We start from the raw sequence: 110,304 nt of genomic DNA, 5'->3' as shown, positions 1-110,304 counted from the left end.
GCACCGAGGCCAGCGGGCCGGCCCCGATCTCATAGGCCCTGGCGGCCTGGCGGGTCTGCGCCAGGGGCTCGGCCGCATGGCCGGGGGCCGCCCATGCCACCGCCGCAGCCAGCAGGCAGGTCAGCGCCGCGCGGGCGGGTGTCGGTGTGAAGGGCGTTTGCATTCGGGTTTCCTGGCCATGAACAGCGGTGAGACAAGGGCTTTCATGAAGGGAGCCGAACGAGATCGCAAAAGATGAAAATGGGCCGCGAAGTTTTTTGTGCGGCATGGGGAACTGGCTGACCCTGGCTCGCCCTGGGCTGGCCCTAGACGGGCACCAGGGTCAGCCAGTAGCGCGACAGGCCGGCCGCGCGCACCGGGAAGGCGCGCGTGATGACAGCCAGCGCCTTGTCCGTGTCGGCCAGGGGAAACACGCCGGACACGCGCAGGCCGGCCACGGCCGGGTCGCAGGCCAGGCGGCCGGGCCGGTAGCGTGCGAGTTCGCGCACCACGTCGTCCAGCCGCCAGCCGTCCACGATGAGGCTGCCGCCCACCCAGCTGACCTGGGCCGGGTCGGCGGCCTGGGCGGGCAGCATGCCGTTGCGGCTGAAGTTGGCCTGCTGGCCGGCCTGCAGCCGCAGGCTGCGGCTGGGGTCCTGCAGGGGCTGGATTTCCACGGCGTCCTGCAGCACGCTCACCACGGTGTCACCGCCCGCGCCCCCCTGGCTGCGCACGGTGAAGCGCGTGCCCAGCGCCAGGATGCGGCCCTGCGGCGTGTGCACCATGAACGGGCGGCCATCCTTGGCGCCCGCGCCGGGACCGGAAAGGGAATGGGCGGTCTGCACCAGGATCTCGCCCTCGCGCAGCACCAGCAGCCGGCGCACGGGGTCCATGGACACATCCACCGAGGTCCGCGTGTTCAGCGTCAGCTCGGACCCGTCGGCCAGCGTGACGGTGCGGCGCTCGCCCGTGCCGGTGCGGTAGTCGGCCAGCCAGGAGCGCACGCCGCCCTGCCCGCCGGCCAGCTGCCATGACAGGCCCGCCACGGCCCCGCTGCCCACCAGTGCGCCGATGCCGCGCAGCACCCGGCGGCGGCTGCGCCGGCTGGCCTGCAGCGTGGAGGCGGCCAGGTGGCCCGGCACGCGCTGCAGCATGGACTGCAGGGCGTCGAAATGCCGCCATGCGCGCTGGTGCTCGGGGTGGGCCTCATGCCAGCGCTGCCAGGCGGCACGGTCGGCGTCGGTGGCATCGCCGGAGCACAGGCGCGCGTACCAGGCAATCGCTTCCTGGCGGATGCGGGCCTGTGCCTGGGCTGGGGTGGTGGTGTGGGTGGGCGAATGTGCAGCCGCGTCCAGGGCGCTGTCGCTGTTCGAGGGCAAGGCCGTCATGCGCCGTCTGCCACGATGAGGTAGCAGTGCTCCAGCGCCTTGAGCATGTAGTTGTTGACGGTGCGCACGGTCACCTGCAGCCGGGCGGCGATCTGCGCATAGGTCAGGCCTTCGAGCTGCGAGAGGATGAAGGCCTGGCGCACGGCGGGCTTCATGCCGTCGAGCATGGCGTCGATGGCCACCAGGGCCTCCAGCACGATGGCCCGCGCCTCGGGCGAAGGCGCCTGCGGCTCGGGCAGGGCGGCCAGTGATTCCAGATAGGCCCGCTCCAGCGCCCGGCGCCGGTGAAAGTCCACCACCAGGCCGTGGGCGATGGTGGTCAGGTAGGCGCGGGGGTCCACCGGGTCCGCCCGCTCCTTGCGGCCGAGCAGGCGCACGAAGGTGTCGTGGGCCAGGTCGGCGGCATGGTGGGAGCAGCCCAGTTTTCTGCGCAGCCAATCGCGCAGCCATCGGTGATGGTCACGATAGAGCGACTGGACCTCGTTGTGCAGCGCGAATTCGCCGGATGACATGCTGACCCCCACAACCGCAAAGATGAATCCCCTGATATCAATGACTTAATGCGATTGGTTCTCATTTTGACCAGGGGGTCGTCCGGGCTGCACGGGTGGGTATTGGCAGGCCCCGGCGATCGGTGCCTGCCCGCAGGTCACCAGGTGTGCGCGTAGCTGATCTTCAGCACCGTGCCGGCCGCTGGCAGGCGGCTGGTGTTGTTGTTGCTGCGCAGCAGCTGGCTGTAGAGCGGGAAGTACTGGCGGTTGAACAGGTTTTCCACGCCCAGGGACACGCGGTTCTTGGGGTCGATCTTCCACTGGCTGATCAGGTCCACCGTGGTGTAGCCCCGCGTGTCATAGCGGCCAAAGCCGGTCTTGCCGTCCAGGCGGTAGTCCTTGGCGGCATACGAGGTTGCCTGCAGGCGGTGGCTCCAGCGGGCATCGGGCCGGTACTCCACATAGGCCGTCAGCTTAAGCGGCGGGATGCGAAAGCCCGTCATGTCCTGGTAGCCGCTGGCGGCCTGGGGCAGCTCGCGGCCCTTCATCCAGGTGAAGCTGCCGCCCGCGCTCCAGTGGTCGTCATCGCTGAAGTAGTCCAGGCCGCCTTCGAGGCCGTGGATCTTCTCGCGGGTGCGCAGCAGGGACAGGCCGTTGTTGAAGCTTTGCACGGCGCCCAGGTTGGAGCGCGACTGGAAGACGCTGAGATTGGCCATCACGTTGGAGAACTTGCCGCGCCAGCCCATTTCATAGGTGTTGGTCTTGACCGCCTGCAGGTTGGAGTTGCCCAGGTTGAAGGCCGGCGTGGCATTGCGCACCACCACGCCGATGTCCGGCAGCTCGAAGCCCTGGCTGTACGAGGCATAGAACTCCTGGCCCTTCACCGGCGTGAAGACCGTGCCCAGGTTGTAGGTCCAGGCGTTGTACTGGACGGTGCCGCCATTCACGGACTGGGGGTTGGGCACCCGCGATTGCGACAGCGGCGTGAAGTCGTTGAAGCTGGCCTGGGCGCGGTCGTAGCGCAGGCCGCCTTCGGCCGACCATTGGTCGCTGAACTGGTGCTGCAGCTGGGCGAAGGCGCCGATGCTGCGCGTGGTGACCGGGGGCATGTAGACCAGGCGGCCGGTCTTGTTGAAGACCAGGCCGCCGCTGGCGTCATAGGCCCGGGGGTCGAAGATGTCGATGGGCATGTCGGTGCGCTCCTGGTGGAAGTCCGCACCCCAGATCAGCAGGCTTTTCTTGCTGGCGCCCAGCGGCGTCTTCAGTGTCAGGCGCCCGCCAAAGACCTCGGAGTTCTGCATGGACTGATCGACATTGGCGCCCCGCACCGGCACGGCGCGTGCGTCGAAGGGCGCAAACCGCGTGAAGAAATCCCGGTAGTAGAGCTGGGCGGCCAGCGTGCTGCCTGCGATGTCCCGGTTCTCGTAGTCCAGCCCCAGCATGGTGTTCCGGATCTGGTTCTGGTCGGCCAGCACCAGGCCCTTGATGGGGCGGGCTGCGGCCGTTCCGGCCGGCAGCCGCGCCACCGCCGGGTCGGAGGCGTAGTCCGTGTCCTGGGCCGCGTTGTAGTGGCTGGCGGTCAATTGCAGGCGCTGGTCGGCATCGAGCTTGAAGCCGATCTTGGCCGACGCGTTGTAGATGCTGGAATCGAACAGGTCGCCCTGGCTGGGCTCGGGCGCAATGCGGTTGCCCTTGGCGTCGAAGGCGCCTCCCATGTGCTTGGCGCCCAGGCTCACCGAGTAGTCGACCACCTCGCCGCCGCCGGACAGGTAGTGCTGCACCTCGCCGCCCAGCCCCGCGCCGCGCAGGCGCGACAGGGGGGCCGAGCCGGTGACGATGGTCTCGGCCCGCGTCTCGCCAGAGGGCCGCTTGGTGCGGATGGAGACAATGCCGCCCGCCGCACCGCTGCCGTAGATGGCGCTGCTGCCGCGCAGCACCTCGATCTGCTCGATGTCGGCCGGGTTGATGTTGGCCAGGTTCCTGGACGAGTCGCGGTTGGTGTTCAGCGGAACGCCGTCCACCAGCACCAGCATGTTGCGGCCGCGCAGCGTCTGGCCGTAGTCGGTGATGGTGTGGCTGGAGTCTGCCATGCCAGGCACCACCTTGCTGAGCATGGTGGCCAGGCTGTCCGAGCCCTGGCGCAGCTGCTCCACCTCCTGGCCTTCCAGAATCGTCACTTGCCGCGAGGGCGCGACCAGGTTGTTCTGCGTGCGCGCGGTCACCGTGATGGCGGCAAGTTCCGTGGCCTGTGCCGCGGCTGGGGCTGCGGCCGGGGCTGAGGGTGAGGGCACGGCCGCTGCAGTGGACGGCGCCTGGCGGGCCGCCGCAGGCAGCTTCTCCAGCGCGTAGTTGCCCGCACCCACGCGGCGCGCTGTCCAGCCTGACGTGTTCAGCAGCTGCGCAAAGCCGTCCTCCACGGAGAACGTGCCGGACAGGCCGCGTGTCTCCATGCCGCCGAGCTGCTGCAGATCCATGCCCAGGTTCACGCCTGCCTGTGCGGCAAAGGCCATCAGCGCCGGGCCCAGCGGACCCGGCTGGATCTGGTAGCTCCGGGCAGCGGCGCTGGCGGCCGGCTCGGCCGCCTGGACTGGCAGCGCGTGCAGCAGCAGCGAGGTGCTGACGGCCAGGGCCGCCAAGGCGGTGGCGCGCAGGCTGGCGCGTGGTCCGGCGGTGGAAGAAGGGGAGTGCATGGTGTTCTGTCCTCTGGGCGGTCGATGAAAGTGCTTTTCACACCCCTTGACAGGCGAGAGTGAAAAACCGGACAGCCCTGGCAGAAAAAAATCCAAATCAGCGCCGCTCCACCGTCACCCAGTACCGGCTGCGCTCGTGCACGCGCACCGGCAGGGTCTGGGCCAGCAGGGCCAGGATGCGGTCGGTGTCTTGCAACTGGTACGTGCCGGAGACGCGCAGGTCGGCGACATCGTCGTCGCACTGCACAAGGCCTTCGCGGTAGCGCGACAGCTCGGCCAGGAAGTCCTGCAGCCGCAGGTTTTCGGCATAGAGCACGCCCAGCGTCCAGGCCGAGTCCCGCGCCGCCACGGGGCGGGTGGCGCTGGCGCCATGGCCGTCGAAATGCAGTTGCTCGCCCGCATGCACCACCACGGCCTTGGCCGATGCTGCCGGCGTGACGCGCACCGCGCCCTCCAGCACGGCCAGCGCCGTGCCGTGCTCCAGCTTGCGCACGATGAAGCGCGTGCCCAGGGCCTGCATCTGGCCGTCGTCTGTCTGCACCATGAAAGGCTGGGAGGCGTAGGGCGGGGCATGCGCGGTCTCGACCAGGATTTCCCCCGCATGCTGGCGGATGCGCCGCGCCGTGCCATCCATGCGCACGCTGATGGCCGAGGCCATGTTCAGCTGCACGCGGCTGCCATCGGCCAGCGTGACCGCGCGGCGCTCGCCCTTGGCCGTGCGGTAGTCGGCCGTCCAGTCCTGCCAGGGCAGGTGGCGCCAGGCCAGCCAGCCCAGCGCGGGCGTGGCCAGGGCCAGCACGGCCGAGCGCAGCAGCTGGCGCCTTGCGGCCGAGGGACGCGCGCGGTTGAGCGTGGCCATGCCGACGGCGCCGGGAACGGTGTTGAAGCGGCCCTTGAGCTGCTCGGCGCATTGCCAGATCTGTTCATGCCGGCTGCTCTGGCTGCGCCAGCGTGCCAGCTCGGCCTGCTCGGCCGCGCTGAAGTCCGAGGCGTGCCTGCGGGCCAGCCAGCGGGCGGCCTCGTCCAGGATGCGCGCGTCTGCGGCCTGCATGCTCAGCGCTCCAGCATCGCCAGCAGACATTGCCGGAAACCCTGCGCCATGTAGCGCGTCACGGTGCGCACGCTCAGCTGCATGTGGGCGGCAATGTCCTCGTAGGACATGCCTTCGAGCTGGGACATGAGAAAGGCCATGCGCACCTTGGCGGGCAGGGCATCCAGCAGCGCGTCGAGCTCCTGCAGCGTCTCCAGCAGCATGGCCCGTGCTTCCACGGACGGCACGGTGGCCGGGGGCAGAAGGTGCAGGGATGCCAGGTAGGCCTGCTCCAGCGAGCGGCGCTCCAGGTGGTTGACCAGCAGCCGCCGGGCCACCGTCGTCAGGTAGGCGCGGGGCTCCTGGATGTCCTCGATGGCCTGTGTCCTGGCGCTGGCCCAGATGCGTGTGAACGTGTCCTGGGCCAGGTCGGCCGCATCGCAGCGGTTGTCCAGCCTGCGCTGCAGCCAGGCGACCAGCCAGTGGTTGTGCTGCGCGTACATGCTGCCCAGAGCCTGGCTGGCGCCACTGTCGGTGGATGGATGCACGTACCGGGCCTTTCGTCTTGTGCGTCAAAGAACTCCCGGTATTTTATCCAGTTGATATGAATTCTCATTTGCATTGACTGCGAGGCCCGTGCTGCGGTCCCTGGGATGCCGCATGGAATGATTCTCTATCCATTTGCGGCCTGGGTGTCCCATGTCCCACGCGTCCGCTGTGCCCGTGGACGAGTTGAACGAGCGATACCTCTGCCATCCCCGGCGCAAGCCCTGGCCGTCAACTTCTGGGAGCGCGCCAGCCTCCCGCAAGCAGGCCGGCAAAAAGCAGGGACAGAAGCGTCAGAGACCAGTGGCCCAGAGCCGGAACGGCGGCAGGCGTGGCAGGGAGCAGGGGCACCGCGACCATGATCGGGTCGTCGATCCTGCCTGGTGTGGGATCGTTGTCCCCGGTGGTCTGGGCGGTGGAGTTTCCGTCATTGTCGGTGACCGAAAAAACAATGTCTGCGCCACTCACCTGCGCATCCCATTTCAGCCATTGGCCGTTGATCAGTTTGTAGAGCTGGGTGCCCGCGGGCACGTCCTTGGGCAGCGTGAGCGCGACACGAAGCGTCCCGCCGCTGGTACAGCCGCCAGCCTGGAAGGCGATCTGTCCATAGGGAAAGCCGAAGCCCGAGGGGAGGCCGGTCGGTGGGGGGGCACTCTTTGTCGGCATCCCTTCGAAGCCGCAATCCGCGCCGGACAGGTGCATGGCCAATTCTCCTTCGGGAAACAGCAGGGAGGCCGAGTCGAGCTGATAGCGGAACTGTGCCACTGCGCTTGCAGGGCTGGTGCCCTCGGGGGTCGTCACCGAAACCGAAACGATACCCGATGAACCGGGCGGTGCGTTCGCCGTGATGCGGGTTGCGCTGTCCACGGTGAATCCCGCAGCCTCGGCGGTTCCGAATTTGACGGATGTTGCAGCGGTGAATCCGCTGCCGGAGATGAGCACCTGGGTGCCACCCGCAACCGGCCCGTGCTGCGTGGACAAGCCTGTGATGGACGGCACGCCTGCATAGCTGAACCGGGCTGTGCCCGTGATCGCCGAAGTGCCACCGGGAGTGGTCACCGTCAGGTCCACAGTCCCGGTGCCTGGGGGGGAGATAGCGGTGAGCTGCGTATCGCTGACCACCGAAACGCCAGTTGCGCTTTGATTGCCGAACTTCACCGTGCTGGCGGCGCTCAGGTGGGTTCCGGTCAGGGTGATCTGAGTGCCTCCCGCGCTGGGTCCTGTCGTCGGGGTGATCGATGCAGTTGTCGGTGCCTGGGCATAGGTGAAACGGTCCCCGGCGCTGGTGGCCGAGGTGCCACCGACGGTGGACACGGTGATGTCGACGGTGCCGGCTGCGCCGGGAGGAGCAATGGCTGTGATCTGCGTGTCGCTGTTGACCGTGTAATTGGCGGCAGTGCTGCCAAACTGCACAGCGCCGGAGGGCGTCGCTGACGTGAACCCCGAGCCGGTCAGGATGACCGGTGTGCCTCCGGCAGTAGGGCCGGCGATGGGATGGATGGCCGTGATGGCCGGAGCAGCCACATAAGTGAACCGGTCGACAATGCTGCTGGCGGAGTTGCCACCGATGGTAGACACGGTGATGTCGACGGTGCCGGCTGCGCCGGGAGGAGCAGTGGCTGTGATCTGCGTGTCGCTGTTGACCGTGTAATTGGCGGCAGTGCTGCCGAACTGCACAGCGCCGGAGGGCGCAGCTGACGTGAACCCCGAGCCGGTCAGGATGACCGGTGTGCCTCCGGCAGTGGGGCCGGCGATGGGATGGATGGCCGTGATGGCCGGAGCAGCCACATAAGTGAACCGGTCGCCAATGCTGCTGGCGGAGTTGCCACCGATGGTGGACACGGTGATTTCGACGGTGCCGGCTGCGCCAGGAGGAGCAATGGCTGTGATCTGCGTGTCGCTGTTGACCGTGTAATTGGCGGCAGTGCTGCCGAACTGCACAGCGCCGGAGGGCGCCGCTGACGTGAACCCCGAGCCGGTCAGGATGACCGGTGTGCCTCCGGCAGTGGGGCCGGCGATGGGATGGATGGCCGTGATGGCCGGAGCAGCCACATAAGTGAAGTCGCCGTTGGTGTAGGCACCATTGGCCGTGGTTACGAGCTTGATGCCCACAGTTCCTGATGCGTGTGCAGGGGAAACCGCCGTGATTTGGGTGTCGCTATCCATCTGGAATTGCAATGCGTCCGTATCGCCGAATTTGATGCCTGCAGCGTCCAGAAGTCCTGTGCCATCGAGCCTGACCTGCGTGTTTCCAGTAGTCGGGCCGGATGAGGGCAGAATCCGTGTGATGGTCGGCAAGGCGATGGCATCTACCTTGACGGCAAATTGATAGCCCGGCGCATTGGAGGATGCTCCGGGAATGGATCTGAGGCCGAAATAAACTCCGTATCCTGAGCCGCCATCGCAATTGCAATCGAAAATGATGCGCACAGACTTGTTGGCGGATGCTTGATAGGAACCGGTGAAGCTGTAGACATTGCCAACGGTTTCCTTGTGGTCGAGTTGTTGGCAGTTTTCGGATGGGCTGCCGCACAGCTTCAACAAGGGAAATCCAGTGCCAAGTGAATCAAAAATTCGAATGGATACATCGGTGATGACGACATTGGTTTCACCGGTTCTGAATTCCTGGTATCTTGGGTAACTGGCGTTCACCCATACATTTCCTGGACCTACATCGAGAGTCGAAAGCAATGTCCTGCTCGCTGCTGCATAAGCAGTTGATGCTGAAAAAAATATGAAAACAATAATCCATGACCTTGGCATCCAGCGAAAAGATCGGATGGAAGGGCGCCTGTGGCTAGTTTCTGTCATGGTTATCTTGTGTTCTTGATGTTTGAAAGATGTTGGCGAATGAGCACGCCCGCCCTGGAGGCTGCGCCTGGGACACGGCAGCCCATTGCGATCTTGAGGCACCGGGTCCCTGTGGATTTGACTGTCCGTTTGCCAGTCTCTTGACCGGCCATCCCGCGCTCAGGCCATGAGCCCGAGCAGCCAGTCGGCATATTCCGCCGATGTGGTCGTGGTGCCTGGTGGGGGATTGATGCGCACGGTGTGAGCTGCTTCGGCCATCGCGCGTACATCGCTGGGCGTGTGGCCGAAGGCGGCACGGAACGCGCGGCTGAAGTGCGCTTCGCTGGCAAAGCCCAGGCGTGTGGCCACATCCGCAATGCGCAGACGACGGCAGGTCGGGTTGGACAGCGTGTGGAAGGCCCGTTGCAAACGGCGCTGCTGCACGTAGCGCATCACTCCGCCCAGTGGCTCGAAGAGGTGGTAGAGCCGGTGGCGCGAAATGCCGAAGCGTCGGCACAGTATCTCGGGGGTGAGCGGTGCGGCCAGGTTCTGGGCGATATGGCGCTGGATGCGCTCCAGCGTGGCGGCCTGCACTTCGTTGCGGGCCTCGGCCAAGGTGCGCTGGCTCGGACGCAGGCAGGCGGCCAGCATCTGGGTGGTGGCATGCACCACATCGTCGGCTTGCAACAGGGCGATGGTAGGCAGGCGCCTGTGCAGTGCGTCCAGGTGATCTGCCAGCAGTCCTGCGAAGATGCTGCCTGACGCCAGCACGGTTCCATGCAGGTCTGCACCATGGGTGCCGAAGGCTGCATCGCCCAGCCTGCGTGGCACGATCAGCGAGAGCACATGCGAGTGTTCAGCCAGGGTCTGCTGTGTGCGTGCCATGTCGAAGACGACCACATCGCCGGCGTTTACCTGTAGCTCGCTGCTGCCATCATGCTGGCCGACGAAGCTGCCGCTGCGGTACCACTGAACCAGATAATGGTCCAGACCGTCGCGGGCAGCGCGTGCCTTGTTGCGTGAGAAGCGTTGCGCGCCAAAGCGCAGGTCGCCCAGCAGCAACTGGCCCAGATGGGTGGCATGTACCGAGGCATGGAAACTGTCGCCAGATGCCGTGCGGTGCTCCACCGGAGCCACATCGAACAGCACGGAAATGCTGGCGCGCCAGGCCTCGAAGCGGTCTGCCGAGAGGGTCTGGCACGTGTCAAAGGTAGTGCTGGGCAGGGCGTTGGCCGCAGGCTGCATTGCGAAGTTTCGGCGCAGGAAAACACAAGGCCCGGCAGGACAATCTCGCACGGCGCGGGTCTTGCTGTCGCCGCCAGCCCGCAACTATACAAGAGCACCCGACCGGGAAGCTGGCGCATGAGAAGAGCCTGGCGCACCGTGGCGCGCTGCCGTGCAGCAGCGCAAAAAGCAGGGAGGCAGGTGCTCCCGGAATGCCGAGTGGCTTCTCCCAGGAGGTGAAGGCCGGGCTGTCAGGCCAATTCCAATTGGCGGCTTTCCAGCAGTGCAGTCGACAGCCGTCTGTCCACCGTTGTCCCACATGACTGGCTCTCAAGGGAAAGCCCAGAGGGACATGGAGGCGTTTCTAGGGCGAGGTCGGCCATGCCGCTGCGATTGCTCCGCTGGGAGTGTCAACCAGCCCGCGCCAGCCCGTCGAAAGTCGTGCTCGTGACCCAGCCGATGATTTGCGCGTGCGTGTACTGGCCCGATTCCTTGAGCAGGGCCACCACCGGATCGCAGGCCCGCGCGAACAGCGTGTAGAGCACCAGCTCGGCCGGCAGCGCAGGCTGCAGCTGGCCGCTGGTCTGGGCCTCGGTGATCCAGATGCTCAGGCGGTTGCTCAGGGCGATCAGCCGGTCCATGTAGGCATCGTTGGATTGCAGGGAGGCGCTGAGGTTGGAGTTCTGCGCCGGCAGGGAGGGCATTTCGCCTTCCAGCTGGGTCTGCATGGCCCAGCACGTCACGGCCTTGAGCTGGTCCAGCGGGCGCACCGGCGTGCCGGCCTCGGCGGCCTGGGCCGCCGTGTCGCGCAGGCCGTCCACAAAGGCCAGGGCGCGGTCCAGCACGCCCACCATGGCGGCGCCCGCCAGTTCTTCCTTGGAAGTGAACAGCTTGTACAGGCTGGCCTTGGCCATGCCGGCCTCGGCCGCGACCTCGTCCACCGTCATGGCGTCGTAGCCCTTGGTGGCCAGCAGCCGGTTGACGGCCGCCACGATGGCCTGCTCGCGCACGCGCTGTATCTGTTCTTTGATGGAGGAGCGGCTTGTCATAGCGATATTTTAGACCTCGCAGGTCATATCTGATACCAAGTAGTGCAAAGCGGGTATGTTTGGTTTATAGTTTGAACTCATCAGTTCACTATTTGGTCTTTGTGGTCTAGTCGGGCTGTTCAACCAAGAAAGGCGCCTCCATGCATCGCATTGCTGTCATCGGTTCGGGGATTGCGGGGCTGGCCGCAGCGAGCCGCCTGGCCGCGGCGCCGGGCGGGCCTGCCGTGACCTTGCTGGAGGCGGGCGGCCATTTCGGGGGGCACGCCAACACGGTGGACCTGACGCTGGGCGGCGTGAGCCAGGGCGTGGACACCGGCTTTCTGGTCTTCAACCACCGCACCTATCCGCTGCTGACGCGTTTGTTCGAGCAGCTGCAGGTGCCCACGGCTGCCGCCGAGATGTCGTTTTCCGTGCAGGTGCCTGAGGCCGATGGCCGCGCGGGCCTGGAATGGAGCGGCAGTTCGCTGGGCGGCGTGTTCGCGCAGCGGGGCAATCTGCTGCGCCCGCGCTTTCTGAAGATGCTGGCCGAGATCCTGCGCTTCAACCGCCTGGCCACGCGCATCGCCCAGGAAGGCGATGAAGCGCGGCTGCGCAGCGCCATCGGCGATTTTCTGGACGACCACGGCTTTGGCGCTGCCTTCCGTCAGGACTACCTGCTGCCCATGATGGGCTGCATCTGGTCCTGCCCCACCGACCAGATGCTGCGCTTTCCCGTGGCCACGCTGATCCGCTTTTGCCACAACCACGGCCTGATCCAGGTCACGGACCGGCCGCAGTGGCACACGGTGCGCGGCGGCTCGCGCCAGTACGTGCGGCGCATGGTGGCCGCGCTGCTGAAGGACGGCCGCCATGAGGCGCGCCTGAATGCGCCCGTGCTGGGCCTGCGCCGCGCCGCGCACGGCGCGCTGCTGCAGACGGCGAACGGCACGGAGCCGTTCGACGCCGTGGTGCTGGCCTGCCACAGCGACCAGGCCCTGCGCCTGCTCGGCAGCGATGCCACGCCACAGGAGCGCAGCGTGCTGGGCGCCATCCGCTACCAGCCCAACCAGGCCGTTTTGCACACCGATGCCAGCGTGCTGCCGCGCAGGCAGGCGGCCTGGGCCGCCTGGAACTACGAACGCGCGGCCGACCCGGGGCGGGACCAGGCCGGCGTCTGCTTGCATTACCTGCTCAACCGCCTGCAGCCCCTGCCGTGGCAGCAGCCCGTGATGGTTTCGCTGAACCCGGTGCGCCCGATCGATGAAGGCCAGGTCCATGCGCGCATCGAGTACAGCCACCCGGTGTTCGACCTGGCGGCCATCGAGGCCCAGGGCCGCGTGGCCGACGTGCAGGGCCAGCGCCGGACCTGGTTCTGCGGCGCATGGTGCGGCTACGGCTTTCACGAAGATGGCCTGCGCTCGGGACTGGACGCGGCCGATGGTCTGCTGCGCGCCCTGCCGGCCTTGCCCGTCCTGCCCGCCAGCGCGGCCTTCGAGGGGGTCGCATGACGGCCCGCCCCCTCATCGGCTTCGGCCATGTCTGGCACCGCCGCCTGCGGCCTGTCGAGCATGCCTTCCGCTATCCCGGCTACTTTCTGATGCTGCCGCTGCGCAGCCTGCGCACGCAGCCGGACGCCGCGCTGCGGCGCAACCGGCGGGGCTGGCTGAGCTTTCATGACAGCGACCACGGCGAGGGCGGCTGCGACGCACTGGCCTGGTTCGAGCAGCTGCTGCACAGCGAAGGCATAGCCGACGCCGATGGCGAGGTCTGGCTGCACACCTTCCCGCGCGTGCTGGGCTACGTGTTCAAGCCCGTGAGCTTTTGGTATGCGCACCGCGCCGACGGCTCGCTGGCCGCCGTGCTGGCCGAGGTCAACAACACCTTTGGCGAGCGCCATGCCTATCTGCTGGCGGGGCCGGACCTGGACTGGGGCCGCGAGCAGGTGGCGCGCAAGCAATTCCATGTCTCGCCGTTCTGCGAGGTGCGCGGCGAGTACCGCTTCCGCTTCGAGCGCGGCGAAGACCGCACCCTGGCGCGCGTGGACCTGCACGACGAGGACGGCCCGCTGCTGCAGACCAGCGTGGGCGGCGTGCTGCACCCGCTCGGCGGCGCCACCGTGCGCCGCGCCTTCTTCGGCACGCCCCTGATGACGCTGGGCGTGGTCGCCCGCATCCACTGGCATGCGCTGCGCCTTTGGGCCAAGCGCGTGCCTTTCCATGGCAAACCCTCCGAGCCCAAGCGCTTCGTCACACGATGAACACTACCGCCGCCCCCCTGCTGAGCCCCTCCGCGGCAGCGCCGCGCCGCACGCCTGCACGGGCGCGCCGGGTGCTGAACCTGCTCGAACGCCTGCCCCACGGGCAGCTGGACCTGGAGCAGCCCGATGGCCGCCTGCTGCACCTGCCCCGCCCGCCGTCGGGGGCTGCCGATGCGCATTGCGTGCTGCACGACTGGCAGGCGCTGGAGCGCACGCTCAAATCGGGCGACATCGGGCTGGCCGAAGGCTATATCGCCGGCGAATGGGACAGCCCCGACCTGGCCGCCCTGCTGCGGCTGTGCATGGCCAACCGCGACCATGTGCAAAGCCTGGTCTATGGCAGCTGGTGGGGCCGGCTGGGCTACCGCCTGCGCCATCTGCTGCAACGCAATACGCGGGCCGGCAGTGCCAGGAACATCCATGCCCATTACGACCTGGGCAATGATTTCTACCGCCTGTGGCTGGACCCGGGCATGAGCTACAGCGCGGCCTGGTTCCAGGGCCGCACGGGCCAAGCGCTGCGCAACGCGGACCTCCAGGAGGCCCAGCAGGCCAAGCTCAGGCGCACGCTGGACGAGGTGCGGCTGCAGCCCGGCCAGCGCCTGCTGGAAATCGGCTGCGGCTGGGGCGGCCTGGCCGAGGCGGCGGCGCAGGAGTTCGGAGCCCGGGTCACGGGCGTGACCCTGTCGCGCGAGCAACTGGTCTGGGGGCAGCAGCGCATGCAGCAGGCGGGCCTGGCCGACGCGGTGGAGCTGCGCTACCAGGACTACCGCGACCTGCCCGCGCGCCATGCGGGCGAGCCCTTCGATGCCATCGTCTCCATCGAGATGTTCGAGGCCGTGGGCCGCGAATACTGGCGCGGCTACTTCCAGACGCTGCGCGACTGCCTCAAGCCCGGGGGCCTGGCCTGCATACAGACCATCACGCTGCGCGAGGATCTGTTCGCGCGCTATCTGCGCTCCACCGACTTCATCCAGCAGTACATCTTCCCGGGCGGCCTGCTGCCCAGCATCCCCGCCTTCGAGCAGGAGGCGCACCGCGCCGGCCTGGTGGTGGAGCGCCGCATGGCATTCGGCCGCGACTATGCGGAAACGCTCAGGCGCTGGCGCCAGTCCTTCGAGGAGCGCCTGGAGGCCGTGCGTGCCCAGGGCTTTGACGAACGCTTCGTGCGCATCTGGACCTTCTACCTGGCGTATTGCGAGGCGGCCTTCGACACCGGCAACACCGATGTCGTCCAGTTCACGCTGCGCAAGCCCCTGCCATGACGACCCCGCAACCCCACGCGCGCCGCGCGCCGCATGCACCCCATGCACCCCGCCGCAAGGCCCTGGCCTGGGGCGCCGCCTGCGTCCTGGCCCCTTCATTGATCACCATGTCCAACGCCCTGCACGCCATCACCCCGACCGCCGAACTTCCGGCCGAACTGCGCAGCGCCCTGCCGTCCGCGCGCCTGATGGGCACGGCCGTGCTGCGCTTTTTCGGCCTGCGCGTCTATGAGGCGCGGCTGTGGGCTGCGCCCGGACTGCTGCCCGAGGACTACGCCCGCCACCCGTTTGCGCTGGAGCTGGTCTACGACCGCAAGCTCGAAGGCGCGGCCATCGCCGAGCGCTCCATCGCCGAAATGCGCAGGGTCGGCAGCTTCACCGAAGAGCAGACCCGCCAATGGCTGGACCTGATGAAGCAGGCCTTTCCCGATGTGGTGGCCAAGGACCGGCTGCTGGGCCTGAACGACGGCCAGGGCGATGTGCGCTTTTTCCACAACGGCCGGCAGACGGCGCAGCTGCGCGATGCCGACTATGCGCGCCTGTTCTTCGGCATCTGGCTGTCGCCGCAGACCTCGGCGCCTGCCATGCGCACCTCGCTGCTGGGCCAGGGCTGAACGCCAGCGGACCATGCCATGACCTCCGTCCCGGTCCCCGCTCCCGCCCCCGTGCTGCCCTGGCGCACAGGGCTGGCCTATGGCGGTCTGGCCGCGCCGCTGGCCTTTGTGTCCCTGCCCCTGTATGTGAACCTGCCCTACCACTACGCCAGCGTGGCCGGCGCGCCGCTGGCCGGGCTGGGCGCGGTGCTGCTGGCCACGCGGGCGCTCGATGCCGTGGTCGATCCGGCCATTGGCCGCCAGGCCGACAGGCTGCTGCGCGGCGGTGTGCGGCCGGCCTGGCGGGCGGCTGCGCTGGGCAGCCTGCTGATGGTGCTGGGTTTCGGGGCGCTGTGGCATCCGCCGCGCGGCTCCGAGGCCGCCATGCTGGGCTGGCTGGCCGGCAGCCTGCTGGTGTGCACGCTGGCCTACAGCTTCGTCACCATCCTCCACCAGGCCTGGGGCACCCGCTGGGGCGGCCAGCCCGCCTGGCGTGCCCGTGTGACGGCCTGGCGCGAGGGCGCCACGCTGGCGGGCGTGCTGCTGGCCAGCGTGCTGCCGGCCGTGATGGGCCTTGACGCCACCAGCGCCGTGCTGGCGCTGGGCCTGGCGCTGGGGCTGATGGGGCTGTACCGGCTCCGGGCGCCCGTGGCTCCTGCGCCCCATGTGTCCCATGTGTCCTCTGCGCCCCGCATGCCGCAACCGGAGTCCCCGGCGTCGGCCGCCCTGGCCTCGTCCACTTCTCCGTGGGCGGATGCCGGGTTTCGCCGGCTGCTGGCCATCTTCATGCTCAATGGCGTGGCCGCGGCCGTTCCCGCCACCTTGCTGCCCTTTTTTGTGGCCGACAGGCTGCAGGCGCCTGCACTGCAGCCCCTGCTGCTGCTGTGCTTCTTTGGCGCGGCGGCCCTGGGCCTGCCGCTGTGGGTGAAGGCCGTCTCGCGCTGGGGCCTGGCGCCCAGCTGGCGCGCGGGCATGCTGGCCAGCGTGCTGGCCTTCGGCTTCACGCCCTGGCTGGGCACGGGCGACGCCATGGCCTTTGCCGTGATCTGTCTGGCCAGCGGGCTGGCCCTGGGCGCGGACCTGGCCTTGCCGGGCGCACTGCTCACGGGCGTGATCCACGAGTCCGGCCAGGGCGGCCGGGGCGAGGGCCGCTACCTGGGCTGGTGGACCTGCGCCACCAAACTCAACCTGGCCCTGGCTGCGGGCCTGGCCCTGCCCCTGCTGTCCGCCGCGGGCTACCGCAGCGGCGGCACCGACCCGGCCGGGCTGCAGGCGCTGGCCTGGGCCTATGGCGGGCTGCCCTGCCTGCTCAAGCTGGCGGCGGCGCTGCTGCTTTGGCGCGCCGAGCGATTGCATTCTTCCTGGAGTCACACATGAGCCACATCACCCACTCCGCTTCGTTTTCGCCGCTGCGGCGCGTCTGCCTGGGGGCGGCATTGGCACTGTCCCTGGCGGGCTGTGCCGGGCCTTCGGTCCAGGACTACGCCAAGGAGCAGCCGACGCTGGACCTGCGCCAGTATTTCAACGGGCCGCTGACGGCGCACGGCATGTTCACGGACCGATCGGGCAAGGTGGTCAAGCGATTCACCGTGCGCATGACGGGCCGCTGGAATGGCGACGAGGGATCCCTGGAGGAGCACTTCGTCTACAGCGACGGCAGCACGCAGGAGCGGGTCTGGCATATCCGCCACCTGGGCGACGGCCGCTACAGCGGCCGGGCCGACGACGTGGTGGGCGAGGCCCAGGGCCAGGGCGCGGGCAATGCCTTCCGCTGGAGCTATGTGCTGGCCCTGCCCGTGAACGGGCGGGTCTGGAACGTCCACATGGATGACTGGATGTACCTCATGGACGGGCGCACCCTGCTCAACCGCACGGCCATGAGCAAGCTCGGCGTGCACCTGGGCGATGTGACGCTGTCCTTTGTCAAGGAGTGATGGGCCATGCCGCTGTTCTCGCGCGGGCTGAACCCGCTGCTGGCTGACTGGAAGGGACGCTCGGCATGGGTGGTGGGCGCCTCCTCGGGCATAGGGCGTGCCACGGCCGAGGCGCTGCACCGGCAGGGCGCCCGGGTGATCGTCTCCGCACGGCACGGCGGCGCGCTGCAGGACTTCGTGCGCGGCCGCGAGGGCTGCCTGGCCCTGCCGCTGGACGTGACCGATGCCGCCGCCGTGGATGCGGCCGCCCAGGCCGTGCTGGCCCACGCGGGCGGGGCGCCCGACCTGATCCTCTACTGCGCAGGCCACTACCGGCCCCTGCGCGCCACCGAGTTCGACCTGGCCGAGATGCAGCACCACCTGGCCGTGAACTATGGCGGCGTGCTGCACCTGCTCGATGCCGCGCTGCCCATGCTGCTCAAGGCTGGCCGGGGCCATCTGGCCCTGGTCGGCTCGGTGGCCGGCTACCGGGGACTGCCCATGTCCCTGGCCTACGGCCCCACCAAGGCGGCGCTCAACAACCTGGCGGAAAACCTCTATCTGGACCTGCATGGCCTGGGCCTGGGCGTGTCCATCATCAATCCCGGCTTTGTCGATACGCCGCTGACGGCGCAAAACAGCTTCAGCATGCCGGCCCTGATCGGCGCCGACGAGGCGGCCCGGCATATGCTGCAGGGCTGGGCGCAGGGGCGTTTCGAGATGAATTTCCCGCGCCGCTTCACGCGCTGGGTGCGCCTGCTGCGCTGCCTGCCAGACGCCTGGTATTTCTCTGCGGTCCGCCGCTTCACCGGAGCATGAAACCCATGAGCAGCGGCATATCCGATCCGCGACTGGCCCGCTTGGCCCAGGCCTACGAGGCCCTGCGCCGCGACAACCTGCCGGCGCTGCTGTCCCTGTATGCCGAGCAGGCCCTGTTCAAGGACCCGTTCAACGAGGTGCGCGGCCACGCTGCCATTCAGCGCGTGTTTGCCCACATGTTCGAGCAGCTCGACCGGCCCCGCTTCGCCGTCAGCCACGGCGCGGTGCAGGGGGACAGCGGTTTTCTGCTGTGGGAGCTGGGCTTTGTGCGGGCATCCGGCCAGCCCATGCACATCTGCGGCACCAGCTACCTGGAGTTCGATGCGCAGGGGCTGGTGGCAGTGCACCGCGATTTCTGGGACCCGGTGGAGGAAATCTTCGCCAAGGTCCCCGTGCTGGGCGCCGTGGCCAGGGCGCTGCAGCACAAGCTCAGGGCACCGCAGTAAGCAGCCGGGCCAACTGCGCCAGGGCGCCGTCCAGCGCGTCGAAACGCGGCGCACCCAGGCAGATGCGCAGCCCGCTGGCCTGCTCCTGCGGGTCCACCATGAGCGAGCCCGGATCGGTCAGCTTCAAGCCCAGCGCCGCTGCGGCCGATACCAGGCGGCCGGCGGCTTCGCGCTCCATGGGCAGCCAGGCGTTGTAGGCCTCGGGGTGCAGCACCAGGCCGGAGCCACTCAGGTGCGAGGCAAGGTGTGATGCGGCCAGCCGGCAGCGCCGCTGTGCCTCATGGCGCAGGTCGGCCTGCAGGGAAGCGACCACGCCGTGCGACAGCCATTCATCGATCACGGCGCAGGAGAGGGCCGAAGGCGCCATGGACATCTCCTGCACAAGCTCCACAGCCGCGCCGCCCAGCGAAGCGGGCAGCACCAGCATGCCCACCTGCAGCCCCGGGCCCAGGGACTTGGACAGCCCGTTCACATGCAGCGTGATCTCGGGCGCCAGCGTGGCCAGATGGGCCAAGGATGCGTGATCGGGCAAGCAGGCGGCGTACACGCCGTCCTCGATGATCCAGGCGCCTGCGCTGCGGCAGATGTCCACGATCGCCTGCCTGCGCTCCGCGCCCATGGTGGCCGTGGTCGGGTTGTGCAGCGTGGGGGTGAGGTAGACCACCTTGCCTTCGGCGGCGGGAATGCCCTCCAGCGCATCGGCCAGCGCCTGCGGCAGCAGGCCCTGAGCGTCGATGGCCAGGCCCTGCAGGGCGCAGCCCTTGCGCCGGGCCAGGGCAATGGCGCCGGGGTAGGTGATGCGCTCGGTCAGCAGCCGGCCCCGGGGCCGACAGACCAGATCGAAGGCCAGGGACAGAGCCTGGCGCGCGCTGCTGGTCAGCACCATGTGGTCGGGTTCCACGTTCAGGCCCAGCGTCTGCAGCCAGCGCGCGAGCACGCGGCGATGCTCCAGGTGGCCCTGGGGCGGGGCATAGAAGTTGAAATGATCGGTATCGATGCTGCGCGCAATCCCGGTCAGCGTACGAGCCAGGACGCGCGCACTGATGGCGGCCGGCGGCGCGTTGGAAGACAGGTCGATGTCCTCGCCAGCCTGCGCCTGCTGTGACGCCACGAAGGTGCCCCGGCCCCTGACGCTGCGTGTCAGCCCCCGGCGCTCCAGCAGCGCATAGGCCCTGGTCACCGAGCCCAGGCCGATCTGCAGCCTGTCGGCCAGGTCCCTGTGGGCGGGAAGGCGGTCGCCGCCGGCCAGCCGGCCTTCGACGATGTCGTCGGCCAGGGCGCGCGCCAGCCGCTCTGCGGCACTGGCTTCAATGCGCGCAAGACGGGGCGTCCAGGGGGAGGGCAGGAGCATGGTCGGGGCAAGGAAAAAATGAGTGTGCCGTGACACTATTTCATTTGTCGATAGTGTAACGTTCACTCCATGTTCAGCCACATCACCGTCGGCGCCCGTGATCTCGAGCGGGCCGGCCGCTTCTATGACGCGGTGCTTTTCCCGCTGGGACTGCAGCGCCGCGCCGTCCAGCCCGATGGCGGGCCGGCCGCGCTGTGCTGGGTGGCGCCGCCGGCGGCATTGCCGCGCTTTTATGTCTACAGCCCCTTCAACGGCGAGCCGGCCACGGCGGGCAATGGCGCCATGGTGGCCTTTGTGGCCCCGTCGCCCGACGCGGTGGACGCGGCCCATGCCGCCGGCCTGGCCCGGGGCGGCAGCGACGAAGGCCCGCCCGGCCCGCGCCCGCACTACGGCGATGGCTACTACGGCGCCTACCTGCGCGATCCCGACGGCAACAAGGTCCATGTGGTGCATCGCGCCGATGTGCGGCCGTAGCGCGGCACGGGCCCGCCGCCCGTTTCCCTTTCTTTTCCTTTCCATGCAACAAGGACCGTCTTCATGAGCATTGCCGTTCATATGGTCGACGTTTTCGCCAGCGGCCCGCTGTCCGGCAATCCGCTGGCCGTGATCACCGGTGGGCAGGCGCTGACCACCGCACAGATGCAGCAGCTGACACGCTGGTTCAACCTCTCCGAAACCGCGTTCCTGCTGCCGCCCACGCAGGCGCAGGCCGACTACCGCGTGAGGATTTTCACGCTGGACCGGGAGATGCCTTTTGCCGGCCATCCCACGCTGGGCAGCTGCCATGCCTGGCTGTCCCAGCACGGTGCGCCCAGGAACGCAGGCCACATCGTCCAGGAGTGCGGGGCGGGACTGGTGCAGATACGGCAGGAGCATGGGCGGCTGGCATTCGCCGCGCCGCCCATGCTGCGCTTTGGCGCGCCCACCGCCGATGAGCTGGATGCCGCGCTGCGCATGCTGGGCATCACTGCCGAAGAGGTGCAGGCCGCCTCGTGGATAGACAACGGCCCCGGCTGGCTGGGCATCCGCCTGGCCTCGGCCGAGCAGGTGCTGGCGCTGAACCCGGCCCGGCAGTGGCCCACGCGCATGGACGTGGGCGTGGTGGGGCCCTATGCCAGGGGTGTCGGCGGTGCCAGCCCTGCCGCCTGCGAGGTGCGCGCCTTCTTCTCCGATCACCAGGGCGCCATCGTCGAAGACCCCGTCACCGGCAGCCTCAACGCCTCGCTGGCGCAGTGGCTGTTTGCGACGGGGGTGATGGACAGCGACTACATTGCCGCCCAGGGCCGCTGCCTGGGCCGTGACGGCCGCATCTTCCTGACCCGTGACGGCACGGGCCAGGTCTGGGTGGGCGGCACTGCGCGCACCCATGTCGAAGGCGCACTGAGCGGCCTTTGATCCACACCGGAAGAACCCACGAATGACAGCGATCCAAGAGAGAGCGCGCGCTCCCGTCTCATCGGCCAGGGCCAACCTGAAAATGCTGGTGCGCTACAAGGCCTGGGCCAACGGCCTGACCTTCAAGAGCGTGATGGAGCTGCCCGAAGGCGAGGCCCTGAAGCAGCGCCCCACGAGCTTCGGCAACATGGTGCGCACGCTGAACCACGTCCTTGTGGTGGAGGACATCTTCAGGCACCACCTGCAGGGCCGCAAACATGGCTACACCATGCGCAACACCGACCACACGCCCACGCTGCCGGCGCTGTGGGAATCCGTGCAGGCAATGGACCGCTGGTATGTGGAATTCGTCGATGCGTGCCCGGACGAAGTCCTGGCGAAGGTCGTGCACTTCGAGTTCGTGGGCGGCGGGCAGGGCGCCATGACGCGCGAGCAGATCGTGCTGCACGTGGTGAACCACGGCAGCTACCACCGTGGCTTCGTGAGCGACATGATGTACCAGGTGCCCTTCGTGCCTCCGGCCAACGACCTGCCGGTTTTCCTCAGGGATTGCTACCGCGAAGACAAGGGCTGACGTTGAAGGTGGAGCGCCCCGGTCATCAGGTCAACCGATTGCCGGGACACGCAGGGACGAAACCGGAGCCCCCTGCGCCATGGCGCCCGTGAGGGCGGCGGGCCGCATGGGGTCTTCTGCCGGAGTCTGTGGCAGTGCAAGTGGCTGTGGCAGTAGCTGCGACTGCGGCTGCGGCTCTCGGGCCACGGTCCATCCCTTGCGCAGCGCTCCGGCAAAGCCGTCTGCCACGCGCGAGTAGGCGCGCCCGCTGGTCATCACGCGCGGCCGCGCGGACCAGGCGATGCGGGCGCCGCTGGCTGCCAGGCGGTCCACCAGGTCCTGGTCCTCGCCGCAGCGGCGCGCCTCGAAGCCTCCGACATTGCGGTAGTGCCAGGCCGAGATGCCCAGGTTGGCGCCATGCACATGGCGGTGGCCGTCGCGGTCCATGTAGGTGGACTCGAAGTGCCGCTGGGCCGCGCCCGCGTGGGCGCCGTGGGCAGACCAGTCGGGCACTGCCACCGTGCCGCAGACCACGTCGGCCTGCAGCGCCAGCTGGTCGGCCAGCCAGCTCGGCGAGACTGTGGTGTCGGCGTCCGTGAAGGCCAGCCAGCGGGCGCCCAGCAGCAGCAGGTATTCGGACCCCAGCGCGCGGGCCTTGCCCACGTTGCGCGCGGCAATCGGCAAGGGGATGGCGGGCCAGCGGCGCACGGCCGATTCGGTGGCGTCCTGGCAGCTGTCCAGCACCACGACGACGGCCACGGTCTCGCCCTGCAGGTCGGCGTGGGCCGCCGCGCAAAACACGCTGTCCAGGCAGCGGCCTATGAGGTCTTCCTCGTCATGGGCTGGGATGCACACGCCGATCATTTTTCAGTCCTTTCAAGGGTTCTTCTGCCAGATGTCCAGCTGGAAATCCGGCTCGCAGTGGCTCAGCAGCAGGCGCAGCTGCGCATGGGCCGCCACGCTGTCATGCAGGGCCTGCGTGGTCTGCAGGCGGTCGTGCGCGTCATGCCGCCAGTGGCACATGAGCCAGTGGCCGCCGCCCTGCAGCGAGGCCAGGCACTGGCGGTTGAAATGTGCCAGCGCCGCATCATCGAAGTAATAGGCCAGTTCCGAGACCACGATGAGGTCGAAGCCGGCCTGCGGCACCTGGGGCACCTGCGGCCATTGCCAGGGCAGGGGCAGGGCCTGCAGGTCCAGGCGGGCGCGGTCCTGTGGCGCCATCCGCTCGCGGCACAGGTCCACGGCCCTGGCCGAGAAATCGACGGCGCACAGCCGCTCGCAGCGCTGGAGCAGCCGCTGCGTGGTTTCGCCATTGCCGCAGCCGGGCTCGAAGCCGTGGGCATAGCGCTCGCGGGGCAGGGCGGCCAGCAGCAGGTCGCGCTTGCGCCGCTCGTACCAGCGCGATGCGACCTGCCAGGGGTCGGGGTCGGCCTGGTACATCTGCTCGAAGTGCTGCCTGGCGCCGTTCATAGAAACACCACTTCAAACGGGCGCAGCAGGCGCTGCGTGGCCCAGGGCGGCAGGATGGCGTCGCGGCCCGTGGACGGGTCGGGCAGCAGCTGGCTGCGAAAGCACGACAGGGCCTTGCGCTTGAGCGCCAGTTCCTGCGGTGCCAGCGCAATGGCGGCGGCGCGGTGCCAGGGCACGCGCGTGTCGCCGGGCTCGGCCCAGTGCCAGGCCCAGATGGGCAATTCGACAAGCCGGCAGCCCGTGCGCGCGGCCGCCGTGGCGCAGGCCTGGCCGGTGGCCTCGTGGTCCGGGTGACCGTCTTCGCGCCAGGTGCACAGCAGCGCGTCCGAAGGCCGCAGCAAGGCCTGCAGCTGCACAAGCAGCTGCGCTGCGTGGTCGGCGATATGGCCGTCGGGCAGGCCCAGGCGGACCACCTGCGCTGCCGGGGCGAGCAGGGCCAGCGCCTGGTTGCTCTCCTGCACGCGTGCACAGGCCAGCCGCTGCGGCGGCCACAGCGTGGAGCCGGGATGGCTGGCGCCACCATCGGTCACGGAAATGACGAGGCAGGGCAGGCCCTGCTGCGCGCAGCGGCGCAGCAGGCTGGCGCATCCCAGGATTTCGTCATCGGGGTGCGGTGCCACGATGACGATGCGGCTGCGGCCCTGCAGCAGCTCGTCCAGCGCCAGCGGCACGGGCTGGCGCTGTGCGAACCAGGCCTGCCAGCTCGACTCGGGCGTGCCCTGGCCTTCGATCAGGCGGGGCTTCACAGCGTCCATGCGCAGGCTCCTGCACCTTGTGCCTGTGCCTGCGTCCTTTCGGCCAGCAGGCGGCCCAGCGCCGCCTGGTCGCGCTCGGCGTGGCTTTGGCGGATGAAAACGGGCAGGTCGGCCATCAGCAGGGCCAGGCTCTTGTTCTTGCACAGCGGCCCCGGGCCGATGGCGCGCGGCACGCGCCGCAGCACATCTTCTGCGGCGGCTTCCACGGCCAGGCGGGCGCGGCTCACGGCCAGCAGGCAGGGGTCCGAGGGCCTGGCATCGATGCAGGCCGCAGCTTCACGCAGCAGGCTGGCTGCGCTGCCCAGGGACACGTCCAGCGCGCCCAGATGGGCCAGGCGATGCGGGTCCCCGCCCTGGATGGCGGCCTGCAGCAGATGGCTGGCAATGCGGGCGGCGGCACCGTACCAGCAGGCGGCCACGCCCGCGCCACCGTGGTGAAAGCCGGGGCGGCTCAGGTACTGGCCCGGGGCCCCGACCAGCACGCCGGTGGCGCCGTCGAAGTGCACATCGGCGCTGGCGCTGGCGGCCATGCCCACGGCCTGCCAGTGGCTGTCGTCCCTGCGTATGCCGGGCTGGTCCATGGTGACGGCGATCAGGCAGCGCTGGCCGTCTGCCAGCCAGCCGCTGACCAGGGCGCGGTCCACGGCCCGTGCGCCAGAGCACCAGGGCTTGTGGCCGGACAGGCGAACCGCCGAGCCTGCCTGCAGCGCCGTGCGTTGCGTGGCGTCGGGAGATGCCGCCGTGGCCTGCACGCGCTCGCCCGGTGGCTCGGCGCACCAGACGGCCCAGCGCAGTCCCTCGGTGGCCAGGTCGGCCTGCAGTTCGGACAGGATGGCCAGTGCATCGGTATGGCCTTCGTAGAGCTTGGCCAGGCCCAGGCTGTGGGCGGCCACTTCGGCCAGCGCCCTCCAGCGCTGCAGCGTATGGCCACGGCCCGGCAAGGGCAGGCGGTCGGCGCTCTGGGCCACCAGCAGGGCCAGCTGGTCCGAGGGTGACAGCTCCTCATGGCCGTGCAAGGCCCGGGCCAGCGTCTCGCTGTCCGTCCACGCCTTGGCGTACTCGTTGTTGTGCTGGGCCATCACCGCTCACCTTTCCTTGTGTGCCATGCGCAGCCCTGAAATGAATGGGGCGGGCCGGGCGTTGCCATCGTGCCGGCTTGCCGAAGCCGCCGCCGCAGGAGCAGGAAGCCATTACCTGTCGGAGACCACCGATCGGCTGGCGTCCAGGGCCAGGGCGTCCGCCGGGCAGGCGGGCAACTCCAGGCCCAGCGGCGGGCGTTCCTGCCTCATAGACGGCACGGGGATGCCGAAGCCGGCTTCTCTTTCCTTGCTCCAATCCCTGTCACGGCGCTCCTGCGGCCTGGTCTCCTTCAATGCGGACAGAAAGGCCTTGCGCCACCAGTGCACGTCCTGCTCGCATACGCGCTGCAGCAGCCGCTGGTGGCGCTGGCGCCGTTCGTGCAGCGGCATGTGCAGGGCCTGCTGCACCACGGCGGCCGTGCCATGCACGTCATAGGGATTGACCAGCAGCGCCTCGTGCAACTGCTCGGCCGCGCCCGCAAAGCGCGACAGCACCAGCACGCCCGGGTCGGCCGGGTCCTGGGCCGCCACGTACTCCTTGGCCACGAGGTTCATGCCATCGCGCAGCGGGGTGACCAGGCCCACGGCCGCCGCACGGCACAGGCCCGGAATGCTGTCGCGCGGCAGGGTCTGGTGGATGTAGCGCACGGGCATCCAGTCCAGCTCGCCGTAGTCGCCGTTGATGGCGCCGCACAGCGATTCGAGTTCACGCCGTATGTCGGCATACGCGTCCAGGCCCTCGCGCGTGGGCGAGCCGATCTGGATCAGCGTGGCGCGGCGGCGCTGCTCGGGATGGCGGGCCAGCAGCTCCCGGAAGGCGCGCAGGCGCTGCGGCAGGCCCTTGGAGTAGTCCAGCCGGTCTATGCCCAGCAGCAGGCGGCGCTGGGCGTATTCGTGCTTCATGCGCTCGTACATGTCCCGCGAGGCGCCGCCCTGTGCAAGCGCCATGAAACCATCCACATCGATGCCTATGGGGAAGTCGCGGCAGACCATGCGCTGGCCATGGGCGCGGAATGCGCCGTCACCCAGGGTCTGGCCGCCCGCCTCCTCGCAGACATAGCGCTCGAAATGCTGCACGTCCTGGCGTGTCTGCAGGCCCATCAGGTCATAGGCGAACAGGCAGCGCATCAGCCATGCATGCTCGGGAATGGCCGCCAGCAGGGTCGGTGGCGGCAGCGGGATGTGCAGGAAAAAACCGATGCGCTGGCGGCAGCCCAGGGCGCGCAGCTCGGCCGCCAGCGGGATCAGGTGGTAGTCATGCACCCAGAGGATGTCGTCCTCCGCCAGCAGGGGCAGCAGCCGGCGCGCAAGCAGCTGGTTCACGCGGCGGTAGCCGGCCGCAAGGCCCGTGTCGAAATTCGCCAGGTCCAGCCGGCCATGGAAGACGGGCCACAGCACGCCGTTGCTGTAGCCCGCGTAGTAGCTGTCGTGGTCCGCACGGTCCAGGTCCACGGTGGCCAGCGTGACCTTGCCTGCCTGGGTCCGGTGCACATGCCCGGCAGGGGCGGCGGCGTGGCCATCGGTGACCGTGCCGCTCCAGCCGAACCACAGGCCGCCGGTCTGCCGCAACGCATCGCCCATGGCCACGGCCAGGCCGCCTGCGGCTGCCTTGGCCGGGTCGGCCACGCGGTTGGAGATCACCACCAGCCGGCTCATGGCAGGGCCTCCGCGCAGGTCTGTGCCGCCAGGTGCATGCATGCGCACTGCAGCCAGGCGTGCACGGCCTGCGGGCTGTCCAGCCGGTGGCGGGCACCGCTTGCGCCTTCGCCCACCTTGATCGCCATGCCGCCGTGCGCCTGCACCACGGCAAAGCCGCTCTCGTCCGTGACATCGTCACCGGCAAACACGGGGGTGCGGCCGGCGAACGGCTCTTCGCGCAGAAAGGCCGCAATGGCGCGGCCCTTGTCCACGCCCGCAGGCCTGACCTCCAGCACGCATTTGCCGTGCAGCAGCTCCAGACCGGGCAGGTGCCTCAGTGCGCGGCTCAACGTATCCAGGCACAGCGCCGCCAGCTCTGGCGCACGCCGGTAGTGCAGTGCGACCGAGGAGCGCTTGCGCTCCACCAGCAGGCGGGGATGATCGGCCGCCAAGGCATTGCACATCTGCAGCACGGTCTCTGGCAGAGCCAATGGCTGCGGGTGCAGGCGGCCTGCGCCATCCCGCCGCTGCAGGCCGTGCTCGCAGGCGGCGGGCAGATGCAGCGGCGCCAGAAAGTGGTCCAGCACCTCGAGCTGCCGCCCCGTGACGATGGCCAGCGCCCCCCCCAGCATGCCTTGCAGCCTGGCCAGCATGGGGATCAGGGCGGGGTCTGGTGCTATGACGTCCGGGGTCTCGGCCAGCGGCACAAGCGTGCCGTCGAAGTCGAGGAACAGGGCGGATCTGCAGGTGGGCAATGGGGGTGTTTCCATGGAAGCGCCAGGGTATCGGTTGCCGGTTTCGTGGATCGACATCAGGAAAGCGTCTGCTGCCATGGCCTGCTCAACGCTCGGCCTTGATGGAGCCGCGGATGTTGGTGATTGCCAGGCAGGCCTGCAGCGTCACCAGCGCCCAGGCGCCGGAGGACCATCCCCACAGTGCCCACAGCACATTGCTGAGCATCAGGATCCAGAAGCCCACATTGCGCCGTTGCGCAGAACGCGAGCCCACCCACCACGCGCCAAGGATGGAGGCCAGGAAGGCAGGCCACTGAAGCCAGTCGGGAATGTCGGGCATGGGGTTTCTCTCTGAAGGAGGGCAGGCGCCTCAGTTGCCGGGCCGTGCCGGGTCGTCCTCGTCGATGGAGTGGCATTCCTTGCAGGCTCCGCTCTCGCGCGCGCGGGCGGCCAGGTTGACGTAGAAGGCCGCCACTTGCTGCAGCTGCTCCTCGTCCAGCCCCTCGATGCCGATCATGCGGTTGCTGGCAATCTTGTTGGCTGCCAGCAGCTCGTTGAGCTTCAGGTGCAGGGCCACGCTGTCCTTGTTCTGGCTTTGCTGGATGAGGAACACCATCAGAAAGGTCACGATGGTCGTGCCCGTATTGATGACCAGTTGCCAGTTCTCCGAGAAATGGAACATCGGGCCTGCCACGGCCCATACGGCCACACAGATCAGGGCCACGCAAAAGGCCATGGGCGTGCCGGCCCAGCGCGTCACCCTGCTGGCGAAATGATCGAAGGCCGACAGCAGGCGCGAGTGGTCGGCATACGAGGCGCTGCTGGTCTCGGGCATGGAGCCCAGGGCATCTCCCGGTGTGCGGCGGCCTGGTGTGGAACTTGTGCTTTGCATGGGGAAAACCGTCCGGAAAAATCGATCAAGGCTGCTTGCGCACCATCTTCTTGCGCTGCTCGGCATCCAGTCCCGGCGTCTGGCGCATGTCGGTGTCCACCTGGCCGGAGGCGATGTCGTCATGGGCCTGGCGCATCACGGGGTCGGGCGCATCGCTGGTGGCGTCGATGCTCTGGTCGCGCTCATGCGGCAGGCGCAGGCCCTGTTCGGGCTCGCCCGATTCGCCGGGCGCGTGCGGTGCCTTGCCCACCTGGCCGGGCAGCTTGGTGCGGCCGTCGCCCGATGGCTTGGGCTGCTTTTGTGCAGAGGGCTGGGCAGCGGGAGTGGTCTTGTCTTTCATGGCGTTGTCCTTTCATTCATGGGCGTCCGCAGGGTGCGTCTTGGCCATGCTCTCCCCGGTTGCGCAGGGCCGTCGTGGGACCACGCCGAAAGCGCAGGAACGACAAGATGCCCCATGCCGGAACATGGCCGGCAGGCACGCCGATTGCCCTGTGCCGGGGTGCGAAAAATGGCCACAGGCCGCTGGCGCGATGTCCGCAAGGGCAGGGCGCTGCGTTCCTACGGCACATGGCCGCAAGCGCGCACGCCGGACGGCTGCTGCGGCCATCAGCATAGGAATCACTTTCAACTGCCAAGGAGCACATTCCATGACGCAATCGAACCCCGCAAACCGTGACCCGCTGTCCGACGCACCCGGCGCGCACCCGGTGGGCACCGGCATAGGCGCAGCAGGCGGCGCCGTCACCGGCGCTGCATTCGGCGCAATGGGCGGCCCCATCGGCGCTGCAGTGGGCGGCGTGGCCGGTGCCGTGGTCGGCGGGCTGGCCGGCAAGGGTGCGGCCGAGGCCGTGAACCCCACGGTTGAAGATGCCTACTGGCGCGATGCCTACCAGAGCGAGCCCTATTACGTGGCTGGCCGCAGCTACGAGGAATACCGCCCCGCCTACGAGCTGGGCTGGAACGCTGCCGCCGCACGCCGCGATGCCGACTTCGATGCCTTCGACGCCGAGTGGGAGCGCGAATGGACCACGCGCCGTGGCGCCAGCCATCTGGACTGGGACCAGGCCCGGCCCGCAGCCCGCGCCGCCTGGGCGCGCGCAGGCAGCCGTGATGTCCGTGACGAGACGGGCACCATCGTCGCCCCCGCCTATACGGGCGATATCGACAACGACGATGTAGTGGACGTGCTCAACGACCTGCTTGAATCCTGCCGCGATGGCGAGTACGGCTTTCGCACCTCCTCCGAGAACGCCGACTCGCCCGACCTCAAGGCCCTGTTCATGCGCCATTCCACCGAGTGCGGTGTTGCCGCGCGGGAGCTGGAAGCGGAAATCCGCAGGCTCGGCGGAGAGCCGGCATCGGGCGGCACGGTGGCCGGCGCGCTGCACCGGGGCTGGGTGTCCGTGAAGACGGCCCTGACCTCGCAGGACGACAAGGCGGTGCTGGAGGAATGCGAGCGCGGCGAGGACTCCGCCCTCGCCCAGTACCGCAAGGCGCTCAAGCAACCGCTGCCACCGGCCGTGCGCGTGGTGGTGGAGCGCCAGGCACAGGGTGCCCAGCGCAACCACGATGAAGTGCGCGACCTGCGCGACCGTTACCGCAGCGCAGCCTGACCGCACATCCCGCGCACCGCGCGGGCCACGGAATCGTCAGCCGCCCACGCCATAGGGCGCAAAGCGGCTGGCGTTCTCATCCACATGCAGCGCCTTTCCCACATAGGGAAAGGCGCGCTGCGTGCACTGGTCGCGTTCGCAGACCTTGCAGCCCATGCCGATGGGCGTGGCCGATTCCGGATCGCCCAGGTCCAGCCCCTTGGCATAGACCAGGCGCGCGGCATGGCGTATGTCGCAGCCCAGGCCGATGGAGAAGGTCTTGCGCGGCGAACCATAGCCGCGCTGCCCGTGCGAGACCGAGCGTGCAATCCACAGGTAGCGTCGCCCGTCGGGCATGCTGGCCAGCTGGCGCAGCACCTGGTCGGGCTGGCCGAAGGCCTCGTACACCGTCCACAGCGGGCAGGTGCCGCCCGTGCGGCTGAAGTGGAAATGCGTGGCCGACTGGCGCTTGGAGATATTGCCCGCGCGGTCCACGCGCACGAAGAAGAACGGCACGCCCGGCGCGCCCGGCCGCTGCAGCGTGCTCAGCCGGTGGCAGACGGTTTCAAAGCCCACGCCAAAGCGCTGGCCCAGCAGGTCGATGTCGTAGCGCAGCTGCTCGGCCGCCTCCAGGAACAGGTCGTAGGGCAGCAGCAGCGCGCCCGCAAAGTAGTTGGCCAGGCCCACGCGGGCCAGCTTGCATGACGCCGGATCGCCCTGGAAGGCGGCGGTGGCGATCAGCCGGTCCAGCGTGTCGCCCATCTCCAGCAAGGCCAGCTGCGTGCCCAGCTGGAAGGCCTGTTGCGCAGGCTCCAGCGCCGAGGACAGCCACAGCGAGCGCGTGGCCGGGTCGAAGCGGCGCTGGCTTTGCCGGGAGTCTTCCAGTCGATGCACCTGCACGCCGTGGCGCTGCTGCAGCCGCCGGACCAGCCAGTCCGCCAGATGGCCCGGGTCCGCGCGCGCCTCGCCGGCCAGGGCCTGGGCCGCGCGGTCCACTTCATCGAAATAGTTCTGGTGCGCAAAGAAGAAATCGCGCACGGCCTCGAACGGCATGGTGCGCGCCACCGGCATGTCCGAGCGGTCATCGCCCAGCCTGAGCGCCATGCTCTCGATGCGCTCCAGGGCTTCCAAATGGCGGCGGTGCAGCGCCATCACGGCACGCCCCAGCGCCGGCATCTGCGCGGCGACTTCCTGCAGCTCGGGCAGGGCAATGGATTCGGGCGACTCGGCAAGGGCCTCGCGCAGGCCGGCGACCAGGCGCGCTTCCTCGTCCTCCGAGAACTGCTGGATATCGACGCCCAGCGCACGGTTGAGCTTGAGCAGCACCGACACCGTCAGCGGCCGCTGGTTCTGCTCCAGCTGGTTCAGGTAGCTGGGCGACAGGCCCAGCGCGTGGGCCAGGGCGATCTGGGACAGGCCGTGCTCCGCGCGCAGTTTGCGCAGCTTGACGCCCATGAATGTCTTCTTCATGCCTGTTTCCTCGGGTGGCTGTTATTCGCAGAATTCGCAATATCGTGGAATTCGTTTCGCAAGAATTCGCCTTTTCAGCCCTATGGCTGAGCCGCTATTTTGCGTAGATTGCGAAGCATGACAACACCCGCTGGAACCGCCGAGCTGCGCGAACTGGTATTGCCCGCGCTGGCCAACCACCACGGCACGCTGTTCGCAGGCCAGGGCCTGCAGCTCATGGCCAAGGCCGCCTTTCTCGCAGCGCGCAGCCTGGCGCAGCGCGAGGTGGTGATGGCCGCCGTCACCGGCATCGACTTCCTGGCGCCCGTGCCCGTGGGCCACGAGATCGTCCTGCGCGGCTGGGTCAGCCGCGTGGGGCGCAGCTCCATGACGGTCTGCGTCACCGCGTCGGCCCAGGCACCGGGCATTGCCTGCGAGGACGTGCTCAAGGGCCTGTTCGAGATGGTGGCTGTCGATCACAACGGCCTTCCCGCCGCCATTGCCCATTCCTATCTGAACCAGGAGACCCTTCCATGAGTACCACGATCATCGACGCGCCATCTGCGCCATCTGCGCCAAGTGCACCATCTGCGTCCGCATTCAAGCCCAAGAAATCCGTCGCGCTGTCGGGCGTGACTGCCGGCAACACGGCGCTGTGCACCGTGGGCCGCTCGGGCAACGACCTGCACTATCGCGGCTACGACATCCTGGACATTGCCGAGGTCTGCGAGTTCGAGGAAATCGCCCATCTGCTGGTGCACGGCAAGCTGCCCACGCGCCCCGAACTGCAGGCTTACAAGACCAAATTGCAGGCGCTGCGCGGCCTGCCGGCCAGCGTCAGGCAGGCGCTGGAGCAGCTGCCTGCCGGCGCTCATCCGATGGATGTGATGCGCACCGGCGTCTCGGCCCTGGGCTGCGTGCTGCCCGAAAAGGACGACCACAACCTGGCGGGTGCCCGCGACATTGCCGACCGGCTCATGGCCAGCCTGGGCTCCATGCTGCTGTACTGGTACCACTGGAGCAATTCGGGCCGGCGCATCGAGGTGGAGACCGACGACGACTCCATCGGCGGCCACTTCCTGCACCTGCTGCATGGCCACCGGCCGTCCGAAGGCTGGGTGCGCGCCATGCACACCTCGCTCAACCTCTATGCAGAGCATGAGTTCAACGCCTCCACCTTCACGGCGCGCGTGATCGCGGGCACGGGCAGCGATATGTATTCGTCCATCGCGGGCGCCATCGGTGCGCTGCGCGGCCCCAAGCATGGCGGCGCCAACGAGGTGGCCTTCGAGATCCAGAAGCGCTACGACACCCCCGACGAGGCCGAGGCCGACATCCGCCGCCGCGTCGATGCCAAGGAAGTGGTGATCGGCTTCGGCCACCCGGTCTACACCGTCAGCGACCCGCGCAACGTGGTCATCAAGGGCGTGGCCAAGCGCCTGTCCGACGAGGCGGGAACCACCCGCATGTACGACATTGCCGACCGGCTGGAATCGGTGATGTGGGAGGTCAAGAAGATGTTCCCCAACCTGGACTGGTTCAGCGCCGTCAGCTACCACATGATGGGCGTGCCCACGGCCATGTTCACGCCGCTGTTCGTGATCGCGCGCACCAGCGGCTGGGCCGCGCACGTGATCGAGCAGCGCCAGGACAACAAGATCATCCGCCCCAGCGCCAACTACACGGGGCCGGATGACCAGAAGTTCGTGCCCCTCGATGCGCGCGCCTGAGCCGCCGCTGTCCTGAACCTAGGCGGGCGGGCTGCAGGCCCGCCCGCATTGCATCCGCCCCATGAACCACACCCACAAGAAACCCCTGCCCGGCACCACGCTGCACTACATCGACGCCCGCGCCGCCGTCGATGCCCTCTCGCCCGGCGCCTGGGCACGCATGCCCTACACCGCCCGCGTCCACGCCGAGAACCTTGTGCGCCGCGCCGATCCCGCGCAGCTGGACAGCTACCTGCTGCAGCTCATCGAGCGCCGCCGCGACATCGACTTTCCCTGGTACCCCGTGCGCGTGGTCTGCCACGACATCCTGGGCCAGACCGCCCTGGTGGACCTGGCCGGCCTGCGCGACGCCATTGCGGCCGAAGGCGGCGACCCCGCCCAGGTCAACCCCGTCGTTCCCGTGCAGCTCATCGTGGACCATTCGCTGGCCGTGGAGTGCGGCGGCTTCGATCCCGACGCCTTCGTGAAGAACCGCGCCATCGAGGACCGCCGCAACGAGGACCGCTTCCACTTCATCGAGTGGACAAAAAAAGCCTTTGCCAACGTGGATGTGATCCCCGCAGGGAACGGGATCATGCACCAGATCAATCTGGAAAAAATGTCCCCCGTGGTGACCGTGCAGGATGGCCTGGCCTTCCCCGATACCTGCGTGGGCACGGACAGTCACACGCCCCATGTCGATGCCCTGGGCGTGATCGCCGTGGGCGTGGGTGGCCTTGAGGCCGAGAACGTCATGCTGGGCCGCGCCTGCTGGATGCGCCTGCCCGAGATCGTGGGCGTGCGCCTCACGGGCCGGCGCCAGGGCGGCATCACCGCCACCGACATCGTGCTGGCCCTGACCGAATTCCTGCGCCAGCAAAAAGTCGTCGGCGCCTATGTGGAATTCTTTGGCGAGGGCGCCGACAGCCTGAGCATCGGTGACCGCGCCACCATCTCCAACATGTGCCCCGAATACGGCGCCACGGCGGCCATGTTCTCCATTGACGACCAGACGCTGGCCTACCTGCGCCTGACCGGCCGCGACGAGGCCCAGGTGCGCCTGGTCGAAGCCTATGCGCGCACTGCAGGTTTCTGGAGCGACAGCCTGGCCGATGCCCAGTACGAGCGCGTGCTGCAGTTCGACCTGTCCACCGTGGTGCGCAACATGGCCGGCCCCTCGAATCCGCACCGGCGCCTGCCCACCTCGGCCCTGGCCGAGCGCGGCATTGCCGATGCGGCAAAACTGCAGGCCGCCCGCGCCCAGGAGGCGCAAGGCCTGATGCCCGATGGGGCCGTCATCATCGCCGCCATCACCAGCTGCACCAACACCAGCAACCCGCGCAACGTCATCGCCGCGGCCTTGCTGGCGCGCAACGCCAACCGTCTTGGATTGGTGCGCAAGCCCTGGGTCAAATCCTCGCTGGCGCCGGGCTCCAAGGCCGTGGAGCTGTATCTGAAGGAGGCCGGGCTGCTCACCGAGCTGGAGCAGCTGGGCTTTGGCATCGTCGCCTTTGCCTGCACCACCTGCAACGGCATGAGCGGCGCGCTGGACCCCAGGATCCAGCAGGAAATCATCGAGCGCGACCTCTACGCCACGGCCGTGCTCTCGGGCAACCGCAACTTCGACGGGCGCATCCATCCCCAGGCCAAACAAGCCTTCCTGGCCTCGCCGCCGCTGGTCGTGGCCTATGCGCTGGCGGGCACCATCCACTTCGACATCGAGCAGGACGTGCTGGCCGTGGTGGACGGCCGCGAGATCCGCCTCAAGGACCTGTGGCCCGCCGACGAGGAGATCGACGCCATCGTCGAGCAAGCGGTCAAACCTGCGCAATTCCGCGCCGTCTACGAACCCATGTTCGCCATCCGCAAGGACGACGGAAACAAGGCCTCGCCCCAGTACGACTGGCGCCCCCAGTCCACCTACATCCGCCGCCCGCCGTACTGGGACACCGAAGGCGTGGGCGCGCTGGCGGCCTTCCCGCGCACCCTCACCGGCATGCGGCCGCTGGCCCTGCTGCCCGACAACATCACCACCGACCACCTGTCGCCCTCCAACGCCATCCTGGCCGACAGCGCCGCGGGCGAATACCTGGCGCGCATGGGCCTGCCCGAGGAGGACTTCAACTCCTACGCCACCCACCGCGGCGACCACCTCACCGCCATGCGGGCCACCTTTGCCAACCCGCAGCTGGTCAATGAAATGGCCGTCATCGACGGCGTGCAGCACAAGGGCTCGCTGGCGCGCATCGAGCCCGAAGGGCGCGTGGTGCGCATGTGGGAGGCCATGGAAACCTACCTGAACCGCCGCCAGCCGCTGATCATCATCGCGGGCGCCGACTACGGCCAGGGCTCCAGCCGCGACTGGGCCGCCAAGGGCGTGCGCCTGGCGGGCGTGGAGGCGGTGGTGGCCGAAGGCTTCGAGCGCATCCACCGCACCAACCTCATCGGCATGGGCGTGCTGCCGCTGCAGTTCGTGCCGGGCACCAACCGCAAGACCCTGGCCCTGGACGGCACGGAGGTCTATGGCGTGGAAGGCGAGCGCACGCCGGGAACCCAACTCACTCTGGTGATTGAACGAAGAGGTGGCCAGACGCTGCGCGTGCCCGTGACCTGCCGGCTGGACACGGCCGAGGAGGTATCGGCCTACGAGGCAGGCGGCGTGCTGCAGCGCTTTGCGCAGGACTTCCTGGCGCAGGCTCAGGCCGCCTGAGCAGGGGGCGCGCCGGCGGCCAGCGGCTGGCGCGCCAGCTCGATGAAGGCCTGCAGATAGTCGGTCTGCAGGTCCGCCACGCGCGCGCCCAGGAAGATCTGCTTGGCAATGCCCTTGGCGCCCAGGCGCACGGGCACCACGTCCAGCTTGCCCGCGTACTCCTGCACCAGCCAGCGCGGCAGGGCCGCCACGCCCCGGCCGCTGGCCACCATCTGCATCATGATGTCCGTGGTCTCTATGGCCTTCTGGCGGCGCGGCGTGATGCCGGCCGGCATGAGGAACTGGTTGTAGATGTCCAGCCGGTCCATGGGAACGGGATAGGTGATCAGCACCTCGGGCGCGAGCTGGGCGGCCTCCACGAAATCGGCCCCTGCCAGCGCATGCGCGCTGGAGACCACCAGCACCTGCTCGTAGTCGAACACGGGCACGAACTCCAGGCCCGTCTTGAACAGCGGATCGGGCGTGACCAGCAGGTCGATCTCGTAGCCGAACAGCGCGCCGATGCCGCCGAACTGGAATTTCTGCTTCACATCCACATCCACATCGGGCCAGCTCGCCAGATAGGGCGCGACGATCTTGAGCAGCCACTGGTAGCAGGGATGGCACTCCATGCCGATGCGCAGCGCGCCGCGCTCGCCCTGGGCGAACTGGCGCAGCCGCTCCTCGGCCAGGTCCAGCTGGGGCAGCACGCGCTGGGCCACGGCCAGCAGGTACTGGCCGGCCTGCGTCAGGCGCAGGCTGCGGCCTTCGCGCAGCCAGATGTCCGTGCCCAGCTGCTGCTCCAGCTTCTTCATGCTGTGGCTCAGCGCCGACTGCGTCACGCACAGCACGCCGGCCGCCGCCGTCAGCGAGCCCTGTTTTTCGACTTCACGGACGATGGCAAGGTGGGTGCGTTCCAACATGTTGGTGAGAAAAATTCATGGATTTATGAGCTAAAAAAATTCTAGTTCATTGATGTGAATCCATTCCATGGCTGCCTTCATCGATTGAAAGCAGTGCATGACCATCATTCATCACCTCGGTTTCCCCCATCGGCGCCCGGCGCGCTACGCGGCCGGTGCGCCGGGCTGCAGGGCGCCGTGCAGGAAGGACTGCTCCATCACGGCCGCCACGCTGGCCCGCGCAACACGGCCGCGCCGCTCCGCATCCAGCAGGCCCACGGCCATGGAAAGCCACAGCTCGGTCATCGCCGCTGCCGTGATGTCGATGCGGAACACGCCGGCCTGCTGACCGCGCAGGAAAAAGGCATCCATGGCCGCCACCCATTCGCTCTCTATCTGGCCGACCACCGAGATGTCGGAGCGCCAGAAATACATCAGGAACAGCAGCAGCGTCTGGTGGTCCTGGCAGTGGGTGGTGAGGCGGCGCAGCGCCTCCAGCGGCGCGTGGCGCTCCAGCTCGGCCGCGTGCATGGCGCGCGACAGGGTGTCGGCCGCATGCCCTATGAGCCGGTCGATGAGCTGGTCGCGCGTGGGGCAGAAGCGGTAGAGCGTGGCCTTGCTGATGCCGATGGCGCGTGCCAGCTCCTGCAGATTGGCCTTGGGATCGTCCAGCAGCGCCAGTGCCAGTGCGCCCAGCAGCTTGCCTTCGTCCTCTTGCTTGGTGCTCGTCATCGCTTGTCATGCCTCCTTGGAAAGTGCATGGATTTTATCTGTTGATGTTTTAAAGCATCAAATGAATCGATGTTGACTCATTTGATTCTGATATGTACCATCGCGGCCTTCGTATCGAACTCAATCAGGTTGTGAAAATGAGCATGCGTCTGAACAAGCGACGTGGCCTGCCGCTGGCGGCCCTGGTGCTGGCCGCCCTGGCCGCCCTTGCAGCGGGCTGCGGCCGCAACGAGGCTCCGGCCGCAGCGGGTGACGCGCTGCCCGTGGTGCAGGCCGTCACCGTGCAGCCCGCGCCGCTGGCCCTGTCCAGCGAGCTGCCGGGCCGTATCGAGCCCGTGCGCGTGGCCGAGGTGCGTGCGCGGGTGGCCGGCATCGTGCTGCGCCGCCATTTCGAGGAAGGCGCCGACGTCCGGGCCGGCCAGGTGCTGTTCCAGATCGACCCGGCGCCCCTGCGCGCCGCGCTGTCCCGCGCCCAGGGCCAGCTGGCCAGCGCCGAGGCGGCCCTGCTCGATGCGCGTGCCGTGGTCGGCCGCAACGCGCCGCTGGTGGCGCAGGAGGCGGTCAGCCGCCAGGACTTCGAGGCCATGCAGGCCCGCCTGCAGGCGGCCCAGGCCGCGCGGCAGTCCGCCCAGGCCGAGGTGCAGGCGGCCGCCCTGAACCTGGAATACGCCACGGTCAGGGCGCCTATCGCGGGCCGCATCGGCCGTGCGCTGGTCACCGAGGGCGCCCTGGTGGGCCAGGGCGAGGCCACGCCCATGGCGCTGGTCCAGCAGCTCGACCCGGTCTATGCCGACTTCCAGCAGCCCGTGGCCGAAGCCCAGCGCCTGCGCGCGGCCCTGGCCGAGGGCCGCCTGGCACAGACGGCGGGCAAGGACGGCACGCCGGTCTCCCTGAAGGTGGACGGCACGGGCCTGCAGCGCACGGGGCGGCTGATGTTCTCGGATGTGACGGTGGACCGCGGCACGGGCCAGATGGCGCTGCGCGGGCGCTTCGACAACCGCGACGGCATGCTGCTGCCCGGCATGTATGTGCGCGTGACCGTGGGCCAGGGCGTGGACCCTGCCGCCATCCTGGTGCCGCAGCGGGCCGTGCAGCGCAGCACCGACGGGCAGGCCCACGTGCTGGTGGTGGACGGCCAGGACACGCTGCAGATGCGCCCCGTGCAGACCGCGGCCATGCATGGCGCGCAGTGGCAGATCAGCGCAGGCCTCAAGGGCGGCGAGCGCGTGGTGGTGGGCCGCATGGCGGGCCTGCAGCCCGGGGCGCGGGTTCAGGTCACGGCCCTTTCCGATGCCGCGGCCTCCCCTACGGCGGGGCTGTCCGGCACCTTCAGCGCCTCCGGCAGCTCCGCCACGTCCAGCGACTGAGCCGGCGCCTGCCCAAGGAATAGACCATGTCCAAGTTCTTCATCAGCCGCCCCAACTTCGCCTGGGTGGTGGCCATCTTCATCATGCTCGCCGGGCTGCTGGCCATACCGGCGCTGCCCGTCTCCCAGTTTCCCAACGTGGCGCCGCCGCAGATCTCGATCACCGCCAACTACCCGGGCGCCTCCGCCACCACGGTGATGGAGTCGGTGACCAGCGTCATCGAGGAGGAGCTCAACGGCACCAAGGGGCTGCTGTACTTCGACTCCTCCAGCGGCTCCACGGGCCTGGCCGAGATCACGGCCACCTTCGCCCCGGGCACCGAGCCCGCGCTGGCCCAGGTGGAGGTGCAAAACCGCATCAAGAAGGCCGAGGCGCGCCTGCCCGCGTCCGTGATGCAGATGGGCCTGCAGGTCGAGCAGGCCAGCGCCAACTTCCTGATGATCTACTCGCTGACCTACAAGGACGGCAGCGGCGGCAACAGCGAGGTGGCCCTGTCCGACTACGCCGTGCGCAACATCAACAACGAGATCCGCCGCGTGCCCGGCGTGGGCAAGGTGCAGTTCTTCGCTGCCGATGTGGCCATGCGCGTGTGGGTCGATCCGAACAAGCTGCTGGGCTACGGCCTGTCGATGGCGGACGTGAACGCGGCCATCGCCGCCCAGAACGCGCAGGTGCCGGCCGGCAGCTTTGGCGCCTCGCCCGCAGGGCCCGGCCAGGAGCTGAGCGCCACCATTGCCGTCAAGGGCACGCTGGCCTCGCCCGAGGAGTTCGGCCAGATCGTGCTGCGTGCCAGGGCCGATGGCTCGGCCGTGCGCCTGGCCGATGTGGCGCGGCTGGAGGTCGGCCAGCTGGACTACAGCTTTTCCTCGCGCGAGGACGGCCGCCAGGGCGTGGCCGCCGCCGTGCAGCTGGCGCCCGGCGCCAACGCCATGCAGACCGCCAAGGCCGTCAAGGCGCGCCTGGCCGAGCTGTCGCAGAACTTCCCCGCCGGCATCCAGTACGCCGTGCCCTATGACACCTCGCGCTTCGTGGAAGTGGCCATCGGCAAGGTCATCCAGACCCTGGTGGAGGCCGTGGCGCTGGTGTTCCTGGTGATGTGGCTGTTCCTGCAGAACCTGCGCTACACGCTGATTCCCACCATCGTCGTGCCCGTGTGCCTGGCCGGCACCCTGGGCGTGATGTATGCGCTGGGCTTTTCGGTGAACATGATGACCATGTTCGGCATGGTGCTGGCCATCGGCATCCTGGTGGACGACGCCATCGTGGTGGTGGAGAACGTGGAGCGCCTCATGGCCGAGGAGGGGCTGTCGCCGCTGGCCGCCACGGTCAAGGCCATGCAGCAGGTCTCGGGCGCCATCGTCGGCATCACCCTGGTGCTGGTGGCCGTGTTCCTGCCGCTGGCCTTCATGAGCGGCTCGGTGGGCGTGATCTACCGGCAGTTCTCGCTGTCGCTGGCCGTGTCCATCCTGTTCTCGGGGCTGCTGGCTCTGACCTTCACGCCGGCGCTGTGCGCCACGCTGCTCAAGCCCATTGCCAAGGGCCACCACGCCGAGCGCAAGGGCTTCTTCGGCTGGTTCAACCGCCGCTTCGCGGCGCTGACCGAGCGCTTCGACCTGCTCAACCAGCGGCTGGTGCGCCGCGCCGGGCGCTGCATGCTGGTGTATGCCGCCATCGTGGCCGGGCTGGGCGTGGCGTACACGCGCATGCCCGAATCCTTCGTGCCCTACGAGGACATGGGCTACTACATCGTCGGCGTGCAGCTGCCGCCGGGCGCCACCACGGAGCGCACCAAGGCCATGGTCAAGGACATGGAGGACTACATCCAGGGCCGCCCCGCCACGGCCCAGGCCGAGTTCCTGATGGGCTACAGCTTCTCGGGCATGGGGCAGAACGCGGCCCTGGCCTTCGTCACGCTCAAGGACTGGTCGGTGCGCGGCGCCGGGCAGGCGTCGTGGGACGAGGTGCAGGCCTTCAACCAGCGCTTTGCCAGCCTGTCCGACGGCACTGTCATGGCCGTGGACCCGCCGCCCATCGACGGCCTGGGCAACTCCGGCGGCTTTGCGCTGCGCCTGCAGGACCGCGCCAACCTGGGCCGCGAAGCGCTGATCGCCGCGCGCGACCAGCTGCTGGCCAAGGCCAATGCCTCGCCCATCATTGCCTACGCCATGATGGAAAACCTGGAGGATGCGCCCCAGCTGCGGCTGGACATCGACCGGCGCAAGGCGCAGGCCCAGGGCGTGGATTTCAGCGCCATCAACACGGCCCTGTCCACCGCCTACGGCTCGGCCGTGATCAACGAGTTCCCCAACGCGGGCCGCCTGCAGCGCGTGGTGGTGCAGGCCGATGCCCAGGCCCGCGCGCGGCCCGAGGACATCCTGCGCCTGCACGTGCCCAACGCCGGCGGGCAGCAGGTGCCGCTGTCGGCCTTTGCCACGGTGCGCTGGGAAAGCGGGCCGGTGCAGATCTCGCGCTACAACGGCTATCCGGCCTTCCGCATCTCGGGCGACGCCAGGCCCGGCCACACCACGGGCGAGGCCATGGCCGAGCTGGAACGCATCATGGCCGAGATGCCGCGCGGCATAGGCTACGAGTGGACGGCCCTGTCCTTCCAGGAGAAAGCTGCCGGTGCCCAGGCGCCCAAGCTGTTCGCGCTGGCCATCGTGGTGGTGTTCCTCCTGCTGGTGGCCCTGTACGAGAGCTGGAGCATTCCCGCCGCCGTGATGCTGATCGTGCCCATAGGCGCGCTGGGATCGGTGCTTGCCACCTCGGCCGTGGGCCTGTCCAACGACGTGTACTTCAAGGTGGGCCTGATCACCATCATCGGCCTGGCGGCCAAGAACGCCATCCTGATCGTGGAGTTCGCCAGGGACCTGCATGCGCAGGGGCACAGCCTGGCGCAGGCCGCGCTGCAGGCGGCGCGGCTGCGCTTTCGGCCCATCGTCATGACCTCGCTGGCCTTCATCCTGGGCGTGGTGCCGCTGGCGCTGGCCTCGGGTGCGGGCGCCTCCAGCCAGGCCGCCATCGGCTTCGGCGTGATCGGCGGCATGCTGTCGGCCACGCTGCTGGGGGTGGTCTTCGTTCCCGTCTTCTTCGTCTGGGTGCTGTCCCTGTTCCGGCGCAAGGCGCCGGCCGGCACCCCGCCTGCCCTGCAGGCCCCGGCAACCTCCATCGAGTAAGCGCCATGTCCATGCACTTCTTCCCACGCGCCCTGTGCGCCCTGGCCGCCAGCCTGGTGCTGGCCGGCTGCTCCCTCGCCCCGGTCCACCAGCGTCCGCAGGCGCCCATTCCCACGCAGTGGCCGCAACAGGATGCGGCGCCCGTGCTGTCCTCGTCGGCGGCCACGCTGGACTGGAACAGCTTCATCGCCGACCGCCAGCTGCGCCAGCTGGTGGACCTGGCCCAGGCCCACAACCGCGACCTGCGCCAGACCCTGCTCAACGTGGAGGCGGCACGCGCCCTGTACCAGGTGCAGCGCGCCGACCGCCTGCCGGGCGTGGGCCTGCAGGGCGGCGGCACGCGCCAGCGCCTGCCGGGCGACATGAATGCCACGGGCCAGCCGCAGGTGCAGGGCAGCTGGCAGGCCGGCTTGGGGGTGGCCGCCTTCGAGCTGGACCTGTTTGGCCGCGTGCGCAACCTGTCCGAAGCCGCCCTGGGCGAGTACCTGGCCACCGAAGAGGCCGCGCGCGCCGCCCGCATCAGCCTGGGCGCCGAAGTGGTGCAGGCCTACCTGTCCCGCGACGGGGCCCTGCGCCGGCTGCAACTGGCGCAGCGCACGCTGCAAAGCCGTGAATCCTCGCTGCGCCTGACCGCGCAGCGGCGCCAGGCGGGCACGGCCACGGCCCTGGACCACCAGGATGCCCTGGGCCTGGCCGCCCAGGCCCGCGCCGACGTGGAGCGCAGCGAACGCGAGCTGCGCCAGGCCGGCAACGCCCTGCTGCTGCTGACGGGCGTGGAGGATCTGGGGCCGTACTTGTCCGCAGAGTCGTCCCAACCGTCCCAGCCATCCGATGTACCCCTGCTGCTGCAGGACCTGTCGGCCGGCACGCCTTCCGAATTGCTCATCCACCGCCCCGACATCCAGGCGGCCGAGCACCGGCTGCGCGCGCGCAGCGCGGACATTGGTGCGGCGCGCGCGGCCTTCTTCCCGCGCATCTCGCTCACCGGGTTCCTGGGATCGTCCAGCGCCGATCTGTCCGACCTGTTCCGCTCGGGCCAGCGCGCCTGGTCGTTCACTCCGCAGGTCACGCTGCCCCTCTTCGACGGGGGCCGCAACCGCGCCAACCTCGACCTGGCCGTGCTGCGCAAGGACATGGCCGTGGCAGCCTACGAGCAGGCCATCCAGACCGCCTTCCGCGAAGTGGCCGACGCCCTGGCCGCCACCGACACGCTGCGCCGCGAGGAAGGCGCGCGCCTGGCGCTGCGCGACAGCAGCCGCGAAAGCCTGCGGCTGGCGCAGGCCCGTTACCAGGCGGGGGTGGACGACCATCTGCGCTACCTGGACGCACAGCGCAACGCCTTCGCCAACGAAAGCGCCTACATCGATACCGTGACCCAGCGGCAGTTGGCACTGGCCCAGCTGTTCCGCGTGCTGGGCGGCAGCTGGACTGCGCCGCCGCCGCCACCACCGCAGTCCCAGCCTGTGGCGGCCTTCCAGCAGCCCTGAGCACCGAGCAGCCCTGAGCCCCGGCTACGCCGCCTCCACCCGCGCGTTGTAGGCCGCCAGGGTCCGCTGCCAGGCGGGCCGGGCCAGGCATCTGTCGCGGTAGGCCACCACGGCGGGGCAGGGCGCGGTCAGCGTGCGGTCCGGGATGCAGGCGAGCACATGCGCCATCAGGATGTCGGCCACCGTGAATTCGTCGGTGGCAATGAAGCGGCGCCCGTCCAGCCAGCGCTCCAGGTTGCCCAGCATGCGATGCGCCCAGCCCACCAGGAATTCGCGGTGCTTGCCGCAGCTGCCATCGGCCGTCCAGTCCAGCACCATCAGGCTGAGCAGCGGCGGCTCCACCGTGTTCATGGCTGCAAAGCACCAGCGCAGCACCTGGGCCTCGCCGGTTGCATCGGAGGGCATCAGCCGGCCGCACTTCCTGGCCAGATGCAGCACGATGGCGGCCGACTCCGAAATCACCTGCCCGTCATCGTCCAGCGCCGGAATCTGCTCGAAGGGGCTGAGCCGGCGGTAGGCCTCGGTGTTCAGGTCGTGCGCGGGATGGTCCATGCCCGCGATCTCGAAGGGCAGCTGCATCTCTTCGAGTGCCCACAGCACGCGCAGATCGCGCGTGCGGCCGCGCGCGCCGGCATTGACCCTGGAAAAACCGTAGAGCTTGAGCATGGTGGCGTTCTCCGCAGTGGTGATCCTGCCGGCCATGCTACTCGTGGCTGCCGAGGTGTGGGCACCACCTGGCGTCCCGTTCACGGCAGCGCGTTCACAGCGCTCCGAACACCTCGGGCAAGGCGGCATCGCGCGGCATGCCGCCATAGCTCTTGGTGCCGCCCTGGCTGTCGATCACCACGATGCCCGGCGTGCCACGGAAGCCCAGGGACATCATCAGCTTGCGGTGGGCCTCCAGCGTCTTGCGCACGTCGGGGCCGACGCTGAAGGCGGGCGCTATGCCGCCCTGGGCGGACTTCTTCTCGTGCTCCATCAGTGCGGCCGCGCGGTCCGGGGCCTGCAGGATGGCGGCGGCCTTGGCGGGGCTGTCGTCCCGGATCACGCCCACCAGGATGTGGCGCAGCTGCACCTTGCCTGCGTCCACCCAGGGACGCGCGGCCTCCCAGAACTTGTGGCAGTACTTGCAGTTGGGGTCGGTGAAGGTGTAGATCACGCGCGGCGCATCGGCCTTGCCGTCGGGCACCCAGGTGGAGGCCTCCAGCTGCGACTGCACGGTGTCGCCCGCCGGCTTGGCGGTCTGGGCCTTGGCCTGGGGGGCCTGGGCCGTGGCAGGACCTTCTGCGGCCGTGGCCCTGCCCGCCGCCAGAAAGAGGCTGGCAGCCATGCCTGCAAAAAGGACGGTGCGTTGAAGATGCATGGGAACTCCTTGAAACGATTGAATGAATGATGGGGCGGCGCTGCGCGACAAGCGTGCAACGCCTGGTGCTGTGGCAACAGCGGCGGACGGTGTGAGTCGGAGTGCATCCGCCGCGTTCCATCGGTCCAGGAAATCGCTTGCGGCAATCTCGCACACGACGGCCGACCGGCCACACGCCGTTGCCGCCGCGTTGCAGCCCATGGGCTTCGCACGCCGCTGATTGTCATTGACACCCTTGCAGATGCTGCGCATCGGCGCTGGGCAGTCGTCATTGCAGACAGCCAGGGCGAGCGGGGCAGGGGGGAGGAGGGCTTGCGCCCGGCGCGGCAGGCAGTCTTGAAAGCGGGGGCCGGTCCCGCCTCCGTGCTCAGGGCGCAGCGGCAATCTCGGTCTGGCCATCGGGCCCGGCCACCAGAGTGACGGGCAGGATCTGGACCAGCATGCGTGCGAACTCGGCGGGGCGGCTGGTCTGGTAGGTGCCGCCAATGCGCAGGGCCGCCACGGCCGGGTCGTGCACCACCAGGCCGGTCGGCCCGTAGCGCTCCAGCTCGGCCAGGGCGTCGGCCAGGGGCGTGTTCTCGAAGCGGATCAGTCCCTTGCGCCACAGCGCAATGCTGCCGGGCGCCACAGCCGCCACCGGACCGAGCACGCCTGCAGGCGACACGCTCAGGGCCTGGCCCGCGACCAGGTCGGCAGGCGTTGCCGCGCCTTGCGCACCGGCCACGCGCACATGGCCTTCCTGCACGGCCACCTGGGCGCTGCCCGCCTCCATGCCCGTGGCGCGATAGCGCACGGAAAACCGCGTGCCGCCCACGGTGACGCGCGCCGGGCCGGCCAGCACATGAAAGGGCCTGTCGCTGTCGGGCGCCACGGCAAACAGGATCTGCCCTTGCGTGATGCGCACCTCGCGCCGGTCGCGGTACAGAGTTACCTGCGCCTGGGTATCGGCATCCAGGGACAGTGCGGTGCCATCCGGCAAGGTGATGGTCCTGGCCTGGCCGCGTGGGGTCAGGTGGCTGCTGGTGAAGGTGGGCTGCTGCTGCCACTGGTGCCAGCCCACGCCCACGGCCAAGGCCAAGGCCACCGTGCAGCACAGGGCCGCCAGGGCAGGGCGCTGCAGCAGGCGGGACCAGCTCCAGCCTTGGCGCTCTTCGGAGGACGGGCGCTGCGGGGCCGGTTCCGGGCGTGCGTGAGGCGCCGACTGCGAGCGCCGGCGTGCCTGCTCCGCGCGCAGGCGCGCCACCTGTTCGGGGGGAATGGACCGCGCTGCCGCCAGGCTCTGGCCCAGGTGGCGCAAGGCGGCCTCGTGCGCCGTGCTGGCCGCCAGCCATTCAGTGAATTCGGCTTCTTCCTCGGCGGTCAGGCCTTGCTCCATGCGCGTGTGCCAGTCGGCCGCAGCGAGGTCGATGGGGTTTTGCCCGCGGAAGAACTCTTCCAGTTCGCGCACCTGCGCAGCCTTGTCCAGGGGCGCGGTGCAGAAGCGGTAGCGGCGCATGCGTGCGGATTCCCGGCCTCAGAAGCTGGTCCAGTCCTGCGATTCGGCAGACGGTTTGGCCGCAGCCAGGCGTGCAGGGCTTGCAGGGCGCGCGCCAGCTGCGGGTCGTGCCGGTGCCGGCCTGGCCGGCGCCAGCGCGGATGCCGTGGCCGCGCGGGTGGGCACGGACGCCGGCAGCGGCGCCTGCAAACGCGGCTGCTGTGCCGCGCCATCCTGGTCGCCCAGGCGGAAGATGGCCACGGCCTGCACCAGGCGCTGGGCCTGGGACTTGAGGCTGGAGGCCGCCGCCGCGCTTTCCTCCACCAGGGCGGCGTTTTGCTGCGTGACCTGGTCCATCTGGCTCATGGCCTGCCCGACCTGGGCCACACCGGCGCTTTGCTCGTCGCTGGCATTGCTGATCTCGCCCATGAGGTCGGTCACGCGCTGTATGGATTGCAGCACCTCGGCCATGGTGGCGCCGGCCTGGTCGGCCAGCTCCGCGCCCTGGCTGACGCGCGTGGCGCTGTCAGTGATGAGCTGCTTGATCTCGCGGGCGGCCTGCGCGCTGCGCTGGGCCAGGGTGCGCACTTCGGCGGCCACCACGGCAAAGCCCTTGCCCTGCTCGCCGGCGCGTGCGGCCTCGACGGCGGCGTTCAGGGCCAGGATGTTGGTCTGGAAGGCGATGGAGTCGATCACGCCCACGATGTCGCCGATCTGGCGCGAGCTGGCATGGATGTCCTGCATGGCGCCCACTACTTCCTGCACCACGGTGCCGCCCTTGGCCGCGATCTGGCTGGCGCCGCGCGCGAGCTGGTTGACCTGGCGCGCGTTGTCCGCGTTCTGCTGCACGGTGGAAGACAGCTCGTCCATGGAGGCTGCGGTTTCCTGCAGCGCGCTGGCCTGCTGCTCGGTGCGGCGGCTCAGGTCGGCATTGCCCTTGGCGATCTGCTCGCTGGCCACGGCCACGCTGTCGGCGTTGTTGCGCACATCGCTGACCACGCTGGCCAGGCTCTGGTGCATGGCGTTGAGCGAGGCCTGCACGCTGCCGGCGGGCGCTTCGCTGCGCACCAGTCCGGGGTCGAGGTTGCCGTCGGCGATCTGGCGGGCGACTTCACCGAGCTGGGCAGGCTCGGCCCCCAGCGCGCGTGTCAGGCCGCGTGCGATCAGCCGGCCCATGAGCAGGGCCAGCACGAAGGCGACCGCGCTCACGCCGATCTGCATGTTGCGTTGCTGCACATAGGACTGCGTGGCCTGCTCCACCATGACCTGGGCGTGCTGGCGCGTGAGCTGGCTGTACTCGTCGGTGGCCGCGATCAGCTGGGCCAGCAGCGGCCGGCACTCGCTGTTCATCTTGGCAATGGCCTCGTCCCTTTGCTGGCGCAGCGCCAGCGAAACGATGTCCAGCGCCACAGGGCCGTAGCGCTGCTCTATCTGGTCGATGCGGGCGACCAGGGCGCGAGCCTCCTCGCCTACCCCGGGCGCGGCCACCAGGGCCTTGAGCTGGTCCAGGTGGGACTTGACCGCGGCATGGGCGGCGTACACGGCCGTTTTTTCCATGTCCAGATCGGCTGGCGTGTTCACCAGCACCAGGTTGCGCGCCGCGATGGCGCGGCTGTCCACGGCCGCGCGCACCTGTTCGGCCAGATGGGCGCGGGCGTTCACGCCGTCGACGAACTGGGTCAGGTTGCGGTCGGAACCGTCCAGCGCATGAAGGGCAGATACGGAAACCAGTGCGACCAGTAAAGCCAGGGCGGTAAAGGCGGCGTAGAGCTTGGTCTTGACGGTCCAGGTGCGGAGATTCATGGCGCTTTCCAGGTAGGTGGTGCAAGTATCAGTTTCTATCAAAAATAAATGATTTATTTGATAAAGCCCTAAGGGTGAATTGTTAAATTTCAACTTGAATTGACAAATTCAGGCTAGGTGGGTGTTAGGCGTTACCAGCCCGCTTCCCAGGCGGGCTGGATCAAGAAAGTCCGCATTTCATGAACGCATGCGGGTCTTGCACCTGGGATGCCGGGTGCGCCGGCGCTACAGTCGGGGCCCCTACCCCATGCATACCCCTCCCCACATCCAAGGCTGGTGCCCCGGCGCCTGGCAGCCCATGGCCTCCGGCGATGGGCTGGTGCTGCGCGTGCGCCCGCCGCTGGGCCGCCTGACGGTGGCCCAGGCGCGGCGGCTGGCGCGCCTGGCCTGGGTGCATGGCAACGGCGCGCTGGAGCTGTCCAGCCGCGCCAATGTGCAGTTGCGCGGCATTGCGCCCGGGCGGCACGCCGCCGTGCTGCGCGCCCTGGCGGCCGTGGGCCTGCTGGACGCCGACGCGCGCCGCGAGCGCCGCCGCAACCTGGTGATCGACCCGCTGTGCCGGCCGCAGGAGGCCGTCCATGCGCTGGGCCAGGCCCTGCAGCAGGCGCTGGATGCGGCCGACGACCTGGCGGGGCTGCCGGCCAAGTTCGGCTGGTCGGTGGAGGGCGCGCCGGGCCGGCTGGCCGGCGTGTCCGCCGATATCCGCCTGCAGCGCACAGCCATCGGCTGGCTGGTGCAGCCCGATGGACGGCAGCAGGCGCTGGCCGTGGCCGATGCCAGCCAGGCCGTGGCCGCAGGCCTGGCACTGGCGCGCTGGTTTGCCGGTCAGGCCACCCTTCGCCGCGCCCAGGGCTTGCGGCCCGGACGCATGGCCGCGGTGGCGGCGCAACTGCAGCCGCTCCCCGGACTGGACTGGGTGGAGACAGAAACCCCGGCCCACGGCGAAGGACCGGCGCCTGGTGCCGTGCCCGGCGTGGGCCGGCTGCTGGGCGCGCCGCTGGGCCGCTTGCCGGCCGTGGCGCTGGCGCGGCTGGTGCGCGCCTTGCCTGAGCAGGCCTTTTTGCGTGTGACACCCTGGCGCATGCTGCTGGTGGAAGACGCCGGAGCCGGCGCGGCGCTGCCCCGCTGGTGGGCGGCTGCAGGGCTGGACGACGCCGCTGACTGGATCACCCACGCCCATGACCCGCGCCTGCGCGTATCCGCCTGTACCGGCGCGCCTGGCTGCATCCAGGCCCTGGGTCCCACGCAGTCCCTGGCGCTGGAGCTGGCGCCGCAGGTGCCCCACGGCGCGCACCTGCATGTGACCGGATGCGCCAAGGGCTGCGCGCGGCAGGCGCCGGCCACGGTGGTGCTGCGGGCCGAAGGTGAAGACGAGGGCGAAGGCCCTGTCTATTCCGTAGTGCGCCACGGCCGTGCCGGGGATAGGGCGCAGGAGCAGCGGACCCTGGGCTCGGTGCGAGACAATCCGGGATTGCTGTTTTCAAAAGAATAATGCTGCACCGCTACGAAACCGATGGAGCCGAGATCTACCGGCAGTCCTTTGCCACCATCCGCCGCGAGGCGGCGCTGGAACGCTTCACGCCTGTTGAGGAACGCGTGGTGGTGCGCATGATCCACGCCGCCGGCCTGGTGGAGCTGGCCCCGCACGTGGCCTTCTCGCCGGGCATGGCCGAGGCCGCCGCGCAGGCCCTGCAAAAGGGCGCGCCCGTGCTGTGCGACGTGCGCATGGTCAGCGAGGGCATCACGCGCTCGCGCCTGCCCGCCGCCAACCCCATCATCTGCACGCTGCAGGACGAGCGCGTGCCCGCGCTGGCCCGTGACATGGGCAACACGCGCAGCGCCGCCGCGCTGGAGCTGTGGCGCCCGCACCTGGCCGGCGCCGTGGTGGCCATCGGCAATGCGCCCACGGCCCTGTTCCACCTGCTCAACATGCTGCAGGACCCGGCCTGCCCCCGGCCGGCCGCCATCATCGGCTGCCCCGTGGGCTTTGTGGGCGCCATGGAATCCAAGCAGGCGCTGATGCAGGACCTGCCCGTTCCCTGCATGGCCGTGCACGGCCGCCTGGGCGGCTCGGCCATCACCGTGGCCGCCATCAACGCACTGGCCAGCCATGTCGAGTAGGCAGCCGCGTCCCGGCCAGGGCGGGCCCGGCATTGTCTGCGTGGGCCTGGGCCCGGGCGACCCCGAGCTCATGAGCGTCAAGGCCGACCGCCTGGTGCGCGGCGCCCGCCAGGTGGCGTTCTTCCGCAAGAAGGGCCGGCCCGGCAAGGCCCGCCAGCTGGTGGACGGCCTGCTGGCCCAAGGCGCTGCCGAGCACGCCATGGAGTACCCGGTGACCACCGAGCTGCCCGTGGACAGCCCCGCCTATGTGGACCTGCTGGCGCGCTTCTACGACGACTGGTGCCTGCGCCTGGAAGCGCTGGCGCAGACCGAGCAGGTGGTGGTGCTGTGCGAGGGCGACCCCTTCCTCTACGGCTCCTTCATGCATCTGTACACCCGGCTGCGCGAACGCGGACAGGTGCCGCTGGACGTGGTGCCCGGCATCCCCGGCATGGTGGGCTGCTGGCACGCCACGGGCGAGCCCATCACCTGGGGCGACGACGTGCTCAGCGTGATGACGGGCACCCTGTCGGAAGACGAACTGGTGCGCCGCATGCAGACGGCCGAGGCCCTGGTCGTCATGAAGGTCGGCCGCAACCTGCCGCGCATTCGCCGCGCCCTGCAGCGCACGGGCCGGCTTGACGCCGCCTGGCTGGTGCAGAACGGCACCACGGACAGCGAGCAGGTCGCGCGCCTGGGCGATGTGTCCGACGACGCCTGCCCCTATTTCGCCATCGTGCTCGTGCACGGCCAGGGCCGCCGGCCGGAGGCCGCATGGTGAGCGCCGGCCGCCTGACGGTGGTGGGGCTGGGCCCGGGCGCACTGGACCAGATCACGCCCGAAGCCGCAGCCGCCTTGCACGCGGCCGACGATGTGGTCGGCTACCTGCCCTATGTGTCCCGCGCGCAGGCCCTGCTGGCGCAGGGGGGTCAGGGCCAGGCCGTGGCCTGGCATGCCTCGGACAACCGCGTGGAGCTGGAGCGCGCGCGCCAGGCCCTGGCGCTGGCCGCGCAGGGGCGGCAGGTGGTCGTGGTGTCCTCGGGCGACCCGGGCGTGTTCGCCATGGCGTCGGCCGTGTTCGAGGCCATGGAATCCGCCGATGCGGTGCAGGCCGCCGCCTGGCAGGCGCTCGATATCCAGGTGCTGCCCGGCATCACCGCCATGCTGGCCGCCGCCGCGCGCGCTGGTGCGCCGCTGGGCCATGACTTTTGCTGCATCAATCTCTCGGACAACCTCAAGCCCTGGCCGGTGATCGCGCGGCGCGTGGAACTGGCGGCCGAGGCCGACTTCGCCATGGCCTTCTACAACCCGCGCTCCAAGAGCCGGCCCGAAGGCTTTGTGCGCCTGCTGCAGCTGCTGCGCACCCGCTGCGAGCCGCAGCGCCTGCTGGTGTTCGCGCGCGCCGTGTCCACGCCCGAGGAACACTTGCACGTATGCACGCTGGCCGAGGCCACGCCCGAGATGGCCGACATGCGCACCGTGGTCCTGGTGGGCAACAGCGCCACGCGCCGCGTGGGCCGCTGGGTCTACACGCCACGCCACTACGGCATGGATGGCGGCGCGGACGGTGCTGGCGGCGCGGGCGGTGCTGTCGGCAGCACGCCATGAGCAATCCAGTGCAGCACCGCAGCCACCGACCCGGTGCGCTGGCGCTGCGGCAGCGCCGGGCGCTGCACCATCACCACGGGCAGGCCCAGGGCGCGTGCGGCATCGAGCTTGCCGCGCGTGGCCTCGCCGCCTGCGTTCTTGGCCACCAGCCATTCGATGCCGTGCGTGCGCAGCAAGGCCTCGTCATCGGCCGCGCTGTAAGGCCCGCGCCCCAGCACCACCGTGGTGTGGGGCAGGGGCAGGCTGCCGGGCTCGGGCGCATCGACCAGGCGCAGCAGATAGTGGTGCTGCGGCTGGCCCGCAAAGGCCGCAAGCTGCTTGCGGCCCACGGCCAGAAACACCCGGGCGGCTGCCTGGGGCAGGGCGGCAGCGGCGGCTTGCATGTCGGGCACGTCGATCCAGGCATCGCCGGCACTGGCCTGCCAGGGCTCGCGCTCCAGCGCCAGCAGCGGCGTGCCGGTGGCGGCGCAGGCCTCGCAGGCATTGCGGCTCATCTGCGCGGCGAACGGATGGGTGGCATCGACCACATGGCTGATGGCCTGCCCGCGCAGAAACTGCGCCAGGCCCTGGGCACCGCCAAACCCGCCCACGCGCGTGGGCAGGGGCTGGGCCACGGGCGACTGCGTGACGCCCGCATACGAGAACACGGCGGCAATGCCGGCGCGGTGCAGGGCCTGGGCCATCTGGCTGGCGCCGCTGGTGCCGCCCAGCAGGAGAACATGGGGCATGACTGATCCCTGGTTGACATTGGTGGGCCTGAACGAAGACGGCCTGGACGGCCTCTCGCCCGCCGCGCTGCGCGCGCTGGACGCGGCCGAGACCGTTTTTGGCGGGCCGCGCCACCTGTCGCTGGCCGGTGCCGGCGAGCGGGGCCGGCCCTGGCCCGTGCCCTTTGACGTGGCACCCGTGCTGGCCTGCCGTGGCCGGCCCACGGTGGTGCTGGCGTCGGGCGATCCGTTCTGGTTCGGGGCGGGCGGCAGCCTGGCGGCGCATCTGGCGCCGCAGGAGTGGCGCTGCCACGCCCAACCTTCGACATTTTCGCTGCTGGCGTCCCGCCTGGGCTGGAAGCTGGAAGACACGGTCTGCCTGGGCCTGCACGCCGGCCACGTGGAGCAGCTGCTGCCGCACCTGTCGCCAGGCCGCCAGTCGCTGGTGCTGCTGCGCGATGGCGCCGCCGTGGCCGCATTGGCGGACTGGCTGGTGCAGGAAGGCTGGGGCGACAGCCGCCTGGAGGTCATGGAATCCGTGGGCGGCCCGCGCGAGCGCCGCCGCGCATGGCGCGCCGCCGAAGCCGCCCAGGCCCTGGCCGCCGACCCTGCCTGCGCGCCCGTGGCCGTGGCCGTGCTCGCCCAGGGCGGCGCGGCCCTGCCGCTGGTGCCGGGCCGGCCCAATCACTGGTACGCCAACGACGGCCAGATCACCAAGGCCCCGGCCCGCGCGCTGACCCTGGCGGCTCTTGCGCCGCGCCACGGCGAATGCCTGTGGGATGTGGGCGGCGGCTCGGGCTCGGTGGCCGTGGAGTGGTGCCTGGCCGGTGGCTCGGCCATCAGCCTGGAGCAGCATGCGGCGCGTGCGGACAACATCCGCCTCAACGCCCGGCGCTTCGGCCTGCAGGCGCGCCTGCGCGTGGTGCAGGGCGTGGCGCCCGAGGCGCTGGCCGAACTGCAGGCGCTGGCCCGGCCCCAGGCCGTGTTCGTGGGCGGGGGCTTTGACGCCGAATTGTTCGAGCGCCTGCAGGCCCTCATGCCCGCGGGCTGCCGCCTGGTCGTCAACGCCGTGACGCTGGAGACCGAGGCCCTGCTGGTGCAACTGCAGGCCGAGCACGGCGGCCAGCTGCTGCGGCTGGAGATTTCCAGCGCCGAGCCGCTGGGCCGCATGCGCAGCTGGAAGGCTGCGCGGCCGCTGGTGCAGTGGAGCTGGCAGCGGTGAACCCGGACGAAGCCATCCCCCACCGCTGCGGCGTGCTGGGCCTGGGCCTGCACACCGACGCACTGCCCCATGCGCTGCAGGCGCTGTGGCAGCGGGCGCAGGCGCAGCTGCCGGAAAGCGCAGACGCAAGCGCCTGCGCGCCCCAGCCCATCTGCGCCGTGGCCGTGCTGGACACCAAGGCCGGCCACCCGGCGCTGGCCGCCTGGATGGCGGCTATCGTGCCTACGGCCGTTCTGGTGCGCGTGCCGCCAGGACAACTGCCAGGGCAGCCCGTGGTCACGCAGTCGCCGCGCATGCTGGCGCGCTATGGCACGGGCAGCGTGGCCGAGGCGGCGGCGCTGGCCGCCGCAGGCCCGCACTCCGCCCTGAGCGTGACCCGTCTGGTGGCGGACGACGGCAGCGCCACCCTGGCCCTGGCCGTGGGCCAGGGCGGACCTCTGAACTGTTGCCTGGCCCACGCCAGCCAGGCCAAGAAACAAGGAGCAACGGCATGACCGTGCATTTCATCGGCGCCGGCCCCGGCGCCGCCGACCTGATCACCGTGCGCGGGCGCGACCTCATGGCGGCCTGTCCGGTCTGCCTGTACGCAGGCTCGCTGATACCGCGCGAGCTGCTGGCGCACTGCCCGCCGGGCGCGCGCATCGTCAACACCGCCTCCATGAGCCTGGACGACATCGTGGCCGAGATCCAGGCCGCCGAGGCGCGTGGCGAAGACGTGGCGCGCCTGCACTCGGGCGACCTGTCCGTCTGGTCGGCCATGGGCGAGCAGCTGCGCCGCCTGCGCGAGGCCGGCATTGCCTACACCGTCACGCCCGGCGTGCCCTCGTTCGCGGCCGCCGCCGCCACGCTGGGCGCGGAGCTGACCCTGCCCGGCCTGTGCCAGTCCGTGGTGCTGACGCGCACCTCGGGCCGCGCCACGGCCATGCCCGAGGGCGAGAACCTGGCCGCCTTCGCGGCCACGGGCGCCGTGCTGGCCATCCATCTGTCCATCCATGTGGCCGCCAAGGTGCAGTCCGAGCTGCTGCCGCACTACGGCGCCGACTGCCCCGTGGCCATCGTCTGGCGCGCCAGCTGGCCTGACGAAACCGTGGTGCGCACCACGGTGGGCGGCCTGACCGAGGCCGTGGCCACCCACATGGAGCGCACGGCCCTGATCCTGGTGGGCCGCAGCCTGCAGGCCGAGGACTTCGGCGAAAGCCGCCTCTACGCGGCCGACTACGACCGCCGCTACCGCCCGCTGGGCACCGAGCCGCGCTTTCCCGCCACCGATGTGCATGCGAATGCCGCGCTGGATACCGCGAGGGATACCTTGAGGGACACCGTGAGCGACACCGTGATCGACGTGCCCCCCGGGAGCCCCGCCCCATGAGCGCGGCCCTGCCGCCCGTGGCGCTGAGCCTGATCGGCATCGGCACGGGCAACCCCGACCACCTCACGCGCGAAGCCCAGGCCGCCATGCAGGCCGCCGACCTGATCCTGCTGCCCCACAAGGGCGAGGACAAGGCCGAACTCGCCGCCCTGCGCCGCGACCTGTGCGATGCCGTGCTCACTGCGCCCGGCCCGCGCATCGAAGGCTTCGACATGCCCGTGCGCCGCAGCGTGGGCGACGACTACCTGGCCCAGGTCGATGAATGGCATGCGGCCATCACGCGCTGCTGGCAGGCGGCCATCGCCCGGTCCCTGGACGAGGGGCTGCAGCCGCGCACCCCCGGCCAGCCCTTGCAGGTCGCCCTGCTGGTCTGGGGGGACCCGGCTCTGTACGACAGCACGCTGCGCATCGCGGCGCGCATGCAGCCGGCGCCGCACAGAGTGCGCGTGGTGGCGGGCATCAGCTCCATGCAGGTGCTGTGCGCCGCGCATGCGATTGCGCTCAACGGCATAGGCCAGCCCTTCGTGGTGACCACGGGCCGCCAGCTGCGCGAGCAGGGCTGGCCGCCCGGCGTGGACACGGCCGTGGTGATGCTGGACGGGCAGTGCAGCTTCACCGAGCTGCCCTCCCACGGCCTGCACATCTGGTGGGGCGCCTACCTGGGCATGGACCGCCAGATGCTGGACAGCGGCCCGCTGGCCGAGGCCGCCCCGCGCATCGCGCAGGCCCGCGCCGCAGCGCGCGAGCGGCATGGCTGGATCATGGATATCTACCTGCTGCGGCGCGGCAGTTGACTGCAGAGCGGCACAACGCAGGCATGGTCATGCGAATGGTGGGTTTGATATCTAAATCATCGAATTGATATCATTGCTGACGAACTCTGCGAAAGGCTGCGCAATGGCCAATGTGACTGTGAGAAACCTGCCCGATGCCGTGCACCGGGCCTTGCGGGTACGCGCTGCCCACCATGGCCGCAGTACGGAGGCGGAAATCCGCGACATTCTGGAAGCCGCCGTCCGGCCGGAAGAGCGTGTCAGGCTCGGCTCCATGCTGGCGTCCATTGCCCGCGAGGCAGGAGGACTGACCGACTCCGAAGCCGAGGGCTTCAACCGCCTGCGCGACAGGGCGCCAGCCGAGCCCATGGACTTTGAATGATCGTTGTCGATACCAACGTCATTTCGGAACTCTGGAGGCTTGCGCCCGACTCCAGAGTGCTTGCCTGGATGGACGCCCAGGCCATTGAAACGCTGCATCTGTCTGCCGTCACCGTGGCAGAACTGCGCTACGGCATTGCAGCGATGCCTGAGGGAAGGCGCCGCACCATCTACCAGGAGCGACTGGAGCATGAGGTTCTGCCGGCCTTCGCCGGCCGTGTCCTGGCCTTTGACCTGGACGCGGCAAAGGCCTATGCCGATCTGATGGCGAGCGCGAAGACGCAGGGCAGGGCCATCGCCAAGGCCGATGGCTATATAGCGGCCACTGCCATGGCGCATGGGCTGGTGGTGGCAACGCGCGACACCCGTCCGTTCGAGGCCGGTGGGCTGCAGACCATCAATCCCTGGACGGCAGCGCCCTAGACAGACCAGGGCGCCGGCCTGCCTTCCGGGCTGCAGCCTCAGGCCGCCAGCGTGGCGTTGTCGATCACGAAGCGGTACTTCACATCGCCCTGCAGCATGCGCTCGTAGGCGGCGTTGATCTCGTCGGCGCGGATCATCTCGATATCGGCCACGATGCCATGCTGGGCGCAGAAATCCAGCATCTCCTGCGTTTCGGGAATGCCGCCGATCATGGAACCGGCCAGGCTGCGGCGCTTCATGATCAGGTTGAACACCTGGGGCGAGGGATGGGGCGTGGCCGGCGCGCCCACCAGGGCCATGGTGCCGTCGCGCTTGAGCAGGGTGAAGAAGGCGTCCAGATCGTGCGGCGCGGCCACGGTGTTGAGGATGAAGTCCAGGCTCTTGGCGTGCGCCGCCATCTCGGTCGCGTTGCGCGAGACCACCACTTCGTCGGCACCCAGGGCGCGCGCCGCCTCACGCTTGGACTCGGAGGTGGTGAAGGCCACCACATGCGCGCCCATGGCGTGGGCCAGCTTGATGCCCATGTGGCCCAGGCCGCCAATGCCCACCACGCCCACCTTGTGGCCCGGCCCCACGCCCCAGTGGCGCAGCGGCGACCAGGTGGTGATGCCCGCGCACAGCAGCGGCGCCACGGCGGCCAGCTGTTCCTCGGGGTGGCGGATGTGCAGCACATAGCGCTCATGCACCACGATGCTCTGCGCGTAGCCGCCCAGCGTGTGGCCGGGCGCATCGGGCGTGGGGCCGTTGTAGGTGCCGACCATGTGGTCGCAATAGTTCTCCCGGCCCTCGTCGCAGTCCGCGCAATGGCGGCAGCTGTCCACGATGCAGCCCACGCCGACCAGATCGCCAGCCTTCACGCCCGACACATGGGCGCCCACGGCCGAGACGCGGCCCACGATCTCGTGGCCCGGCACGCAGGGGTAGAGCGTGCCCGCCCACTCCGAGCGCACCTGGTGGATGTCGGAGTGGCAGACGCCGCAGAAGGCGATCTCGATCTGCACATCGTGGGCGCCCGGTGCGCGGCGCGTGATGTCCAGGGATTGCAGGGGCAGGTCGCCCGCATGGGCTCCATAGGCTTTGACGGTCATGGGGTGTTCCTCGTGGGAGGCCTGGTGGGTGTGGAAAGGGATGCGGGCATTCTTGCCGCCGCCTGCCCTGCTGACTAGCTAATCAATGCTTAATGGGCTTATCAGCACAGCTAATCAATGGATGGCGCTAGGCTTGCGGCCATGGCAAGACGCAACCTCAATGACCTGCTGGCCTTCGTCACCGTGGCGCGCGAGGGCAGCTTCACGCGCGCGGCGGCTGCGCTGGGCGTCACCCAGTCGGCGCTGAGCCAGACCGTGCGCGCGCTGGAGGAGCGCCTGCAGATCCGCCTGCTCACGCGCACCACGCGCAGCGTCTCGCCCACGGCGGCGGGCGAGCGGCTGATGCAGGCCATAGGCCACCGCTTCGACGAGATCGAGGCCGAACTCGACGCCCTGACCGCGCTGCGCGACAAGCCCGGCGGCACGGTGCGCATCACCTGCGGCGACTACATGCTGCAAAGCACCCTGCTGCCCCGGCTGGCGCCGCTGCTGCTCGCCTATCCGGACATCTGCATGGAGTTCGACGTGTACTACGGATTCCGCGACATCGTGGCCGAGCGCTTCGACGCCGGCGTGCGCCTGGGCAGCACCATCGACAAGGACATGATCGCCGTGCCCATCGGCCCGCCGCTGCGCATGGCCGTGGTGTCCTCGCCCGGGTATTTCGCGGAGCACGGCATTCCGAAGAATCCGCAGGACCTGATGGCGCACCGCTGCATCAACCAGCGCATGGTGACCTCGGGCGGCCTGTATGTGTGGGAGTTCGAGCGCCGGGGCCGCAAGATGAATGTGCGCGTGGACGGGCCGCTGATCTTCAACACCACCCAGCCCCAGATCGATGCGTACCTGGCCGGGCTGGGCATCACGCTGCTGCCCGAGGACGAGGTCATGCCCTGGATCCAGAGTGGCCAGCTGCAGCGCGTGTTGGAGGACTGGTGCCCAAGATTCGACGGCCACCACCTGTACTACCCCAGCCGCAGGCAGCCCTCGCCCGCGTTCTCGCTGGTGGTCGATGCGCTGCGCTGGCGCGGCTGAGGCGCCTGGGCATCAACGCAGCGGCGAAGTAGGCATTGCCGCCGGCGACATACGCGGCCGGTCAGCTTGGGCACAATGAACGGCTTTCGCCCAGCCTCTTTCGCGGTCCTTGGACGCGACTCCTTCACGCGATTTCCTTACGCGATCTCTTCACGCGATGCAGCAAGAACCCGACTTCCTCCACAACCTGAACCAGGAATTCCGGGACGGCAGGCGCTGGCTGGACCGCACCATCGTGCTGGCCTATGCGGCCGCCGCCGGGCTGTGCGTGGTGGCCTTCACGCTGATGGCCGACGCGGGCTTTGAACTCTTCGAGAGCATCTACCACTGGCAGGGCGGCTGGGCCGTTCTGCTGTGGATGCCTGCCGTCACGGCGGGCGCCGTGTGGCTCACGCGGCGCTGGGCGCCGGGCGCGGCGGGGTCGGGCATTCCGCAGGTGATCGCCACGCTGGACCCGGCGCTGGACCCCGCGCAGCGCGGGCGCTTCGTGTCGCTGTGGCTGTCCTTCGCCAAGATGGCGCTGGCCAGCGCGGGCTTTGCGGCGGGGCTGTCGATCGGGCGCGAGGGGCCTTCGGTGCAGGTGGCCGCCGGTGTCATGCACCATGCGCGGCGCTGGTTCGGGCCGCATTCGGGCATCAGCCACCATGCGCTGCTGGTGGCTGGCGGCGCGGCCGGCATTGCGGCGGCCTTCAACGCGCCGCTGGCGGGCGTGGTCTTCGCAATCGAGGAGCTGTCGCGCAAGCTGGAGTCGCGCTCCAGCGGCCTGATCATCGCGGCCATCGTGCTGGCCGGCCTGATGGGCGTGTCGGCCTTCGGCAACCTCAGCTATTTCGGGCGCATCCAGGTGCCCCACCTGACCTGGGACGCGCTGCTGCCCGGCCTGTGCGTGACCCTGGCCTGCGGCGTGCTGGGCGGCCTCTTCGCCAAGCTGCTGGCCGCTTCGCTGACCCGCACGCCCGAGCGGCTCAACCAGCTGCGTGCGCGCTTTCCCATCCGCTTCGCGGCGGCGATTGCGCTGGTGATCGCCGTCATCGGCATGGTCACGGGCGGCGCCACCTTCGGCGCGGGCTCGGAGGCCGTCAAGCACATGCTGGCGGGCCAGGCCGACGTGCCCTCGTTCTACGTCACCCTGAAGTTCATCGCCACCTGGCTGTCGGCCTGGGTGGGCGTGCCGGGCGGCATCTTCGCGCCCTCGCTGTCGATTGGCGCGGGCGTGGGCCACAACGTGGCCGGCCTCATGGGCGCAGACATCGCGCCCGCCCTCATCGCCATGGGCATGGCCGCCTTCCTGGCCGCCGTGACACAGGCGCCGCTGACGGCCTTCATCATCGTGATGGAGATGGTGGACGGTCACTCCATGGTGCTCAGCCTCATGGCCGCTGCCATGCTGGCCAGCCTGGTCTCGCGCATGCTGGCCCGGCCGCTGTACGAGACGCTGGCCCAGCACATGCTGAGTCTGGTGCCTGCACCTGCTCCCGCGCCTGCACCTGCAACTGAGCCTGCACCGGCCGCCGCGCCGGAACCGGAGCCCGCCAGCGCACCCGCCAGCGCACCCGCCAGCACCGCAGAGCCGGCTGAACCGTCCAGGGACCAGGACAAGCCCGCAGGCGCCTGAGCCGGGCGCGCTTGGCTGACAGGCAATGGCGAAGGGCGATGGCCTGGGCGCGCTGCACGCCACGCCATGCTCGCTTCCTGAGTCCTGACGCACAACCCGAGGAAAGGAACGCGCCATGTGGGAGGAAGTAACCAGCACCCTGGCCGAGGAATTCTCCAGCCTGCCCGATGCGGCCGAGGTCACGCGCGTCATGGTGCGCCTGCTGCTGGCGGCCCTGCTGGGCGGCATCGTCGGCTACGAGCGAGAACACAAGGGCAAGGCCGCCGGCCTGCGCACCCACATGCTGGTGGCCATGGGCGCGGCGCTGTTCGTGCTGGTGCCCGAGCGCGGCGGCATGGGCATTGCCGACATGAGCCGCGTGATCCAGGGCGTGGTGGCCGGCGTGGGCTTCCTGGGCGCGGGCGCCATCATCAAGCGCCACTCCGAGGAACAGGTGCAGGGCCTGACCACGGCCGCCGGCATCTGGATGACGGCCGCCATCGGCGTGGCCTGCGGCCTGGGGCGCGAGGCGATCGCGCTGCTGGCCACGCTGCTGGCCATCGTCATCCTCGTGATGCTGCCGCACGTGGTCAGTGCGCCGCCTCCGCAGGCGGACGCGGAGCCGGATACGAAGCCGCGCGAGACTTGAGGGCGCGCTGCTTGCGTTCTTCGTGGCTTTCCTCGGGGTGGTCGCCGGGCAGGTGGTCGGTGAGCAGCACAAAGTGCCGGCCCTGGTCGAGCAGGGATTCGATCCGGGCTTCGGCCGATGCGTCATTGCCGCTGCCTGCGTCTGCAGGTGCCTGCGCTTCGGGTTCGCGCAGGTAGACCAGGGGAAAGCGGGAGGTATCGATCAGCATGTCATGGTTCCTGGGAAAAAGCAGGGCATCAGTACAGGTCGTGCCTGACCGCATGGGCGTAGTGGGCGTTGGCCTGCTCCTGTTGCGCGGCATCCATGGCGGGCGCCGTGGCGTCGGCCAACTGCGTGAGGGCGGCCATCATCTGGCCCACGGTGGGCAGGGCGGAGCGGTCCAGCTGGCTTGACGGGTTCCAGAGGCCGGAGCGGTGGATGGCCTTGCCGCAGTGCAGCAGCACCTCGTCGACCAGGACCACGGTGGCGGTCTTGGGCGTGCCCCGGCCTTCGCTCAGCTCCTGCAGCAGATGGGGGTCGGTGGAGATGCGGCCGCGCCCGTTGATGCGCAGGAAGATGTCCAGCCCCGGGAACAGGAAGAGCAGGGCCAGGCGGTCATCGGCCTGCAGGTTGCGCAGGGATTCGATGCGGTTGTTGCCGGGCCAGTCGGCAAAGGCCACGGTGCGCTCGTCCAGCACCTGCACAAAGCCGGGGGGCCCGCCGCGCGGCGAGGCGTCCAGGCCGCGTTCGCCGGCCGTGGCCAGGCAAAAGAAGCTGGCCTGGCGCAGATAGGCCTCGTGGAAGTCGGACAGGCGGTCGCGCACGGCCTTCTGGATTCTTTCTGCCGGGGCGGCGTAGAGCGAATCCAGGTCGATGGCCGGGCCTGGCGACTCTGCAAGGGCGGTGTTGTCTGTGTGCATGGCACAAGCGTAAGAACAAAGGCGTTGGCGGCTGTAGACTGGATCAGCCAACAAATAGCTCAAAGACGCCATGCCCGATGCCATTCTTGAACTGGTCAGCCATGTGAACCGTGCCGATGGCCCCGTGCTGATCGCAGCCGTGGGCAACCAGGACGAGGAGCTGGCCTCCGAGCCGCACCGCCACGCGCGCGGCCAGCTGTTCGGCTCGCTGCGCGGGCTGCTGTCGGTGGGTGTGGAAGACGCGGTATGGGTGGTGCCCGCCATCCATGCCGTGTGGCTGCCGCCGCACCAGCTGCATTCGGGCCGCTCCCATGGTCCCTTCCACGGCTGGAGCGTCTATGTGGCGGAGCCGGCCTGCGCCGAGCTGTCGCAGCGGCCCTGCGCCATCCGCACCTCGGGCCTGCTGCGCGAGGCCGTGCTGCGCGCCGCCGGCTGGGGATGGCAGCAAGGCGTGCCCACAACGCAGCCCGTGCAACCAGGCCCTTCGGCGGACCAGGCCCGCGCCCATGTGATGGCGGTGATCCTGGACGAGATCCGCACCCTGCCCGTGGAGCCCCTGGGCCTGCCCCTGCCCGCAGACCCGCGCCTGCAGCGCATCGCCCGCGCGCTGATCGCCGACCCGGCCGATGCCCGCGACCTGGACGCCTGGGCACGCTGGGCCGCCGTCAGCTCTCGCACGCTGAGCCGGCGCTTTGTCTCGGAGACCGGCTTCAGCTTCACCGCCTGGCGCCAGCGCGCGCGGCTGATGCGCTCGCTGGAGATGCTGGCCGCCGGCGCGCCGGTAACGAACATCGCGCTGGACCTGGGCTACGCCACGGCCAGCGCCTTCATCGGGCTGTTCCGGCGCACGTTCGGGGAGACGCCTGCGGCGTACCGGGGGAGGCTGGGGGCGAGTGTCTGAAGTGCCCATGAAAGGGTGAGGGGACGGATTCTGGACATGGCTTTGGCTCGGCAGTAGGATTCAATCCCACTGCATTCAAGGAGCCGTGCATGAGAACCACCCAGCAAATGAGCATCACCCTGCCCAACGACATGGCAGACGCAGTACGGGCGAAGGTGCGTGCTGGCGAGTACGCCAGCGAGAGCGAAGTGATCCGTGATGGCTTGCGGGCGCTGATGGCACGGGATCGTGCGGTGGAAAGCTGGCTGCAAGATCAGGTCGGCCCCGCCTATGACGCGTTGAAGGCCGATCCCTCGAGTGCCGTAACCGCCGATCAATTGCGGGCGCGCCTTGCCGCTGAACATGCCAAGGCGAGATGAACTATCGCGTTGTCTTCAGTTCGCAGGCCCAGGAGCAGCTTGTCGAGCTTTACCGCTACATCGCCGAGGCTGCCTCGCACGATGTGGCAGCTCAATACACCGATGCCATCGTGAGCTATTGCGAGAGCCTGCGCACCTTTCCACTTCGCGGCACGCCGCGCGACGACGTGAGACCTGGCTTGCGCATCACCAACTACAGAAAGCGAACTGTCATCGCCTTCGCCGTCGATGCAGACATGGTTTCCATCATCGGCATCTTCTATGGCGGGCGTGACCACGAAGCACTGCTGCGGGAGGGTGGCGGGATCGCCTGATCAGCCGCTCTGTCCAGATGCCAGAGCCGCCTACAACCGCTGCAACTGCGCATTCAGATACGCATCGCGCGAGGGCTGCAGGTGCTCGGCGCACAGGCGGACCAGGGCGTCGCGGTCCTGGGCGCGCAGGGCTTCGATCATTTGCCAGTGTTCCTGGCGTGCGCGCTCGCGGTAGTCGGCCGAGACCAGGGAGGCGAAGCGGATGGGGTGCGTCTGGCGCGCGTATTCGGTGATGGCCTTGTGCAGCGTGTCGTTGCCCGCCAGCGCAAACAGTTCCTGGTGAAAGGCCAGGTTGATGCGGAACACCAGGCGCGCGTTGCCTTCGGCCACGGCGGCGTCGTGCTGCTGCTGGATGGAGGTCAGGCGTTCGAGCCTCTCGGCCGGCACGGGCAGGGGGATCTTGCGCGCGGCCTCCACTTCGAGCATGCCGCGCAGCTCGTACAGCTCCTGCACTTCCTGGGTGGAGAAGGAGCGCACCAGGGCGCCGACGTTCTTGCGGCGCTCAATGAGGCCCATGCGGTCCAGCGCGGCCAGGGCCTCGCGGGCGATGTGGCGCTTGACGTCGAAGCGGGCCATGAGGTCGTCTTCGACCAGGCGCTCGCGCGGGTGCAGCCGGCCGAAGACCACGTCCTCTTCCAGCGCGGCCACCATGGCGCCCAGGGCGTCGGCTGCGGGGGCGGGTTCGGCATCCAGGGAAATCGGCAGTGAGGCGGCAGCGACCATCAAGACAGGCGGTTGGGACAAAAACGCCATTTTGTCCGAACTGATGGCCCTCACTGGGCATGGCGGGCGTGCCGCGCTGCCTGGCATGGACTATTCGCGCGGGCCGGGAATGGTGCCGCGTTCGGTGGCGCAGCGCAGGAAGTCGAAGTCCACGCCCTGGTCGGCCTGGTTCACGGTGGTGAGAAAGAGCTTGCGGTAGCCGCGCTCAGCCGTGGGCTCGGTCACGGGGTGGAGCCGGGCGCGGCGGGCCAGTTCCTCGTCGCTGACCTGCAGCGTCAGCTCGCGCCGCGCCACCGACAGCGTGATGCGGTCGCCGTTGTGCACATGGGCCAGCGGCCCGCCCACGGCCGACTCCGGTGTGACGTGCAGCACGATGGTGCCGAAGGCCGTGCCGCTCATGCGCCCGTCGGAGATGCGCACGATGTCCTTGACTCCGGCCCGCGCCAGCTTGCGCGGGATGGGGATGTAGCCGGCCTCGGGCATGCCGGGCGCACCCTTGGGGCCGATGTTCTTGAGCACGAGGATGTCGTCGGCCGTCACGTCCAGATCGTCGCTGTCGATGCGGTGGGCCAGGTCGGCCGCGTTCTCGAAGACCACGGCGCGGCCTTCATGCTCCATGAGCCGGGGATGGGCGGCCGACTGCTTGATGATGGCGCCGCCCGGCGCCAGGTTGCCCTGCAGCACGGCGATGCCGCCCTGCGGGTAGATGGGGTTGGAGCGCGGGCGCACCACGTCCTGCGCAAAGCCGGGGCCGGCGCGGTCGATCTCTTCGCCCAGCGTGCGGCCGGTGACGGTGAGGGCGTCCAGGTTCAGCAGGGGCTTGAGCTCGCGCAGCAGCGTGGCCATGCCGCCCGCGTGGTGGAAGTCCTCCATGTAGTGGTCGCCCGAGGGCTTGAGGTCCAGCAGCACGGGCGTGTCGCGGCCCATGCGGTCCAGGGCCTTGAGGTCGATGTCATAGCCCATGCGCCCCGCAATGGCGGCCAGGTGCACGATGCCGTTGGTGGAGCCGCCGATGGCCAGCAGCACGCGCATGGCGTTCTCGAAGGCAGCGGGCGTGAGGATTTTGTCGATGGTCAGGCGCTCGCGCGCCATGCGCACGGCCTCGGTGCCTGTCTGTTCGGCGATGCGGATGCGGTCGGCCGTGACGGCGGGGGGCGAGGCGCCGCCCGGCACCGTCATGCCCAGCGCCTCGGCAATGCAGGCCATGGTGCTGGCCGTGCCCATGACCGAGCAGGTGCCCACGCTGGCCACCAGCTGGTTGTTCACGTCGGCGATCTCTTCGGCGTCGATCTCCTCGGCGCGGAACTTGCCCCAGTAGCGGCGGCAGTCCGTGCAGGCGCCCACGCGCTCGCTGCGGTGCGAGCCGGTGAGCATCGACCCGGTGATCAGCTGGATGGCCGGGATGCCGGCCGAGGCCGCGCCCATCAACTGGGCCGGCACCGTCTTGTCGCAGCCGCCGATGAGCACGACGGCATCCATGGGCTGGGCGCGGATCATCTCCTCGGTGTCCATGGACATGAGGTTGCGCAGGTACATGCTGGTCGGCGCCGAGAAGCTTTCGTGCACCGAGATGGTGGGGAAGTCCATGGGCAGGCCGCCCGCCAGCATGACGCCGCGCTTGACGGCCTCGATCAGCTGGGGCGCGTTGCCGTGGCAGGGGTTGTAGCTGCTGCCCGTGTTGGCAATGCCGATGACGGGGCGCTGCAGCGCCGAGTCCGTATAGCCCGCGCCCTTGATGAAGGCCTTGCGCAGGAACAGCGAAAAGCCGCGGTCGCCGTAGTTGGTCAGGCCCTTCGATATGCCGCTTTCGGCGTCGGCGGGAGTGATGTCGTGGGCCGGGGAGGGCGTCTTGGGGTCGGTCATGGCGGCGGTCCGTGGGTCTGGAGTGGGGAGCGAAGGCAGGCGCTGCCTTGCGTTGACGGCAGGATAGCGGCGCTGTCCTCAAATTATCATCGGCGTTATCACCTATATTATTAATAATCTAATTGACCAACCATGCGACCTTGTCCGGTCTGCGTGCCGGACATGTTTTTCCGACACAAGACAAGGAGACATCCATGACCGCCGCACACCGCTCTCACCCGCCCAACCGGCGCGCCCTGCTGGGCGCCGCACTGCTGACCCTGGGCGCAGGCCTGGCGTTGCCTACCGCAGCCAGTGCCGCAGCCGACGCCGGGTATCCGGCCCGGCCCATCAAGCTCGTCGTTCCCTACACGCCCGGCGGCGCTACCGACGTGATCGGGCGCGTGGTGGGGCAAAAGCTCTCGCTGGCGCTGGGCCAGCCGGTGGTGGTGGAGAACCGGGCGGGCGCGGCCGGCAACCTGGGCGCCGCCGCCGTGGCCAAGGAAAAGCCCGATGGCTACACCCTGCTGCTGGGCGCGCTGACCAGCCATTCCATCAACAGCGTGCTCATGGCGTCCACGGCAGGCTTCACCATGGACAAGAGCTTTGCGCCCATTGGCGTGGTGGGCCGTGTGCCGCTGGTGGTGACCGTGGGCCCGTCGGTGAAGGCGGCCAGCCTGGGCGAGTTCATCGCCCTGGCCAAAAGCCGGCCGGGCGGGCTGAACTACGGCTCCTCGGGCAATGGCTCGCCCCAGCATCTGGCGGCCGAGCTGTTCAAGCGGCAGGCCGGCGTGCCGCTGACGCACGTGCCCTACAAGGGCAGCACGCCGGCGCTCAACGATTTGATGGGCAGCCAGGTGGATGTGGTGTTCGACACCCTGCCCGCCACGCAGGGCTTCATCAAGGGCGGGCGCCTGCGCGCGCTGGCCGTGACCACGGCGCAGCGCGTGCCCTCCATTGCCGACATTCCCACCACGGCCGAGGCCGGGCTGTCGGGCTTCGAGGTGACGTCGATGTTCGGCCTGCTGGCGCCTGCAGGCACGCCCGCGCCCATCGTCGCCCGGCTCAGCGGCGCGCTCAAGGAGGTGATGGGGCAGCAGGAAGTGAAGGACGCCCTGGTCGCCCAGGGCGCCATGCCCACGTTCACCACGCCTGCCGAGGCGCGAGCCCAGATCGCCGAGGAGGTGGCGCGCTGGTCCGCCGTGATCCGGCAGGCGGGCATACAGCCGGATTGAGGCTGCGCCTCAGCGTCGCCGGGCCCGCGTTTCCGGCAGAAAGGCCGTTGCCAGCCCCAGCAGCGGCAGGTAGGCCACCAGGCCGTACACCCAGACGATGCCGTGGGTGTCGGCCAGGTTGCCCATGCCGGCGGCCCCCAGGCCGCCGATGCCGAACATGAGACCGAACATCAGCCCCGAGACCAGGCCCACGCGGCCGGGCACGGCCTCCTGCGCATAGACCACCAGCGCCGCAAAGGCCGAGGACATGACCAGGCCGATGACGATGGACAGCACGGCCGTCCAGAACAGGTCGGCATGCGGCAGCAGCAGCGCAAAAGGCGCCACGCCCAGGAAGGACACCCAGATCACGGCCTTGCGCCCTATGCGGTCGCCCACCGGGCCGCCCGCGAAGGTGCCCGCCGCCACGGCCGCCAGGAAGGCGAACAGGTACAGCTGCGACTGCTGCACGGGCAGGGCAAAGCGCTCGATCAGATAGAAGGTGAAGTAGTTGGCAAAGGCCGCGATGTAGACGAACTTGGCGAACATCAGCACGCAGATCACGGTCACCGCGCGGATGACCTGCGAGCGGTTCAGCGCCGTCAGCGCATGCTGGCCGGCCGCCACCACCTTGGCCGGCGCATGGTGCAGGCGCCAGTGCGTGATGCGCAGCAGCACCCAGATGGCCAGCAGCGCCACCAGCATGAACCAGGCGATCGCATGCTGGCCAAACGGAATGACGATGGCCGCCACCATCAGCGGGCCGATGGCCGAGCCCGTGTTGCCGCCCACCTGGAAGGTCGATTGCGCCGTGCCGAAGCGCCCGCCCGAGGCCAGCCGCGCCACGCGCGAGGCCTCGGGGTGGAAGGTGGACGAGCCCACGCCGATCAGCGACGCGGCGGCCAGCAGCATGGGGTAGCTGGTGGACAGGGCCAGCAGGCCCACGCCCACCAGCGTCACCACCATGCCCAGCGGCAGCAGGTAGGGCTTGGGATGCTTGTCGGTGTACAGGCCGATCCAGGGCTGCAGCAGCGAGGCCGTGACCTGGTAGACCAGGGAGATCCAGCCGATCTGCGCGAAGCTCAGCGAGAACTCCGTCTTGAGCATGGGATAGACGGCCGGCAGCACGGCCTGGATCAGGTCGTTGAGCAGGTGGGCAAAGGCGGCGGCGCCGACGATGCGCAGCAAAAAGCCCTGCGCGGCATGGCCGGGTGCTGGATGGGCGGGCGCCGGATGGGCGTGCGTTGCAGGCCCGGCCAGCTCGCCCGGGGCGCCAAGAGTGGTGGTGTTGCTTGTCATGGAGGAAAGGGCCCCGCAGGGCGGAACGGTCAGGGTCCGGCGTTGACGAAGGTCAATGGGCCGTGGGACCGAAGATAGGTGTTTGGTGCCCGTCTGTCTCTCTCTATACTGACTTCAATTGTCGAGATCGGGACAGAGAGCCGCATAGAACCACACACAGCTCCAGGATGGGAAGACCCATGGCCGCAGAACTGCCGCGCAGATACCTCAAGTACCACCAGACCGGGCGCCCCATGGCCGCCATGGAGGCCAACTGGGCGCATGGCACCAGCACGGGCTGGCACTCCCACCCGCGCGGCCAGCTGCTGTATGCGATCGAAGGCGTGATGTCCGTGCAGCTGCATTCCGGCTCCTGGCTGGTGCCGCCCAACCGGGGGCTGTGGATAGAGGCCGACGCCGAGCACGATGTGCGCATGTCGGGCGACGTGAAGATGCGCACGGCCTACATCGACGCCTCGGCCTTTGCGGACCTGCCCGCGCGCACCTGCGTGGTCAACGTGTCGCCCCTGCTGCGCGAGCTGGTGGTGGCCGCCGTCGGCGTGCCGCTGGACTATGCCGAAGGCAGCCGCGACGAGCGCCTGATGCACCTGCTGGTCGATGAGCTGCGCGCCGCCGAGGTGCTGCCCCTGCACCTGCCCCTGTCCACCGATGCGCGGCTGCGCCAGGTCTGCGAGGCCCTGATGCGCGAGCCTGCCGACACCGCCACCGCCGAACACTGGGCGCAGCGCCTGGGCGTGAGCGCCAAGACGCTGCAGCGCCTGTTCGTGAAGGAAACCGGCATGCCCTTCGCCCAGTGGCGCGAGCAGGCGCGGCTGATGTTCGCGCTGGGCCGCATTGCGGCGGGCGAGCGCATCATCGACATCGCCCTCGATTGCGGCTATGCCAGCCAGAGCGCGTTCACGGCCATGTTCAAAAGGCATTTCGGGGTGCCGCCTTCGGGCTTCCAGCGCTGAGGCACGACCGGACCAAGGTCGGGCCGGGCGGACTTGGATGCAGATCCAGATATCGATTGCGGCACAAGCATATGCCCAAAGATTCGTTCCCCCGCGCCTGCATCGTGGCGATACTGGCCGGCCGCATTCCCTCCACCGCCTCAGCTTTTTCACCGCCGCACCGTGCTACCCGACCCAGTCCCCGACAGCGCGGCCGAAGCGCAGGTCGATCGCGTCATCGACGGCCTGCTCAACGGCCTGCAATGGCGCGCCAGCGTGTTCCACGTGGGGCAGTACTGCGGGCGCTGGCGGGCCTCCACGGCGGGGCGCGCGCGGGCCAGCTTTCACCTGATCCTGGACGGGCGCTGCTGGCTGCACCTGCCGGGCCAGCCCTCGGTGGAGCTGCAGCCGCGCGACGGCGTGTTCCTCTCGCGCGATGTGCCGCATTTCATCTCGCCCTATGCCGACCCGGACATGGCCTGCGCCCCGCAGGCCATGCGTCCCGCCACGGGCGATGCCGGCATCGGAGAGACGGCGCTGGCCTGCGGCTTCTTCACCTTCGAGGGGCCCATGCGCGGCCTGCTGGTCGATGCCTTCCCCGACCACCTGGTGCTGCGCGGCGACGACCATGCGATGAGCGGCGCCTCCATGCTGTTCGACCTGATGCGCGCCGAGGCGCTGCGCACGGGCACCGAGCCCTCGGCCGTGATGGACCGGCTGGTGGGCCTGCTGTTCTTCTACGGCCTGCGCCAGCTGGCGCATGGCGATGCGCGGGCGCGCGGCATCTGGAGCCTGCTGCGCCGGCCGGGCTTTGCGCCGCTCGTGGCCGAGCTGCTGCGCGAGCCGGCCCGCAACTGGAGCGTGGCCGACATGGCCGCGCGCGTGTGCCTGTCGCGCGCCACGTTCTTTCGGCAGTTCGCCGAGGCCTGCGGCCAGCCGCCCCAGCAATTCCTGCTGCTGCTGCGCATGCAGCTGGCCGCGCGCCGGCTGGCCCAGGGCGAGGCCATAGGCCAGGTGGCCGAGGCCGTGGGCTACGAGTCCTATGCGGCTTTCTCGCGCGCCTTCAAGCGCGTGATGGGCGAGCAGCCCGGCGCCTGGCAGCGCGCGCAGGCACGCTGCTGCTGAGCCGCCATCCGAGCCCGCTGCATCTGCCTGCGGGTTGACACGTTCGGGCATAAATCCGCGACGCGGCGGCATTGATGGCAAGGGGGGGCGCGGCCGATCATGAAGGCATTCCTTCATTCCTGCAAAACACCATGGCACGCCTGACCCTGCACACCCCGCAAACCGCCCCTGAAGCCAGCCGCCCCTTCGTGGAGCGCGCCCTGGCCGGCAACGGATTCCTGCCCAACCTGATCGCCATCCTGGCCAACTCGCCCCAGGCGCTGGAGACCTATGTGACCGTGGGCCAGATCAACGCGCGCGCCCAGCTCACGCTGGCCGAGCGCGAGGTGGTGCAGATCACGGCGGCGCGCATCCATGGCTGCGACTTCTGCGTGGCCGGCCACACCAAGCTGGCCTTCAAGCAGGCCGGCCTGACCCAGGCCGAGGTGGTGGCGCTGCAGGACGGCCGCGACACGGGCCAGCCGCGCCTGGACGCCGTGCGCCGCTTTGCCGAAGCCGTGATCGCCACGCGCGGCGCCGTCGCCGACGAGGCCCTGGCCGCCTTCCATGCAGCAGGCCTGAGCGAGCAGCAGGCACTGGAGGTGGTGCTGGGCATCAGCCTGGCCACGCTGTGCAACTTTGCCAACAGCCTGGCGCAAAGCCCCGTCAACCCGCAGCTGCAGCCCTATCTGCCCGAACAGTTCCGACAACCGCAGGAGAACGCACATGCTGGCTGATTCGCTGCGGCAGTGGCTGGACGCCCATGCCGACTCCCTGGACGAAGGCCCCGCGCATGCGCACGAGGTGCTGCCCCGGCTGGCGCAGCACGGCCTGTTCGGCCTGGGCGTGCCCGTGGCCGAGGGCGGGCAGGGCGGCAGCCTGGGCGATGCGCTGGAGGCCATTGCCGGCGTGGCCGGGCATTCGCTGACGGCGGGCTTCGTGTTCTGGGCGCAGCGCGCCTTTGTCGAATACCTGCTGCAGTCGCCCAACGCGGCGCTGCGCCAGCGCTGGCTGCCGGGCCTGCTGCAGGGCACGCAGGCGGGCGCCACGGGCCTGTCCAACGCCATGAAGTACCTGGGCGGCATCGAAGCCCTGCAGGTCGAGGCCACGCCCGTCGGCACTGTCGGCGCTGTCGGCGCCGACGGCCTTGCACTGCGCGGGCGCGTGCCCTGGGCCACCAACCTGGTGCCGCCGGGTCGCTTCGTGGTGGCCGTTGCCGTCTCGCGCAGCGACGGTGCAAAGCCCTTCGTGGCCGCGCTGCCCGGCGATGCGGCGGGCCTGCAGCGCAGCGCCGACCTGGACCTGATCGCGCTGCGCGGCAGCCATACGGCGGCGCTGTCCATCGAGGGGCTGCAGATCGGCCCGGCCGATGTGATCCATGCCGACGCCAACCATTTCCTGCCGCGCGTGCGGCCCGCCTTCATGGGCCTGCAGCTGGGGCTGTGCATCGGCCTGGCGCGCGCCTCGCTGGCGGCGGCCTCGGCCCGTGCCGGCGCCGGGCGCGATGTGCTGGGAGGCCCGCTGCAGCAGCAGCGCCACGCGCTGGAACTGGCCACGGCCACGCTGCATGCGGGCCTGTCCGACGGGCGTTTTCTTGACCGACCTCAAGCCCTGTTCCGCCTGCGCCTGGAATTGAACGACATCGTGCAGCAGTCCCTGCAGCTGGAGCTGCACGCCAGCGGCGGGCGCGCTTATCATCGCGACCAGCCGCTGGGATTTGCGCGCCGTTGGCGCGAGGCGGCCTTCATCCCCATCGTGACGCCCAGCGTCACGCAGCTACAGGGTGCGCTGGCTGGCGCGGCCCTGGCAACCACCAGTTCATGACCCAGACGGAAGCTTTCTCCCCTGACGCTCCCGCGCCCGTGCTGCAGGCACGCGGCGCGGGCTTTGGCTATGCGCCCGGCAAGGCCGTGTTCGAGGACATCTCCCTGAGCATTGCCCCGCGCGAGATCGTCTGCCTGCTCGGCGGCAGCGGCTGCGGCAAGTCCTCGCTGCTGCGCGTGCTCGGCGGCCTGGAGTCGCCGGACGGCGGCGCCTGGAGCCGGGGCGAGCTCCAGTTCCTCGGCCAGCCGCTGACCGCGCCGCACCCGCGCGCGGGCTTCGTGTTCCAGCAGCCCAGCCTGCTGCCCTGGCTGGACGCGCGGCGCAACGTGGGCTTCGGCCTGGACTTCGAGCGCCAGCCGAAGCTGGAGGCCGAGGCCCGCAGCCAGCGCGTGGAGCAGGCGCTGCAGGCCGTGGGCCTGGGCGGCAGCGGCGCGCTCTACCCCTCGCAGCTGTCGGGCGGCATGGCCCAGCGCGTGGCCCTGGCGCGCGCCCTGGCCCGCGAGCCGCAGCTGCTGCTGGCCGACGAGCCGTTCTCGGCCCTGGACGCCATCACGCGCGCCGAGATGCAGGAGCTGATGGTGGACGTGGTCCACCGCTGGCACACGGCCGCGCTGCTGGTCACGCATGACATCGACGAGGCCATCCTCGTGGGCGACCGCATCCTGCTGATGGGCGGGCGGCCCGGCCACATCGTGCGCGAATGGCGCGTGGACATAGCGCGCCCGCGCGAGGACGAGGCCGCCGCCGTGACCGCGCTGCGGCTGGACATCCTCTCGGCCCTGCACGGCGTGCGCCATGCGGCCCAGGCCTGATCCGGCTCGCCTGCCTGCCCGCCTGCCGATCCGCCTGCAGATCCGCCATTTCTTCGACTTCAACCATGCTCTTCTGAAAGGTCTTTCGCAAGAGCTTCCAGGACCACCCTTCCTACACCCACATCTGCGCCTCGTCGGACTGCGGCTGCGGCCTCACGCGGCGCGACATGCTGCGCCTGGGCGCACTGGCCACGGCCTCGGTGGCCGCGCCGCTGCTGGCCGCAGGCGATGCGCGCGCCCAGGCCTTCAAGGGCGATGACCAGCCCGTGAAGATCGGCTACCTGCCCATCACCGACGCCACGCCGCTGCTGGTGGCCCACGGCAACGGCCTGTTCGAGGCCGAAGGCCTCAAGGCCGAGGCACCGCGCCTGTTCCGCTCCTGGGCCCAGATCGTCGAGGCCTTCGTCTCGGGCCAGGTCAACGTCATCCACCTGCTCACGCCCTCCACGCTGTGGGTGCGCTACGGCGCCAAGTTCCCCGCCAAGATCGTGGCCTGGAACCACGTCAACGGCTCGGGCCTGACCGTGCTGCCCGAGATCCAGAAGGTGCAGGACCTGGGCGGCAAGACCGTGGCGATCCCGTTCTGGTACTCCATCCACAACATCCTGCTGCAGGACGTGCTGCGCAAGGCCGGCCTCACGGCCGTGACGCGGGCGCGCGGCGGTGCCGTTGCGGCCAACGAGGTCAACCTCGTCGTGCTGGCACCGGCCGAAATGGTCTCGGCCCTGGCCGGCAAGTCGATCGCGGGCTTCATCGTGGCCGAGCCCTTCAACGCCGCCGCCGAGATCGCGGGCGTGGGCAAGATGCTGCGCTTCTCGGGCGATGTCTGGAAGGACCACGCCTGCTGCGTCACCTTCCTGGCCGAGCGCGATATCGCCGACAAGCCCGAATGGGCCCAGCGCGTGACCAATGCCGTGGTCAAGGCCCAGCTGTGGACGCGCGACAACCGCCTGGCCGCCGCGCGCCTGCTGTCGAGCACCGGCGAGCGCCGCTACACGCCGCATCCGCAGCAGACGCTGTCCAAGGTGCTGGCCGCCACCGACTACGCCAGCTACGAGGCCAGCGGCGTGGTCGTCAACAAGGGCTGGCACCAGCGGCGCATCGACTTCCAGCCCTATCCCTATCCGTCGTACACCGAGCAGCTGGTGCGCGCAATCAAGGCCACCAAGGTCGAGGGCGACACGCGCTTCCTCGACAAGCTGGAGCCCAGGTTTGCGGCCACCGACCTGGTGGACGACCGCTTCGTGCGCAAGGCCATCCAGGCCGTGGGCGGCCCGCAGGTCTTCGGCATTCCGGCCGATTTCTCGCGCCGCGAAACCATCGTGGTGTGAGCCAGGTGTTGCGACGTATTGGATTGCCGCTGCTGGGCGCGGCCCTGGTCCTGGCCCTGTGGTGGGTGGGCGGCGCGCTGCTGGCGCGCAGCACGCCCGTGGCTGCGGCCTTCGCGCCCTGGCCTTCGCTGCAGGCGCTGGGCCAGCTGCTGACGGGCGCCGACATCTGGATGCACACCCTGCTGAGCCTGCAGCGCGTGGCCGTGGGCCTGCTGCTGGCCTTCGTGGTCGGCGTGCCGCTGGGCGTGCTGGTGGGTCTGTCGCGCGGGTTCTCGCAGGCGTTCTCGCCCGTGTTCCAGTTCCTGCGCATGATCTCGCCGCTGTCGTGGATGCCCATTGCCGTGATGGTGCTGGGCGTGGGCGACGCGCCCGTGTACTTCCTGCTGGCCTTCGCCGCCGTCTGGCCCATCCTGCTGAGCACGGCGGCCGGCGTGGCCCAGCTGGACCGCAACTGGCTGCTGCTGGCACGCAGCCTGTCGGCCACGCGCACCGAGACCGTGCTGCGCGTGGTGCTGCCCGGCATCACGGCCCAGATCCTCACGGGCGTGCGCCTGGCCATCGGCATCATCTGGATCGTGCTGGTGCCCGCAGAAATGCTGGGCGTATCGGCCGGCCTGGGCTACTTCATCCTCGACACGCGCGACCGCCTGGCGTATTCGGAGCTGATGGCCGCCGTGGTGCTGATCGGCGCCCTGGGCTATGCGCTGGACCATGCGGCGCGGTGGCTGCACCAGCGCTGGATGCACTGAGCGGCCGGCATCACCGGGGCATCAGGCCTTCGGCATGTCGTCCACCGGGGCGGCATGCCCGGTGGCCACGATGGCCTGGACCAGCAGGGCGATCAGCGTGTCCTGCAGGGGCGACGGCGCCGCTGCCTCCAGCGAGGCAATGGCCAGCTGGTAGCGGATGCGCGGCCTGAACGGGCGGCTGGACAGGGCGCCGGGCTGGCAGTAGCTGGCCAGCAGGCCGTTGACCATGGACACGCCCAGGCCCTGCGCCACATGGGCGCAGGCCTCGCCCACGGAATGCACCTCCACGGCCACGCGCGGCTGCACGCGCGCATGGCGAAAGGCCATGTCGATCTCCTGGCGGATCTCGCGCTGGCGGCCCAGCAGGATCAGCGGGGCGTCCACCAGATCTGACGGCGTCACCTCGTCCAGCGCCTGCAGCGCATGGCCTCTGGGCATGATGCAGACGGCCTCGGACTCCAGGCAGGCCCGCGTGCGCAGGCCGGGCATGGTCATGGGCAGGCGCACCAGGCCGATGTCGGCGTCGCGGCTCAGCAGGGCCCGCTCGGTCTCGGTATAGGAGCCCGACAGCACTTCCAGCACCACGTCGGGATGCGCCTGCATGAACTGGTGGGCAATGGCCGGCATCAGCGAGGTGGCCAGGGTGCCGGGCACGGCCACCTTGAGCAGCCGGCGCTTGAAGCCGCCCAGCCGCAACTGCTCGGCATGGCGGCGAAAGCACTGGGCCGAATCCATGAGAACCTGGGCGTCGTGCAGCAGGGCCTCGGCCTCCTGCGTGGGCACCAGGCGGCCTTTTTCGCGGATGAAAAGCCGCAGGCCCAGGTCCTGCTCCAGCTGGGCCAGCAGGCGGCTGATGCCGGGCTGGGACAGCCCCAGGCGCTCGGCCGCACCCGTGGTGGAGCCGCTGAGCATGATGGCCTGGAAGGCTTCGAGTTGCTTGAAATTCATGGGTTGTACAGGCGGTGCTTGCATGATGGCAGCGCGGCCGGGGGCGCGCACGGCGCATCACGAATCGCATAGGGTAATACGCGTCCGTCATACCGTTGTGGTGGATGCGGGGGCTCCTGAGAATCGGCGGCGTCAGAACACGCACAACACAAGGAGCAAGATTCCATGAAGGCCCTGCCAAGCATTGCCGCCGTCTGCAGCCTGTCCATCGCTGCCCTGGGCCACCCGATTGCGCATGCGCAGGACATGCAGGTCTACGGCCAGATCCGGCTGACCGTGAACCACCTCAAGACCGGCAATGCCGGCTCCACCATGGAAGAGCGCGACAACGCCTCGCGCCTGGGCTTTCGCGGCAAGGAGGAGCTGGGCGGCGGCCTGCAGGCGCTGTTCGGCATGGAGATGGGGCTGGATGCGGACACGGGCTCGCTGACCACGCCGGCCTTTCGCAACAGCTACGTGGCGCTGCGCGGCAGCCTGGGCACGGTGGCCCTGGGCCGGCTGGACTCGGCCAATCCCACGGGCTCGCCGCTGTACTCGCAGGTCACGGGCATCACCTCGTTCGCGGCCAATGACGCCGGGGCCACGGCCATCGGCACCTCCATGCTCAATGCGCGCAACCGCACCTCCAATTCGCTGGGCTACCAAAGCCCGTCGTGGGGCGGCACGGTGTTCCGTGCGCGCTACTACCTGCGCGGCGATGCCAAGGCCCCAGGGCTGGAGGACGACGCCAGATCGCTGGACCTGGGCCTGAGCTACGCCGCAGGCCCGTGGACGGCCGGCCTGGGCTACGCCAAGGACACGCGCGCCGGGGGCCTGCTGGCCAACGAGTTCGACAGCAAATGGCAGATGGGCCTGCGCTACAGCTTTGGTGCCATCGAGCCCTATGTGCTGCTGGGCCGTGACCGCTTCAACCACAAGCCCGGCGTCTCGCGCGCCGACGTGGACTACTGGATGCTTGGCACGCGGCTGCGCCATGGCGCACACGCCGTGGTGCTCAACCTGATGCAGCGCGACGTGCAGACCTCGCTGACCGGCAAGCGCAGGCGCCAGCAGCTGGCCTATACCTATGCGCTGTCCAAGCGCACCGAACTGCAGGCCTTCGTGGACCACGACGGCGTGGACTCCAGCCGCCCCAACGTGGCCGTGCGCGCCATCGGCGCGGGCGTGCGCCATGACTTCTGACCGTCCTGCACACCCGCATCAAGAATGGAGATTCCCATGACCCACTTCCAACGCTTCCTGTCCATGGCTTTCCTGGCACTGGGCCTTGTGCTGGGCCTGGCGCCCTTGCCCGGCCATGCGGCCGAATTCCCGGAAAAGCCCGTGCGCATCGTCGTGCCGTTCCCCGCCGGTGCCGCAGCCGATGCCGCCATGCGCGTGGTGGCCCGCAAGATGTCCGAGCTGTGGCGCCAGCCCGTGGTCATCGACAACCGCCCCGGCGTGCATGGCTTCCAGCTGGTGTCCTCCGCGCCGGCCGATGGCTACACCCTGCTGCTGGGCGCGGGCTCGGGCATGGTGACGGCGCCGCTGCTGTCCAGCAAGCTGTCCTACAACCCCTCGCGCGACTTCGTGCCCGTGGGGCGGGTGCTGATCAACGTGCCCATCCTGACCACGCACCCCAGCCTCAATGTGAGCACCGTGCAGGAGCTGGTGGCGCTGGCGCGCAAGAACCCCGGCGCGCTGAACTACAGCTCCAGCGGCAACGGCACGCCAGGCCATCTGTCCATGGAAATGTTCCAGGCTGCCACGGGCACGCGCATGCTGCAGATTCCCTACAAGGGCGGCGCGCCCGCCGTCAACGAACTGGTGGGCGGCCATGTGCAGCTGGGCATCAATGCCGTGCCCAGCGTGGTGCTGCAGATCAAGGCCGGCAAGCTCACGCCGCTGGCCGTGGCCAGCGCCACGCGCTCGCGCGCCCTGCCGCAGGTGCCCACCATGGCCGAGGCGGGCGTCAAGGACTTCGAATACGACATCTGGTATGCGCTGTTCGCGCCCACCGGCACGCCGCCTGCGGTGGTGGCCAAGGTCAATGCCGCGCTGGTGCGCTCGCTGCAGGACCGTGAAGTGGCCAAGTCTCTGGAGGCGCAGGGCGCCGAGCCCGCGCCCACCACGCCCCAGGAGCTGGCGCGCTTCATGCAGGAAGACACGGCGCGCTGGGCCAAGCTGGTCAAGGAACGCAACCTCAAGCTCGACTGAGCGCCAGCAGCATGAGCAACACATCAATCACCGAGCTGGGCGGCGTGGTCCGCCACAGCCTCACCGTGCCCATGCGCGATGGCGTGCGCCTGGCCACCGACCTGTATCTGCCCGAGAACCTCGGCCCCCACGAACCCGGCCCGCTGCCCGTGCTGCTGGAGCGCACGCCCTACGGCAAGAACGAGGAAACGCGCCGCGAGCGCAGCGCGGCCAACCCCCTTCCCATGCGCCGGGGCGAGGTGGCGGCCCGCTTTGCGCGCGAAGGCTATGCCGTGGTCGTGCAGGACTGCCGGGGCCGCTTCGGCTCCGAAGGCCAGTTCACCAAATACCTGGGCGAGGCCCACGATGGCGCCGACACCCTGCAATGGATCATGGAGCAGCCCTGGTGCAACGGCAGCGTGGGCACCTACGGCCTGTCCTACGCCGCACACACGCAGACTGCGCTGGCCACGCAAAGGCCGCCGGGCCTCAAGGCCATGTTCCTGGAATGCGGCGGCTTTGCGAATGCCTACCGGGGCGGCATACGCCATGGCGGTGCCTTCGAGCTGAAGCAGGCCGTCTGGGCCCTGCGCAATGCGCGCAGCGGCAGCAACCACCTGGAGCCCGCAGCGCGCCAGGCGCTGGAGCAGGCCGACATCGGCCGGTGGTGCCTGCGCCTGCCCTGGTCGCGCGGCGACTCGCCGCTGCAGTGGGCGCCCGAGTACGAGGACTACCTGTTCAGCCAGTGGGAGCGCGGCAGCTTTGACGACTACTGGCGCCAGCCCGAGCTGTACGCCGCCGGCCACTACGGCGCCTTCGACGGCCTGGCCGTGATGCTGATGTGCGGCTGGTGGGACCCGTATGCGCAGACCACCACGGACAACTACCTGGGCCTGTCGCGCGGCGATGGCCGGGTCCGCATGGTGCTGGGCCCCTGGACCCATGGCGAGCGCAGCGTCCCGCATGCGGGCGATGTGGATTTCGGGCCCGATGCCGTGCTCGACGGCGCACTGGCCGAAGACTACGTGGCCATGCGCCTGGCCTGGTTCGACCACTGGCTCAAGGGCCGGCCCATGCCCGCGCGCCAGCAAGCCGCCGTGCGCTACTTCCGCATGGGCGGCGGATCGGGCGCGCGCACGGCCCAGGGCCGGCTGGACCACGGCGGGGCCTGGCGCAGCGCCGACCACTGGCCCGTGCCCGGCACGCAGCCCACGGCCTGGCACCTGCACGCCGACGGCAGGCTGGCCCGCGAGCCCGCGCCGCAGCCGGGCGTGCGCAGCTACCGCTTCGACCCGGCCTGCCCCGTGCCCACCCTGGGCGGCTCCATCACCTCGGGCGAGCCGCTGATGTTCGCAGGCGCCTACGACCAGGTCACGCACGAGAGCACCTTCGCCGCCCGCCCGCCCTACGGCCCGCTGTCCGAGCGTGGCGACGTGCTGGTGTTCCAGACCGAGCCGCTGCAGCAAGACCTGGAGGTCACGGGCACCATCACCATCGAGCTGCAGGTGTCCTCGTCCGCGCCCGACACGGACTTCACCGCCAAGCTCATCGACCAGTACCCGCCCAGCGCCGACCATCCGCAGGGCTATGCGATGAACATCACCGACGGCATCCTGCGCTGCCGCTACCGCAACTCATGGGAGCAGCCCGAGCTGATGACGCCCGGCGAGGTGGTGGCCATCACCATCGAGCCCATGCCCACCTCCAACCTGTTCCGCAAGGGCCACCGCATCCGCCTGGACATCTCCAGCAGCAACTTCCCGCGCTTCGACGTGAACCCCAACACCGGCGCGCCCGAGGGCAGTGCAGGACCCATGCAGGTGGCGGTCAACAGCCTGCACCTGGGCGGGGCGCATGTGTCGCGCGTGGTGTTGCCGGTGGTGGGAAGGCTGGTGGACAGGGCCGTCTGATCGGCACTAGGCACTAGCGGCGCTATCGAAGCTATCGGCCCTACTGGCCCTACTGGCCTGTGGGACGGTAGGCAATGCCAAACCGCTGGGCCAGCGCGTGCAGGCGCTTGTCCAGCGACCACAGGCTGGCGCCTGAAGACATGAGTGCCGAGGCCAGGAGCGTCATGTCCACCAGGCCGCAGCCCAGACCAAAGAGCTGCTCGCGCTCTATCAAGGCCATCACTTCGCGCATGCTGGCCTGCCGGGCAGGCTTGAGCCGTTGAAGGTCTGCGAGCGTGCGTGCGCGTGCCGGTGGCGTGCCGCAGGCCAGTTCGCCCAGCACCAGGGGGTGCATGAGCGTCATGTCTTGCTGCAGCAGCTGCACCAGGTGAGGATTGCCCTGCCTGAAGTGATCGATCCAGACCGAGGTATCGACCAGAACGGGATTCATGGCTCGATGCCCTGTGGGCGACGGGGAATCTCCCGCATGTCCGGTGCGCTGCCTCCCAGCGCGGCCAGGCGCTTGGCCGCCTGCACTCTCACGAAAGTCTTGACGGCTTCGCGAAACAGGTCGGCCTTGTCCATTTCTGGCTCCGCCAGCTCCAGCGCTTCCTCGTACAAGGCGTCGTCGATGGTGACCGTGGTTCTCATGGTGGACCTCATTGCATCAATGTTGAAGCAAGTTTGCATCCAATGGAGCATCCCTGCAAGTGATCCGTTGCCGCCCTCCTGGCGGACACGGGACGGCAGCCGGCTTTGCCTGAATGGTGTTTTTAGTCTATTGGTTGTACCATGCAACCAAATTGCGAAGGAACATCGCCATGGACATGCAGCAGCGTCAGTTGGAACTGGCCGGTCCCCTGCCAGCCCTTGCACCATCGGGGCGGCTCCGGGGGCGTGTCTGCCTGGTGGTGGGCGCCACCAGCGGCATAGGCCGGGCTACCGCCTTGCGCATGGCCGAGGAGGGCGCTGCCGCCGTGGTGGTCACGGGGCGCCGCCGTGAGCTGGGCCTGCAGCTGGAGCAGGAAATCCGGCAGCGGGGGGCAGACGGCCTTTTCCTGGCCTGCGATGCAACGCGGCAGGAGGACATGGCGGCGGTGGTGGAGCAGGCCGTGGAGCGCTTCGGGCGGCTGGACGCGGCCTTCAACAATGCGGGCTTCCAGGAGCGGCGTGCCGTGCTGGCCGAGCAGGATGACGCGGTCTTTTCCCAGGTCTTCGATACGAATGTGCGTGCGGTCTTCCACGCCATGCGCCATGAACTGGCGGCCATGCTGGCCGCGGGCGGCGGCACCATCGTGAACAACACCAGCGTCAGCGGCATACGCAATCCCAACCCGGGCCTGTCGCTGTACGGCGCCTCCAAGGCGGCGGCCCTGTCGCTGACCCGCGCCGCCGCCATGGAGTACGCGCCGCGCGGCATCCGCATCAATGCCGTTGCCCCTGGCCGCGTGGTCACGGACATGATGCTGGGCTCAGGCATTGCCGACATGCATGCCGTGGCGGCGGGCCTGCCGCTGCGGCGCATGGGCCATCCGCAGGAGGTGGCCACGGCCGTCGTCTGGCTGATGTCGGACGAGGCGGCCTTTGTGGTCGGGCACTGCCTGGCGACCGATGGCGGCTTCCTGGCCGGATGAGCCTGCCCGGGGCAAGTCCGTTGTGCGAAGTGAGCACTACCGGGTTTGATATGATGACTGTATAAAGATACAGTTTTCGAGCGGCCTGGCTGCCCGATCTGCCAGGCCCATGCTCCCTCCCCACCGCTTCTACTACCTGCACAACTTCCAGCGCGCGCTGGACTGGATTGGCCAGCGTTACGGCGATCTGCTGGACGCGCCCGAGCAGGCATTCCTCACCCGTTTCACGCAGCTGCCCCAGCCCTCGCAGGCGCTGATGGTGCGTTTGCTGATGCGGCGCGGGCCGTGGTTTCGGGCCGGCAAGCTGGTGTACGAAGAGATTCCCGCCATTGCCGACGCGGCCGCGCCCCTGCTGGAGCTGGGCTGGCTGGATGCGGGCCACCCCATGGCGCTGGAGGAGCTGTTTGCGCTGCACACCAAGCCCGAGCTGCTGCAGCTGTTCGCAGGCGCACCCGTTCACTCAGGCCTGCGCAAGGCCGAGCTTTTGCAGGCCCTGCAGCCCCTGCATGAGGCGCCCAGGCCCTATGCGCAGTGGCAGCCCCAGGGTGTCGCAGCCGGCGAATCCGCCTGGCGTGTGATGGTGGGCGCGCTGTGCGAGCGCTTTCGGCTGATGTTCTTCGGCAACCTCTACCAGGACTGGTCGGAATTCGTGCTGGCCGACCTGGGCGTGTTCCGCTACGAGGCCGTGGCCTTCGATGCGGCGTCGCGGGCCTTCCAGTCGCGTGCCGATGTCGATGGCTACCTGGCCCTGCAGGCCTGCCGCGCGGCGCTGGATGAGGGCGTGGAGATCGATGCGCTGCTGCAGCAGGTGGCCGGATGCGCCAGCGGCAATGCCTGGCTGGAGCAGCGCCGCGCCAAGGTGCTGCTGCGCATAGGCCAGGCCTGCGAGCGCATGCAGGACTGGGAGCGTGCCGAGCAGGCTTATGCGCAAAGCCGCTACCCCGGCGCCCGCCACCGGCGCATGCGCGTGTACGAGCGCATGGAGCGCTTTGCCGATGCCATGGCGCTGGCCCAGGCCGCCCAGGCCCAGCCCGAGAGCGACGAGGAGCTGCAGCGCGTGGCGCGCATGCTGCCGCGCCTGCGCCGCAGCCTGGGGCAGGGCGCGCGCGGGCGTGCGGCGGCGCTGGCGCCCGTGGTGGCGCAGATGCGCATGGACGTGGAGCTGGAGCTGCCGGCGCGGCCCGCATCGGTCGAGTACGTGCTGCGCGACCACTGGCACAGCGACTCCGCGCCGGTGTTCTACGTGGAGAACGCGCTCATCAACTCGCTGTTCGGTCTGCTGTGCTGGCCGGCCATCTTCGCGCCGCTGCCGGGCGCCTTCTTCCACCCCTTCCAGAGCGGCCCGGCCGACCTGTCCGCGCCCGACTTCGTGCAGCGCCGCGCAGCCTTGTTCGAGGAATGCCTGGCGCATCTGGACGATGGCAGCTGGCGCGAGGTCATCGTGCAGCGCCATGCCGACAAGCAGGGCCTGCAGTCACCCTTCGTGTTCTGGGGCACGCTGAGCGCGCCGCTGCTGGCGCTGGCGCTGGACTGCATTCCAGCCGCCCACCTCAAGCTGTTCTTTGCGCGGCTGCTGCGCGACGTGCAGGCCAACCGCACGGGCTTTCCCGATCTGGTGCGTTTCTGGCCGGCCGAGCGCCGCTACGAACTGGTCGAGGCCAAGGCCCCCGGCGACAAGCTGCAGGACAACCAGATCCGCTGGCTGCAGTACTGTGCCGAGCACGGCATTCCCGTGCGCGTGTGCCATGTGCAGTGGCGCGGCCAGCCGCTGGGAGAGGCCGCGTGAGCTACACCGTGGCCGTGCGCGCGCTGTGCGAGTTCACGGCGCGCGCGGGCGACCTGGACCTGCGCTTCACACCCGCGCCCAGCGCGCTGGAGGGCATGGCCGGCCACAGCCTGGTGCAGTCGCGCAGGGGCAAGGACTACGAGACCGAGATCAGCCTGGCCGGTGAGTACGGCGACCTGCGCGTGCGCGGCCGTGCCGACGGCTTCGACGCCGGGGCTGGCCAGCTCGAGGAAATCAAGACCTACCGCGGCCAGATCGAGGGCGTGCGCGCCCATCACCGCGCCCTGCACTGGGCCCAGGCGCGCATCTACGCCCATCTGCTGTGCCAGGCGCGCGGCCTGCAGCGGCTGCGGGTGGCCCTGGTGTATTTCAACGTGGGCAACTCGGAGGAAACCGTGCTGGTGCAGGAGGAAGACGCGGCCACGCTGCGCGCCTTCTTCGAGCAGCAATGCGCGCTGTTCCTGGACTGGGCACGCAGCGAGGCCGCCCACCGCGCGGCGCGCGAGGCGGCGCTGGCCGCGCTGCGCTTTCCCATGCAGGGCTTTCGCGCGGGCCAGCGCGAGCTGGCCGTGGCCGTCTACCGCGTGGCGCGCGCGCAGCAGGGCGGCCAGTGCCTGATGGCGCAGGCGCCCACGGGCATCGGCAAGACGCTGGGCACCATCTTCCCCATGCTCAAGGCCATGCCGGACCAGGGCCTGGACCGCCTGTTCTTCCTGACGGCCAAGGGCACGGGCCACGCTCTGGCACTGCAGGCGCTGGCCAGCGTGAACCGGCAGATCGCCGAACAGCACCAGCCACCGCCGCAGGAACCGGCTGCGCCACAACCGCTGCCCTCGCCACCCGCACCGCCCACACCGTCCGCGCCACCCGCAAGGCTGCGCGTGCTCGCCATCCTGGCGCGCGACAAGGCCTGCGAGCATCCCGACAAGGCCTGCCACGGCGACTCCTGCCCGCTGGCGCGCGGCTTCTTCGACCGGCTGCCCGCCGCGCGCGCCGCCGCGCTGCAGCAGGCGCCCTGGGACCCGCCTGCCGTGCGTGCCGTCGCCCTGGCGCACGACATCTGCCCCTACTACCTGTCCCAGGAACTGGTGCGCTGGAGCGACGTGGTCGTGGCCGACTACCACTACTTCTACGACAGCGCCGCCATGCTGTACGCGCTCACCCAGGCCCAGCAATGGAAGGTGGGCGTGCTGGTGGACGAGGCCCACAACCTGCTCGAGCGCGCGCGCCGCATGTACACGGCCGAGCTGTCGCAGTTTGCCCTGGCCGCCGCCCGCAAGGCGGCCACCGGCGCGGTGCGCAAGGCGCTGGACCGTCTCAGCCGCAGCTGGAGCGCGCTGAACAGGGAGCAGACCGCCAGCTACCAGGCCCATGAGGAAGTGCCCGCAGGCCTGCTGGGCGCCGTGCAGCGCGCCGTGGCGGCCATCGGCGATGCCAATGCCGACAGCCCCATGCTGCCCGGCGACCCCGTGCTGGACTTCTACTGGGAGGCGCTGCAGTTCATGGCGCTGGCCGAGCAGTTCGGCGGCCATGCGCTGTTCGATGTCCACCTGCTGCCCGGGCGCTCAGGCCCCCGTCGCACGCCGGCATCCACGCTGTGCATACGCTGCGTGGTGCCCGCGCCCCACCTGGCGGCACGCCATGCGGCGGCCCATGCCTCGGTGCTGTTCTCGGGCACGCTGAGCCCGCCGCACTTCTACCGCGACATCCTGGGTCTGCCCGAAGGCACGCACTGGCTGGAGGCCGACTCGCCCTTCCAGGCCGACCAGCTCGATGTGCAGGTGGCCGGCCACATCTCCACGCGCTACCGGGACCGCGACCGTTCGCTGCGGCCCATCGCCGACCTCGTGGCCGCGCAGTACGCGCGCCGGCCGGGCAACTACCTGTGCTTTTTCAGCAGCTTCGACTACCTGCAGCGCGTGGCCGAATGCCTGCAGCGCGCCCATCCCGATCTGCCGGTCTGGCTGCAGACCCCGTCCATGGACGAGGAGGGCCGCGCGGCCTTCCTGGCCCGCTTCACCGAAGCCGGGCAGGGCGTGGGCTTTGCCGTGCTGGGCGGGGCGTTCTCCGAGGGCGTGGACCTGCCCGGCGAGCGCCTCATCGGCGCCTTCGTGGCCACGCTGGGCCTGCCCCAGGTCAATCCCGTGAATGAAGAGATGAAGCGCGCCATGGACCGCCAGTTCGGCGCGGACAAGGGCTATGACTACAGCTATCTCTACCCGGGCCTGCGCAAGGTGGTCCAGGCCGCAGGCCGCGTCATCCGCAGCGAGCGCGACCGCGGCGTGGTCTTTCTCATCGACGACCGCTATCGGCGCGGCGAGGTGCAGGCGCTGCTGCCGCGCTGGTGGCGGGTGGAGGGCATGCGATGATCCGGGCCCGCACCAGTCCACGACTGCCATCCCCACCCCCATCCAGTCCCCATCCAGGAGCCTTCCGAATGCCCCGCATGCGCTGCGCCATCCTTGCATTGACCCTGGGCCTGCTGGCCGGCGGCCCGGCTGCGGCAGGCGTGGTGCAGCCTGTGCCCGACAGGCAGGCCAGCGAGAACAAGATGCCGGCCTATCCCAAGGAAGCCAGGCGGCTGGAGCAGGAAGGCAAGGTGGTGCTGCGGGTTCTGGTGGGCGCCAGCGGAAAGGCACTGGCCGTGGATGTGGCAGACAGCAGCGGCTATCCTCTGCTCGACCAGGAGGCGCTGGACGCCGTGCGGACGTGGCGCTTTGTCCCCGGCACGCGCGACGGCGTGCCGGACAGCATGTGGACGCGCGTGCCCGTCACCTTCCTGCTGAAATAGCGGCATGCCGGTGGTGGCAGGTTTGTACCCGGTGCGTGCCCTGCGCAGCGACACAAGGAGCATTCCATGAAGATCGTCATCACCAGCGTGCTCGTCGACGACCAGGACAAGGCCCTGGCCTTCTACCGCGACGTGCTCGGCTTCGTTCTCAAGCACGACATTCCCATGGGCGGCGATGCGCGCTGGCTCACCCTGACATCACCCGGTGATGCCGATGGCGTGGAGCTGCTGCTCGAACCCGACATGCACCCGGCCGCCAGGCCGTTCAAGACCGCCCTGCATGCCGACGGCGTGCCGGCCACCTTCTTCGGCGTGGACGACGTGCAGGCCGAGTACGAACGCCTGAGCGCGGCCGGCGTGCGCTTCACCAGGCCGCCGACGCATCTGGGGCCGGTCACGATTGCGGTGTTCGACGACACCTGCGGCAATCTCATACAGATCAACCAGCGGCATTGAGCGGGGCCTGCGGCCCGTTCGCGCTCAGTCCCTGGCGGTGGGCTTGTCGTGCCGGGGCGGATCGATGCGCTCGATATTTCCCAGCAGCAGTGCGCGCCCCGCAAAGTTGCCGCCGGCGGTCTCCAGCGCAAAGCGCTCGGTGTCGCGGCCGCGCACTTCGGCTTCCAGCGTCTGGGCCTCGTCCTCGGTGGCGCCCAGGGCCAGCACGGCATGGTGGCCCATGAGCAGGGCGGACTCGAAGCTTTCGCGCACGACATGGTCGGCGTCCTTCTGGATGAGCTCCAGCGCGTGCTCGCGGTCATAGGCGCGCACGATGAGGCGGGCGTGCGGGCATTCGTGGCGCACGTTCTCCACGATGCGCGTGGCGGCGGCCTTGCTGTCCACGCAGACCAGGATGGCGCTGGCATGGCTGGCGCCGGCCGCATGCAGGATGTCGGCGCGCGCGCCGTCGCCGAAGTAGACCTTGAAGCCGTAGGGCTCGGCGTTGCGGATCACGTCGGGGTCGTTGTCGATGATGGACAGCTTGGCGCCACGGGCCAGCGGCCCTTGGCTGGCGATCTGGCCCACGCGGCCGAAGCCGATGACCAGCACGTTGCCGCGCAGGTCCTGCGGCGCCTCCACGCCGTCCAGCGACACGGCCTCGGCGCCTGCCAGGCGCTTGTGCAGCACCACCACCAGCGGCGTGATGGCCATGGACAGCACGACGATGGCCGTCATGTTGGCATGCACCTCGGGGTCGAGCACGCCGAGCTTGAGCGCCTCGGCAAACAGCACGAAGGCGAACTCCCCGCCCTGGGCCATGAGGATGGCGCGGTCCAGCGCATCGGCATGGCTGCTGCGTGCCACGCGGGCCACGGCGTAGATGCACAGCGCCTTGCCCAGCATCAGAGCGACCACGCCCAGGCCCACGATGCGCCAGTTCAGCGCCACCACCTCCAGGTTCAGCGCCATGCCCACGCCCAGGAAGAACAGGCCCAGCAGCAGGCCGCGGAAGGGCTCCACATCGGCCTCCAGCTGGTGGCGGAACGAGGATTCGGACAGCAGCACGCCCGCCACGAAGGCGCCCATGGCCATGGACAGGCCGCCCATCTCCATCAGCAGGGCGGCGCCCAGCACCACCAGCAGCGCGGCGGCCGTCATCACCTCGCGCGCCTTGGCCTTGGCCAGGATGCGGAACAGCGGGTTCAGCAGCCACAGGCCCGCGCCCACCAGCGCGCCCAGCGACAGCAGGGCCACGCCCGCGCGTTGCCACAGGGGCGAGGTGGCCACGGGAGCCGCATCGGCAGGCGCCAGAAAGGCCACCACGGCCAGCAGCGGCACGATGAGCAGGTCCTCGAACAGCAGGATGGAGACGATGCGCTGGCCGCGCGGTGCCAGGATGTCGCCACGCTCGGCCAGCACCTGCATGACGATGGCCGTGGAGGTCAGCACGAAGCCCGCGCCGCTGACGAAGGCCACCTGCCACGGAAAGCCGAAGGCCATGCCCACGCCCGTGAGCAGCAGTGCGCACACCACCACCTGCAGGCTGCCCAGCCCGAAGATCTGGCCGCGCAGGTCCCACAGGTGCGAAGGCTTCATCTCCAGCCCGATGACGAAGAGGAACATCACCACGCCCAGCTCGGCCACGTGCAGGATGGTCTGCGCGTCCGTCACCAGGCCCAACCCATAGGGGCCGATGGCCAGGCCGGCGGCCAGGTAGCCGAGCACGGCGCCCAGGCCCAGCCGCTTGAACAGCGGCACGGCCACCACGGCGGCCCCCAGCAGCGTGACGATTCCTACGAGCTGGCTTGCATTGCCTTCAGCTGCCATGTTGTGTTTCCTTTGTGTGAGCGTGCGTGCGGCAAGGCGGATTTCCATCCGCGAATTTGCGCGCAGGATAGCAAAGCCCGGTCCTGTGTAGAATCGCGCCCCCTCTGTGCCACCCCTCTGCGCTTACCTCACCGCCCAGCGCCATGCCCCAGATCCTCGTCCACGACCTCCGCAAGACCTACCGCATCCATGAACGCGACCCCGGCGTGATGGGCGCGCTGCGCGCGCTGGTGCATCCGCGCCATCGCACGGTGCAGGCGCTGGATGGCGTGTCGTTCGCACTGGAGCGTGGCGAGCTGCTGGGCTTCATCGGCCCCAACGGTGCGGGCAAGTCCACCACCATCAAGATCCTGTCGGGCATCCTGCGGCCCGATGGCGGGCGCGTGGAGGTGGACGGGCGCGACCCCTTCGCCGACCGCCAGCGCCATGTGGGCCGCATCGGCGTGGTCTTCGGGCAGCGCTCGCAGCTGTGGTGGGACCTGCCCGTGGGCGACGGCTTCAACCTGCTGCGAGACCTGTACCGGGTCGATCCGCTGCGCTTTGCGCGCACCCGCGATGAGCTGGTGGCCATGCTGAACCTGGAGCGGCTGCTGGACCAGCCCGTGCGCCAGCTGTCCCTGGGCCAGCGCATGCGCGCCGAGATCGCCGCGGCCCTGCTGCACGAGCCCGAGATCCTGTTCCTGGACGAGCCCACCATCGGCCTGGACGCACCCTCCAAGCTGGCCGTGCGCGAGTTCGTGCTGCGCGCCAACCGCGAGCGCGGCACCACGGTGCTGCTGACCACGCATGACATGCACGACATCGAGGCGCTGGCCCGGCGCGTCATCGTCATCGGCCATGGCCGCGTGCTGGCCGACTGCGCGGTCGATGCGCTGCGCGCCCAGGTCGTGGCGGCGCAGCGCGATGGCACGGTCGAAGGCCAAGGCGAAGGCGAAGGCGAAGGCGAGGGCGAGGGGCAGGACATGGCCATCGAGGCCGTGATCGCCCGCTTCTACGCCATGCATGGTGCCTCGGAGGTCTGAGCGCCATGGGACCGCACCAGCGCCTGCACCGCATGCACCGCCTGCAACACCTGCTGCGCCCCTACAAGGCCGCCTTCGCCTCGCGCTTTCTGCTGATGCTGCAGTACCGCACGGCCGCCTACGCGGGCTTTGCCACGCAGTGCTGGTGGGGCGCCATCAAGACCATGGTGCTGGCGGCGTTCTACGGCAGCGCCTCGGCATCGGCCGGCGCGCCCATCTCGCTGGAGCACGCCATCACCTACACCTGGCTGGCCCAGGGCCTGTTCGCGCTGCTGCCCTGGAGCGGCGACCCCGACGTGGCCCTGGCCGTGCGCACGGGTGCCGTTGCCTATGACCGGCTGCGGCCCGTGGATGCCTATGCGCTGTGGTTCGTGCGCTCGGCTGGCTGGATCGCCGCGCGCGTGCTGCCGCGCGTGGCGCTGATGGTGGCGTTTGCAGGGCTGGCCCTGCCGCTGATGGGGCTGGGCGCCTGGGGCTGGCAGCCGCCGGCCGGCTGGGCCGCAGGCCTGGGCTTTGCCGCCTCCATGCTGCTGGCGCTGCTGCTGTCCACGGCACTGGTCATGCTGCTGAACGTTGCCGCTGCCGCCGCGCTCAATGAAAAAGGCATCAACACGCTGGCCGCGCCCGTGGTCATCGTGCTGTCGGGCAACCTGCTGCCGCTGGCGCTGATGCCCGACGCCTGGCAGGCCGCTCTGCTGCTGCAGCCGCTGGCCGGTGTGATGGACATTCCTGCGCGCATCTATTTCGGCCAGATGGCCGGTGCGCAGATGCTGGCCTGCCTGGCGCTGCAAGCCTTGTGGATTGCCGTGATCGTGGCCCTGGGCCGCGTGGCCATGGCGCGCACCATGCGCGGCCTCGAAGTGCAGGGCGGGTGAGCGCCATGGCCAAGCAAAAAGGATCGCTGTCCATGTTCCTGCGCCTGGCGCTGGCCTCGCTGGGCGGGCAGGCGCGCTACCCGGCCTCGGCGCTGATGCTGACCCTGGGCCAGTTCCTGGTCACGGGCATCGAGGTCATCGCCGTCTGGGCGCTGTTCCACCGGTTTGGCGAGGTGCAGGGCTGGCGCATCGGCGAAGTGGCCGTGTTCTATGGCCTGGTGAACTGCATGTTCGCCCTGGCCGATGCGCTGGGCCGGGGCTTCGACGTGCTGGGCACGCAGTTCCTGCGCACCGGCGCCTTCGACCGCCTGTTGCTGCGTCCGCGCCCCGTGTGGCTGCAGCTCATGGGCCATGACGTGCGCATCAGCCGCCTGGGCCGCCTGCTGCAGGGCCTGCTGGTGCTGGGCTTTGCCACGGCCCAGGGCGCCGTGGCGTGGACGCCCCAGGCCGTCGCCGTGGCGCTGTTCGCCGTGGCGGGTGGCGTGGCGCTGTTCCTGGGCATCCTGGTGCTGCAGGGCGCGCTCTCGTTCTGGACCGTGGAAAGCCTGGAAGCCGCCAATGTGCTGAGCTACGGCAGCGTCGAGGCCGCCCAGTACCCGCTGGCCCTGTACGCGCAGTGGTTTCGCCGCCTGCTGACCTTCGCCGTGCCGCTGGCCTGCGTGGCCTACTACCCGGCGCTGGCCGTGCTGGGCAAGCCCGACCCGCTGGGCGCGCCGGCCTGGCTGGGCTGGGTCTCGCCGCTGGCCGGCTTTGCCTTCCTCTGGCTGGCCTCGGGCGCCTGGCGCATGGGAGTGAGGCATTACGCGTCCACGGGCAGTTGAAGCCGCCGCAGGCGCCGGTGCGCCACAGGCTCTGCGCGCAGGCGCTCGCGGCGTTGCAGCGCTTGCCAAGGCATGAGCCTTGGCGGCGCACTGCGCCTTGCGATCACCAGCGCGCAGAACCAACGCGGGTACTTAAAAGTGCATAACACGCTCTAGACTGCGCGCTTGCCTTACTCCGGGACACCAGACCATGACAGCAGATGAACGCTTCGCCCAGGCCGCCCTCGAGCTCGGCCACCGCTTCGATGGCGAGATCAAAATAGGCGGCAACTACAGCCCCGTCGTGCGCGACGGCCAGCAGCTGTTCGTCAGCGGGCAGATTCCCCGCGTGGGCGATGAAGTGCTCTACGTGGGGACGGTCGGCGCCGGGATCGACCTGGCATCGGCCAGAACGGCCGCCGCCATCTGCGCCATGCGCGCCCTGGCCTTCGTGCAGCGCGCAGCCGGCTCGCTCGATGCCGTGCGCGCCGTTGCACGCATCACCGTCTATGTGCGCTCGGCGCCCGATTTCACCCAGCAAAGCGAGGTGGCCGATGGCGCCTCCGACCTCATCGCCCGGGTGCTGGGCCCCGTGGGTGCCCACACGCGCACTTCGGTGGGCGTGCTGCAGCTGCCCAAGGGCGCTGCCGTGGAGCTGGACCTGATCGCCCGCGTGGACTGATCGCGCTACCCCTATCCCTATTCCTATCCCTATCCCTGGCCCGCTGGCGTTTCGTTGCGCGCCTTCCAGGCCCGCAGCGCCTGGCGGTACTCGTCCATGGCCAGGTCATAGCTGTCGAAGATGCAGGGGTCGCAGCCATTGCCGCAGCAGGCGTCCAGGTCGGGCTGCTCGGGCGGCTGGGGCATGGGGTCGGCGGAGGCGGCGGAATCTGCGGAAACGGGAATCGGCGCGGTGGTCATGGGGGCGATTGTCTCGCGCCACGGGGCTTTCTGTAGAGCACCAAAAGCAAACCCGCGCTGCCGACATGCAGCAGCGCGGGTTTGCTTGTTGACGCGTCTTACCGTCCGGTACGCTGCCTGCGCGCCATGCCCATGAAGCCGGCTGCTCCCGCCATCAGCGACAGCAGCAGCAGGCCCCAGCGGTCCAGCGTGGGAATGCTCTGTGCCGATGGGGGAGCCGGCACGGCCAGGATCACGGGGTCCACGAACTCGCCGTTGACCGTCTTGTCGTCATCGCGCAGGCCGCCGTCCACGATGGTGTAGCTGACCTGGTTGCCACTGATGGTGGGCGTGAAGGGCTGCCACTTGGGCGTTGCGGTGGCGTCGTACTTCATCAGCTGCGCGTTGGCGGGCACGGGGGACGTGAAGGTGAGGGTCACGGTCAGCGTGCTGCTGGGGGCGCACTGCTTGGCCGTGAAGTCCACGGCGGCCTGCGGGTAGGCAAAGGCCGCCGGCAGCGGGCCCAGCGAGCCGGCCACGGCAGAAGGCGAGGTGAAGTTGGCCGCAGTCAGCGTGCAGGTGGGGCTGCTGTTGGCAATGCCCAGATCCACACCCGAGCCCGAGGCGCTTTGCCTGGCCTCGCGCGTCACCGTCACCACATAGGTTTTCTTGGTCGTGCCGTCCTGCGCCGTGACTTCGATGGACACGGTATTGCTGCCCACATTCAGCGCCACCGGGGTGGAAGCCGCTGCGCCGTTGACCAGGATCGTGGCGCCCGCATCGGCTGCGGTGGCCGTCACTGTGACGGTGCTGCTGCTGTTGGGCACGGTGGCCGTGTAGGCCAGGGTGCCTGCACCAAAGCCCGGTGCGAGCGTGCCGCTGCTCAGTGCCAGGGCGCTGAGGTCGGCGTTGGTGGAGTTCACCACCAGGGTGTAGCTGGTGCTGCCCGAGGTGAACGGAGCACCCGTGCCCGTGGAGGAGTCCGTGGCCGTGATGGTGAAGGTGAAGCTTCCCGCCGCGGTGGGCGTGCCGCTCAGAACACCGGTGCTGGCGTTGAACGTCATTCCGGTCGGCAGCGTGCCGCTGCTGGCGTAGGTGTAGGGCGCCGTGCCTCCGCTGGCAGTGAAGGTCTGCCCTGCATAGGCCGTGTTCAGCCTGGCAGCCGGCAGCGTGGAAGCTGCAGGCGTCAGCACCACCGTGGCTGCCGTCACGCTGCCACTGTAGGTGCGCTGGCCGCTGATGCTGCTGTTGTCGGTCGCCTGCACCGTGAAGCTGAAGGCTCCGGCCGCCGTGGGCGTGCCGCTGATCACCCCGGCGGGCGACAGCGACAGGCCTGTGGGCAGCGTGCTGCCGCTGGCCATTGCAAAGGTGTAGGGGGTTGCGCCGCCGCTGGCGGTCAGGGTCTCGTTGAACGAGACGCCTACCTTGGGCGTGCCGGCCAGCGTCGCGGGCGTCACCGTGATGGCCACATAGGTGAATTGGCCTGCCGCGCCGGTGGCGCTGGTGCCGCCAGTCGTTGTGACGCGCACATCGACCGTGCCCGCCGATCCCGCAGGCGCTGTGGCCGTGATCTGCGTGGCGCTGTTGACCGTGAAGCCCGTGGCGGCCGTGCCGCCGAAGGTCACGGCCGTGGCGCCGGTGAAGTTCGTGCCGGTCAGGGTGACCGTGGTGCCACCAATCGAAGAACCGCTTGCGGGCGAGACCGAAGTCACCGTGGGTGCGGGCACATAGGTGAACTGGTCGGCCGCGCTGGTGGCGCTGGTACCGCCCACGGTGGTGATGCGCACGTCTACCGTGCCCGTGCCGGCAGGCGCGGTGGCCGTGATCTGCGTGGCGCTGTTGACCGTGAAGCCCGTGGCGGCCGTGGCGCCGAAGGTCACGGCCGTGGCGCCGGACAGGTTGGTGCCGGTCAGGGTCACCGTGGTGCCGCCCGCTTGTGGGCCGCTGGTGGGCGAGATGGAGGTCACCGTGGGCGCAGGCACATAGGTGAACTGGTCGGCCGCGCTGGTGGCGCTTGTACCGCCCGCGGTGGTGATGCGCACATCTACCGTGCCCGTGCCGGCAGGCGCGGTGGCCGTGATCTGCGTGGCGCCGTTGACCGTGAAGCCCGTGGCGGCCGTGGCGCCGAAGGTCACGGCCGTGGCGCCGGAGAGGTTGGTGCCGGTGATGACCACCGAGGTTCCTCCTGCGGTGGGCCCTGCCGTGGGCGAGACGGAAGTCACCGTGGGTGCGGACACATAGGTGAACTGGTCTGCCGCGCCGGTGGCGCTGGTGCCGCCAGTCGTTGTGACGCGCACATCGACCGTGCCCGGCGACCCTGCAGGCGCGGTGGCCGTGATCTGCGTGGCGCTGTTGACCGTGAAGCCCGTGGCGGCCGTGCCGCCGAAGGTCACGGCCGTGGCGCCGGAGAGGTTGGTGCCGGTGATGACCACCGAGGTTCCTCCTGCGGTGGGCCCTGCCGTGGGCGAGACGGAAGTCACCGTGGGTGCGGACACATAGGTGAACTGGTCTGCCGCACTGGTGGCGCTGGTGCCGCCCCCCGTGGTCACGCGCACATCGATCGTGCCCGCGGCCTGGGCAGGCGCGGTGGCAGTGATCTGGGTGTTGCTGTTGACCGTGAAGCCGCTGGCGGCCGTGCCGCCGAAAGTCACGGCCGTGGCACCGGAGAAGTTGGTGCCGGTGATGGTCACCGTGGTGCCCCCACTGGTCGGGCCGCTGGTGGGCGAGATGGAAGTCACCGTGGGCGCGGGCACATAGGTGAACTGATCGGCTGCGCTGGTGGCACTGGTGCCGCCCACCGTGGTCACCGTCACATCGACCGTGCCAGCGCTGCCCGCGGGCGCGGTGGCGGTGATCTGGGTGTTGCTGTTGATGGTGTAGGTGGCGGTCGTGGCGCCGAAGCGCACGGCGCCGGTGCCAGGTGCTGCGGCGAAGCCGGTACCGGTGATGGTCACCGTGGTGCCGCCGCCGGTGGGGCCTGCCGTGGGCGAGATGGAGGTGACCGACGGTGCCGCCACATAGGTGAACTGGTCAGCGGCAACGGCGGGACTGGTGCCGACGGAGTTGCTGACGCGGATGTCCACGGTGCCCGTTCCGGGCGGCGCCGTGGCCGTGATGCTGGTGGCGCTGTTGACCGTGAAGCCGGTCGCTGCCGAGGCGCCGAAGTTCACGCCCGTGGTGCCGATGAAGTTCGTGCCTGTGATGGTGACCGCCGTGCCGCCCGCCTGAGGGCCCGCCGTGGGCGAGATGCTGGTGATCGTGGGCGTTGCCAGGTAGCTGAATTGATCGGCCCCGCTGATGGCGCTGGTGCCGCCCGCCGTTGTGACGCGCACATCGACCGGGCCTGTGCCCGCAGGCGAGGTGGCGGTGATCTGGGTGGCGCTGTTGACAACATAGCTGGTGGCGGTTGTCCCGCCGAATAGCACGGCGGTGGCGCCGGACAGGTCGGTGCCGGTGATGGTCACGCTGGTGCCGCCTGCCTGCGGGCCAAAGTTGGGCGAGACGGATGTCACCGTGGGCGCGGGCAGATAGGTGAACTGATTGGCTGTGGCAGTGACGCTGGTGCCGCCTGCCGTCGTGACGGTCACGTTCACCGTGCCCGATCCTGCCGGTGCCGTGGCCGTGATCTGGGTGGCGCTGTTGACCGTGAAGCTGGTCGCCGGCGTGCCGCCGAAGCTCACGGCGGTCACGATGGAGCTGCCGATCACGTTGGTGAAGTTGGCTCCGGTGATGGTGACCGGATATCCGCCAGCGGCCAGGCCGCTCGTGGGCGACAGTGCCGTCGCCGTGGGTGCGGCAGGGGGGAAGGGATCGACGGCCAGATCGTCGAAGGCGAAGTTGCCGCCTTCGCCAACCGTGGCGTTGTTGGATACCCGTACTTCGTCCACATCAGCCAGCGCGCTCAGATCGATAGGGACGAATTGCTGGGTCATGGGAGACGTCTTGGTGACCGTCACGATGGCACCGGACACGGGGCTGCCGCCGCGATAGCCCGTGAGTGTGAACTGGGTCATGGAGCCGTAAGCATGGATGCGCACCTGTGCGAGGCTGAAGCGGTCCGTGCCATTGGCCGCCTTGATGATGGCGTTGCCGTCAAGGGTGGTGGAGGTGATGGCGTCGCCGGACGTGATGATTCCCGGGGTGCCTGCCTGCAGGTCCACTGCAGCGAAATAGGACCACTGGCCGGTGAAGCGAAGCCCGTTGTAGTCCGAGGCCACATCCAGGAAGGCGCCAGGCGCGGCGCCGGTCCCGAAGCCGATGATCCCCGAAGTCACTGCGGCATGGGCCGGAGCCGCCAGCGCCATCACCAACCCTATGAACCACGCAAACCACATGGACAGCATGCGTGAAGCGGACTTGGGCCTGGGGGTGTGGTTGGTGGGCATGGCGGGCAATGGCTGGAGGTGGAAGAACGTCAGGACCTGACGGGGAATTCGCCGTACAGGCAGATGCAGAAATTCAGCGCCAGAACGGGTTGCATATTGCTGTGGGCCTGGTTGCCGCCGACGGGCAGCAGCGCTGTCGGCGCCATGGCCGAAGTGGCCGGTCCCGCTGCATAGGTGGGCCTGGCGCTGCCCCGGGGCGGTACGCCTTGCATGCCCTGCGCCAGCAAGTTGCCGCTGGGGATGGCGGTCGTGGCGCCGGCCCCCTGGGCGCTGATGCCGTGGCTATGCGGCGGTATCTGCGCAATGGTCAGCGTTTCGGTGGCTGTGCCCATGGTTTCACCGATGTCGCGGGGGCTCAGTCCAGGTCCCGTGCCGGCGCCCATGGCGGCCCTGCCTTGCAGATTGGGCAGCATGAAATTGGTGGTTCCGTTACCGCCGAACCGGTTTCCGATGACCGCAAAAAGTGCCTGATTCTGCTGCAGCAGGATGGTCTGGCCTGCGCAAAAGGCCCAGTTGACAGGGGCGAAGGAGAAGCCGAATGCGCGGACCTCGCCGTAGAAGGGATCTGCCATATGGATGTTTCCTTGGGGGGAGGCTTGTTCAGTTGCGGGGCGGGAAGATCCCGGAGCTGGCGATGCACCAGTTGATGACCAGCGAGGGCTGCATGTTCTCGTGAGGCTGGCTGCCGCCGCTGGTGCTCACGGCGGGGGCAGCCATGAAGGAATTGGTGGGCGCGCCATAGGCAGACAGGCCATTGGCGGCCTCGGCCATCACATTGCCGCCGGGGACATTGGTGGTGGCCACCGCGGCGCTGGACAGCAGCTGGTGGGTGTGCAGGGGCATCTGGCTGGGGATCAGCGTGACGCTTTCCGTGCCGTCGATCAAGCCGAGCACAACGCCGCCGCCGTATCCAATGGGCGCGCGACCACGCAGATCGGGCAGGGCGAAGTTCGAGGTGCCATTGCCGCCGTATTGGGTGCCCAGCAGCGCAAACAAGGCCTGGTTCGTACTGATCGGCAGAATCGCTCCGTTGCACAGCAGCCAGCCCCTTGGGACCTGGCCAAAGGCGAATGCGCGGATCTCTCCGAGAAAAGGGTCCATGAAGTGCTCCTGTCCGTGCTATGCGAAGCTGGGGAAGATGCCGAAGAGGCAGATGATGTAGCTCAGCACCAGGCTGGGCATGACGTTGTTGTGCGGCTGCCCGCCGCCGACGATCTGCATCGAGCTGGGTCCCAGGGTGGCGGCAGTCGTGGCGGGTGAGGGGGCGTAGAGGTTGAACCCCGTGACGGCTGCCGGTACCTGCTGTTGTGGCTTGCTGGTGCTGGCGGCGCCAGCCACCGAGAACTGGTGGGTGTGCCCGGGCAACTGGCTGATGCTCAGCGTTACGTCTTCCGCACCCATGTGCTGGCCCAGAACGCGGTTGCTCCCGCCCGGCAACTGGCCTTGGCCAATAGGAAGTCGGCCCTGCAGGTTGGGCAGTGCGAAGTTGGTGACGCCGTCGCCGCCATAGGTGGTACCCAGCAGCGCGAAGAGTGCGTCGTTCTCGCTGATGGCAATCAGCCTGCCGTCGCACAATGCCCAGTTCTGGGGGGCATAGTTGCCCGCAAAAAGACGGATTTCTCCAATATATGCCTCGCTCATGGCGTCTCCTCCTCCTTGATCGACGTGTTCATGCGTGTGATGAGTGCCTGGTAGCTGGTTTGCCCCGGCTCCGCATCCACGACGGGCCCCAGGAACAGAGCAAAGCGTCCCAGGCGTTCGTGGGAAAGCAGGTAGGTGTCGTGGGCCGGACGGCCGATGTCAGGCCCCTTGAAGCGCAGCGAGCAACGCGAGGCCAGCAATCCCTGCGTGACCGTGGCCTTTTCCAGGCGCAGCGCCACGGGCGCGGCACCGGGGAGCTGCAACGCGAAATCGGTGCCGACCAGGCCGGTGAAATCCTCAAGGCCGGGCATGCGCGCAGGCTGCGGCGCGCGGCGCATATACCAGTACACGCCGCGATCGGCCTCGGTGACAAAGCCCAGGCGCTGGTAGTGGCCGAGGATGGGGTTGTTCTTCTCCACATGCAGGCCCAGGTCAATGCCCAGGGCGTCGGACTCATCCGTCAGAGCCTGCAGCAACTGCCGCCCCACGCCCTGGCGACGGTGCCTGGGAAGCAGGGCGATATCCACCACGCGGATTTCCTGCGGGCTGCGGTCCACATACAGCCGGCCCGCTATCTCGCCATCGCGCAGCACCAGATCGAAACTGGGGTTGGCGTAGGCCGTCGAATACTGGGTGTGCTGCGCCATGAACTGCTGGCGAATGAAGGCATTCCATTGCTCCTCGGGCCAGCCGAATTGTTCGCGCTCCTGCTCGCGTGTGGAGGCGAAGATGGCCAGGAGAGCGGCTTCGTCGCCGGAACCAATGGGTTGAAGCGCCAGCGCACCGCAGGATTCGGCGTGAGGGCTGCGGAGACTGGTATGGGCAGGCGCAGTGCTCATGAATGGAAATCGACTGGAAACGCAGAAGTTCCAGTCGGGAACAATAGAAAAGAGTTGTTAAATCATAGGCAGATTTTGCAAAGGATTGTCAAATTTCTTTGAGAAAGGATTTTCAGTATGCCAAGAAATTCATGCGGAAGATGAGTGTTCCCATAGGGAAGGAACTGAATCGATTGATATTTGAAATTGACAATGCCCTATCAATGCATTGATGTTGCTTATTGTTGATATTGATTCTTCATTCAAATACTACAGGATTGCTATTTTGAATATCCCTGAAATCAGTGATATTCAACTCAAACAGCGCGGCGCCGGGAAATCGATCACGCTGCGGATGATCTCGCGCATCTCCGTGATCAGCGGCCGGGCATCGTCGCGGCGCCATTGCACGGTGTAGGTCAGCGGGGCCAGCGCGCTGTGCTTTGCGGCCTCGGCGCTGCCGTCCAGCACGCGCAGGCGGCCGCGTTGCTGCAGGGCCAGGGCCCATTGCTCGGGCATGTAGGTGAAGCCCAGCCCGTCCACCACCATGCCCACCACGGCGCCCCAGCTGTTGCAGGAAAGGCGCCGCTCCACTGCCAGGCCGTGGCGGCCCAGCCAGTCGTCCAGCGTGCGCGTGGCGCCCGAGCCGGTGGGCAGGGCGATCAGCAGTTGCTCGCGCACCAGGCGCCGGGGCAGGCCGGTGCCGGCGCGGGCGATGAAGTCGTCGCTGGCGGCCCAGACGAAGCGCACCTGGGCGACCTGCTCGAAGGCCAGGCTGCTGCGCGAGGACGGCCCGGCGATGACCACGCAGTCCAGCTCGCCATCGACGATGCGCTGCTCCAGCACCTGGCCGATGTCGGTGTGGGGCTCCAGCTGCAGGTCGGGGTGCAGCTCGGCCACCCGCTGCACCAGCCGGGGCAGCCAGGTCAGGCCGCTGAGCTCGCCAAAGCCGATGCGGCAGCGGCCCTGCAGGCCCACGCTGCGGCCCGCCGCCTCGCGCAGCTGGGCGGCGCCGTGCAGCAGCTCGCGGATGCGCGGCAGCAACTGCTCGCCCTGGGGCGTGAGTTCGGCGGCGCGGCCGCTGCGGTCGAACAACTGCACGCCCAGCGAGGCCTCCAGCTCCGCAATGCGCTTGGACAGCGATGAGACCGACAGGTGCACGCGGTCGGCGGCCACGCTGAAGTTCAGGCAGGTGGCGGCCCAGTAGAAGGCTTCGAGCTGTTTGAGGGTCATGGCGACATTCTTCCAAAATCGAAATATCGATTCCTATTTATTTCGCTTTTCTTTGCAGGTTGGCCCTTCTACATTGGCCGGCAATGCCTGCCAACACCGTCCCCTCCACCACCGCCACCGCCACCGCTTCCGCAGCCGCTGCACCAGCCCCTGCCCGGCCGCCGCGCCGCCTGCGCCAGGTGCTGTCTCTCGATGATTTCGAGCGGCTGGCGCGGCGCCATCTGCCGCGCCCCATCCATGCCTACATCAGCGGCGCGGTGGAGGACAACGCCTCGCTGGCGGACAACCGCCGCGCCTTTGCCGAGCTGGCCTTCGTGCCGCGCGCGCTGGTGGGCGTGGCACAGCGCGACCCCTCCTTCGAGCTGTTCGGGCGCCGCTACGGCGCGCCCTTCGGCGTGGCGCCCATGGGCATTGCCGCGCTGTCGGCCTACCGAGGCGATCTGGTGCTGGCCCAGGCCGCACAGCAGGCGGGCGTGCCGGCCATCATGAGCGGCTCCTCGCTGATCCGGCTGGAGGAGGTGATGGCGGCCGCGCCCCATACATGGTTCCAGGCCTACCTGCCGGGCGACCAGGGCCAGATCGATGCGCTGCTGGACCGCGTGGCCGCCGCCGGCGTGCAGACCCTGGTGATCACGGTGGACACGCCCGTGGCCGCCAACCGCGAGAACAATGTGCGCGCCGGCTTTTCCACGCCGCTGCGGCCCGGGCCAAGCCTGGCCTGGCAGGGCATCAGCCACCCGCGCTGGCTGTTCGGCAGCTTTCTCAAGACCCTGTGGCGGCACGGCATGCCGCATTTCGAGAACAACTATGCGCACCGGGGCGCGCCCATCCTGTCGGCCAGCGTGATGCGCGATTTCTCGGACCGCTCCCACCTGGCCTGGCCGCATCTGGCTGCCATCCGCCAGCGCTGGCAGGGGCAACTGGTGGTCAAGGGCATTCTTTCGGCCGCAGACGCCGTGCTGGCGCGCGACCACGGGGCCGACGGCCTCATCGTCTCCAACCACGGCGGGCGCCAGCTCGACGGCGCCGTGGCACCGCTGCGCGTGCTGCCCGGCATCGTGCGCGCCGTGCCCGGCCTGCCCGTGATGCTGGACAGCGGCGTGCGCCGGGGCACCGACGTGCTCAAGGCCCTGGCCCTGGGCGCGCGCTGCGTGTTCGTGGGCCGGCCCTTCAACTACGCGGCCTCGGTGGCCGGGCCTGCGGGCGTGACCCACGCCATGGCCCTGCTGCGCGAGGAGGTGCTGCGCGACATGGCCATGCTGGGCGCCACGCGCCTGGACCAGGTCACGCCAGCCTGCGTGCGCCACGCGCAGGCCTGGGATGCGTTCTGAGCGGCAAGACAACGGTATCGACACAGACAACAGACACAGACACAGACGGAGACACAGCAGTGAGCAAGATTCCCGGATTCCATATCCACGCCCGGCCCGAGGCCGCCCTTGGCGATGCGCTGCTGCAGCGCTATCGCGGCTTTCCGGTCGCCAATGTCAGCGACGCCATGAGCCGCACCACGGGCACCTCGGCGCTGCGGCCCTTCCATCGCCGCCAGGGGCCGCTGGTGGGCCGTGCGCTGACCGTGCGCACGCGCCCCGGCGACAACCTGATGGTGCACCAGGCCATCGACATCTGCGGCCCCGGCGACGTGATCGTGGTGGACGCGGGCGGCGCCGGGCCCAACGCCATCATTGGCGAGATCATGCTGGCGCTGATGATGGCGCGCGGCGCGGCCGGCATCGTCATTGACGGGCTGATCCGCGACAGCGACACCATCGGCCAGCACGGCCTGCCCGTGTATGCGCGCGGCGTCTCGCACCGTGGCCCCTACAAGGACGGCCCCGGCGAGCTGCATGTGCCCGTCAGCATCGACGGCATGGTCGTCCGCCCGGGTGACCTGGTGCTGGGCGATGGCGACGGCCTGCTGGCCGTGCCCGCCGCCGAGGCCGCCGCCATTGCCGACCGCGTGGAGGCCATACAGCGCGATGAGGCCGACGTGCTCGCCGCCATTGCCGCAGGCCGCGCCGACCGCTCCTGGGTGGCGCGCACGCTGGCCGCCAAGGGGGTGCTGTGATGGAGCGCCGCGTTGTCCGCTTCGACTACTGGCTGGACGCGGCCTTTGACCGCATCGTCTCGGCCGCGCCCGGTGTGCAGCTGCTCACCTGCCGGCGCGAGGGCGACGATGCCGCCGCCTGGCAGGCCCTGGCTGGCGCCCAGGTCTACCAGATCACGGCCGCCAAGGACGAGCTGCCGCGCCACTGGTTCGCCACGGCGGACCTGCTGGCGCGCTGCCCCGATCTGCTGGCGGTATCTTCCAGCGGCTCGGGCTGCGACACCATCGACATCGAGGCCTGCACGCGCGCCGGCGTGGCCGTGATGAACCAGTCGGGCGGCAACGCGGATTCGGTGGCCGAGATGGCCATCGGGCTGATGCTGTCCGTGCTGCGCCGCATCAACGAATCCGACCGCCTGCTGCGCGCCCCGGGCCGGGGCTTCAGCCGGGAAGACGTCATGGGCCACGAGCTGCGCGGCCGCACCCTGGGCCTGGTGGGCGTGGGCGAGGCCGGCAGCCGCGTCGCGGCCCTGGGCCGGGCCTTCGGCATGCAGGTGATCGGCTGCGACCCGGCCTATGACGCGGCAGGCCTGGCGGCGCGCGGGGCCGAGGCCGTCGGCTTCGACGAACTGCTGCGCCGCTCGGACATCGTCTCCCTGCACTGCCCGCGCGATGCCTCCACGCTGGGGCTCATGGACGCCGCTGCCTTTGCGGCCATGAAGCCGGGCGCCGTCTTCGTGAGCACGGCGCGCGGCGGTATCCATGACGAGGCCGCCCTGCACGCCGCCCTGGCCAGCGGCCACCTGGCCGGCGCCGGGCTCGATGTCTGGGACCAGGAGCCGCCGCCCGCTTCCCATCCGCTGCTGGCCCTGCCCCAGGTGGTGGCCACCTTCCACACCGCCGGTGTCACGCACGAGGCCCGGCGCAACAACGCCGAGCTGGCCGCCACCCAGATCGTGCAACTGCTGGCCGACGGCCAGCGGCCCGCGCGCCTGGTCAATCCCGAGGTCTGGCCGCATGCGCGCGAGCGCATCGCCAGGGCCTTGGACCCGTCCCGTTCCCCGTCCTTTTCCCCATCCCGTTAGCCGCTTCCTTCACCATGACTAAAAAGCCTCTCAGACCACTGCAAGAGGCGACCCAGGAGACAAAGATGACACCGCAAGCAAGGCGCGCATTGTGCGCAGGCCTGGCCGCCGCCTGCATGGCGCTGCCGGCCCTGGCCCAGGCCCAGGCGCAGAGCGAGGCTCCCTATCCCTCGCGCAACATCGAGATGATCGTGGCCTACGGGCCCGGCGGCGGCACCGACCTGGTGGCGCGGCTGCTGGCCCGCCATCTGGAAAAGAAGCTGGGCGGCAGCGTGGTCGTGCTCAACCGCCCCGGCGCGGGCGGAGGCATCGGCTTTGGCGAACTGGCGCGGGCCAAGCCGGATGGCTACACCATCGGCTTCATCAACACGCCCAACGTGCTGACCATTCCCATCGAGCGCAAGAGCAGCTTCCACTGGAGCCAGTACGACCTGCTGGGCAACCTGGTGGACGACCCTGGCGGCTTTGCCATCCACAACAGCAACGCCATCACCACGCTGGCCGGCCTGGCCGCCTACGCCCGGGCCAACCCCGGTGCCGTGACCGTGGGCACCACGGGCACGGGCTCGGACGACCACCTGGCCATGCTGCTGTTCGCCAAGGCCACCGGCACGCAGCTCACCCATGTGCCCTACAAGGGCGCGGGCGAGGTGCGCGCCGCCGCCACGGGCCAGCAGATCACCATCGGCGCCATCAACGTGGGCGAGGTGCTGGCCTACCAGAAGGGCGGCACTCCCATCCGCCTGCTGGGCCAGATGTCGGCCGCGCGCAGCTCGCTGGCGCCGCAGGTGCCTACGTTCAAGGAGCAGGGCATCGATATCGAGCTGGCCTCCCTGCGCGGCCTGGCCGCGCCCAAGGGCTTGCCCGAAGGCGTGCGCAAAAAGCTGGTCGATGCCGTGGCCGCCATCGCGGCCGACCCGCAGTTCAGGCAGCAGGCCGAGGCCATGTACGCGCCGCTGCGCTACCTGGCGCCGCCCGCCTACGCGGCCGAGCTGGAGCGCACCGAGGCCGGCTTTCGCAAGCTCTGGACCGAGATGCCCTGGCAGGACGGCAAGCCCTGAAGGCCATGCCCATGCCAACCTTTGAATTCACAAGGACGACCGCCATGCACTGTCTGCCGCGCCGCAGCCTGGCTGCGCTGGCCCTGTGCGCCCTGGCCCTGCCGGCTCTGGCGCAAGGCCCCATCACCCTCATCGTGGGCTGGCCTGCGGGCGGCCCCTCCGACAACGTGGCACGGCTGGCGGCCACGCGCATGAGCGAGGCCCTCGGCCAGCCCATCACCATCGACAACCGGGCCGGCGCGGGCGGCAACCTGGGCAGTGACGCGGCGGCCCGCGCAAGGCCCGATGGCAACACCATCATGCTGGCCACCGTGGCCTCGCACGGCCTGAACTCCGCTCTCTACGCCAGGCTGAACCACGATCCGCTCAAGGACTTCGCGCCCATCGGCATGATCACCACCTCGCCCAGCGTGCTGCTGGTGCCCGTGGCCTCGCCGCTGCGCTCGGTCAACGATCTGCTGGAGGCGGCGCGTGCCAGGCCGGGCCAGCTCAACTACGGCTCGGGCGGCGTGGGCTCCAGCCAGCACCTGGCGGGCGCCAGCTTCAAGCAGCTCACGGGCGTGGATGTCACCCACATCCCCTACAAGGGCACGGCCCCGGCCATGACCGACCTGATGGCGGGCCGCGTGGACTTCGTGCTCACCACGGGCGCCATCCCCTTCATCCGCTCGGGCAAGCTGCGCGCCCTGGCAGTGGCCTCGCGCCAGCGCCTGCCGGCCCTGCCCGATGTGCCAACGTTCGAGGAAGCGGGCGTCAAGGGCTTCTACACCGACTCCTGGTACGGGCTGGTTGCCCCGGCCGGCACGCCGCGCGCGGCGCTGGAGCGCCTGAACGGCGCACTGGCCACGGCGCTGCGCAATCCCGAGGTGCAAAAGCAGTTCATCGACCAAGGCTCGCTGCCCGTCAAGCCCATGGGCGTGGACGCGTTCTGGCGCTTCGTGCGCGAGCAGATGCCCGTGGCGGCCGAGCAGGTGCGGGTGTCGGGGGCCAGAGCCGAGTGAGCGCAGCCGGGTGCGGCAGTGCAGGATCGGCGCGGGGGCGACTGCACAGCCGCAATGCAGCCAGCGTGTCACTGGCAGGTCACTGGCAGGTCACTGGTAGTTGAGCGTGAAGGTGGCCCGTCCGTTGGCCAAGCCTGTTGTGACGGAGGGCTGGGTCTGGACATAGCGCGCCGTCAATGGAATCACGTGGTTGCTGGTGTTTGGGGTGATGATGCCCGCCTGCCACTGGTTGGGATTGCCGAAGTTGGCGGAGTCCTCGCCGTAGCTGATGACCTTGTCGCTGCTGCGGATCTGGATGCCGATGCCGGCAGCCCCTCCGGTCACCGTCAGCACATCGGAGCGGTTGGCGGCATCGTTGGCATCCGTGAGCGTGACGAACGGGCGCAGGGTGGAATTGGCTTCGCCCCCGGTGCAGATCAGTTCCAGATCGAATGACTGGGGCGCGGAGGTAGCGCCTATCCCGTTGAACTGTGACCTGTTGACTCGCTGCAGTTTCACGGCGATGTTGCTCGTCTTCACCCGGCAACTGGCGCCTGTGCGCACCACGGTGCTGCCGGCCGCCATCACGATCCAGCTATTGCAAAGGCTATTGCAGTCAAACCGGGCGGATGCATAGCTGCTGACGCTGAAAGTGCCCGATTGAACGGCGCCTGTCTTGATGAGTTGCATCCATATGGTTTGCTCATGTACATCATCCTTTTGCCATCCCGTGGCTCCTGCATTGTTGGACGTAGTGGTGATGGACATGGTTTTGCCATTGGGGAAATTCCTGGCTTTCCATATGGCACGCCAACGGATTCCTATTCCGCGCAAAGATGTGGAGTAGATATCGCCGTCCAGCGTAGTGGCGTTCATGATTTGGGGCCATATTTCTGAAGATGGCCCCGAAAGCACACTGTAGGAAATTGTGTCGAGGGTGGATTTGACCATGGGCGAGTCCCATAGCACTGATCCATTCATGATATTTCCTGCGGGAACGTTGATGCTTTCCGGTAATTGGATGATGGATGCTGCCGGGGTAAACATGCCTCCATAAATGGAGCTTACAGAAAAGCAAAGCGTTGCCGGAATGAGAAAATATCTGATTTTTTTCATATGAATGAAACCGGAAACGATGCAGGAGAGTTTGATGGGCGTGCTCCAAAGTCTATTCCTATGATTGATGAAAATCCATAGGATCATTCTGATATTGGCAATGCTTTTTCATGACTCCAATGCCGTGTTCCGTCCGCTGCTGTTGCGCGGCATTGCCACCGGGTCCGGCCTGCGGCAAACCTGGCGCAAGCGGCGTCAACGACGTGGGCGGCCGCCTGGGCACGGCCGCCTGGGCACGGCCACCACGGGCGACGCCTTTGCAAGACGCCTGGGCTGAGCCCGTGGCTCAACCCCGCCTGCGCGCCGCCAGCCCCTGCACCACGGCCGCCAGCCGGTCGATTTCCTCGGTGGTGTTGTAGAAGGCCAGCGAGGGCCGCACCGTGGTCTCCACGCCGAAGCGCCTGAGGATGGGCTGGGCGCAGTGGTGGCCGGTGCGCACGGCGATGCCTTCGGCGTTGAGCGCCTCGCCCACCTCGGCCGTGGTCCAGCCCTTGAGCACGAAGGACAGCACGCTGGCCTTGTCGGCCGCCGTGCCGATCAGGCGCAGGCCGGGGATGGGCGCCAGCGCCTGCGTGCCGTACTGCAGCAGATCGTGCTCGTAGCGCGCGATGCGCTCCATGCCCAGGGCCTGCACGTAGTCGATGGCGGCGCCCAGGCCCACGGCGTCGGCAATGTTGCCGGTGCCGGCCTCGAAGGTGTTGGGCAGGGGCTGGTAGACGGTTTTCTCGAAGGTCACGTCGGCGATCATGTTGCCGCCGCCCTGCCAGGGCGGCATGTCCTCCAGCACCTCGCGCCGTCCCCAGACCACGCCGATGCCCGTGGGGCCGAAGACCTTGTGGCCCGAGAACACGAAGAAGTCCGCACCGATGGCCTGCACGTCCACGGCCATGTGCGAGACCGACTGCGCGCCATCGACCAGAGCCCGGGCGCCCGCCTGGTGGGCCAGCTCCACGATCTGCCGCACGGGCACGACCGTGCCCAGCGCGTTGGAGACCTGGGTGACGGAGACGATCTTGGTGCGCGGGTTCAGCAGCCTGCGGTATTCATCGATGAGCACCTGGCCCGAGTCGTCCACCGGGATCACGCGGATCTTCGCGCCCTTGGCGGCCGCCAGCTGCTGCCAGGGCACGATGTTGGCGTGGTGCTCCAGGTGGGAGACGATGATCTCGTCGCCCTCGCCCACATGCTGCCAGCCCCAGCTCTTGGCCACCAGGTTGATGGCCTCGGTGGTGCCGCGCACGAAGATGACCTCGTTCACGTCGGGCGCGTTGATGAAGCGGCGCACGCGCTCGCGCGCGCCCTCGTAGGCGTCGGTGGCGCGCGCGGCCAGTTCATGGGCTGCGCGGTGGATGTTGGAGTTCTCGTGTTCGTAGAAGTGGCGGATGCGCTCTATCACCGCGCGCGGCTTGTGCGTGGTGGCCGCGTTGTCCAGCCAGGCCAGCGGACGGCCGTTGACGCGCTCGGACAGGATGGGAAAGTCCCGGCGCACGGCATGCACGTCGAAGGGCGCCTGCACGCCGGCCGTGCCATGCCTTGCCCCGTGCGAAGCCTGCTGGCGCTGCAGCGGATGGGCCGGCGTGGTGTAGCCGGCGGGCAGCACCACGGGATCGACAAAGTAAAAGCGCGGCTCGGCCGAAGGCACGGTGGACGCAATGCCGGGCCCTTCGGTGGGAACGCCGATGCGCGGCACGGCGGGTGCCGCAGATGCAGCAGGTGTCGCAGGTGCAGCAGGTGCCGTGAACGGGAGCGCGGCCAGCGCATCCAGCGGATCGCCCTGGCGCTGGGGCACGCCCAGCACCTGCGATCCCAGGCGCGGCTCGTAGGCGGGCAGGGCGCTCACGACATGGTCGGGCACGCCGTTGCCGGCCTGGGCATGGGGCAGCAGCGCGGGCGCGCGGTGGGCCAACGAGGCCAGCGGCGCGGGCGAGGCCGGCAGCAGGTTGCTGCCCGGCGCCAGGCCCTGCGGGATGGGCGTGCCCGGCACGCCGGGGCCCAGGCCTGCCGGGCTGGCCAGCGGCGAGCCCGGGGGCGCCACGTTCACGGGTGCCTGCACGCCAGCAGGCAGGCCGGGAAGACCCGGAAGACCCGGAAGACCCGGCAGGGCAGGAGCCGATCCCGGTGCGGCGGAGAACAGGGCGTTGGCCATGCGCGCCAGCGCCTCGGGGTCGAAGGGCGCCTGGGGCGCCACGGAGGTGATTGCAGACACGGTCAACGCCCGGCCTCTTTACTTGTAGGTGTCGGGATAGTCGTGGTACTTGCCGATCTCGACATCGTCGAGCACGGCCAGCGCGTCGGGCGTGAGCACGGCCAGCGAGCAGTACAGCGAGATCAGGTAGGACGCGATGGCATGGTTGTTGATGCCCATGAAGCGCACCGACAGGCCCGGGCTCTGCTCGCCCGGCAGGCCGGGCTGGTACAGGCCGACCACGCCCTGGCGCTTGTCGCCCACGCGCAGCAGAAGGATCTTGCTCTTGCCATCGGCCACGGGCACCTTGTCCGAGGGGATCAGCGGAATGCCGCGCCAGGTGATGAACTGCGAGCCGAACAGGCTGACCGTGGGCGGCGGCGTGCCGCGGCGCGTGGCCTCGCGGCCGAAGGCGGCAATGGCCAGCGGATGGGTCAGGAAGAAGGCGGGCTCCTTCCAGACCTTGGTCAGCAGCTCGTCCAGGTCGTCGGGCGTGGGCGCGCCGGTCAGCGGGAAGATGCGCTGCTCGTCCGTGACCTGGGCCAGCAGGCCGTAGTCGGGGTTGTTGATGAGCTCGCTTTCCTGGTTCTCCTTGATGGTCTCGATGGTCAGGCGCAGCTGTTCCTTGATCTGGTCATGCGGGCTGCTGTAGAGGTCGGAGATGCGCGTGTGCACATCCAGGATGGTGGAGACGGCGTTGAGGAAGTACTCGCGCGGCTGCTCCTCGTAGTCCACATAGGTGCGCGGCAGCTGGTTGTCTTCCTGCTTGGCCGTGCAGGTGACCTTGATGGCCTCCGGGTTCTTGACGCGGTTGAGGCGGTAGATGCCCGCCTCCACCGGCGACCATTGCAGCAGGTACGTCAGCCAGCGCGGGCTGATGGTCGAAAGCTGGGGAACGGTTTTGGTTGCGTTGGCCAGTTGCCGCGCGGCGTTGTCGCCTAGCGCGGTCGTGCCGCCCACTGTTGCCGACATGTGCAGACTCCGTGATCAGTTCAGGAAAAAGGGAAGGGGAAGGAGGGAAAACAGGGCCAGTGTCCCGGCCCGCGCACATGTCTTCAACATGCTATAGCCGCCAAGCGCAGGCCGCGCACCAGCTGGTCGTGGGCCACGGTTTCGCCGCGCATCACCAGGGCCGAGGGCTGCACGCCCAGCGAGACGGCCAGCTTCTCCACGGTCAGCAGCGAGGCGATGACGCGGCCGCGCTCTATCTCTCCCACGTAGGAGCGGTTCAGGTCCGAGTGCTCGGCCAGCCGCTCCTGCGACCAGCCATGGGCCTCGCGCGCCTGGCGCACGGCAATGCCGAAGCTGGTGACAAGACGGGTGCTCATAGGGCCACCTCCCGGGGCT

General features: G+C 69.2%; 108 protein-coding genes (2 of these 108 only partly in view). 59 read left to right on the top strand and 49 right to left on the bottom strand.

All coding sequences use genetic code 11. The annotated features are described in order from the left end of the window. The 9 genes from DACI_RS29800 to DACI_RS29760 all read right to left on the bottom strand — a co-directional run. Positions 1-163: the 5' portion of a TonB-dependent siderophore receptor gene (locus DACI_RS29800; RefSeq protein ID WP_012207692.1), read on the bottom strand. It extends 2,321 nt beyond the left edge of the window; the window shows 163 of its 2,484 coding nt (coding positions 1-163); the start codon lies at positions 161-163; the stop codon falls past the left edge of the window. Between the two features lie 142 nt (positions 164-305). Beyond that, positions 306-1,367 carry a FecR domain-containing protein gene (locus DACI_RS29795; protein ID WP_012207691.1) on the bottom strand — a complete coding sequence of 354 codons (1,062 nt, stop codon included), beginning with the start codon at positions 1,365-1,367 and terminating at the stop codon, positions 306-308. After that, positions 1,364-1,879, bottom strand: coding sequence for a sigma-70 family RNA polymerase sigma factor (locus tag DACI_RS29790; RefSeq protein WP_012207690.1), 516 nt, complete (start codon positions 1,877-1,879; stop codon positions 1,364-1,366). The genes DACI_RS29795 and DACI_RS29790 overlap by 4 nt, the downstream gene beginning before the upstream one ends. A 137-nt stretch (positions 1,880-2,016) precedes the next feature. After that, positions 2,017-4,548, bottom strand: a complete 2,532-nt coding sequence (locus tag DACI_RS29785) for a TonB-dependent siderophore receptor (protein WP_012207689.1) — start codon at positions 4,546-4,548, stop codon at positions 2,017-2,019. A gap of 97 nt (positions 4,549-4,645) precedes the next feature. After that, entirely contained in the window at positions 4,646-5,599 is a 954-nt protein-coding gene (locus DACI_RS29780; RefSeq protein WP_043782991.1) for a FecR domain-containing protein, read from the bottom strand. A gap of 2 nt (positions 5,600-5,601) precedes the next feature. After that, on the bottom strand, positions 5,602-6,081 hold the full coding sequence (locus DACI_RS29775; protein ID WP_012207687.1) for a sigma-70 family RNA polymerase sigma factor: 480 nt from the start codon (positions 6,079-6,081) through the stop codon (positions 5,602-5,604). 274 nt (positions 6,082-6,355) lie between these two features. Then, entirely contained in the window at positions 6,356-8,776 is a 2,421-nt protein-coding gene (locus DACI_RS32670; protein ID WP_197968046.1) for an IPTL-CTERM sorting domain-containing protein, read from the bottom strand. A gap of 318 nt (positions 8,777-9,094) precedes the next feature. Next, positions 9,095-10,159, bottom strand: coding sequence for a helix-turn-helix domain-containing protein (locus DACI_RS29765; protein ID WP_043782988.1), 1,065 nt, complete (start codon positions 10,157-10,159; stop codon positions 9,095-9,097). A 389-nt stretch (positions 10,160-10,548) separates the two neighbouring features. After that, on the bottom strand, positions 10,549-11,187 hold the full coding sequence (locus tag DACI_RS29760; RefSeq protein WP_012207684.1) for a TetR/AcrR family transcriptional regulator: 639 nt from the start codon (positions 11,185-11,187) through the stop codon (positions 10,549-10,551). A gap of 140 nt (positions 11,188-11,327) precedes the next feature. Between DACI_RS29760 and DACI_RS29755 the strand changes: the two genes are divergently transcribed. From DACI_RS29755 to DACI_RS29720, 8 genes are read left to right on the top strand one after another with little or no spacing between them, the layout of a single operon-like run. Beyond that, on the top strand, positions 11,328-12,674 hold the full coding sequence (locus tag DACI_RS29755; RefSeq protein WP_012207683.1) for an NAD(P)/FAD-dependent oxidoreductase: 1,347 nt from the start codon (positions 11,328-11,330) through the stop codon (positions 12,672-12,674). Next, positions 12,671-13,423, top strand: a complete 753-nt coding sequence (locus DACI_RS29750; RefSeq protein WP_012207682.1) for a DUF1365 domain-containing protein — start codon at positions 12,671-12,673, stop codon at positions 13,421-13,423. The genes DACI_RS29755 and DACI_RS29750 overlap by 4 nt, the downstream gene beginning before the upstream one ends. Next, on the top strand, positions 13,420-14,688 hold the full coding sequence (locus DACI_RS29745; protein ID WP_012207681.1) for an SAM-dependent methyltransferase: 1,269 nt from the start codon (positions 13,420-13,422) through the stop codon (positions 14,686-14,688). Before DACI_RS29750 ends, DACI_RS29745 begins: the two co-directional genes overlap by 4 nt. Continuing rightward, on the top strand, positions 14,685-15,302 hold the full coding sequence (locus tag DACI_RS29740) for a chalcone isomerase family protein (protein WP_012207680.1): 618 nt from the start codon (positions 14,685-14,687) through the stop codon (positions 15,300-15,302). The genes DACI_RS29745 and DACI_RS29740 overlap by 4 nt, the downstream gene beginning before the upstream one ends. Before the next feature lie 18 nt (positions 15,303-15,320). Then, positions 15,321-16,658 (top strand): MFS transporter, encoded by a 1,338-nt coding sequence (locus DACI_RS29735; protein WP_012207679.1) that lies wholly within the window; start codon positions 15,321-15,323, stop codon positions 16,656-16,658. Further along, positions 16,655-17,215, top strand: coding sequence for a DUF3833 domain-containing protein (locus tag DACI_RS29730; RefSeq protein WP_012207678.1), 561 nt, complete (start codon positions 16,655-16,657; stop codon positions 17,213-17,215). The genes DACI_RS29735 and DACI_RS29730 overlap by 4 nt, the downstream gene beginning before the upstream one ends. A gap of 6 nt (positions 17,216-17,221) precedes the next feature. Further along, entirely contained in the window at positions 17,222-18,013 is a 792-nt protein-coding gene (locus tag DACI_RS29725; protein WP_012207677.1) for an SDR family NAD(P)-dependent oxidoreductase, read from the top strand. Between the two features lie 5 nt (positions 18,014-18,018). Continuing rightward, complete coding sequence (locus DACI_RS29720) at positions 18,019-18,459, top strand: nuclear transport factor 2 family protein (protein WP_043782985.1); 441 nt, start codon at positions 18,019-18,021, stop codon at positions 18,457-18,459. On the opposite strand, the gene DACI_RS29715 is transcribed toward DACI_RS29720, so the two are convergent. Then, entirely contained in the window at positions 18,443-19,810 is a 1,368-nt protein-coding gene (locus DACI_RS29715; RefSeq protein ID WP_012207675.1) for an aminotransferase-like domain-containing protein, read from the bottom strand. The two genes, DACI_RS29720 and DACI_RS29715, sit on opposite strands and share 17 nt — an antisense overlap. Positions 19,811-19,879: 69 nt before the next feature. Here DACI_RS29715 and DACI_RS29710 point away from each other — a divergent pair, with 69 nt between their 5' ends. The 3 genes from DACI_RS29710 to DACI_RS29700 all read left to right on the top strand — a co-directional run bounded on the left by DACI_RS29710 (position 19,880) and on the right by DACI_RS29700 (position 21,779). Continuing rightward, positions 19,880-20,284: a VOC family protein gene (locus DACI_RS29710; RefSeq protein ID WP_012207674.1), complete on the top strand. Its 405-nt coding sequence runs from the start codon at positions 19,880-19,882 to the stop codon at positions 20,282-20,284. A gap of 63 nt (positions 20,285-20,347) precedes the next feature. After that, on the top strand, positions 20,348-21,205 hold the full coding sequence (locus DACI_RS29705; RefSeq protein WP_043782983.1) for a PhzF family phenazine biosynthesis protein: 858 nt from the start codon (positions 20,348-20,350) through the stop codon (positions 21,203-21,205). 22 nt (positions 21,206-21,227) lie between these two features. After that, on the top strand, positions 21,228-21,779 hold the full coding sequence (locus DACI_RS29700; RefSeq protein ID WP_043782981.1) for a DinB family protein: 552 nt from the start codon (positions 21,228-21,230) through the stop codon (positions 21,777-21,779). A gap of 30 nt (positions 21,780-21,809) precedes the next feature. Here the strand turns inward: DACI_RS29700 and DACI_RS29695 are convergent, their stop codons facing one another. From DACI_RS29695 to DACI_RS29655, 9 genes are all read right to left on the bottom strand, one after another. Next, positions 21,810-22,622, bottom strand: a complete 813-nt coding sequence (locus DACI_RS29695) for a glycosyltransferase (RefSeq protein WP_012207671.1) — start codon at positions 22,620-22,622, stop codon at positions 21,810-21,812. A gap of 12 nt (positions 22,623-22,634) precedes the next feature. Beyond that, the gene (locus tag DACI_RS29690; RefSeq protein ID WP_012207670.1) at positions 22,635-23,228 is read right to left on the bottom strand and encodes an SAM-dependent methyltransferase; all 594 of its coding nucleotides are present in this window, start codon (positions 23,226-23,228) and stop codon (positions 22,635-22,637) included. Continuing rightward, positions 23,225-23,983 carry a PIG-L deacetylase family protein gene (locus DACI_RS29685; RefSeq protein WP_012207669.1) on the bottom strand — a complete coding sequence of 253 codons (759 nt, stop codon included), beginning with the start codon at positions 23,981-23,983 and terminating at the stop codon, positions 23,225-23,227. Before DACI_RS29685 ends, DACI_RS29690 begins: the two co-directional genes overlap by 4 nt. Continuing rightward, the gene (locus DACI_RS29680) at positions 23,971-25,062 is read right to left on the bottom strand and encodes an acyl-CoA dehydrogenase family protein (protein ID WP_012207668.1); all 1,092 of its coding nucleotides are present in this window, start codon (positions 25,060-25,062) and stop codon (positions 23,971-23,973) included. Before DACI_RS29680 ends, DACI_RS29685 begins: the two co-directional genes overlap by 13 nt. A gap of 111 nt (positions 25,063-25,173) precedes the next feature. After that, positions 25,174-26,718 (bottom strand): alpha,alpha-trehalose-phosphate synthase (UDP-forming), encoded by a 1,545-nt coding sequence (locus DACI_RS29675; RefSeq protein ID WP_012207667.1) that lies wholly within the window; start codon positions 26,716-26,718, stop codon positions 25,174-25,176. Further along, positions 26,715-27,533, bottom strand: coding sequence for a trehalose-phosphatase (otsB, locus tag DACI_RS29670; RefSeq protein ID WP_012207666.1), 819 nt, complete (start codon positions 27,531-27,533; stop codon positions 26,715-26,717). The genes DACI_RS29675 and otsB overlap by 4 nt, the downstream gene beginning before the upstream one ends. A 7-nt stretch (positions 27,534-27,540) precedes the next feature. Continuing rightward, on the bottom strand, positions 27,541-27,774 hold the full coding sequence (locus DACI_RS29665) for a hypothetical protein (RefSeq protein ID WP_012207665.1): 234 nt from the start codon (positions 27,772-27,774) through the stop codon (positions 27,541-27,543). A 30-nt stretch (positions 27,775-27,804) separates the two neighbouring features. After that, the gene (locus DACI_RS29660; RefSeq protein ID WP_012207664.1) at positions 27,805-28,326 is read right to left on the bottom strand and encodes a low affinity iron permease family protein; all 522 of its coding nucleotides are present in this window, start codon (positions 28,324-28,326) and stop codon (positions 27,805-27,807) included. A gap of 25 nt (positions 28,327-28,351) precedes the next feature. Continuing rightward, complete coding sequence (locus tag DACI_RS29655; protein ID WP_012207663.1) at positions 28,352-28,666, bottom strand: hypothetical protein; 315 nt, start codon at positions 28,664-28,666, stop codon at positions 28,352-28,354. A 307-nt stretch (positions 28,667-28,973) separates the two neighbouring features. On the opposite strand from DACI_RS29655, the gene DACI_RS29650 reads away from it, so the two are divergent. Then, the gene (locus tag DACI_RS29650; protein ID WP_012207662.1) at positions 28,974-29,939 is read left to right on the top strand and encodes a ferritin-like domain-containing protein; all 966 of its coding nucleotides are present in this window, start codon (positions 28,974-28,976) and stop codon (positions 29,937-29,939) included. Between the two features lie 36 nt (positions 29,940-29,975). On the opposite strand, the gene DACI_RS29645 is transcribed toward DACI_RS29650, so the two are convergent. After that, positions 29,976-31,388 (bottom strand): short-chain fatty acyl-CoA regulator family protein, encoded by a 1,413-nt coding sequence (locus DACI_RS29645; protein ID WP_012207661.1) that lies wholly within the window; start codon positions 31,386-31,388, stop codon positions 29,976-29,978. A 117-nt stretch (positions 31,389-31,505) separates the two neighbouring features. Between DACI_RS29645 and DACI_RS29640 the strand changes: the two genes are divergently transcribed. The 3 genes from DACI_RS29640 (at position 31,506) to acnD (ending at position 35,786) form a co-directional block, all read left to right on the top strand. Further along, on the top strand, positions 31,506-31,904 hold the full coding sequence (locus DACI_RS29640) for an acyl-CoA thioesterase (protein ID WP_012207660.1): 399 nt from the start codon (positions 31,506-31,508) through the stop codon (positions 31,902-31,904). Next, positions 31,901-33,097 (top strand): bifunctional 2-methylcitrate synthase/citrate synthase, encoded by a 1,197-nt coding sequence (prpC, locus tag DACI_RS29635; RefSeq protein WP_012207659.1) that lies wholly within the window; start codon positions 31,901-31,903, stop codon positions 33,095-33,097. Before DACI_RS29640 ends, prpC begins: the two co-directional genes overlap by 4 nt. A gap of 61 nt (positions 33,098-33,158) precedes the next feature. Continuing rightward, the gene (gene acnD / locus DACI_RS29630; RefSeq protein ID WP_012207658.1) at positions 33,159-35,786 is read left to right on the top strand and encodes a Fe/S-dependent 2-methylisocitrate dehydratase AcnD; all 2,628 of its coding nucleotides are present in this window, start codon (positions 33,159-33,161) and stop codon (positions 35,784-35,786) included. Here the strand turns inward: acnD and DACI_RS29625 are convergent. Continuing rightward, the gene (locus DACI_RS29625) at positions 35,774-36,688 is read right to left on the bottom strand and encodes a LysR family transcriptional regulator (protein WP_012207657.1); all 915 of its coding nucleotides are present in this window, start codon (positions 36,686-36,688) and stop codon (positions 35,774-35,776) included. The genes acnD and DACI_RS29625 overlap by 13 nt on opposite strands. Positions 36,689-36,832: 144 nt before the next feature. Further along, complete coding sequence (locus DACI_RS29620) at positions 36,833-37,399, bottom strand: TetR/AcrR family transcriptional regulator (protein WP_012207656.1); 567 nt, start codon at positions 37,397-37,399, stop codon at positions 36,833-36,835. A gap of 137 nt (positions 37,400-37,536) precedes the next feature. Between DACI_RS29620 and DACI_RS29615 the strand changes: the two genes are divergently transcribed. From DACI_RS29615 to DACI_RS29605, 3 genes are read left to right on the top strand one after another with little or no spacing between them, the layout of a single operon-like run. Beyond that, positions 37,537-38,766, top strand: coding sequence for an efflux RND transporter periplasmic adaptor subunit (locus DACI_RS29615; RefSeq protein WP_012207655.1), 1,230 nt, complete (start codon positions 37,537-37,539; stop codon positions 38,764-38,766). A 26-nt stretch (positions 38,767-38,792) separates the two neighbouring features. Next, positions 38,793-41,942: a multidrug efflux RND transporter permease subunit gene (locus DACI_RS29610; RefSeq protein ID WP_012207654.1), complete on the top strand. Its 3,150-nt coding sequence runs from the start codon at positions 38,793-38,795 to the stop codon at positions 41,940-41,942. Positions 41,943-41,947: 5 nt separating this feature from the next. Continuing rightward, positions 41,948-43,429: an efflux transporter outer membrane subunit gene (locus DACI_RS29605; protein WP_012207653.1), complete on the top strand. Its 1,482-nt coding sequence runs from the start codon at positions 41,948-41,950 to the stop codon at positions 43,427-43,429. A 24-nt stretch (positions 43,430-43,453) separates the two neighbouring features. Here DACI_RS29605 and DACI_RS29600 read toward each other — a convergent pair whose 3' ends face one another. From DACI_RS29600 to DACI_RS29585, 4 genes are all read right to left on the bottom strand, one after another. After that, positions 43,454-44,131, bottom strand: coding sequence for a glutathione S-transferase family protein (locus tag DACI_RS29600; protein ID WP_225971012.1), 678 nt, complete (start codon positions 44,129-44,131; stop codon positions 43,454-43,456). 58 nt (positions 44,132-44,189) lie between these two features. Further along, a complete protein-coding gene (gene dsbG, locus DACI_RS29595) occupies positions 44,190-44,792 on the bottom strand; it encodes a thiol:disulfide interchange protein DsbG (protein ID WP_043782977.1) in 603 nt (200 codons plus the stop codon). A 367-nt stretch (positions 44,793-45,159) separates the two neighbouring features. Continuing rightward, complete coding sequence (locus DACI_RS29590; RefSeq protein ID WP_012207650.1) at positions 45,160-46,287, bottom strand: FecR family protein; 1,128 nt, start codon at positions 46,285-46,287, stop codon at positions 45,160-45,162. Between the two features lie 18 nt (positions 46,288-46,305). Beyond that, positions 46,306-48,069: a methyl-accepting chemotaxis protein gene (locus DACI_RS29585; RefSeq protein WP_043782975.1), complete on the bottom strand. Its 1,764-nt coding sequence runs from the start codon at positions 48,067-48,069 to the stop codon at positions 46,306-46,308. Between the two features lie 247 nt (positions 48,070-48,316). On the opposite strand from DACI_RS29585, the gene DACI_RS29580 reads away from it, so the two are divergent. The 4 genes from DACI_RS29580 to cobJ are packed head-to-tail and all read left to right on the top strand — an operon-like array spanning position 48,317 to position 51,777. Continuing rightward, positions 48,317-49,561, top strand: a complete 1,245-nt coding sequence (locus DACI_RS29580; RefSeq protein WP_043782973.1) for a precorrin-3B synthase — start codon at positions 48,317-48,319, stop codon at positions 49,559-49,561. After that, entirely contained in the window at positions 49,561-50,190 is a 630-nt protein-coding gene (locus tag DACI_RS29575) for a precorrin-8X methylmutase (protein ID WP_012207647.1), read from the top strand. The genes DACI_RS29580 and DACI_RS29575 overlap by 1 nt, the downstream gene beginning before the upstream one ends. Continuing rightward, positions 50,180-50,950: a precorrin-2 C(20)-methyltransferase gene (gene cobI / locus DACI_RS29570; protein WP_012207646.1), complete on the top strand. Its 771-nt coding sequence runs from the start codon at positions 50,180-50,182 to the stop codon at positions 50,948-50,950. The genes DACI_RS29575 and cobI overlap by 11 nt, the downstream gene beginning before the upstream one ends. After that, complete coding sequence (gene cobJ, locus DACI_RS29565; RefSeq protein WP_012207645.1) at positions 50,944-51,777, top strand: precorrin-3B C(17)-methyltransferase; 834 nt, start codon at positions 50,944-50,946, stop codon at positions 51,775-51,777. The genes cobI and cobJ overlap by 7 nt, the downstream gene beginning before the upstream one ends. On the opposite strand, the gene DACI_RS29560 is transcribed toward cobJ, so the two are convergent. Then, positions 51,711-52,505: a cobalt-precorrin-6A reductase gene (locus DACI_RS29560; protein ID WP_043782972.1), complete on the bottom strand. Its 795-nt coding sequence runs from the start codon at positions 52,503-52,505 to the stop codon at positions 51,711-51,713. The two genes, cobJ and DACI_RS29560, sit on opposite strands and share 67 nt — an antisense overlap. On the opposite strand from DACI_RS29560, the gene DACI_RS29555 reads away from it, so the two are divergent. The 6 genes from DACI_RS29555 (at position 52,504) to DACI_RS29530 (ending at position 56,652) form a co-directional block, all read left to right on the top strand. Continuing rightward, on the top strand, positions 52,504-53,706 hold the full coding sequence (locus DACI_RS29555; protein ID WP_012207643.1) for a bifunctional cobalt-precorrin-7 (C(5))-methyltransferase/cobalt-precorrin-6B (C(15))-methyltransferase: 1,203 nt from the start codon (positions 52,504-52,506) through the stop codon (positions 53,704-53,706). The two genes, DACI_RS29560 and DACI_RS29555, sit on opposite strands and share 2 nt — an antisense overlap. Beyond that, positions 53,703-54,200, top strand: coding sequence for a cobalamin biosynthesis protein (locus tag DACI_RS29550; RefSeq protein WP_012207642.1), 498 nt, complete (start codon positions 53,703-53,705; stop codon positions 54,198-54,200). The genes DACI_RS29555 and DACI_RS29550 overlap by 4 nt, the downstream gene beginning before the upstream one ends. Beyond that, positions 54,197-55,075, top strand: coding sequence for a precorrin-4 C(11)-methyltransferase (cobM, locus tag DACI_RS29545; RefSeq protein WP_012207641.1), 879 nt, complete (start codon positions 54,197-54,199; stop codon positions 55,073-55,075). The genes DACI_RS29550 and cobM overlap by 4 nt, the downstream gene beginning before the upstream one ends. Continuing rightward, on the top strand, positions 55,072-55,869 hold the full coding sequence (cobF, locus tag DACI_RS29540; RefSeq protein ID WP_012207640.1) for a precorrin-6A synthase (deacetylating): 798 nt from the start codon (positions 55,072-55,074) through the stop codon (positions 55,867-55,869). The genes cobM and cobF overlap by 4 nt, the downstream gene beginning before the upstream one ends. A gap of 103 nt (positions 55,870-55,972) precedes the next feature. Then, complete coding sequence (locus DACI_RS29535) at positions 55,973-56,230, top strand: FitA-like ribbon-helix-helix domain-containing protein (protein WP_012207639.1); 258 nt, start codon at positions 55,973-55,975, stop codon at positions 56,228-56,230. Continuing rightward, complete coding sequence (locus DACI_RS29530) at positions 56,227-56,652, top strand: type II toxin-antitoxin system VapC family toxin (protein WP_012207638.1); 426 nt, start codon at positions 56,227-56,229, stop codon at positions 56,650-56,652. The genes DACI_RS29535 and DACI_RS29530 overlap by 4 nt, the downstream gene beginning before the upstream one ends. 38 nt (positions 56,653-56,690) lie before the next feature. Here DACI_RS29530 and DACI_RS29525 read toward each other — a convergent pair whose 3' ends face one another. Beyond that, a complete protein-coding gene (locus tag DACI_RS29525; RefSeq protein ID WP_012207637.1) occupies positions 56,691-57,740 on the bottom strand; it encodes an NAD(P)-dependent alcohol dehydrogenase in 1,050 nt (349 codons plus the stop codon). A 141-nt stretch (positions 57,741-57,881) separates the two neighbouring features. Between DACI_RS29525 and DACI_RS29520 the strand changes: the two genes are divergently transcribed. From DACI_RS29520 to DACI_RS29510, 3 genes are all read left to right on the top strand, one after another. Beyond that, positions 57,882-58,775: a LysR family transcriptional regulator gene (locus DACI_RS29520; RefSeq protein ID WP_043782971.1), complete on the top strand. Its 894-nt coding sequence runs from the start codon at positions 57,882-57,884 to the stop codon at positions 58,773-58,775. A gap of 157 nt (positions 58,776-58,932) precedes the next feature. Further along, a complete protein-coding gene (locus DACI_RS29515) occupies positions 58,933-60,390 on the top strand; it encodes a chloride channel protein (RefSeq protein WP_012207635.1) in 1,458 nt (485 codons plus the stop codon). Between the two features lie 115 nt (positions 60,391-60,505). Then, on the top strand, positions 60,506-61,018 hold the full coding sequence (locus DACI_RS29510; protein ID WP_012207634.1) for an MgtC/SapB family protein: 513 nt from the start codon (positions 60,506-60,508) through the stop codon (positions 61,016-61,018). Here DACI_RS29510 and DACI_RS29505 read toward each other — a convergent pair. Both DACI_RS29505 and DACI_RS29500 read right to left on the bottom strand, forming a co-directional pair. Further along, complete coding sequence (locus DACI_RS29505) at positions 60,960-61,226, bottom strand: hypothetical protein (protein WP_225971011.1); 267 nt, start codon at positions 61,224-61,226, stop codon at positions 60,960-60,962. The two genes, DACI_RS29510 and DACI_RS29505, sit on opposite strands and share 59 nt — an antisense overlap. A gap of 28 nt (positions 61,227-61,254) precedes the next feature. Continuing rightward, a complete protein-coding gene (locus tag DACI_RS29500; protein ID WP_012207633.1) occupies positions 61,255-61,917 on the bottom strand; it encodes an MSMEG_1061 family FMN-dependent PPOX-type flavoprotein in 663 nt (220 codons plus the stop codon). A gap of 70 nt (positions 61,918-61,987) precedes the next feature. Between DACI_RS29500 and DACI_RS29495 the strand changes: the two genes are divergently transcribed. From DACI_RS29495 to DACI_RS29485, 3 genes are all read left to right on the top strand, one after another. Next, positions 61,988-62,818: an AraC family transcriptional regulator gene (locus tag DACI_RS29495; protein ID WP_012207632.1), complete on the top strand. Its 831-nt coding sequence runs from the start codon at positions 61,988-61,990 to the stop codon at positions 62,816-62,818. Positions 62,819-62,907: 89 nt separating this feature from the next. After that, positions 62,908-63,177: a ribbon-helix-helix domain-containing protein gene (locus tag DACI_RS29490; protein ID WP_012207631.1), complete on the top strand. Its 270-nt coding sequence runs from the start codon at positions 62,908-62,910 to the stop codon at positions 63,175-63,177. Next, the gene (locus DACI_RS29485) at positions 63,174-63,491 is read left to right on the top strand and encodes a type II toxin-antitoxin system RelE/ParE family toxin (RefSeq protein WP_012207630.1); all 318 of its coding nucleotides are present in this window, start codon (positions 63,174-63,176) and stop codon (positions 63,489-63,491) included. The genes DACI_RS29490 and DACI_RS29485 overlap by 4 nt, the downstream gene beginning before the upstream one ends. Positions 63,492-63,521: 30 nt before the next feature. Here the strand turns inward: DACI_RS29485 and DACI_RS29480 are convergent, their stop codons facing one another. Both DACI_RS29480 and DACI_RS29475 read right to left on the bottom strand, forming a co-directional pair. Beyond that, positions 63,522-64,214 carry a GntR family transcriptional regulator gene (locus DACI_RS29480; protein ID WP_043782969.1) on the bottom strand — a complete coding sequence of 231 codons (693 nt, stop codon included), beginning with the start codon at positions 64,212-64,214 and terminating at the stop codon, positions 63,522-63,524. 90 nt (positions 64,215-64,304) lie between these two features. Continuing rightward, on the bottom strand, positions 64,305-66,077 hold the full coding sequence (locus DACI_RS29475) for an IlvD/Edd family dehydratase (RefSeq protein WP_012207628.1): 1,773 nt from the start codon (positions 66,075-66,077) through the stop codon (positions 64,305-64,307). A 194-nt stretch (positions 66,078-66,271) separates the two neighbouring features. Here DACI_RS29475 and DACI_RS29470 point away from each other — a divergent pair, with 194 nt between their 5' ends. Continuing rightward, a complete protein-coding gene (locus tag DACI_RS29470) occupies positions 66,272-67,291 on the top strand; it encodes a Bug family tripartite tricarboxylate transporter substrate binding protein (RefSeq protein WP_012207627.1) in 1,020 nt (339 codons plus the stop codon). A 9-nt stretch (positions 67,292-67,300) separates the two neighbouring features. On the opposite strand, the gene DACI_RS29465 is transcribed toward DACI_RS29470, so the two are convergent. Next, the gene (locus DACI_RS29465) at positions 67,301-68,569 is read right to left on the bottom strand and encodes an MFS transporter (RefSeq protein ID WP_012207626.1); all 1,269 of its coding nucleotides are present in this window, start codon (positions 68,567-68,569) and stop codon (positions 67,301-67,303) included. A gap of 179 nt (positions 68,570-68,748) precedes the next feature. Here DACI_RS29465 and DACI_RS29460 point away from each other — a divergent pair, with 179 nt between their 5' ends. The 7 genes from DACI_RS29460 to DACI_RS29430 all read left to right on the top strand — a co-directional run bounded on the left by DACI_RS29460 (position 68,749) and on the right by DACI_RS29430 (position 75,321). Further along, positions 68,749-69,522 (top strand): AraC family transcriptional regulator, encoded by a 774-nt coding sequence (locus tag DACI_RS29460; protein WP_012207625.1) that lies wholly within the window; start codon positions 68,749-68,751, stop codon positions 69,520-69,522. Positions 69,523-69,684: 162 nt separating this feature from the next. Continuing rightward, positions 69,685-70,626: an AraC family transcriptional regulator gene (locus DACI_RS29455; protein WP_016448374.1), complete on the top strand. Its 942-nt coding sequence runs from the start codon at positions 69,685-69,687 to the stop codon at positions 70,624-70,626. Positions 70,627-70,757: 131 nt separating this feature from the next. Continuing rightward, positions 70,758-71,342 (top strand): carboxymuconolactone decarboxylase family protein, encoded by a 585-nt coding sequence (locus DACI_RS29450; RefSeq protein WP_016448373.1) that lies wholly within the window; start codon positions 70,758-70,760, stop codon positions 71,340-71,342. Continuing rightward, a complete protein-coding gene (locus DACI_RS29445; RefSeq protein WP_012207622.1) occupies positions 71,332-72,429 on the top strand; it encodes an acyl-CoA dehydrogenase family protein in 1,098 nt (365 codons plus the stop codon). The genes DACI_RS29450 and DACI_RS29445 overlap by 11 nt, the downstream gene beginning before the upstream one ends. Continuing rightward, positions 72,426-73,241 carry an ABC transporter ATP-binding protein gene (locus tag DACI_RS29440; protein WP_012207621.1) on the top strand — a complete coding sequence of 272 codons (816 nt, stop codon included), beginning with the start codon at positions 72,426-72,428 and terminating at the stop codon, positions 73,239-73,241. The genes DACI_RS29445 and DACI_RS29440 overlap by 4 nt, the downstream gene beginning before the upstream one ends. A gap of 167 nt (positions 73,242-73,408) precedes the next feature. Beyond that, on the top strand, positions 73,409-74,572 hold the full coding sequence (locus DACI_RS29435; protein ID WP_012207620.1) for an ABC transporter substrate-binding protein: 1,164 nt from the start codon (positions 73,409-73,411) through the stop codon (positions 74,570-74,572). Continuing rightward, positions 74,569-75,321 carry an ABC transporter permease gene (locus tag DACI_RS29430; protein ID WP_170962118.1) on the top strand — a complete coding sequence of 251 codons (753 nt, stop codon included), beginning with the start codon at positions 74,569-74,571 and terminating at the stop codon, positions 75,319-75,321. The genes DACI_RS29435 and DACI_RS29430 overlap by 4 nt, the downstream gene beginning before the upstream one ends. 21 nt (positions 75,322-75,342) lie before the next feature. Here the strand turns inward: DACI_RS29430 and DACI_RS29425 are convergent, their stop codons facing one another. Then, complete coding sequence (locus DACI_RS29425; protein WP_043782964.1) at positions 75,343-76,269, bottom strand: LysR family transcriptional regulator; 927 nt, start codon at positions 76,267-76,269, stop codon at positions 75,343-75,345. Between the two features lie 165 nt (positions 76,270-76,434). Here DACI_RS29425 and DACI_RS29420 point away from each other — a divergent pair, with 165 nt between their 5' ends. Genes DACI_RS29420 through DACI_RS29410 form a run of 3 tightly spaced genes read left to right on the top strand, consistent with a single transcriptional unit; the run spans position 76,435 to position 80,354 of the window. Beyond that, complete coding sequence (locus DACI_RS29420; protein ID WP_012207617.1) at positions 76,435-77,451, top strand: porin; 1,017 nt, start codon at positions 76,435-76,437, stop codon at positions 77,449-77,451. Positions 77,452-77,487: 36 nt separating this feature from the next. After that, positions 77,488-78,465, top strand: a complete 978-nt coding sequence (locus DACI_RS29415) for a Bug family tripartite tricarboxylate transporter substrate binding protein (protein WP_043782962.1) — start codon at positions 77,488-77,490, stop codon at positions 78,463-78,465. Between the two features lie 11 nt (positions 78,466-78,476). After that, positions 78,477-80,354 carry a CocE/NonD family hydrolase gene (locus tag DACI_RS29410; protein WP_012207615.1) on the top strand — a complete coding sequence of 626 codons (1,878 nt, stop codon included), beginning with the start codon at positions 78,477-78,479 and terminating at the stop codon, positions 80,352-80,354. 49 nt (positions 80,355-80,403) lie between these two features. On the opposite strand, the gene DACI_RS29405 is transcribed toward DACI_RS29410, so the two are convergent. After that, entirely contained in the window at positions 80,404-80,784 is a 381-nt protein-coding gene (locus tag DACI_RS29405) for a type II toxin-antitoxin system VapC family toxin (RefSeq protein WP_012207614.1), read from the bottom strand. Then, entirely contained in the window at positions 80,781-80,984 is a 204-nt protein-coding gene (locus tag DACI_RS29400) for a type II toxin-antitoxin system VapB family antitoxin (protein ID WP_012207613.1), read from the bottom strand. The genes DACI_RS29405 and DACI_RS29400 overlap by 4 nt, the downstream gene beginning before the upstream one ends. Before the next feature lie 170 nt (positions 80,985-81,154). Here DACI_RS29400 and DACI_RS29395 point away from each other — a divergent pair, with 170 nt between their 5' ends. The 5 genes from DACI_RS29395 to DACI_RS29375 all read left to right on the top strand — a co-directional run bounded on the left by DACI_RS29395 (position 81,155) and on the right by DACI_RS29375 (position 87,000). Further along, positions 81,155-81,967 carry an SDR family NAD(P)-dependent oxidoreductase gene (locus DACI_RS29395; RefSeq protein ID WP_012207612.1) on the top strand — a complete coding sequence of 271 codons (813 nt, stop codon included), beginning with the start codon at positions 81,155-81,157 and terminating at the stop codon, positions 81,965-81,967. 109 nt (positions 81,968-82,076) lie between these two features. Continuing rightward, the gene (locus tag DACI_RS29390) at positions 82,077-83,753 is read left to right on the top strand and encodes a VRR-NUC domain-containing protein (protein WP_012207611.1); all 1,677 of its coding nucleotides are present in this window, start codon (positions 82,077-82,079) and stop codon (positions 83,751-83,753) included. Continuing rightward, positions 83,750-86,122 (top strand): helicase C-terminal domain-containing protein, encoded by a 2,373-nt coding sequence (locus DACI_RS29385; RefSeq protein WP_012207610.1) that lies wholly within the window; start codon positions 83,750-83,752, stop codon positions 86,120-86,122. The genes DACI_RS29390 and DACI_RS29385 overlap by 4 nt, the downstream gene beginning before the upstream one ends. 68 nt (positions 86,123-86,190) lie before the next feature. After that, on the top strand, positions 86,191-86,544 hold the full coding sequence (locus tag DACI_RS29380) for an energy transducer TonB (protein WP_012207609.1): 354 nt from the start codon (positions 86,191-86,193) through the stop codon (positions 86,542-86,544). Positions 86,545-86,610: 66 nt separating this feature from the next. Beyond that, positions 86,611-87,000, top strand: coding sequence for a VOC family protein (locus tag DACI_RS29375; protein WP_012207608.1), 390 nt, complete (start codon positions 86,611-86,613; stop codon positions 86,998-87,000). Between the two features lie 24 nt (positions 87,001-87,024). Here the strand turns inward: DACI_RS29375 and DACI_RS29370 are convergent, their stop codons facing one another. Next, positions 87,025-88,809, bottom strand: coding sequence for a monovalent cation:proton antiporter-2 (CPA2) family protein (locus DACI_RS29370; RefSeq protein ID WP_043782958.1), 1,785 nt, complete (start codon positions 88,807-88,809; stop codon positions 87,025-87,027). A gap of 143 nt (positions 88,810-88,952) precedes the next feature. Here DACI_RS29370 and DACI_RS29365 point away from each other — a divergent pair, with 143 nt between their 5' ends. The 4 genes from DACI_RS29365 to DACI_RS29350 all read left to right on the top strand — a co-directional run bounded on the left by DACI_RS29365 (position 88,953) and on the right by DACI_RS29350 (position 92,188). Then, the gene (locus DACI_RS29365; RefSeq protein ID WP_012207606.1) at positions 88,953-89,831 is read left to right on the top strand and encodes an ABC transporter ATP-binding protein; all 879 of its coding nucleotides are present in this window, start codon (positions 88,953-88,955) and stop codon (positions 89,829-89,831) included. A gap of 5 nt (positions 89,832-89,836) precedes the next feature. Continuing rightward, positions 89,837-90,706, top strand: a complete 870-nt coding sequence (locus tag DACI_RS29360; RefSeq protein ID WP_012207605.1) for an ABC transporter permease — start codon at positions 89,837-89,839, stop codon at positions 90,704-90,706. A 5-nt stretch (positions 90,707-90,711) separates the two neighbouring features. After that, the gene (locus tag DACI_RS29355) at positions 90,712-91,527 is read left to right on the top strand and encodes an ABC transporter permease (protein ID WP_012207604.1); all 816 of its coding nucleotides are present in this window, start codon (positions 90,712-90,714) and stop codon (positions 91,525-91,527) included. Between the two features lie 190 nt (positions 91,528-91,717). Beyond that, positions 91,718-92,188, top strand: coding sequence for a RidA family protein (locus tag DACI_RS29350; protein ID WP_012207603.1), 471 nt, complete (start codon positions 91,718-91,720; stop codon positions 92,186-92,188). A gap of 29 nt (positions 92,189-92,217) precedes the next feature. On the opposite strand, the gene DACI_RS29345 is transcribed toward DACI_RS29350, so the two are convergent. The 7 genes from DACI_RS29345 to DACI_RS29315 all read right to left on the bottom strand — a co-directional run bounded on the left by DACI_RS29345 (position 92,218) and on the right by DACI_RS29315 (position 100,483). Continuing rightward, on the bottom strand, positions 92,218-92,427 hold the full coding sequence (locus tag DACI_RS29345; protein WP_012207602.1) for an oxidoreductase-like domain-containing protein: 210 nt from the start codon (positions 92,425-92,427) through the stop codon (positions 92,218-92,220). A 98-nt stretch (positions 92,428-92,525) separates the two neighbouring features. Next, positions 92,526-96,791, bottom strand: coding sequence for an IPTL-CTERM sorting domain-containing protein (locus tag DACI_RS29340; protein WP_043782956.1), 4,266 nt, complete (start codon positions 96,789-96,791; stop codon positions 92,526-92,528). 29 nt (positions 96,792-96,820) lie between these two features. Continuing rightward, a complete protein-coding gene (locus DACI_RS29335) occupies positions 96,821-97,363 on the bottom strand; it encodes a phage tail protein (protein WP_012207600.1) in 543 nt (180 codons plus the stop codon). 28 nt (positions 97,364-97,391) lie between these two features. After that, complete coding sequence (locus DACI_RS29330) at positions 97,392-97,892, bottom strand: phage tail protein (RefSeq protein ID WP_012207599.1); 501 nt, start codon at positions 97,890-97,892, stop codon at positions 97,392-97,394. Between the two features lie 18 nt (positions 97,893-97,910). Then, positions 97,911-98,432, bottom strand: coding sequence for a phage tail protein (locus DACI_RS29325; protein WP_012207598.1), 522 nt, complete (start codon positions 98,430-98,432; stop codon positions 97,911-97,913). Continuing rightward, positions 98,429-99,271 carry a GNAT family N-acetyltransferase gene (locus tag DACI_RS29320; RefSeq protein ID WP_012207597.1) on the bottom strand — a complete coding sequence of 281 codons (843 nt, stop codon included), beginning with the start codon at positions 99,269-99,271 and terminating at the stop codon, positions 98,429-98,431. The genes DACI_RS29325 and DACI_RS29320 overlap by 4 nt, the downstream gene beginning before the upstream one ends. A 291-nt stretch (positions 99,272-99,562) precedes the next feature. Beyond that, positions 99,563-100,483, bottom strand: coding sequence for a LysR family transcriptional regulator (locus tag DACI_RS29315; RefSeq protein ID WP_012207596.1), 921 nt, complete (start codon positions 100,481-100,483; stop codon positions 99,563-99,565). An 83-nt stretch (positions 100,484-100,566) separates the two neighbouring features. Here DACI_RS29315 and DACI_RS29310 point away from each other — a divergent pair, with 83 nt between their 5' ends. The 5 genes from DACI_RS29310 (at position 100,567) to DACI_RS29290 (ending at position 105,677) form a co-directional block, all read left to right on the top strand. Beyond that, positions 100,567-101,814: an alpha-hydroxy acid oxidase gene (locus DACI_RS29310; RefSeq protein ID WP_012207595.1), complete on the top strand. Its 1,248-nt coding sequence runs from the start codon at positions 100,567-100,569 to the stop codon at positions 101,812-101,814. 59 nt (positions 101,815-101,873) lie between these two features. Then, positions 101,874-102,551 carry an RraA family protein gene (locus DACI_RS29305; protein WP_012207594.1) on the top strand — a complete coding sequence of 226 codons (678 nt, stop codon included), beginning with the start codon at positions 101,874-101,876 and terminating at the stop codon, positions 102,549-102,551. Continuing rightward, the gene (locus DACI_RS29300) at positions 102,551-103,615 is read left to right on the top strand and encodes a hydroxyacid dehydrogenase (protein ID WP_012207593.1); all 1,065 of its coding nucleotides are present in this window, start codon (positions 102,551-102,553) and stop codon (positions 103,613-103,615) included. Before DACI_RS29305 ends, DACI_RS29300 begins: the two co-directional genes overlap by 1 nt. 65 nt (positions 103,616-103,680) lie before the next feature. Next, positions 103,681-104,676, top strand: a complete 996-nt coding sequence (locus tag DACI_RS29295) for a tripartite tricarboxylate transporter substrate binding protein (protein ID WP_012207592.1) — start codon at positions 103,681-103,683, stop codon at positions 104,674-104,676. Between the two features lie 44 nt (positions 104,677-104,720). Continuing rightward, positions 104,721-105,677 (top strand): Bug family tripartite tricarboxylate transporter substrate binding protein, encoded by a 957-nt coding sequence (locus DACI_RS29290; RefSeq protein ID WP_012207591.1) that lies wholly within the window; start codon positions 104,721-104,723, stop codon positions 105,675-105,677. 90 nt (positions 105,678-105,767) lie between these two features. On the opposite strand, the gene DACI_RS29285 is transcribed toward DACI_RS29290, so the two are convergent. From DACI_RS29285 to epsC, 5 genes are all read right to left on the bottom strand, one after another. After that, entirely contained in the window at positions 105,768-106,772 is a 1,005-nt protein-coding gene (locus DACI_RS29285) for a fimbrial protein (RefSeq protein ID WP_157059710.1), read from the bottom strand. 286 nt (positions 106,773-107,058) lie between these two features. Then, on the bottom strand, positions 107,059-108,984 hold the full coding sequence (locus tag DACI_RS29280) for a family 2A encapsulin nanocompartment cargo protein cysteine desulfurase (RefSeq protein ID WP_012207589.1): 1,926 nt from the start codon (positions 108,982-108,984) through the stop codon (positions 107,059-107,061). Positions 108,985-108,996: 12 nt separating this feature from the next. Continuing rightward, positions 108,997-109,929, bottom strand: coding sequence for a family 2A encapsulin nanocompartment shell protein (locus DACI_RS29275; protein WP_012207588.1), 933 nt, complete (start codon positions 109,927-109,929; stop codon positions 108,997-108,999). A gap of 83 nt (positions 109,930-110,012) precedes the next feature. After that, positions 110,013-110,285, bottom strand: coding sequence for a helix-turn-helix domain-containing protein (locus DACI_RS29270; protein ID WP_012207587.1), 273 nt, complete (start codon positions 110,283-110,285; stop codon positions 110,013-110,015). Further along, positions 110,282-110,304, bottom strand: the 3' end of a protein-coding gene (epsC, locus tag DACI_RS29265; protein ID WP_012207586.1) for a serine O-acetyltransferase EpsC. Its footprint extends 892 nt past the window's final position; only the last 23 of its 915 coding nucleotides appear in the window; its start codon lies off the right edge, out of view — the gene reads right to left on this strand; it ends in the stop codon at positions 110,282-110,284. The genes DACI_RS29270 and epsC overlap by 4 nt, the downstream gene beginning before the upstream one ends.

This window comes from Delftia acidovorans SPH-1, from assembly GCF_000018665.1.
Classification (GTDB): Bacteria; Pseudomonadota; Gammaproteobacteria; order Burkholderiales; family Burkholderiaceae_C; genus Comamonas; species Comamonas acidovorans.
The sequence above is the reverse complement of the archived record's forward strand: the minus strand, read 5'-3'. Positions and strand labels throughout refer to the sequence as shown.

Excerpts from the sequence above, each read along its gene's own strand:
- DACI_RS29665 (WP_012207665.1), bottom strand. The coding sequence starts at position 27,774 with ATGCCCGACATTCCCGACTGGCTTCAGTGGCCTGCCTTCCTGGCCTCC.
- DACI_RS29495 (WP_012207632.1), top strand. The coding sequence starts at position 61,988 with ATGCCCGATGCCATTCTTGAACTGGTCAGCCATGTGAACCGTGCCGAT.
- cobI (WP_012207646.1), top strand. The coding sequence starts at position 50,180 with ATGTCGAGTAGGCAGCCGCGTCCCGGCCAGGGCGGGCCCGGCATTGTC.
- DACI_RS29440 (WP_012207621.1), top strand. The coding sequence starts at position 72,426 with ATGACCCAGACGGAAGCTTTCTCCCCTGACGCTCCCGCGCCCGTGCTG.
- DACI_RS29355 (WP_012207604.1), top strand. The coding sequence starts at position 90,712 with ATGGCCAAGCAAAAAGGATCGCTGTCCATGTTCCTGCGCCTGGCGCTG.
- DACI_RS29275 (WP_012207588.1), bottom strand. The coding sequence starts at position 109,929 with ATGTCGGCAACAGTGGGCGGCACGACCGCGCTAGGCGACAACGCCGCG.
- acnD (WP_012207658.1), top strand. The coding sequence starts at position 33,159 with ATGAACCACACCCACAAGAAACCCCTGCCCGGCACCACGCTGCACTAC.
- DACI_RS29780 (WP_043782991.1), bottom strand. The coding sequence starts at position 5,599 with ATGCAGGCCGCAGACGCGCGCATCCTGGACGAGGCCGCCCGCTGGCTG.
- DACI_RS29290 (WP_012207591.1), top strand. The coding sequence starts at position 104,721 with ATGCACTGTCTGCCGCGCCGCAGCCTGGCTGCGCTGGCCCTGTGCGCC.
- DACI_RS29415 (WP_043782962.1), top strand. The coding sequence starts at position 77,488 with ATGACCCACTTCCAACGCTTCCTGTCCATGGCTTTCCTGGCACTGGGC.
- DACI_RS29655 (WP_012207663.1), bottom strand. The coding sequence starts at position 28,666 with ATGAAAGACAAGACCACTCCCGCTGCCCAGCCCTCTGCACAAAAGCAG.
- DACI_RS29310 (WP_012207595.1), top strand. The coding sequence starts at position 100,567 with ATGCCTGCCAACACCGTCCCCTCCACCACCGCCACCGCCACCGCTTCC.
- DACI_RS29775 (WP_012207687.1), bottom strand. The coding sequence starts at position 6,081 with ATGTACGCGCAGCACAACCACTGGCTGGTCGCCTGGCTGCAGCGCAGG.
- DACI_RS29795 (WP_012207691.1), bottom strand. The coding sequence starts at position 1,367 with ATGACGGCCTTGCCCTCGAACAGCGACAGCGCCCTGGACGCGGCTGCA.
- DACI_RS29470 (WP_012207627.1), top strand. The coding sequence starts at position 66,272 with ATGACCGCCGCACACCGCTCTCACCCGCCCAACCGGCGCGCCCTGCTG.
- DACI_RS29365 (WP_012207606.1), top strand. The coding sequence starts at position 88,953 with ATGCCCCAGATCCTCGTCCACGACCTCCGCAAGACCTACCGCATCCAT.
- DACI_RS29715 (WP_012207675.1), bottom strand. The coding sequence starts at position 19,810 with ATGCTCCTGCCCTCCCCCTGGACGCCCCGTCTTGCGCGCATTGAAGCC.
- DACI_RS29640 (WP_012207660.1), top strand. The coding sequence starts at position 31,506 with ATGACAACACCCGCTGGAACCGCCGAGCTGCGCGAACTGGTATTGCCC.
- DACI_RS29460 (WP_012207625.1), top strand. The coding sequence starts at position 68,749 with ATGGCCGCAGAACTGCCGCGCAGATACCTCAAGTACCACCAGACCGGG.
- DACI_RS29500 (WP_012207633.1), bottom strand. The coding sequence starts at position 61,917 with ATGCACACAGACAACACCGCCCTTGCAGAGTCGCCAGGCCCGGCCATC.
- DACI_RS29695 (WP_012207671.1), bottom strand. The coding sequence starts at position 22,622 with ATGATCGGCGTGTGCATCCCAGCCCATGACGAGGAAGACCTCATAGGC.
- DACI_RS29510 (WP_012207634.1), top strand. The coding sequence starts at position 60,506 with ATGTGGGAGGAAGTAACCAGCACCCTGGCCGAGGAATTCTCCAGCCTG.
- DACI_RS29755 (WP_012207683.1), top strand. The coding sequence starts at position 11,328 with ATGCATCGCATTGCTGTCATCGGTTCGGGGATTGCGGGGCTGGCCGCA.
- DACI_RS29710 (WP_012207674.1), top strand. The coding sequence starts at position 19,880 with ATGTTCAGCCACATCACCGTCGGCGCCCGTGATCTCGAGCGGGCCGGC.
- DACI_RS29560 (WP_043782972.1), bottom strand. The coding sequence starts at position 52,505 with ATGCCCCATGTTCTCCTGCTGGGCGGCACCAGCGGCGCCAGCCAGATG.
- DACI_RS29585 (WP_043782975.1), bottom strand. The coding sequence starts at position 48,069 with ATGAATCTCCGCACCTGGACCGTCAAGACCAAGCTCTACGCCGCCTTT.
- DACI_RS29360 (WP_012207605.1), top strand. The coding sequence starts at position 89,837 with ATGGGACCGCACCAGCGCCTGCACCGCATGCACCGCCTGCAACACCTG.
- DACI_RS29465 (WP_012207626.1), bottom strand. The coding sequence starts at position 68,569 with ATGACAAGCAACACCACCACTCTTGGCGCCCCGGGCGAGCTGGCCGGG.
- DACI_RS29445 (WP_012207622.1), top strand. The coding sequence starts at position 71,332 with ATGCTGGCTGATTCGCTGCGGCAGTGGCTGGACGCCCATGCCGACTCC.
- DACI_RS29320 (WP_012207597.1), bottom strand. The coding sequence starts at position 99,271 with ATGAGCACTGCGCCTGCCCATACCAGTCTCCGCAGCCCTCACGCCGAA.
- DACI_RS29680 (WP_012207668.1), bottom strand. The coding sequence starts at position 25,062 with ATGGCCCAGCACAACAACGAGTACGCCAAGGCGTGGACGGACAGCGAG.
- DACI_RS29730 (WP_012207678.1), top strand. The coding sequence starts at position 16,655 with ATGAGCCACATCACCCACTCCGCTTCGTTTTCGCCGCTGCGGCGCGTC.
- DACI_RS29480 (WP_043782969.1), bottom strand. The coding sequence starts at position 64,214 with ATGGTCGCTGCCGCCTCACTGCCGATTTCCCTGGATGCCGAACCCGCC.
- prpC (WP_012207659.1), top strand. The coding sequence starts at position 31,901 with ATGAGTACCACGATCATCGACGCGCCATCTGCGCCATCTGCGCCAAGT.
- DACI_RS29785 (WP_012207689.1), bottom strand. The coding sequence starts at position 4,548 with ATGCACTCCCCTTCTTCCACCGCCGGACCACGCGCCAGCCTGCGCGCC.
- DACI_RS29590 (WP_012207650.1), bottom strand. The coding sequence starts at position 46,287 with ATGCGCCGCTACCGCTTCTGCACCGCGCCCCTGGACAAGGCTGCGCAG.
- DACI_RS29270 (WP_012207587.1), bottom strand. The coding sequence starts at position 110,285 with ATGAGCACCCGTCTTGTCACCAGCTTCGGCATTGCCGTGCGCCAGGCG.
- DACI_RS29520 (WP_043782971.1), top strand. The coding sequence starts at position 57,882 with ATGGCAAGACGCAACCTCAATGACCTGCTGGCCTTCGTCACCGTGGCG.
- DACI_RS29575 (WP_012207647.1), top strand. The coding sequence starts at position 49,561 with ATGCTGCACCGCTACGAAACCGATGGAGCCGAGATCTACCGGCAGTCC.
- DACI_RS29330 (WP_012207599.1), bottom strand. The coding sequence starts at position 97,892 with ATGGACCCTTTTCTCGGAGAGATCCGCGCATTCGCCTTTGGCCAGGTC.
- DACI_RS29790 (WP_012207690.1), bottom strand. The coding sequence starts at position 1,879 with ATGTCATCCGGCGAATTCGCGCTGCACAACGAGGTCCAGTCGCTCTAT.
- DACI_RS29515 (WP_012207635.1), top strand. The coding sequence starts at position 58,933 with ATGCAGCAAGAACCCGACTTCCTCCACAACCTGAACCAGGAATTCCGG.
- DACI_RS29675 (WP_012207667.1), bottom strand. The coding sequence starts at position 26,718 with ATGAGCCGGCTGGTGGTGATCTCCAACCGCGTGGCCGACCCGGCCAAG.
- DACI_RS29295 (WP_012207592.1), top strand. The coding sequence starts at position 103,681 with ATGACACCGCAAGCAAGGCGCGCATTGTGCGCAGGCCTGGCCGCCGCC.
- DACI_RS29375 (WP_012207608.1), top strand. The coding sequence starts at position 86,611 with ATGAAGATCGTCATCACCAGCGTGCTCGTCGACGACCAGGACAAGGCC.
- DACI_RS29600 (WP_225971012.1), bottom strand. The coding sequence starts at position 44,131 with ATGGCCGGCAGGATCACCACTGCGGAGAACGCCACCATGCTCAAGCTC.
- DACI_RS29420 (WP_012207617.1), top strand. The coding sequence starts at position 76,435 with ATGAAGGCCCTGCCAAGCATTGCCGCCGTCTGCAGCCTGTCCATCGCT.
- DACI_RS29380 (WP_012207609.1), top strand. The coding sequence starts at position 86,191 with ATGCCCCGCATGCGCTGCGCCATCCTTGCATTGACCCTGGGCCTGCTG.
- DACI_RS29535 (WP_012207639.1), top strand. The coding sequence starts at position 55,973 with ATGGCCAATGTGACTGTGAGAAACCTGCCCGATGCCGTGCACCGGGCC.
- DACI_RS29720 (WP_043782985.1), top strand. The coding sequence starts at position 18,019 with ATGAGCAGCGGCATATCCGATCCGCGACTGGCCCGCTTGGCCCAGGCC.
- DACI_RS29530 (WP_012207638.1), top strand. The coding sequence starts at position 56,227 with ATGATCGTTGTCGATACCAACGTCATTTCGGAACTCTGGAGGCTTGCG.
- DACI_RS29615 (WP_012207655.1), top strand. The coding sequence starts at position 37,537 with ATGAGCATGCGTCTGAACAAGCGACGTGGCCTGCCGCTGGCGGCCCTG.
- DACI_RS29765 (WP_043782988.1), bottom strand. The coding sequence starts at position 10,159 with ATGCAGCCTGCGGCCAACGCCCTGCCCAGCACTACCTTTGACACGTGC.
- DACI_RS29750 (WP_012207682.1), top strand. The coding sequence starts at position 12,671 with ATGACGGCCCGCCCCCTCATCGGCTTCGGCCATGTCTGGCACCGCCGC.
- DACI_RS29725 (WP_012207677.1), top strand. The coding sequence starts at position 17,222 with ATGCCGCTGTTCTCGCGCGGGCTGAACCCGCTGCTGGCTGACTGGAAG.
- DACI_RS29555 (WP_012207643.1), top strand. The coding sequence starts at position 52,504 with ATGACTGATCCCTGGTTGACATTGGTGGGCCTGAACGAAGACGGCCTG.
- dsbG (WP_043782977.1), bottom strand. The coding sequence starts at position 44,792 with ATGCATCTTCAACGCACCGTCCTTTTTGCAGGCATGGCTGCCAGCCTC.
- DACI_RS29760 (WP_012207684.1), bottom strand. The coding sequence starts at position 11,187 with ATGACAAGCCGCTCCTCCATCAAAGAACAGATACAGCGCGTGCGCGAG.
- DACI_RS29625 (WP_012207657.1), bottom strand. The coding sequence starts at position 36,688 with ATGTTGGAACGCACCCACCTTGCCATCGTCCGTGAAGTCGAAAAACAG.
- cobF (WP_012207640.1), top strand. The coding sequence starts at position 55,072 with ATGAGCGCGGCCCTGCCGCCCGTGGCGCTGAGCCTGATCGGCATCGGC.
- DACI_RS29740 (WP_012207680.1), top strand. The coding sequence starts at position 14,685 with ATGACGACCCCGCAACCCCACGCGCGCCGCGCGCCGCATGCACCCCAT.
- DACI_RS29345 (WP_012207602.1), bottom strand. The coding sequence starts at position 92,427 with ATGACCACCGCGCCGATTCCCGTTTCCGCAGATTCCGCCGCCTCCGCC.
- DACI_RS29700 (WP_043782981.1), top strand. The coding sequence starts at position 21,228 with ATGACAGCGATCCAAGAGAGAGCGCGCGCTCCCGTCTCATCGGCCAGG.
- DACI_RS29505 (WP_225971011.1), bottom strand. The coding sequence starts at position 61,226 with ATGCTGATCGATACCTCCCGCTTTCCCCTGGTCTACCTGCGCGAACCC.
- DACI_RS29315 (WP_012207596.1), bottom strand. The coding sequence starts at position 100,483 with ATGACCCTCAAACAGCTCGAAGCCTTCTACTGGGCCGCCACCTGCCTG.
- DACI_RS29475 (WP_012207628.1), bottom strand. The coding sequence starts at position 66,077 with ATGACCGACCCCAAGACGCCCTCCCCGGCCCACGACATCACTCCCGCC.
- DACI_RS29300 (WP_012207593.1), top strand. The coding sequence starts at position 102,551 with ATGGAGCGCCGCGTTGTCCGCTTCGACTACTGGCTGGACGCGGCCTTT.
- DACI_RS29705 (WP_043782983.1), top strand. The coding sequence starts at position 20,348 with ATGAGCATTGCCGTTCATATGGTCGACGTTTTCGCCAGCGGCCCGCTG.
- DACI_RS29410 (WP_012207615.1), top strand. The coding sequence starts at position 78,477 with ATGAGCAACACATCAATCACCGAGCTGGGCGGCGTGGTCCGCCACAGC.
- DACI_RS29685 (WP_012207669.1), bottom strand. The coding sequence starts at position 23,983 with ATGGACGCTGTGAAGCCCCGCCTGATCGAAGGCCAGGGCACGCCCGAG.
- DACI_RS29435 (WP_012207620.1), top strand. The coding sequence starts at position 73,409 with ATGCTGCGCCTGGGCGCACTGGCCACGGCCTCGGTGGCCGCGCCGCTG.
- DACI_RS29400 (WP_012207613.1), bottom strand. The coding sequence starts at position 80,984 with ATGAGAACCACGGTCACCATCGACGACGCCTTGTACGAGGAAGCGCTG.
- DACI_RS29450 (WP_016448373.1), top strand. The coding sequence starts at position 70,758 with ATGGCACGCCTGACCCTGCACACCCCGCAAACCGCCCCTGAAGCCAGC.
- DACI_RS29645 (WP_012207661.1), bottom strand. The coding sequence starts at position 31,388 with ATGAAGAAGACATTCATGGGCGTCAAGCTGCGCAAACTGCGCGCGGAG.
- DACI_RS29395 (WP_012207612.1), top strand. The coding sequence starts at position 81,155 with ATGGACATGCAGCAGCGTCAGTTGGAACTGGCCGGTCCCCTGCCAGCC.
- DACI_RS29340 (WP_043782956.1), bottom strand. The coding sequence starts at position 96,791 with ATGCCCACCAACCACACCCCCAGGCCCAAGTCCGCTTCACGCATGCTG.
- DACI_RS29425 (WP_043782964.1), bottom strand. The coding sequence starts at position 76,269 with ATGAATTTCAAGCAACTCGAAGCCTTCCAGGCCATCATGCTCAGCGGC.
- DACI_RS29390 (WP_012207611.1), top strand. The coding sequence starts at position 82,077 with ATGCTCCCTCCCCACCGCTTCTACTACCTGCACAACTTCCAGCGCGCG.
- DACI_RS29335 (WP_012207600.1), bottom strand. The coding sequence starts at position 97,363 with ATGGCAGATCCCTTCTACGGCGAGGTCCGCGCATTCGGCTTCTCCTTC.
- cobJ (WP_012207645.1), top strand. The coding sequence starts at position 50,944 with ATGGTGAGCGCCGGCCGCCTGACGGTGGTGGGGCTGGGCCCGGGCGCA.
- DACI_RS29525 (WP_012207637.1), bottom strand. The coding sequence starts at position 57,740 with ATGACCGTCAAAGCCTATGGAGCCCATGCGGGCGACCTGCCCCTGCAA.
- otsB (WP_012207666.1), bottom strand. The coding sequence starts at position 27,533 with ATGGCAGCAGACGCTTTCCTGATGTCGATCCACGAAACCGGCAACCGA.
- DACI_RS29370 (WP_043782958.1), bottom strand. The coding sequence starts at position 88,809 with ATGGCAGCTGAAGGCAATGCAAGCCAGCTCGTAGGAATCGTCACGCTG.
- DACI_RS29735 (WP_012207679.1), top strand. The coding sequence starts at position 15,321 with ATGACCTCCGTCCCGGTCCCCGCTCCCGCCCCCGTGCTGCCCTGGCGC.
- DACI_RS29285 (WP_157059710.1), bottom strand. The coding sequence starts at position 106,772 with ATGAAAAAAATCAGATATTTTCTCATTCCGGCAACGCTTTGCTTTTCT.
- cobM (WP_012207641.1), top strand. The coding sequence starts at position 54,197 with ATGACCGTGCATTTCATCGGCGCCGGCCCCGGCGCCGCCGACCTGATC.
- DACI_RS29690 (WP_012207670.1), bottom strand. The coding sequence starts at position 23,228 with ATGAACGGCGCCAGGCAGCACTTCGAGCAGATGTACCAGGCCGACCCC.
- DACI_RS29620 (WP_012207656.1), bottom strand. The coding sequence starts at position 37,399 with ATGACGAGCACCAAGCAAGAGGACGAAGGCAAGCTGCTGGGCGCACTG.
- DACI_RS29405 (WP_012207614.1), bottom strand. The coding sequence starts at position 80,784 with ATGAATCCCGTTCTGGTCGATACCTCGGTCTGGATCGATCACTTCAGG.
- DACI_RS29490 (WP_012207631.1), top strand. The coding sequence starts at position 62,908 with ATGAGAACCACCCAGCAAATGAGCATCACCCTGCCCAACGACATGGCA.
- DACI_RS29350 (WP_012207603.1), top strand. The coding sequence starts at position 91,718 with ATGACAGCAGATGAACGCTTCGCCCAGGCCGCCCTCGAGCTCGGCCAC.
- DACI_RS29580 (WP_043782973.1), top strand. The coding sequence starts at position 48,317 with ATGCATACCCCTCCCCACATCCAAGGCTGGTGCCCCGGCGCCTGGCAG.
- DACI_RS29325 (WP_012207598.1), bottom strand. The coding sequence starts at position 98,432 with ATGAGCGAGGCATATATTGGAGAAATCCGTCTTTTTGCGGGCAACTAT.
- DACI_RS29745 (WP_012207681.1), top strand. The coding sequence starts at position 13,420 with ATGAACACTACCGCCGCCCCCCTGCTGAGCCCCTCCGCGGCAGCGCCG.
- DACI_RS29660 (WP_012207664.1), bottom strand. The coding sequence starts at position 28,326 with ATGCAAAGCACAAGTTCCACACCAGGCCGCCGCACACCGGGAGATGCC.
- DACI_RS29605 (WP_012207653.1), top strand. The coding sequence starts at position 41,948 with ATGTCCATGCACTTCTTCCCACGCGCCCTGTGCGCCCTGGCCGCCAGC.
- DACI_RS29610 (WP_012207654.1), top strand. The coding sequence starts at position 38,793 with ATGTCCAAGTTCTTCATCAGCCGCCCCAACTTCGCCTGGGTGGTGGCC.
- DACI_RS29485 (WP_012207630.1), top strand. The coding sequence starts at position 63,174 with ATGAACTATCGCGTTGTCTTCAGTTCGCAGGCCCAGGAGCAGCTTGTC.
- DACI_RS29650 (WP_012207662.1), top strand. The coding sequence starts at position 28,974 with ATGACGCAATCGAACCCCGCAAACCGTGACCCGCTGTCCGACGCACCC.